Origin of the sequence: Microbacterium capsulatum (assembly GCF_030865425.1) — a bacterium.
Classification (GTDB): Bacteria; Actinomycetota; Actinomycetes; order Actinomycetales; family Microbacteriaceae; genus Microbacterium; species Microbacterium capsulatum.
The window spans coordinates 1-113,624 of the sequence record NZ_JAVFCB010000001.1 but is presented as its reverse complement, the minus strand read 5'-3'; the positions used below and the strand labels follow the sequence as shown (position 1 = coordinate 113,624).

The window sequence follows — 113,624 nt, the reverse complement described above, 5'->3', positions numbered from 1 at the left end:
TCAGCGACAGGCCGATCTTGATCGCGGTCGGGTAGACGTCGTTCGTGGACTGGCTGCGGTTGGTGTGGTCGATCGGCGACAGGAAGGCGTAGTCGCCCTTCGCCCGGCCGGCGATCTCGAGCGCGATGTTGGTGATGACCTCGTTCGCGTTCATGTTGGTCGAGGTGCCGGCGCCGCCCTGGATGACGCCGACGATAAACTCCTCGTGGTACTCGCCGTCGATCACCTTCTGCGCGGCGGCGTCGATGAGATCGGCCTTCTCCGGGTCGAGGACACCGATCTCCTTGTTCGCCCGGGCGCTCGCCTGCTTGACCATCGCGAGGGCGATGATCATCTCCGGGTAGACGGAGATGGGGCGCTTCGTGATCGGGAAGTTCTCGGCGGCGCGGAGCGTGTGGATCCCCCAGTACGCGTCGGCGGGTATCTCCTTGCTTCCCAGGGAGTCGGTTTCGGTTCGGGTGACGGCAGGCGCAACGGCGACCATGGACACATCCTCGTGGGTGATGGCTGACAGGGAAGGGGGATGCTTCCATCCTAGCCACCGCGCGGTCACCGTCCGGGCTTGCGGGAGAACGCCTCCAGCCGTCCCTCCGGGGTCAGCGCGGCCATCCGGGCGACCCATTCAGGGCTGAACGTCATCACCGGCTCCGCCTCCACCACCGGGACCACCGTGTGCGTGATCGTCTCCGGGCGCACGTGCACGAGCTGGAACGACTGCGCGGCATCCATCCCGTTCACGCGGTCGGCGGGGCTCGCGACGTCCATCGTGTAGCAGGTGGCCGACGCGACGCTCACGGGGATCCCGGCGAACGTGGCGTGCAGCGAGTAGTGCAGATGCCCGGCGAGGATCCCCCGGACATCGGATCCGCGGAGGATCGCGGCGAGCTCGTCCTGGTGGCGCAGCTCGAGGATGTCGAAGAGCGGGACGTGACTGGGCACCGGCGGGTGGTGCATGGCGAGCAGGGTGCCGTGCGGCGCGGGCTCGCGCAGCTGGTCGGCGAGCCAGGCGCGCTGATGCGCGTCGATGTCGCCGTGGTGCCAGCCCGGCACGGTCGAGTCCAGGGCGATCACGCGCAGACCGTTCAGGTCCCACACCCCGGTGATCGGCTCCTCGGTCGGGCGCTCGTCGAGCAGATGCTCGCGCAGGGCGGGCCGCTCGTCGTGGTTGCCGGCGACCCAGATCACGGGTGCGCCGAGTCGTTCGGCCACGGGCTCCACCGCGGTGCGGAGGCGACGGTACGCCTCGGGCTCGCCGAGATCGGCCAGATCCCCCGTCACGACGATCGCGTCGGGACGGTCGGCCGCGCTCTCGATGGCGGCAAGCGTGCGCTCGAGCGCACGGTCCACGTCGAAGCGGCCGCCGAGCGCGGCACCGCCGGCGAGCAGGTGCGGATCGCTCACGTGCACCAGGGTGTGTGTGGGCGGGGCGTAGCGGCCGAACTGCGGAAGGGGCGCGGACGTGCTCATCCCGTCAGGCTACCCGGGGACCGGGACGGAGCCCCGGCGCCGCTCAGCGGAGGACGATGAGGAGGATCCCCGCGACCACGGCGGCGGCGCACAGGGCGAAGCATCCGAACGCCGCGATCAGCGCGAGCCGCTTGGCGCCGTCGCTGAGCGGGCTCTTCTTCGCGGCCTTCGCGGCGGCCTTCGCGGCACGCTTGGCCTGCTTCTCGGAGATGACCGTGATCGCGTCGGTGAACTCGGCCGGCGTGACGACCGGGGAGCGCCCGGCCCGAACGAGCATGCGCAGTCCGGTCGCATAGAAGCCGACGACGAGCAGGGTGCCGGCGAGCGCGACGCCGAGCACCTCGAGGAAGGCGAGCCAGTTGATCACGATGCTCATCGCTCGCCCTTCTTCGCCTTGGCCTTGACGCGCTCCTGCGCCCGCTGCACCCGCTCCTGTCGCGGGGTGAGCGGCGGCGCGTCCGGAACGTCGACCGCGCGCCCGGAGGCGGCGACCTCGCTGAACGCGTTGTTCGCCGTGACCGCGTTGCGGCGGGAGCGCAGGAACAGGCCGACGATGATCCCGAGCGCGAGGAGAACGTCGACGAGCACGCCCCAGCCGGATCCGATCCGCACGATGAGGGCGGCGATCCCGCCCACCACGGCGGCCGCGGGAAGGGTCAGCACCCAGCCGATCGCGATCCGCCCTGCGGTCCGCCAGCGCACGCTGGAACCGCGCCGTCCGAGTCCGGATCCGATCACGGATCCCGAGGCGACCTGGGTGGTGGACAGTGCGAAGCCGAGCGCGCTGGACGCGAGGATCGTGGCCGCGGTCGAGGTCTCGGCCGCGAAGCCCTGTGCGGGCTTGACATCGGTGAGGCCCTTGCCGAGCGTGCGGATGATCCGCCACCCGCCGAGGTACGTGCCCAGCGCGATCGTGAGCGCGCACGCGACGATCACGTAGATGTGCGGCCGGTGGTCGCCCTGCGCCTGCCAGCCGACCGAGATCAGGGCGAGGGTGATCACGCCCATCGTCTTCTGGGCGTCGTTCGTGCCGTGCGCGAGCGCCACGAGCGAGGAGGTGAAGATCTGGCCCCAGCGGAAGCCGTCGCGGCCGTCCGGCTTGCCGTCGTAGCGGCGGGTGATCAGGTACGCGAGCTTGGTCGCGAGATACGCGATGAGACCTGCCGTGACCGGGGAGATGAGCGCCGGCAGCACGACCTTCGACAGCACGACGCCGAAGTTGATGCCGCCGATCCCGATGCCGACCAGGGTCGCGCCGATGAGTCCGCCGAACAGGGCGTGCGAGGAGCTGGACGGCAGCCCGAGCAGCCAGGTCAGCATGTTCCAGGTGATCGCGCCGATGAGCCCGGCGAAGATCAGGGCCGGGAACATATGCGCGGTGCTGGGATCCTCCCGCACGATGCCGCCGGACACGGTGGCCGCGACCTCGGTCGACAGGAACGCCCCGACGAGGTTCAGCCCGGCGGCGAGCAGCACCGCGACCTTGGGCTTGAGCGCCCCCGTCGCGATGGGCGTCGCCATGGCGTTGGCCGTGTCGTGGAACCCGTTGGTGAAGTCGAAGAACAGTGCCAGCACGATGACCAGCACGACGATGAGGGCTGCGGTTTCCACCGGTCGCTTTCAGGGAGTGGAGGATGTGACGAACGAAGAGTTCACCGGGGCTTCAGCATCCGTTAACGGGCCGTGAGAATCCTCCCACCCCTCCCTGCGCCGGTCAACTCGACCTCGGCTAGCGTGGGACGGTGACCTCCGACTCCGTTCCCGCCGCCGTCCCCGCTCCCCCGCGGGCGGCACGCCGATCCCTCCTCCGCAGCCACCACGGCGACGTGTTCGACGACCCGTACGACTGGCTGCGCGCCAAGGAGGACCCCGCGGTGATCGCGCACCTCGAGGCGGAGAACGCGTACACCGATGCCCGCGTCGCGCACCTCGGCCCGCTCCGGGAGACGCTGTTCGAGGAGATCAAGGCGCGGGTGCAGGAGTCGGACCTGTCCGTGCCGACCCGCCGCGGCGACTGGTGGTACTACGGCCGCACCGTCGAGGGGCAGCAGTACGGTCTGCAGTGCCGCGCGGCCGTGGCCTCCCCCGACGACTGGACGCCGCCGGTCCTGGACGCCGCCGTCCCCGTGCCCGGGGAGCAGATCCTGCTCGACGGCAACGTCGAGGCCGAGGGGCACGAGTTCTTCGCGATGGGCGCGTTCGACGTGTCGGACGACGCCACCCGGCTGCTCTGGTCGACCGACTTCGAGGGCGACGAGCGCTACACGGTGCACGTGCGCGACCTCGTCACCGGCGAGACCCTGCCCGACGAGATCCCCGGCACCTCCGGCGCGTTCTTCACGCCCGACAGCGCCGCGATCCTCTACACGACGGTCGACGAGTCCTGGCGTCCGGACACCCTCTGGCTGCACCGGATCGGGACCCCCGTGACGGACGACGTACAGCTCTTCCACGAACCGGACGAGCGGTTCTGGCTGGGCGCCGGGATCACCCGCAGCCGCAAGTACCTCGTGATCGGGGTCGGATCCAGCATCACCAGCGAGGAGCACCTCGTCGATCTGGACGACCTCACCGCCGTGCCGCGCGTCGTGTGGCCGCGCCGCGAGGGCGTGGAGTACTCGGTCGAGCACGCGGTGGTGGACGGCCGCGACGAGCTGCTCATCCTGCACAACGATGAGGCGCTGGACTTCGAGCTCGTGTCCGTGCCGGCGGCGGATCCGCAGGGCGGGCGCCGGGTGATCCTGCCGCACACGCCCGGCCGGCGCCTGCTCGACGTGGACGCCTTCCGCGACGTCACGGTGGTCGCGTACCGCTTCGAGGGACTGGAGCGGATCGCGCTGATGGATCCGACCACGGGGGACCTGGACGAGCTCTCCTTCGACGAGCCGCTGTTCTCGGCCGGGTTCGGCGGCAACCCCGAGTGGGCGGCGCCGTTCCTGCGCCTGGGCTACGGATCCTTCGTCACGCCGTCGACCGTGTACGACCTCGAGCTCGCGACCGGCGCGCTGCATCTGCGCAAGCGCCAGCCCGTGCTCGGCGGCTACGACCCGGCCGACTACGGGCAGCGCCGGGACTGGGCGATCGCCGAGGACGGCACCCGCATCCCGATCTCGCTGGTGTGGAAGCGCTCGTTCGGCGAGCCCGGATCCGAGCCGCGCCCGGTGCACCTGTACGGCTACGGGTCGTACGAGCACTCGATCGACCCCGGTTTCTCGATGATGCGGCTGTCGGCGCTGGACCGCGGCGTGGTGTTCGCCGTCGCGCACGTCCGCGGCGGCGGCGAGATGGGCCGGCAGTGGTACGAGGACGGCAAGCTCGGCCACAAGGCGAACTCGTTCACCGACTTCGTGGCCTGCGCCCGGCACCTGGTCGCCGAGGGCGTGACCGCGCCGGACCGCCTGGTCGCGGAGGGCGGCAGCGCGGGGGGCCTGCTGATGGGCGCGGTGGCGAACCTCGCCCCGGAGCTGTTCAGCGGGATCCTCGCCTCCGTGCCGTTCGTGGACGCGCTGACGACGATCCTGGATCCGTCGCTCCCCCTCACCGTGATCGAGTGGGACGAGTGGGGCGACCCGCTGCACGACGCCGACGTGTACGCGTACATGAAGTCGTACACGCCGTACGAGAACGTGCGCGATGGCGTCGCCTATCCCCCGATCCTCGCGGTCACCTCGCTCAACGACACCCGTGTGCTGTACGTCGAGCCGGCCAAATGGGTCGCCCGGCTGCGTGACGCGGGATCCGCGGACGTGATGCTGAAGTGCGAGATGGTCGCCGGCCACGGCGGCGTGAGCGGCCGGTACAACTCCTGGCGCGAGCGCGCGTTCGAGCTCGCCTGGATCCTGGACCGGCTCGGGGCCGCCGGGGGGTGAGAGCGGGTCTGCCCGCCGCGCGCCGCGCGGGCTCAGGCGATCACGCAGAAACAGGCAACGCGGCACGACGCAGGCCTGATCCGGCGTGTTCGCCTGACCCCACGTGGCGGCTAGGCGTCGGGGATCGTCCTGCACAGCACCGCCCGTGACCAAATCTCCCACGGCTTCCGCAGCGATGGCTCTCCAGCGCATCCCGCTCCCGCACTCTGGGACGATGCATCAGCAGCGTCCGGCGGAGTGGGTGCGCGCGAGGCACGGGGTCTCGCACTCCTCGACGCTGCGCCAGGCCGGATTCACCGAGCATGCGGTCCGAACCGCGGTCGCACGAGGGAGTCTCCTGCGGATCCGAAGGTCCTGGCTGGTCACCCCGGACTGCGACGAACGACGGATCCGGGCAGCCGCAGTCGGCGGACGGCCGACGTGCGCCACCGCCGCTTCGCTCGCCGGCCTCTGGGAGGTGAGGACGCCCGAGATCCACGTTTGGTTGCCGAGAACTGCATCCCGCTTCGAGCACGCCGGCGTCCGCGTGCACTGTGCTCAGGGCCCCGTGCCGGTCGCTGCTCGGTCCTGCGAAGAGCCGATCGTCAACGTCCTGTTCCAGGTCGCCGGGTGCCTTCCGCCGGCGGACGCGCTCGCGATCTGGGAGTCCGCCGTTCGCCGCGAACGGATCGATCTCGACGTTCTCGAGCGAGTGCGCTGGCGGTCGAGAGCCGCGGCCGATCTTGCGGCCGCGGTCGGATGCCGTTCCGATTCCGGGCCGGAATCCTCATTCCTCGTGCTGATGAGGGAGATCGGGGTCGACGTGCATCAACAGGTCTGGGTCGACGGGCACCCCCTGGACGGGCTGATCGGGCGACGGCTGGGCGTCCAGATCGACGGATACGCACACCACAGCTCTCCGCGCGATCGACGTCGCGATATCCAGGCCGACGCGCGCCTCGCGGTGCGCGGGTACACGATCCTGCGCTTCGACCCCTGGCAGATCGACAACGATCCTCACCTGGTGCAGCAGACCGTCCTGGACGCGATCGCGCAGGGCCTGCACCTCTCGCCTCAGCCCCGCGCGACATCAGGCCATCGCGCGAGATCAGGCGTTCACCCGACTCCATCGCCTGATCCGGCGTGATGGCCTGATCCGACGCATGACCGGGCCGGCAACGCCGTTCAGCCGAACAGCGCGGCCGCCTCTTCGTAGCGCTGCAGCGGGACCGTGTTCAGCTCGCCGAGGGCCTCGGCGAACGGGACGCGGACGATGTCCGTTCCGCGCAGGGCCACCATCTGCCCCCAGGACTCGTCGACGAGCGCGTCGGCGGCGTGCAGGCCGAGGCGGGTCGCCAGCACCCGGTCGAACGCCGAGGGCGAACCGCCGCGCTGGATGTGCCCGAGCACCGTGGAGCGGGTCTCGATGCCGGTGCGGCGCTCGATCTCGGGCGCGAGGACCTCGCTGATACCGCCGAGGCGCGGGCGGTTGAAGGCGTCCAGCCCCTTGTCGCTGTACGCCTGGTCCATGCCCTTGAGCTTGAAGCCCTCCGACACGACGACCAGCGGGGCCCGGCCCCGGTCGCTCGCAGAGGTCACCAGGTCGCAGATCTCCTCGATCGACATCGGCACCTCGGGGATGCAGATCGCGTGCGCCCCCGCGGCCATGCCGGCGTGCAGGGCGATCCAGCCGACGTGCCGGCCCATGACCTCGGCGACCATGCAGCGCTGGTGCGAGTCGCCGGTGGTGCGCAGGCGGTCCATCGAATCGGTCGCGATGTTGACGGCCGTGTCGAAGCCGAAGGAGTAGTCGGTCGCACGCAGGTCGTTGTCGATGGTCTTCGGGACGCCGAGGATCCGGATCCCGTCGGCGGAGAGCCGGTTCGCGGCCGCGAGGGTGCCCTCGCCGCCGATCGCCACGATCGCGTCGATCCCGTGCTTGGCGAGGTTCTTCGCCACGTTCTCGGCGCCGCCGTGCGGACCGTCGTACGGGTTGGTGCGGCTCGTGCCGAGGATCGTGCCGCCGACCTTGGACAGGCCCTTCACCTCGTGCCGGGTGAGCGGGAAGAAGTCCGCATCGACGACGCCGCGCCAGCCGTCGCGGATCCCGACGAACTCGAAATCGTACGTGGTGGTGCCCTTGAGCACGATGCCGCGGATGACCGCGTTCAGGCCGGGGCAGTCGCCGCCGCTGGTCAGGATGCCGATCTTCATGGGTCGTCCTCGGGAAGGGGTGGGGGAAGGAAGCGCGGCGCCGTTGCCAGGTTCGACCCTAGCGCCGACAGACGCCGCAACGCCATTCCGAGCGCCGAAAACCGTGGTTCTTGACACCCTCTTCGGGGACTTTTCCCTTTTTTGCACCGAATCCGGCTCGGCAGCCCGAAAGTGCCGCGAGGAATCGGTGTTCTTGCGACCCTGCGATCACGCCCCGCCGAGCGCCTCGCGGAGCAGGTGCATGAGCGCCGCCATCTGCACCGACTCGCTGGCGTTCTCCTCGACGGCCTCCCCGTCGAGGGCGCGCGCGGCGAGCCCCTGCTTCTGGTCGATGAGCTCGGCGATCTTCGTGTCCAGCGTGTGCGCGGCGATGATCCGCCAAGCGGTGACCGGCTCGTCCTGGCCGATGCGGTGGACCCGGTCGATCGCCTGGGTCTGCTCGGCCGCGGTCCAGCTGAGCTCGGCGAGCACGACGTTGGAGGCCGTCTGCAGGTTCACGCCGACACCGGCCGCGGTGAGCGAGCACACCGCGATCCCGACCCCCGGGTCGCCGTTGAAGGCGTCGACCGCCTGCTGCCGGGCGACCGCGGTCTGGTCGCCGCGCAGGGAGACGGAGCGGATCCCGGCCGCGGCGAAATGCGCCTCGGCCTGATCCATCACGTCCACGTGCTTGGCGAAGAAGACGACCTTGCCGACGGAGCGCTGCAGCTGCGCCGCGTAGTCCGCCGCGAGCAGGGCCTTGGCCTGACCGATCTTGCGCACCATGGTGAAGACGTTGTCCCCGCCCGTGCCCGCGGCCTTGGACTCCTCGAGCTCGCCGTGTGCGACGAGACGGACGATGTCGTCGTCGATCTCGCCCCCCTTCGACAGGCTCAGGGACCCTCCGCGGTCGCCGCGCGCCTCGATGATCCGGCGGTACTTCGCCGCCATCCGCGCGCCGAGCTCGCGCTCCGCCTGGCGGATCCCGCGCCCGAACTCGTCGTCCAGCTGCACGGGCAGATCGGCGATGAGCTTGTCCGGCAGGTCCGCCGCGACGTCCTTCTTCTTGCGACGCACGATCCCCATGGAGATCACCGCGTCCCTGGCCTCACCGTAGAACGATTTGTCCGCCGGGGTGAGGCCGGTCGCATCGAGCTTCTCGGCGAGCTGCGGCGAGGGCCGTTCGCCGTTGGTCCAGCCGAGGAACCGCCAGATCGCGTCGAAGTCCTCGACGTCGTTGATCAGCGGCGTTCCGGTCAGCGCCATCAGCAGCGGCTTCCCGCCGGGCGCCTGCTCGCGGATCCGCGACGACAGCGCCAGCACGTTCTGCGAGCGCTGCGAGGAGAGGTTCTTGATGAAGTGCGCCTCGTCCACGACCATGCCGCGCAGGCCGATCTCGCCGAGCCAGGACAGGTGCCTGTCGAGGATCTCGTAATTCACGATGAACACGTCGGCGAAGGCGTCGACGTCCTGTCCGTCGCCCTGGATGACGGCGGCGCGACGCTGGGGAGTCCACCGCTCCACCTCGCGCGCCCAGTTCATCTTCACGACATTCGGCACGACGACCAGGAGCGGGTAGGCGTGCGCGACCGAGGCGGCGAGCACCGACTGCGCGGTCTTGCCGAGGCCCGGCTCGTCGGCGAGCAGGAACGACCGGTGGCCGGCGCGCACGGACTCGAGGAACCGCGACTGGTGCACCATCACCTCCAGGCCCTTCGGCGAGAGGTGGTCGTACTCGGGCAGCGGCGGCAGCTCCATGGACGCCGCGGAACCGCCCGCGCCCATCGCGAACGACTTGTACAGCGGCCCCATCAGCTCCCAGCCGTCGAGCCGTCGGCGCGGTGTCGACGCCGGCCGCGGGGTGAGGTCGGGGGCGAGGAACGGGTTCGCGAGCATCCGGGATTCGACCGACGGCGGGGTCACCTGACGCTCGGCGAGCGCGGCCGGCACCACCGGGGCCTGCTGCACCCGGGCCACGTCGGCGATGACGAGCTCCTCGGGGGCGAGCTCCGCGCCAGACTCGAGCAGCCAGTCGCGGCGCATGCGCTTCGCGACCGGGCTCGTGGCCTGGTCGGCCTCGAGCAGCTGGATGAGCGACGTGTCGCGGGCGGCCGTCTTCGCGAGGATCGTCGCGACGCCGTCGAGGCGCTTGAGCAGCTCGGCGCGCGCGACGTCGCCGATCCCGGCGTCCGACTTGACCCTGGCGCGCTCCTCGCGCACCAGGAAGGCGATCACCTGGAACTTGACGCGGTTGGTCGGGCCGAGTTTGCCGCGCTGCGCCTTCGCCTCGATCTCGCGCACCTTGCGCGCGAGGATCGGGATCAGCGGCGCGTCCTCGTCGCGACGCGACGTCCTCTTCCGCCGGGTGGCGGTGGTTGCCGTGGTCGGCATGCTCCTCCTGAGCGTGGATGCCGCTGCGCACCGGGGCGAGCGGCGGTTCTGCAGAACAATGCGTGTCCGCGAACGGGCTGTGGCCGTACGGCTCCCGGCGAGAGCCGGAAGACAAGCGGACGACGACCCCGCGAGCGCGCATCACGCACGTCGATCGCAGCGGGTCTGCCGCCAGTTTACGCCACGCGGAGCCGGATCCGGATCACTGCGCGTTCGAGCGCGCCGTATCCGGCTCCTCGATCCCCAGCAGGATCCGCGCCTGGGCGACGTCGGACGCGATGCCGGCGATCAGCGCCTCGATGCTGTCGAACGCCGTCATGCCGCGCAGGCGGTGGGTGAACTCGACCGTGACGTCGTGTCCGTAGAGGTCGAGACCGGGCCGGTCGATCGCGTGCGCCTCCACCTGGCGCTCGAGGACGTCGTCGAAGGTCGGGTTGGTGCCGACCGACACGGCGGCAGGGTGGGTCAGTCCCGTGGTGTGGTCGATCATGCGGCCCGCGTACACGCCGTCGGCCGGGACGAACTCGTCCAGCATGGCCGGCAGGTTGGCGGTGGGGAAGCCGAGCTCGCGCCCGCGCTTGTGCCCGTGCACCACCTCGCCGCGCACCGAGACCGGCCGGCCGAGCACGGTGCCGGCGAGCGCCACGTCACCCGCCGCGAGGAGCTCGCGCACCCAGGACGACGACATCCGGCGGTCGGTGCCGGTGAGGAACACGTCCTCGATCACGTCGACCACGAAGTCGTCCTGCGCGCCGAGTTCGCGCAGCAGACCGGGCGTGCCCGCTCCCCCGCGTCCGAACCGGAAGTCGCGCCCGACGAGCACGGCGGCCACGTGCAGGGCGTCGACCAGGATCGACCGCACGAAGTCCTCCGCGGTGCGGGCGGCGAGCTGCTCGTCGAAGGTCAGCACGAGCACGGCGTCCAGCCCGCACTCGGAGAGCAGCTCGATCTTGCGGTCCACCGAGACGAGGGCGTCGGGGCAGTGGTCCGGGCGCAGGATGCTCAGAGGGTTGCGGTCGAAGGTGACCGCCACGGTCCTCGCGCCGAGCTCGGCGGCGTCGAGCGCGGCCTTGCGGAACACGGCGCGGTGCCCGGCGTGCACGCCGTCGAACTTGCCGATGGCGGCGACGGTGCGACCGAAGTCGGCCGGCACCTCGGACGGATCGCGGAAGACGATCATGCGCGCGCACCCCCGGTCGGCGCGGGCGCCGCGGGACGGTGCTTCACGAGCCACCAGAGCCCGGCCATCGGCAGGAAGAGCGGGATGAACACGTACCCGATGCCGTACACCGACCACACCGTCGGGTGCTGGAACAGGCCGGGATCCACCAGGCTCAGCGTGCCGACGACGAGCACGCCGATCATCTCGAAGACGATCGCGGTCCAGGCGATCCGGTACCAGCCGGAGCGGCCCGAGAGGATGAGGGCGAGCGTGGCCACGATGTAGACGACGGCGGACGCGGCGGAGAGCGTGTAGGCGACCGGAGCCTCGTCGAAGCTGCGCACGATCTGCACGAACGAGCGGCCGGTCGCTCCGAGCGCCATCACCGCGTAGACGATGACGAGGACCCGTCCCACGCCGCGCATGCGCGGCCGCGCGGATGCGGTCCGGGTCGGGTCGGGCTCCGACGAAGGGGCGGAGTCGGGCGGGATCGGAGGACGCGCGGTGCTCATGGCGGATCCCATTGTACGGACGTTCCCGAGGACGTTCGCCGACGGCGGGACAGGCGGCCCCGAGCGTCCGGCCCCCGCCCCGGTGTCAGGCGGGCGTCGTCCAGATGACCTGCATCCGCCAGATCATCACGGCGAGCGACAGTGCGACCGCGCCGAGGATCACGGTGCTCCACCGGCTGCGCTCGAGCAGCGCCCAGACCACCCCGCCGATCGGCAGCAGCACGGCGGAGACGAGGTACACGCCGTACTCGAGCGGATCCCCCTTCGGCGGATTGCCGGCGAAAGGGGAGACGATCGCCGACACGACCTGCACGATCAGCAGAAGCTCGACGAGCGCGAGGGATCCGACCGACCAGTCGCTGGGGCGCCGTCCTGCGAAGCCGAGACCGAGGCAGAACACACCCGACGCGACGGCCACGACGAGCTGGACGACGGTGAACCAGAGGATCATTCGGCCCCCTTCCCCTGCTCGGGCATGTTCATCGCGCTCTTCAGGTCGTCACCGCGGCGCTCCACGATCCCGATGAGGGCGCCGTCCGGGTCGATCGCGGCGGCGCGCGGCGCGTCGAGCCGCGCCCGCTGGCCGAGCAGCCGCTTGCCGTGCCGCAGGTCCACGGCCTCCTCGGCGGTCACCGCGAGCACCGGCAGGATCCGCCCCGCCGCCTCGGCCGACGACATCGGCGCGGCGTCCGCGAGCCCGTCGAGATCGACGGCGTCCGCGACGTCGAAGGGCCCGACCCTGGTGCGCCGAAGGGCGGTCAGGTGCGCGCCGACGCCGAGCGCGGCGCCGAGGTCCCTGGCGAGCGCCCGGATGTACGTTCCCGAGGAGCAGTCCACGATCACGTCGAGGTCGCGCACGGCGGCCCCCGAGCCCGAGACGCCGGGGCGGTCGTCCAGGACGTCGAACCGGGAGACGACGACCTCGCGCGCGGCGAGCTCGACCTCCTCCCCCGCGCGCACCCGGTCGTAGGCGCGGCGCCCGTCGACCTTGATCGCGGAGACGGCGCTGGGCACCTGGGAGATCGCGCCGGTGAGCGCGGCGATGCCGTCGGCGATCCGCTCCGGGGTCACGGCGGCGAGCGCGTCGGCCGACGCCGACACGGTGATCTCGCCGTCCGCGTCGTCCGTGGTCGTGCTCTGACCGAGCCGGATCGTGGCGACGTAGGTCTTGTCGGCGCCGACGACGAAGGTGAGCAGCCGGGTGGCGGCCTCGATCCCGACGACGAGCAGCCCCGTGGCCATGGGATCCAGGGTCCCGGCGTGCCCGACCTTGCGGGTGCCGAACGCCCGGCGGGTGCGGGCGACGACGTCGTGGCTCGTCATCCCGCCCGGTTTGTCGACGAGCAGGATCCCGCTGGCTGGCATCCCCCCAGCCTAGAGGGCGCGCGGAGGGGATCCCGGCGGCCCGGCGCGGTAGCGTGGACTCCCGTGCCCTACTCCCCCGCCGCCGCGCTGATCCCCTGGTACCGCGCGCACGCGCGGGACCTGCCGTGGCGACGACCGGAGTACCTCGAGCGGTACGGCGCCTGGGGCGTGCTCGTGAGCGAGTTCATGCTGCAGCAGACGCCGGTGACCCGGGTGATCCCGCACCTGGAGGCGTGGCTGGCGCGCTGGCCCGATCCCGCGGGCCTCGCCCTCGCGACGCCCGCCCAGGTGCTGCAGCAGTGGGCGAACCTCGGCTATCCGCGGCGGGCGCTGTGGCTGCACCGGGCCGCGGTGCAGATCGTGCAGCAGCACGGCGGTCTCGTCCCGCGGGACGTGGACGCGCTGCTCGCCCTCTCCGGGATCGGCGACTACACCGCCCGCGCCGTCGCGGCGTTCGCGTTCGGCGACCGCCACCCCGTCGTCGACACGAACACCCGCCGGGTGATCGCGCGCGCGGTGCACGGCCGCGCGCAGCCGGATCCGCCGTCCCGCCGCGACCTCGACGACATGCTCACTCTGCTCCCCCACGATCCGGAGAGCGCGGCGATCGTGAACGCCGCGGCGATGGAGCTCGGGGCGACCCTGTGCACCGCGCGTGCGGCCGACTGCGGCGCGTGCCCGCTCGCCGGCCTCTGCGCCTGGCGTGCGGCCGGGTATCCGGAGGGCGAGGACCGCCGGCGCCGCCAGGCGAAGTACGAGGGTTCGGACCGGCAGGCGCGCGGCGGCGTGCTCCGGGCGCTCCGGCACGCGGTCGAGCATCGGCTGCCCGCCGACGCCGTGCTCGCGGACTGGCCGGACCGGGTGCAGCGCGACAGGGCGATCGACTCGCTCATCGCGGACGGGCTGCTCGAGGCCGCGGACGGCGTCCTGCTGCTCCCCCGCTGAGGACGCGGCGGAATCACAGGTGCTGGTCGGTGCGGTGCGCGAGCACAGTCAGCTCGTGGCGGGTGCGCACGTCGAGCTTGGCGAAGACCCGGCCGGCGTGCACCTCCACGGTGCGGACCGAGACGTGCAGCCCGAGCGCGATCTCGCGGTTCGGCAGCCCCTCGGCCATCAGCAGCGCGACCTCGAGCTCGCGCGCGGTGAGGATCGGCTCCCACGTCGCCCGGCAGATCTCGAGCGGCTCGACGACGCGCGGCGGCGCCGTCTCGATCGGATCGGCGGAGGCGTCGGCTCCCGGTGCGGGCTCGCGCGGCTCGGACTCGCGCGGCTGCTCGCCGAGCCGTCGCAGGCGGCGATCGACCATCCTCCGCCAGGCCCGCGCCCCCGACTCCTGGAACAGGCTCCGCGCAGCGCGGAGATGCCGCACTCCGGCCGCTCGGTCGCCGCGGGCCGCGTACGAGGACCCGAGCAGCGCCTCCACCCTGGCGCGCTCGAACGGCGAGCGGACCACCCGCCCCTCCTCGGCCGCGGACTCCAGATCCGAGCGCCATGACGCCTCCCGGGCGGAGCGGATCCGGCCGCGCAGGGCGCGTGCCGTTGCGGTCTCCGGCGGTTCCGCCGAGGCGGCCTGGTCGATCGGGCCGACCTCGTCGAGCCCGGGGATCCCGAACGGCTCGGCGGGCGCGCCGAGGTCGGCCCAGAGCCCGAGGTGAACGGCGGCCTCGTCGGTGCGGCCGTGCAGGTAGGCGGCGATCGCGCGATCGACGAAGCCATCCGCCTCGTCGGGGCTGCCGGCGGCCGTGGCGAGATCCTCCGACAGCGCTCCGGTCCGCCCGTTCACCGCCAGCTCGAGCCGGCGCGCGAGGACCACGGCGAGACCGGCGAAGGGCAGGGCGACCGGCAGGTCCCGGGCGGCAAAGGCGAGAAGATCGTGCGCGACCCTGATCCGTCCGGCCCACACCTGCAGCAGCACCTCGGCGACGGCCCTCGCCGCGCGCGGCAGCGGACCGTGCAGGAGCGGTGCGAGGAGGGGATCCTCGTCGAGGATCGCATCCGGCTCGGCGAGGATCCGCACCCCCGCGTCCGGATCGCCGTCGAGGCCCACGGCGATCGCGTGCGCGACCCGCCGCAGGATGTCCCCGTCGCCGACCGGATCCGCGCCGTCCCCCGCGAGCGCCCCGCACCAGGCCGTCAGCGCGGACCGGACGTCGGCCGCCTGGCCAGTCTCCCCACCCGCGGCGAGCCAGGCGGCGCCCTTCTCCCGGTCGCCGCGCTGCGCGCTGAGCGCCGCGCCGAGCGCGACCGCGCGCCGGTATCCGCTGCGGGCGCCCGCTCGTCCCGCGGGGATGAGCGACTCGGGCCCCGGCACGGCCCCGTGCAGGAGCGTGTGCGCGAGGACGAACTCCGCGACCGCGTCGGCCCGGTTCGCGCCGCCCCCGGCGAGCACCGGCCGCACCCGGTCCAGCGCGTCCGCGACCCAGCCGCCGGCGAGTCCGGCCCGGCCCGCGATCAGCAGAGCCTCCGCCTGCAGCGGGGTGCCGGCGGCGGCATGGTCGACGGCCTCGGCGGCCGCCCTCGCTGCGGTGGCGGCGTCGCCCGCGGTGAGAGCCTCGCGCGCCTGGCGGAGCAGCGGCGCGACCAGGGACGGATCGGGCAGCAGCGCTCCGCACGCCCGGTGCCGGAGCGCGCCCTCGTCGTCGCCGGCCTCGTCGAGGATCACCGCCAGACGCCGGTGAGCGGCGATCCGCTCGGCGTCCGTCGCGGAGCCGAGCACGTGCATCCGCAGCGCCGGGTCCGCGAGACGGAATCGGCCCGCGCCGAACTCGACGACCTGCGCGAGCGGCGACAGGGCGATCCGATCGGCCTCGCCGCCGGCGAGCGCGCCCAGCACGTCGACGCGCCCCTCCCCGGCCAGGGCGAGGGCGAGGAGCGCGCCCGGATCCGCACCCTCCGGCACGGAAAGGACGGCGCGCGCCGAGATCGCCGGGACCAGGGGCAGCGGATCGGGAAGGATCCGCACCCCGCGGCGCTGCTCGGCGGTGAGGGCCGCCAGGACCTCGGCGACCGCGGCCGGATCGTCGGCGCAGACCGCGGCGACCGCGGCGCGCACGTGCGGGGCGGCGGGGACGGGTTGTGAGGCACCGGCGCGCGACGGCGCGTCGGACACCGCATCCTCCATCGTCACGCACCCCCCGGCGCAGGCCTGCCCGTGCCGCCTGGCACGTCCGAGCATGCTACCAGCGGCGCGAGAGCGACGCCGAATTCTTGGACTCAGTCCGTTTGGGGCTCGACCTCGACGCGGTAGGGGTCGGACTCGCCCGCGTAGCTCCCGGCGGCCGCGAGCTTCGCGACCTCCTCGTCCCGCTCCCGCGCCTGGCGGAGCAGGTCGCTGATGTGGTCGGCGTTCTCCGGCAGGGCGTCGGGGATGAACTCGAGCGTCGGCACGAGGCGCACGCCGAGCTGACGCCCGACCTCCTTGCGCAGGAGGCCCGTGGCGGCGGTGAGTGCGGCGCCGGAGGCCACCCGCTCCTCCTCGGTGCCGAGCACCGTGTAGAACGCGGACGCGTGCTGCAGGTCGCCCGTGACGCGCACGTCGGTGATCGTCACGAAGCCGAGGCGCGGGTCGCGCAGCCCCTTCTCCAGCCGCTCGGCGAGGATGACGCGGATCCGATCCGCGAGACGTGCCTGTCGTTCTCCGGCCATGGTGTTCTCCTCAGTGGTTTCGAGGTCGTTGCGCGAGGACGCGGCAGGCGACCGAGACGAAACGCGGTACCCGACGAGTATGCCGGATACCGCGTTTCGTCTCGCTTCACTCGCTCGACGACCGCGACGGGGTCAGGCGCGCGGCTTCTCGACCATCTCGGTGGTCTCGATCTCGTCGCCGATCTGGATGTCGTTGTACTTGCCGAGGCCGATACCGCACTCGAAGTCCGTGCGGACCTCGGTGACGTCGTCCTTGAAGCGGCGCAGCGACTCGATGGCCAGGCCATCGGCGATGACGACGCCGTCGCGGATGACGCGCGCCTTGGCGTTGCGCGTGATCGTGCCCGAGCGGACGATGACACCGGCGATGTTGCCGAACTTCGAGGAGCGGAACACCTCGCGGATCTCGGCGACACCCGACTGGACCTCTTCGAACTCCGGCTTGAGCATGCCCTTGAGGGAGTTCTCGATCTCGTCGATCGCGTTGTAGATGACCGAGTAGAACCGGACGTCCACGCCCTCGCGCGCCGCGGCCTCGCGGGCCTTGGTGTCGGGGCGGACGTTGAAGCCCACGATGATCGCGTTGTCGATCGTCGCCAGGTTCACGTCGGACTCGGTGATCGCACCGACACCGCGGTGGATGATGCGCAGCTGCACCGAGTCGTCGACCTCGATCTTGAGCAGCGACTCCTCCAGCGCCTCGACCGCACCGGACACGTCGCCCTTGATGATGAGGTTGAGCGTCTCGACCTTGCCCTCTTCGAGAGCGCGGGTGAAGTCCTCGAGCGAGATGCGCTTGCGAGCCTTGGCCAGCTGGGCGTTGCGCTCGACGGCCTCGCGCTTCTCCGCGATCTGACGGGCCATGCGGTCCTCGTCGGTCACGATGAAGACGTCGCCGGCGCGCGGGACCGAGTTCAGACCCTGCACCTGGACCGGACGGGACGGGGCTGCGGCCTCGACCGCATCGCCGTTCTCGTCGATCATGGCGCGCACGCGGCCGTAGGCGGTGCCCGCGACGATCGCGTCGCCGACCCGGAGCGTTCCGGACTGGATCAGCACCGTCGCGACCGAACCGCGGCCCTTGTCGAGCTTCGCCTCGATGGCGATGCCTCGGGCGGCCTTGTTCGGGTTGGCGGTGAGGTCCAGGCCCGCGTCCGCGGTGAGCAGCACGGCGTCCAGGAGGTCCTGGATGCCGGTGCCGGCCCGCGCCGACACGTCGACGAACATGACGTCGCCGCCGTACTCCTCGGCGACCAGACCGTACTCGGTGAGCTGCTGGCGCACCTTGGCCGGGTTGGCCTCGGGCTTGTCGACCTTGTTGACCGCGACCACGATCGGCACACCGGCCGCCTGGGCGTGGTTCAGCGCCTCGACCGTCTGCGGCATGATGCCGTCGTCGGCCGCGACCACGAGGATCGCGATGTCGGTCACCTGCGCACCACGGGCGCGCATGGCAGTGAACGCCTCGTGACCCGGGGTGTCGATGAAGGTGATCGCGCGCTCGATGCCCTCGTGCTCGGTCCACACCTGGTAAGCACCGATGTGCTGGGTGATGCCGCCGGCCTCGCCCTCGATGACGTTGGTCTTGCGGATCGCGTCGAGCAGTCGGGTCTTACCGTGGTCGACGTGACCCATGACGGTGACCACGGGAGGACGGATCTCGAGGTCTTCCTCGCTCTCCGCCTCCAGCTCGGCCTCGAGATCGAGACCGAAGCCCTCGAGGAGCTCCTTGTCCTCGTCCTCGGGCGAAACCATCTGGATCTTGTAGCCGAGCTCGGCGCCGAGCACCTCGAACGTGGCCTCGTCCAGCGACTCCGTCGCCGTGGCCATCTCGCCGAGGTTGAACAGGATCGTGACGAGCGTGCCGGGCTGCACGGTGTAGCCGCGCAGCGCCTCGAGCTTGTCCGCGAAGTCCGCGATGGACGCGCCGCGGCGCAGGCGGATGATCTCGCCGTTGCCCTTCGAGACGTTGACGCCGCCGACGACCGGCGCCGACCGCATCTCGAACTCCTGCCGCTTCGCCCGCCGCGACTTGCGCTGCTTGCTCTTGCCCGCGCCCTTGCCGAAGGCGCCTGCCGTGCCGCCGCCGGGGCCGCGGCCACGGCCGCCGCCACCGCCCGGACGACCGGCGAAACCGCCGGGAGCGCCCGCGCCGGCACCGCCGCCGGGACGCTGGAAGCCACCGCCCGCACCGGCACCACCGGGACGGCCGGGGCCGCCGGTGCGCTGCTGGAACGGAGCACCGGGACGACCGGCACCCGCGCCGGGACGGCCGGGACGGCCGGCACCCTGGCCGGGACGGGGTGCGCCGATGCGCGGCGAACCCGGGCGCGGGGCCTGGGGACGCGGAATGTTGCCGGGGGTCGGGCGCTGGCCCATGCCCTGCTGCGACGCGAACGGGTTGTTGCCCGGACGCGGGCCGGCGGGACGCTGGCCCATGCCCTGCGAGGACGCGAACGGGTTGTTGCCCGGACGCGGGGCGCCGGGGCGGGGAGCCGCGGATCCGCCGGGCTTGGGCGCCGACGACTTCTCGGCGGCCGCGGCTGCCGGAGCCGGAGCGGCCGGGGCCGCGGGCTGCTCGGCGACCGGAGCCGGGGCGGGCGCCTCGGCGGGCTTGGCCGGACCCGGCTTGGGGCCGGGGGTCGGCGCCTTGGGCCCGGGCTTGGGCGCGCCGGGGGTGGCGCCGGAGGGCTTGGCCGCACCGGGCTTCGCCGCGGGGGCGCCGCCGGTCGCAGGCGCGGCCCCCGCCGGCTTGTCGGCCTCGATGGCGGCGCGCAGCTTGCGCGCGACCGGGGGCTCGATCGTGGAAGAGGGGGACTTCACGAACTCGCCGAGTTCCTTGAGCTTCGCGAGTGCGAACTTGCTGTCGACGCCGAGTTCAGCGGCGATCTCGTGCACGCGTGGTTTACCAGCCACAATTCTCCTGTCAGGGTCGGTCTGCCCTGGCAGGGCAGACCACTAGTCGCGGACGGGTCTCATTTCGAGCCGTTCACTTTGTTTCCATAGCCGTTCAGCCGTTTCTCGAGGGTCTGCATGTTCTCTGCTTCCGGGAATTCCAGGGCAGTGGACACACGGAGCGCACGGGCGAAGGCGCGGCGCCGCAGAGCGGTGCTCACGCACTCCGGAGCCGGATGAACCCACGCACCCCGCCCCGGCAGCACGGCGTCCTCGTCGAAGACGAGTTCACTGTTCCGGATCGCCACCCTGATCAGAGAGGCACGAGATGCACGAGCGCGGCATCCGACACACGTTCGTACGGGACCCATCCTACACCTGCCGCACGGGACGAACGCCGAGGCTCAGGCGCCCTCGAGGACCGAGTCCGGCTGGATGTCGATCTTGGCGCCGGTGAGCTTGGCCGCGAGGCGGGCGTTCTGGCCCTCCTTGCCGATCGCGAGGGAGAGCTGGTAGTCCGGCACGAGGGCGCGCACGGCCTTGGTGCCGGCGTCCAGCACGAAGGCGCTCGTCACCTTGGCGGGCGACAGCGCGTGCGCCACGAACGTGGCGAGGTCCTGGTGGTAGTCGACGATGTCGATCTTCTCCCCCGCCAGCTCCTCGGTCACCGCGCGGACGCGACGGCCGAGTTCGCCGATGCAGGCGCCCTTGGCGTTGATCGACGGGTCGTTCGCCTTGACCGCGATCTTGGTGCGGTGGCCGGCCTCTCGTGCGAGCGCGACGATCTCGACCAGGCCGTTGGCGATCTCGGGGACCTCGAGCGCGAACAGCTTGCGGACCAGACCGGGGTGGGTGCGGGAGACGGTGATCGCGGGGCCCTTGGCGCCCTTCGCGACGGAGGTGACGTACACGCGGATCCGGGATCCGTGCGTGTACTCCTCGCCGGGGACCTGCTCCTCGGGGGGAAGGATCGCCTCCACGGAGCCGAGGTCGACGTGGATCATCCGCGGGTTCGGGCCCTGCTGGATGACGCCGGCGACGATGTCGCCCTCCTTGCCGCGGAACTCGCCGAGCACGGCGTCGTCGGCGATGTCGCGGAGGCGCTGGCTGATGACCTGCTTGGCGGCGAACGCGGCGATGCGACCGAAGTCCTCGGGGGTGGAGTCCTCCTCGCCGATGACGGCGCCCTCCTCGTCGAGGACCGGCACGAGCACGACGACGTGGCCGGTCTTGCGGTCGAGCTCGACGCGGGTGCCCGCGGTCAGCACGCCGTCGTTCGAGTCGTGCTTGGCGTAGGCGGTCAGGACGGCCTGTTCGATGATGGCGACGAGCTCGTCGAAGGGGATCTCCTTCTCCCGCTCGATCGTGCGCAGCAACCCGAGATCGATATCCATGACGGCCTCCCTGTTCAGCTCTCGTCGGCGCCTCCTGGGCACGCGACATCCGTACAACGATACCTGGTGCGGCGCGGAGCGCGCGCCCGCGGCCGGGGTGCGCATCGATCGACCGGGTTGCGGCACCATGGCCCCCGGCCCCGGAACGTGCCTACTCTGGTGAGGTCGGATCGCGAGGACACGCGACGAGGGCGCTCCTGGGGCAGGACGGAGGGCGGCAGATGGCGCACGACATCCTCTTCGTCGGCGCCGACGCCGGCGGCAACGTCCCGCCGATGCGCGCGGTGGCCGCCGAGCTCGCCGCGCGCGGTCACCGGATCGCGTTCGCCGGCCTCGACCCGCCCGATCCGGCCGAGGAGCGGGTGCCGCTCCCCGCGATCGCCGGACGCGAACCGGGACCTGCCACGACCGGATCCGCGCAACTGCGGGGCATGGTCCGGGTGGGGCTGGGCAGGGCGCTCGGGCGCGAGACCGGCGAGGTCGTCGCGCGCCGGCGGCCCGATGTCGCGGTCGTCGACGGCATGATGCTCACCGCGATCCGGGCGGCCGCGCGCACCGGCGTTCCGGTGGTGGCGCTGTTCCACTCCTTCGGCGCCGTGTGGGGAGACGGGATCTGGCAGGGGCCGGCGGGCACGGTGCTGCGGCCGTTCGGACTCGCCCCGGCGGAGGTGTGGGGCTCCGCCGCGGCACGCCTGCTGCTCACCGACCGCGAGCTGGATCCGCTCACGGACGACGCGAACACGATCGGGTTCGAATGGACCGGCACCACGGAACGGGGCGCGGAGCCGGCGCCGCGCGGACCCGGCACGCCGCCGCTCGTGCTGGTGAGCCTCAGCAGCGTCTGGCAGCGGGATCAGGACGACGTGTACCGGCGGATCCTCGCGGCTCTGCGCCCGCTGCCCGTGCGGGCGATCGTGACCCGCAGCGTGCCCAGGACCGCGTTCCGGGGAGAGATCCCGCCGAACGTCGAACTGCTCCGGCGCACGCCGCACGCCGACCTGCTTCCCCGTGCGGACCTCGTCATCGGGCACGGCGGTCACTCGACCACGCTGAGCGCCCTCGCCCACGGCGTGCCGCTGCTGGTGCTGCCGATGAACCGGGCGTCGGACCAGCGCCTGATCGGCGACATCGTCGAGGAGAACGGGCTGGGCCTGACCCTGCCCCGCTCCGTACCCCCGCTCGCGATCCGGGGCGCGATCCGGAGGATCCTCGCCGACGGCACGATCACCGCGGCCGCCGCGCGCACCGGGCGGAGGCTCCGCGCGCAGAACGGCGCCCGGGTCGCCGCGGACCGGATCGAGGCCGTCGTCGCGCGATGACCGCGGATGCGATGTCAGCGCCGGCCGCGGAGCGGATCGAGGAGCTCGCCCGCACCCGCCCGCCCGGACTCAGCGCACGGGAGCGGAGCCCAGCGCGTTGATCGCCGCGATGATCCGGAACAGGCTGCCGACCGTGCGCTGATCCAGGTGCAGGGTGAGCCGGGGCAGGTCGAGCGCGTCCTTGTCGGCGAGCTCGGCCGGCAGCGGGGCACTGCGCTGGATCCGTCCGGAGGAGAGCAGCGGTCCGAACTGCTCGTTCAGGCCCGCCACCTCGGCGTCGGTCGGCTCGGCGCGCAGCCGCAGCACGAGCACGTCGCCGACCCAGCGCAGCGAGTCGTAGTTGCGCCAGAAGCCCTTGATCACCGCGGCGGCCTCGGTCACCGAGTCGGTCACCTGCACGCGGTCGAAGTCGCCCGGAGAGATCACCCCGGTCGGGCTCAGGTCCTCGCGGATGAAGCGCTGAAGCCCGTGCCAGAACGTCCCGCCGGGCTGGTCGAGCAGCACGATCGGCATCGGCTCGGCCTTGCCGGTCTGCTGCAGGGTGAGCAGCTCGAACATCTCGTCCAGGGTGCCGAAGCCGCCGGGCAGGCAGATGAACCCGCGGGACTCCTTCATCAGCATCAGCTTGCGGGTGAAGAAGTACTTCATCGCGACGACGTGGTCGTGCTCGTTGACGATCGCGTTGGCCTTCTCCTCGAAGGGCAGGCGGATCGAGACGCCGAGCGAGTGCTGCGGCCCCGCCCCCTCGGCGGCGGCCTGCATGATGCCGGGTCCCGCGCCCGTGACGACCATCCACCCGTCCGCGGCGAGCGCGGCCGCGGCGGCACGCGCCTGCTGGTAGAGCGGATCATGGGCGGCCGTGCGCGCCGAACCGAAGACGGTCACCTTGGGCACGCCCTGGAACGGCGCGAACAGGCGGAACGCGTCGCGCATCTCGCTGAGGGCGGCCGAGGCGATCTTCAGATCCAGCCGGTCGGTGCCGTCCTCGCCGAGCAGCACCGCCGTCTGCATCATCCGCATGACCAGGCGCCGGTCGGCGTGCACTCCCGCGTCGTCGAGCACGGCGTTGATCTCGGATCGCAGGGCCGGAGGCAGGAGTTCGTCGATCATGGATCCAGAGTGTCACGCGCCGGGGAACGGCGGGCGGCACGACGCGGGGTCAGCCCTGCGTGTCCCAGGGCATCGGCCGGCCCGGGATGCGGGCGCTGTCGTCCGGCAGATGCGGAAGCACCTCGCCGCCCGCGCGGATGCACAGCCAGCGCAGCTGTCCAGGGCTGTCGGGACGCGCCCGCCAGGTGCGCAGGACGTCCTGCCCGACGCGGACGACGCTGCCCGGTCCGACCTCGACGAGGTCGTCGTCGAGGCCCATCTGACCGCGCCCCTCCAGGAAGACGTAGAGTTCCTCGATCCGGGAGTGCGTGTGCCAGTAGCCCGCTTCCTCGCCCGGCTCGAGCGCGTTCGCCGTCATGCCGATGTACTGCATGCTCAGCTGATGGTCGACGACGCGCCGCCCGTCCCGCGACCGTGACTCGACGAATCCGCCGTGGTGCGCCCGCCATTCGTCCAGGGCGCCGATCGCGCCGACCTCGTAGCCGCTCATGCGGTCTCCTCTCGTCCGGGTCTCAACCTCGCGGGTCGTCGGGGCGGGATCGGGACGACACGCCGCGCGCGACGGATCCGTCGCGACGCGCGCGCACGACGAAGGCCCGGGCGGATCCAGGATCCGGCACCGGGCCTTCGCGAATTCGCGGCTCAGCGAGCGGCGAGCGCCTGCAGGGCCTCGTCCACGGAGACCGTGTCGCGGTCGCCGGTGCGGCGGTCCCACAGTTCGACCTGCCCGTCGGCGGCGCCGCGGCCGACGACGAGCACGCGCGGCACGCCGACGAGCTCGGCGTCACCGAACTTCACGCCGGGCGAGACCTTCGGACGGTCGTCGTAGAGCACGTCGAGTCCGGCGGCCTCGAGGCGCGCGGAGACGTCCTCCGCGACGTCGAACGCGACCTGGTCGCGGCCGGCCGCGACCACGTGCACGTCGAACGGCGCGACCGAGGCGGGCCAGATCAGGCCCTTCTCGTCGTTGTTCAGCTCGGCGATGATCGCGAGGATGCGGGTCACGCCGATGCCGTAGGAGCCCATCGTGACGGTGACCAGCTTGCCGTTCTCGTCGAGCACCTTGAGGCCCAGCGCCTCGGCGTACTTGCGACCGAGCTGGAAGACGTGGCCGATCTCCATGCCGCGGGCGAGCGAGACGGGGCCGGACCCGTCCGGGGCCGGGTCGCCGGCGCGCACGTTCGCGATCTCGGCGATGCCGTCGTGCGCGAAGTCGCGGCCGGCGACGACGGAGTGCGCGTGCTTCTCGTCGATGTTCGCGCCGGTGATCCAGCTCGTGCCCTCGACGACGCGGGGGTCGACGAGGTAGCGGATCCCGGTCGCGGACTCCTCGCCGAGGATCGCGCCGGTCGGCGACCATGGGCCGATGTAGCCCTTGACGAGCAGCGGGTGCTTCTCGAAGTCGTCGGCGGTCGCCGCCTCGACCTCGGCGGGCGCGAAGGCGACCTCGGCGCGCTTCTCGTCGACCTCGCGATCGCCCGGGATGCCGACGACGACGAGCTCGCGGGTGCCGTCGAGGTGGGTGAGCGCGAGAACCACGTTCTTCAGGGTGTCCGCGGCGCAGTACTCGCCCTCGAGGTTCTCGTTCACGTGCGCGACGAGCGTCTCGATCGTGGGCGTGTTCGGGGAGTCGAAGACGACGGGCGCGGCGTCCGCATCGAACGCGATCGGCTCGGGCGTCGCGGTGGAGTACGCCTCGACGTTGGCCGCGTAGCCGCCGTCCGAGCGCACGAAGGTGTCCTCGCCGACGGGCGTCGGGTGCAGGAACTCCTCGCTGCGGGATCCGCCCATCGCGCCCGCGTCGGCCTGCACGATCACGTACTCGAGGCCGAGGCGCTGGAAGATGCGCTCGTACGCGTCGCGCTGGGCCTGGTAGCTGGCGTCGAGGCCCGCGTCGGAGGAGTCGAAGGAGTAGGCGTCCTTCATCGTGAACTCGCGGCCGCGGAGGAGGCCGGCGCGGGGGCGCGCCTCGTCGCGGTACTTGTCCTGGATCTGGTAGATCGTGAGCGGCAGATCCTTGTACGAGGAGTACAGGTCCTTCACCAGAAGGGTGAACGCCTCCTCGTGCGTGGGCGCGAGCAGGTAGTCGCCGCCCTTGCGGTCCTGGAGGCGGAAGAGCAGGTCACCGTACTCCTCCCAGCGGCCCGTGGCCTCGTATGCCTCGCGCGGCATGAGCGCCGGGAAGTGCACCTCCTGCGCACCGGCGGCGGCCATCTCCTCACGGACGACGGTCTCGATCTTCGCCTTCACGCGCAGGCCCAGCGGCAGCCAGGCGAAGATGCCGGCGGCCTGCGGGCGGATGTAACCGGCGCGGATCAGCAGCTTGTGGCTGGCGACCTCGGCACCAGCCGGGTCTTCGCGGAGCGTGCGGAGGAAGAAGTTCGAGAGACGAGTCACCACGCGACAAGTCTAGTGACGACGACGGCCCGGCCCGGTGCGCGTTGCACGGGGCCGGGCCGGGGTGCGCGCGGCTCAGTTCAGGGCGCGGGTGCCGGTCGGGATGATGCCGCCCGCGTAGATCTCGGCCGCGACGTCCTGCAGGGCCGTGAGCGCGACGCGCTGCGTCATCGGGCCGTAGGAGATGCGGGCGACGCCCAGCGCCTCGTACTCGGTCGAGGTGAGCGCGCCGGGCAGGCCGATGACGCTGACCTTGCCGTGGCCGATCCCGTCGACGAGGGCGCTGGTGGTGTCGGCGTCGAGGATCCCGGGCACGAACACGCAGGTCGCGCCGGCGTCGAGGTACGCGCGGCCGCGGGCGATCGCGTCGTCGATCGACTCCTGGACCGGGCGGCCCCCCGAACGGACGAACGCGTCCGTCCGGGCGTTCAGCACGAACCGCACCCCCTCGGCCTCGCCCGCGCGGATCATCGCCTCGACGTTCGCGGCCGCCTCGGCGAGCGGGCGGAGACGGTCCTCGACGTTCGCGCCGACGACGCCCGCGGCGATCGCGAGGCGCACGGTCTCGCCGGCGTCGCCGTAGCCGTCGTCGAGGTCAGCGGTGACGGGCAGCTCGACCGCGGCGGCGATCCGGCCGACCATGTCGAGCATGGTCTCGCGCGGGATGGCGCCGTCGGCGTAGCCGAAGGAGGAGGCGATGGAGTGACCGGCGGTCGCGATGGCCGTGGTCTCGGGGCGGGCCGCGACGGCCTGCGCGGACACGACGTCCCACACGTTCACGACGCGGAGGATCTCGGGGGCCGCATACAGTGCGGCGAGGGTGCGGGCCTTGTCGGCGGAGCTTGTCATGACACCACGCTAACGCCCGCCGTGCCGGCCCCGCGCGGCCCTAGCATGAACCCATGCCTCAGCGCCGATCGCACGTCGCCCCGTCCGCCGCGCAGAGCGAGCTCGCGACCGCCCTCGCCGCTCTCCGCGCCGACCTCGACGCGCCGACCGAGTTCTCCGCCGAGGCGCTCGCAGAGGCCGGCGCCGCGACCGGGCCGACCCCCGGCCTCGACCTGCGCGACATCCCGTTCGCGACGCTCGACCCGGCCGGATCCATGGACCTCGACCAGGCCTTCCAGCTCGAGCGGAGCGGATCCGGGTACACCGTCCGGTACGCGATCGCGGACGTGCCATCCTTCGTCGTGCCCGGCGGTGCGCTGGACCAGGCCGCCCGCGCCCGCGGCGAGACCCTGTACGCCGCGGACGGGACGATCCCGCTGCACCCGGCCGTCCTCAGCGAGGACCGTGCCTCACTGCTGCCGGATCAGGACCGCCCCGCCCTGGTGTGGACCTTCGCCCTCGACGCGGCCGGATCCGTCACGGACACCCGTCTCGAGCGCGCCCTGATCCGCTCCCGCGCGAAGCTCGACTACGTCGGCGTGCAGGCCGACCTCGACGCCGGCCGGGACTCCCCCGCCGCGCTCCTGCCCGAGATCGGGCGGTTGCGTCTGGAACAGGAGGAGCAGCGGGGCGGGGCGAGCCTGAACCTTCCGGACGAGGAGGTCGTCCGGCACGACGACGGCACGTACGCGATCGAACGGCGTCGGCCGCTGCCGATCGAGGACTGGAACGCGCAGCTCTCCCTGATGACGGGGATGGCCGCGGCCCGGCTCATGCTGCAGGCGAAGGTCGGGGTCCTGCGGATCATGCCGCAGCCCGACGACGCGGCGTTCGACACGTTCCGCCGGCAGACCGCCGCGCTCGGGCTGCCCTGGACGAGCGGGCGATACGGCGACTACCTGCGCCGGCTGGACCGCGATGATCCGCAGACGCTGTCGATCCTGACGGCGGCCGCGGCGCTGTTCCGCGGCGCGGGCTACGTCGCGTTCGACGGCGAGCTCCCCGCCGAGACCACGCAGGCCGCGATCGCCGCACCGTACGCGCACGCGACCGCGCCGCTGCGCCGGCTCGTGGACCGCTGGTCGCTCACGATCTCGCTCGCCGTCTGCAGCGGCGCGGAGATCCCGGAGTGGGTGCACTCGAGCCTGCCGCAGGTGCCGGAGCTCATGCGACTGTCGGCGCAGCGCTCCACCGCGCTGAGCTCGCGGACGCTGAACCTCGTCGAGACCGCCCTGCTGGAGCCTCTCGTCGGGGAGACGTTCGACGCGGCCGTGATCCGTCGCAACGGCACCCGTGGGACGGTGCAGATCGCCGAGCCGCCGGTCACCGCGTCGATGGCGCTGCCCGACGCGGCCGCCGCCGGATCCTCGCTCCGGGTCACCCTGACCGCGGCCGACGTCGCGAAGGGTCAGGTGGCCTTTGCCGCCGTCTGACGGCGACGCCGATCCGCTCGGCGCCTGGCTGCGCGCGCACGCGCACGCGCTGCGCACGCTCGATCCGGACGCCGAGGACGACGCCGACCTGGAGCCGCTGCTCGACATCGTGGGCGATGCGCGCGTCGTCGCGATCGGCGAGTCGATGCACCGCGTGCACGACTTCCTCGACCTGCGGCACCGCGTGTTCCGGTTCCTGCACCGCCGGGCGGGGTTCACGGCGCTCGTGATGGAGAGCGGCCTGCCGGAGAGCCGCCGCGTGGACGACTGGATCCGCACGGGCCGTGGCCGGCTCCGGGATTCGCTGCGGGAGGGCGTCTCCTATCGCTTCGGTGCCTGCCAGGAGATCCTCGACCAGGTCACCTGGATGCGCGGGCGGACGGTGACCGGCCGGTCGGCGCCGCGCTTCTTCGGCATGGACATCCCCGACTCCGCGGCGAGCGCGCTGCCCGGCGTCCTCGCCGCGCTGGAGCTCCTGGACGAGATCGATCCCGCATACTCCGCGCACGCCCGGGGGACTCTCGTGCCCCTGTTCGACTACCTGCCGGAGGATCGGTCCGGCCTCGCGCAGGCGGCGCCGGCGATCCAGGCGCACCTCGCCTTGCCCGCGGACCAGCGCGCGGCGATCACGGCCGGGATCGCCGATCTCTGCGCGCGGATCCGGGCGCGGCGGCGCGAGGAGATCGCGGCGCTCGGCGGTGGCGCCGACGCCGGTGCGGCGGTGGACCTCGCGATCCGGTGCGCCGAGAGTGCCCGTGCCGCCGACGCGTTCCTTTCGGCGATGAGCGCCGGAGCCACGCGCACCTGGCCGCCCGCGAACGTCCGCGACGCGTGGATGGCCGACACTGTGGAGTGGATCCTGGAGCGCGAGCCGCGGATCGTCGTCGCCGCGGCGAACGGGCATGTGCAGCGCACGCCGTTCTCGGCGCCGCCGTTCGTGCCCGATCCGATGACGACGATGGGCGGACACCTCGCCGACCGCCTCGGCGGCGACCTCGTCGTGATCGGCACGGCGTTCGGCGGCGGCGAGCAGTGGCTGCACCGGCCGGATCCCGAGGATGCCCCCGGTCATTCGCGCCCCTTCGTCGCGCCTGTCGGGCCGCTCGATCCTGCGTCGCTCGATGCGGCGCTCTCGGGCTCGGGCATCGGGGATGCGCTCGTCGATCTGCGCCGGTCGACTCCCGATGCCGCTGCCGCGCTGGATCGCACGACGGGCTGGCACAACGGCGATGTGGTGCAGCCGGGCAGTGCACGCGAGGCGTTCGACGCGGTCGCGTTCGTGCGCCGCGTCGGCCCGTGGCACACCTGGATCGACGAGCGCGGGTTGGAGAGGCGCTAAGGCGACAGGGAACTCTTGAACTTGTATCAGTGAGTTACTACATTATGTGTCACTTGATCGACACATCGGGGTGCTCATGATCATCTTCTGGCTGTACCTTCTGGGACCGTTCGCCGCGGCCCTCGTGCTCGGGATCGCGATCCCCTTCCTGGTTCTGCGATCCCTGCCGGCCCTCGACAGACGAATCACCGTCACCACTCTCCTCGCCGGGGCGATTCCGCCGCTCGTCATCGTCACCCTCCGGATCCTCTCGTTCTGGAGCCCGGAGCTCGTGGCCTCCTACGAGACGCAGCGGGTGCGCGCCGTCCTCCCCCTGGCGCTCGGAGCGCTCGCGGTGGTGCTGCTGGCGGTCCCCGCCGCACGCTCGCGAACCAGCGCGTCCGCGGACCTCTCCCGCCGCTCACTGGGCGCGTTCCTGTCCGGGTGGTGGATCGCCGTCGTGGCTGCGCTCGCCGCGCTCGCCATCGGCCTGTCCGTCGCGCTCGGGGTCGGTTCGGGGCGGGACTTCGAAGGACGTGACGCCGCCCTCTGGATCGACCTCGGCACCCGAGGCGGGCAGGCGGGTACCGGGACCTACGGCTGGTACTTCTCCGTGCCCGCCCTGATCGCTCTGGCCGTGCTCCTGCTGTTCGCCGGGATCGCCTGGTGGTTCGTCCCCCGCCGCGCGTGGAGCGACGATCGCGACCGGGACGCCGCCGTCCGACGGCTTCGGTGCGCGAACCTCGGCAGGGCGGCGGCGGGCGCGCTCCTCGTGCACCTCGGCGACATCCTGCACTGGCTCTGGTCGACATCCACCGTGCGCTCCCAGATCTACACGACCGAGGCGGGGACGATCACCGTCACCAGCCCTTTCGCCGCTCTCGGACCTGTCTTCGTCTGGTCCGAGTACCTCGCTGCGGGTGGCGGTCTTACCCTGTGGATCCTCGTGGCGCTCACGGCTGTTCCATCGCGTGCACGGCAGGCGGCATCGGCACCGGCGCTCGTCCCATGATCATCTCCCTCTCCCCCGCCGGCGGCACCCCCTCGGAACAGGTGTACGACCAGCTGCGAGGCCTCATCAGCACGGGCAGGCTCGCCGCCGAAGAGCGGCTGCCCTCGGTCCGCCAGCTCGCGTCGGACCTCGGGGTCGCCCCGGGCACGGTCGCGAAGGCGTACAAACAGCTCGAGGAGGACGGCCTGGTCGTCTCGCGCACGGGCGCCGGAACCCGGGTCAGCCGCTCGGCGACCCCGGTCTCACGCGCGGTCGCCGAGGCTGCACGGGCCCTCGCCGCCGCGGCCCGTCGCGACGGCCTCACCACCGAGGACGCCGAACGGATCCTCCGGGCGATGTGGTGAACGACTTCTCCACAGTCTTTCGTTCATCTATACGAATGTCGGTGGCCACTGAGACAATCGAGTATGGCCCTTTTCACCGAAGTCGATGCGCAGCTGAAGACGCTGCGCGCGCTCCTCGGTGATGCGGTGGAACCCGCGGACCTCGCGGCGACGATGAGCGGGCTGGACGACACGCACATCGTGGAGGCGATCACCGCCGCGACCGCGCTGATCCACGGCATCGAACGGATCCGGGTCGTCGGGGCGGGCATCACGGCAGCACGTTCGACGCGGACGGCGGGGCAATCCGGGCTCGCGCAGTCCCGCGGGCACCGGAACACGATCTCGCTGGTGCAGGAGATCACGGGCGCCACCAAGGCCGAAGCCGCACGGCAGGTGCGGGTCGGGGAAGCGCTGCTCGAGCAGCATGCGCTGCCGTCCGAGGACGTCGATCCCGCGAGCGCCGCGGTGTCCGCAGCGCCGGAGCCGTGGCATGCGGTGCTCGGCGCAGCGCTGCTGGGCGGGCGGCTGACGCCGGCTCAGCACGACGCGATCCGCCGCGGACTCGGAGAACCGCCCGTATCGCTGGATCCCGATGCCCCGGATGGTGAGCAGGCCATGCACGACCTCTGGGCGATGGCGGCGGAGCAACTCGCCGCTGCAGCGGCGCACGACTCGCCCGAGCTGCTCGGCAGCACGGCGCGCGCGATCCGCGATCAGCTCGATCCCGAGGGAGCGAACCGGCCGTTCCTGGAACGGCACGCACAGCGATCGTTCCGGCTCTGGACCGACCCCGAAGGTGGAAAGCACGGACGGATCGACTTCGACGACGAGGGCTACCTCTGGGCCGCCACGATCATCGACACCGCGCTGCGCCCCCGCCGCGGCGGGCCGCGGTTCATCGACCCCGATGAGAAGGACCGCGCCCAGGCACTCGTCGACGACCCGCGCACCAACGACCAGCTCGCCTACGACCTGATCATGGACGTGCTCCTCGCCGGATCCGTCGCGGACGCCGAGACCGTGTTCGGTACGCGGCAGGCGGGTGTCCGCCTAGTCCGGATCGTCGACGACGGCAATCAGCACGCGCCGGTCGCCCACTCCGAGGACAGGCTGAGGGTCTTTCCGGCCGCCGTCGCGGATCAGCGACTCTGCGACTCCGGGAGTGTCACCGTCACGATCGATGCCGGCGGGAATCCGCTCGACGTCGGCCGGGAACACCGCCTGTTCACCTCGAAGCAACGCGTCGCCCTCGCCGTCCGCGACGGCGGCTGCCGATGGACCGGCTGCGACCGACCCGCGTCGTACTGCGAGGCGCACCACATCGACCCGTACTCCGAGGGCGGGAGGACCGACATCGACCGAGGGATCCTGCTCTGCCGATTCCACCACATGCAACTCCACCAGGGCCGATGGGCGATCACCCGAGACGGGACCGGGGACTTCGTCCTGCACGACCGGTCCGGAGTGGAGCATGTCCTCGCGCCGAGAACCGCCCTCGCTTACGCCTGGCCGGGATCGATCCTCCGCCGCAACGCTTCACTCCGGCCGCCTGAACGCCCGGCGGTGATCGCCCGGCGGTGATCACCCGAGACGGGACCGGGGACTTCGTCCTGCACCACCGGTCCGGAGAGGAGCATGTCCTCGCACCGAGAACCGCCCTCGCCTACGCCTGGGCCGGGATCGACCCTCCCCCGCAACGCTTCACTCCGGCCGCCTGAACGCCAGGCGGTGATCGCCAGGCGGTGATAGCCCGGTGATGATCGCCAGGCGGTGATGGCCCGGTGATCGCCGGGCGGTGGCGGGGCGGTGGCGGCAGGGCTGGGGCAACAGGGCCCTGATGCCCCAGCGGCAGGGGCCGGGGCGGGCATTCGCCCGGGCGAGGGGCCGCGGCGAGCGGATCATCGTCCGGGTTCAGCCCGGATGGCGCGAGAGGCGATCCCGGGCGCCCCACGCCCCAGGAACCAGAAGCCAGGAACCAGAAGCCAGGCGCCGGGAGCCAGGCGCCACGAACCCCGAACAGAACGAAGGCCCGCCGGCGCTCAGTTCAGGCCGGTACCGCCGTGGTCGTCATGACCAGCAGCTGCGGGTCCGACAGATCAAGAGCGACGTGGATCGACGCGAACTCGGCAAGCGAAGTCGCGTGGGTTCCGCCGCAGAGGATCGACGCCGTGCCCTCGGGCAGCGCGCACACCCAGCGGCGCCGGTCGACGATCGTCTCGCCTTCGACGTCGATCCGGCTCGGCGCGGCCGAGGCGACCCAGGCCGCGAGCTGGGCGTTGATCCGCTCCTCGCGATCCGCGAGCGTCGCCGCGAAGCCCTCCGTGTCGAAGCCCGCCTTGCGCAGGCTCTTGCCGAGCCGGTACTCGTCGACCGCGCCGTCCTCGTGGATGAAGCTGCTCTGGTTCGCGCGCCCCTCGAAGTCGGGCGTGCCGAGCGCATCGGATCCGGGATCCTTGCGCCACAGGTCCGCGACCGCGAGGTCCAGCGCGAGCGACGCCAGGTGGCACGCCGTGTGCCCGCGGCTCAGCCCCGCTCGACGCCCGGCGTCGACGATCGCCTCGACCAGTGCTCCCGCGGCGAACGCGGACGGCACCGCCTCGACCCGGTGCCCGACGAGCCAGGTCCAGCCCTCGGCGCCGCGCCTGACCGGGATCTCCGCCCCGACGGCGACCTCACCCTGATCGCTCACCGCGGCCATGACGGCCTCGGACACGGTGACCTCGGCGCCCGCCACCCGCAGCGCGCCGCTGTCTCCCGGCTGGTCCGGCCAGGTGTGATCGACGGGGTGGAACGGGGTGCGGTCCAGCACGACGACAACACCCTCCGGCGCGGCGTGCACGCCGACGACGAGCGCCTGCTCGACGAGGGATCCCCCGGGGAAGGTGATGACCGTGTTCAACTGATCACCTGGACGGCGCCGAGGGGGGCGTTCGGGCCCATCTCGTCCGCGATCCGGTTGGCCTCCTCGATGAGGGTGGCCACGATGTCCGCCTCGGGCACGGTCTTGATGACCTCGCCCTTGACGAAGATCTGCCCCTTGCCGTTGCCGCTCGCGACGCCGAGGTCGGCCTCGCGGGCCTCCCCCGGGCCGTTCACGACGCAGCCCATGACGGCCACGCGCAGCGGCACAGTCATGTCCTTGAGGCCCTCGGTGACGTTCTCCGCGAGCGAGTAGACGTCCACCTGGGCGCGGCCGCACGACGGGCACGACACGATCTCGAGCTTGCGCTCGCGCAGGTTCAGGGACTGCAGGATCTGGTGGCCGACCTTGACCTCCTCGGCCGGCGGGGCCGACAGCGAGACGCGGATCGTGTCACCGATCCCTTCGCCGAGCAGGATCCCGAACGCCGTCGCCGACTTGATCGTGCCCTGGAACGCCGGGCCCGCCTCGGTCACGCCGAGGTGCAGCGGCCAGTCGCCCATCTCGGCGAGCAGGCGGTAGGCCTTCACCATCACGACCGGGTCGTTGTGCTTGACCGAGATCTTGAAGTCGTGGAAGTCGTGCTCCTCGAACAGCGACGCCTCCCAGCGGGCGCTCTCCGCGAGCGCCTCCGGGGTGGCCTTGCCGTACTTCTCCAGCAGACGCGGGTCGAGGGATCCGGCGTTCACGCCGATCCGCAGCGACACGCCCGCAGCCGAAGCGGCCTGCGCGATCGCGCCGACCTGGTCGTCGAACTTGCGGATGTTGCCCGGGTTCACGCGGACGGCCGCACAACCCGCGTCGATCGCCTGGAACACGTACTTCGGCTGGAAGTGGATGTCGGCGATCACCGGGATCTGGCTCTTCGCCGCGATGATGTGCAGCACATCGGCGTCGTCCTGCGACGGCACGGCCACCCGGACGATCTCGCAGCCGGACGCCGTCAGCTCGGCGATCTGCTGCAGCGTCCCGTTGATGTCGGTGGTCTTCGTCGTCGTCATCGACTGCACGCTGACGGGCGCATCACCGCCGACGAGGACCTTGCCGACCTTGATCTGGCGGCTCTTGCGTCGGGGGGCGAGGACATCGGGGATCCGGGGCATCCCCAGGTTCACAGCTGGCACGTCATCCAGGGTACCCGCGTGCGGCTGGACGGTCCCCGCGCACGGGCTGAGCGCCCGCCGTGTCTCCCGCCCGTCACACACCGCGCACCGGGGCCCGGCCGTGTGATAGTTTCGGCGCATGTCCGCGAACCGTTCCTGGTGGCGCGCCTCCTAGGCGGTGTGTTCGCGACCCACGAATCCGACCGCCTTCCGGGGCGGTCTTTTTCGTGCCCGTGCCGGATCCTGACCCAGGAGCTCCCCCGATGACCACTGCCGATCGGATCCGCACGCTCGCGGCCGACCCCACCGCGTCCTTCGTGCTGCTCGCCCGCGAGGGCGCGACCGAGGTCGAACTGCTCACCGGCACGATCGAGGATGTCGAGCGCCTCGCCGACATCCCGCTCGGACAGGGATCCGCCGCCGCAGAGGTCTTCGCGATGGTCCCGTACCGGCAGGTGCGCGAGCGCGGCTTCGAGGCGCAGGACGACGGCGCGCCGCTGCGCTGCCTGCTCGTCGCCGAGCACCTGCACCTTCCCGCGGACGAGGTGCGCGCGGCGCTCCCCGCGACCCCCGTCCCGCTGCACGACGGCGGATTCGACCTCAGCGACGCCGAGTACGCCCAGATCGTCGAGCGCGTGATCGCCGACGAGATCGGCCGCGGCGAGGGCGCGAACTTCGTGATCCGCCGCGACTACACCGCCCGGATCGACACGACGGCCCCCGACGCGGAGCGGATCGCGGCGCTCACCTGGTTCCGCGCGCTGCTCGAGCACGAGCGCGGCGCCTACTGGACGTTCGCCGTCATCACCCCCGGGGTGATCGCGGTCGGCGCCAGCCCCGAGGCCCACGTCGTGGCGAAGGACGGCGTCGTCACGATGAACCCGATCTCGGGCACGTTCCGGCACCCGGCGGGCGGATCCACGACCGCGGCCCTGGCCGAGTTCCTGTCCTCCACGAAGGAGACCGAGGAGCTGTTCATGGTCGTCGACGAGGAGCTCAAGATGATGAGCGCGGTCTGCTCGGACGGCGGGCGGATCACCGGCCCGCACCTCAAGCAGATGTCGCGCCTCACCCACACCGAGTACATGCTGCGAGGCAGGAGCCGGCTGGACCCGCGCGAGATCCTCCGCGAGACGATGTTCGCGCCGACGGTGACGGGATCCCCCATGCAGAACGCATGCACCGTGATCCGCCGCCACGAGCGCAAGCCCCGCGGCTACTACTCCGGGGTCGCGGCGCTGTTCACCCCGAACGCCGAGGGCGGGCACGACCTGGACGCGCCGATCCTCATCCGCACCGTGTACCTGAAGGACGGTGAGCTGAGCGTCCCGGTCGGCGCGACGCTCGTGCGGCACTCGGACCCCGCCGGCGAGGTCGGCGAGACCCACGGCAAGGCCGCGGGCGTGCTCGGAGCGATCGGCGCCGTCGCGCGCGACACCGCCGCGGAGGCCCGGAACGACGCGGACGCACCGGGGGCGGGCTCCTCCCCCGCCGAGGATCCCGGGATCCAGCAGCTGCTCGCCTCCCGCAACGCCCGGCTGGCCGAGTTCTGGATCAACCCGCAGGACGGCGGAACCGCGACGACCGCGGCCGCCCCGTTCGCCGGCCGCACCGCCGTCGTCGTCGATGCGGAGGACCGGTTCACGACGATGCTCGCGCATCAGCTGCGCCACCTGGGACTCGACGTCCGGATCGCGCCGTGGAGCGAGGTCGTGGACGCCGACGTCGACGCCGCCGACCTGCTCGTCGCGGGCCCCGGGCCGGGCGACCCCCGCGACGGATCCTCACCCCGCATCGCCCGGATGCGCGAGCTCGTCGCCCGCCGCCGCGACGCCGGCCGCCCGCTGCTCGCCGTGTGCCTCAGCCATCAGATCCTCGCGGACGGCCTCGGCATCGCGCTGAAGCCGCTCGCGAGCCCGCACCAGGGCCTGCAGAAGTCCGTCCCGGTGTTCGGCGAGGACGCGTCGATCGGCTTCTACAACACGTTCACCGCGCACGTCGCGCCGGGCACGACGACGGCCGGACCGGCCGAGGTCTCGGCGGATCCCGTCACCGGCGACGTGTACGCGCTGCGCGGCCCCGGCTTCGCGTCGGTGCAGGGCCACCTGGAGTCGATCCTGTCCCGTGACGGCATGGCGACGCTGCAGCGCCTCGTCGCGCACGCGCTGGCCTGAGGTCAGGTCGGCAGCTTCACCGGGTTGAACAGGTCGGCGATCATCAGCAGGGCGCCCATCGCGATGAGCAGCCCCGCGACGACGATCGTGAGAGGAACGAGCCGGGTGGCGTCGACGGGCTTCGGCGGCGGACGCCGGAACGCCTTCGCCCAGACCCGCTTGATCCCCTCCCACAGCGCGACGGCGATATGCCCGCCGTCGAGCGGCAGCAGCGGCACCAGGTTGAACACGAACAGGGCGATGTTCAGCGAGCCCATGAGGCTCAGCAGCACGGCGAACCGGTTCAGCAGCGGCGCGTCGGCGGTCGCGACCTCGCCCGCGATGCGGCCGACGCCGACGACGCTGAGCGGGCCGTTCGGATCGCGCGGAGTCCCGGTCACGAGCGAGACGCCGACGTCCCACACCCGCACCGGGAGGTTCGAGATCAGCGAGACGACGGATCCCGCGTTCGCGAACGCCTGGTCGACGCCCGCGGTGATCGGCTGCTGCACGTAGGCCAACTGGGCGCCGACGCCCGCGTAGCCGACCTGGTGCATGACCGGGAGGCCCTTGTCGTTCACGACCGGGCTGCCGTTCTGATCCACGGCCTGCCGCTGCGCCGCGACCGGGGTGAGCTGCAGCGTGACCCGGGATCCGCCGCGCTCGACCACGAACGGGATCGTCTTGCCCGGCGACGCCTGGATGATCGCGCTCGCCTGCGCGAACGTGGAGACAGAATGCCCGTCGACGGAGACGATCCTGTCGCCCGGCCTCACACCCGCCTGCGCGGCCGGCGCCACCGGATCCGACGGCGCGCAGGTCTTCTGCGTCGACCCCGCCGACAGCACGCACTGCGAGACCGACGCGATCGTCGTCGTGCCCTGCTGCACGCCGATGCCGCTCAGCAGCACCGTGAAGATCACCACCGCGAGGACCAGATTCATGAACGGGCCGCCGAACATGACGATGACCCGCTTCCACACCGGCAGCAGATAGAAGACCCGGCCGGCACGGGCGGGATCGATGGTCTCGTCGTTGGCGGCGCGGGCGTCCTGGATGAGAGCGCGGAAGGCGCCGCGCGATGCGGTGTCCTCCTCACCCGGCGAAGGCGGGTACATACCCGACATGGAGATGAACCCGCCGACCGGCAGCGCCTTGACGCCGTACTCGGTCTCGCCGATCTTCCTGGAGAAGAGCTTCGGCCCGAAGCCGATCATGTACTGCCCGACGTGCACGCCGAAGAGCTTGGCCGGCACGAGATGCCCCAGCTCGTGCAGGGCGATCGAGATGCCGAGCCCGACCAGCACGAACAGCAGGCCGCCGAGGTACAACAGGATCTCCACCCCGCCACGCTACCGGTGCCGGGCTAGGAAGGCGCCGTGTTCAGGCGTTGTGCGCGATGAAACGGTCGGCCGTGGCACGGGCCCAGGCCTCGGCCGCGGCGAGCGTCTCGACGGTGAGCGCGTCGGGCGGCTCGTGCGCGTCGACGACGCGCTCGATCGTGTCGACGATGCCGAGGAACGACAGGCGTCCTTCGTGGAACGCGGTGACCGCCTGCTCGTTCGCGGCGTTGTACACCGCCGGGTAGGTCGCGCCGGCCCGACCGACCCGCTTCGCGAGGGCCACCGACGGGAACGCGTGCGAATCCAGCGGCTCGAACGTCCAGTTCGCCGGAGTCGTCCAGTCCAGCGGCCGTCCGACGCCGCCGACGCGGTCCGGCCAGTCCAGCCCGAGCGAGATCGGCAGTCGCATGTCGGGCGGCGAGGCCTGCGCGATCGTGGATCCGTCCACGAACTCGACCATCGAGTGCACGATCGACTGCGGGTGCACGACGACGTCGATCCGCTCGTAGTCGACGTCGAAGAGGAGGTGCGCCTCGATCACCTCGAGGCCCTTGTTCACCAGGGTCGCCGAGTTCGTGGTCACCATCCGGCCCATGTCCCAGGTCGGGTGCGCGAGCGCCTCCGCCGGGGTGACCGCGCTCATCTCATCACGGGAGCGGCCACGGAACGGCCCGCCCGATGCGGTGACCACGAGCCGGCTCACCTCCTGCCGGGTCCCGGCGCGCAGCGCCTGCGCGATCGCGGAGTGCTCGGAGTCCACCGGGACGATCTGCCCGGGCGCGGCGAGCGCCGTCACCAGGCCGCCGCCGACGATGAGCGACTCCTTGTTGGCGAGCGCGAGCGTCCGCCCGGCCCGGAGCGCGGCGAGGGTGGAGCCGAGCCCGATCGATCCGGTGATCGCGTTCAGCACCACGTCGGCCTCGACGTCGCGGACCAGCTGCTCGGCCTCGGCGGCGCCGAGCGCGGTGTCGTCGACGCCGAACTCCTCGGCCTGCGCGGCCATCGCGTCGGCCTGGGAGCCGGCGGCGAGCCCGACCAGCTCGAAGCGGTCCGGATTGGCGCGGATCACATCCAGGGCCTGCGTGCCGATGGAACCGGTGGAGCCGAGGACGATGACGCGACGCATGGCTTCAGCCTATGCGCCGCGTCGCTGCCGCGCGGGGTGCTTACTGCGTGGTGTCTCCGGCCGGGACGGTGCCGAGGATGTCCACGACGAACACGAGCGTGGAGTTCGCGGGGATGGATCCGCTCGCCTTGTCGCCGTAGCCGTCGGCGGGCGGGATCACGGCGAGCACCTGGGAGCCGACCTTCTGCCCCTCGAGCGCCTTCTTGAAGCCGGGCACGACCTGGGTGGTCTGGAACTGGGCCGGGGCGTTGCGCTGCCAGCTCGAGTCGAACGTCTTGCCGTCGGCCCACGTGACGCCGAGGTACTGCACGACCACGTAGTCGCCGCTGCCCACGGTCGCGCCGTCGCCCTGCTTCAGGACGGCGACCTTGGTCTCGGTCGGCGGGGTGCTCTTCGGGACGGTGATGCTCGGCTTGCCGGACTTGTCGAGCTTCACGGTCGGCAGGCCCGCCTCCGGGGCCACCGCCTTGCCGGTGGCGACCGTGGGGAGCTCCTTGACAGCCTGCGCGTACACGACGAGCGGCTTCTGGCCCTCGCCGCGGAGCGAGCTGGGGACGGTCATCACGACGGCGGTGCCGACGGGCTTGCACTCGAGTGCGACGTCCAGCAGCGTGGGCTGCTGCGGGTCCGAGCCGAAGATGAGCGGCTGCACGCCGTCGGTCGCGGTGCTGCTCGTCGCCAAGACGGTGTTGTCGGTCGCGTCGACGATCTGGAAGCGGACCGAGACGTAGTCGCCCGCCGCGATGTTCCCGCCCTTGCCCTTGGTCACGACGGTGCGCTGGGCGGAGTTGCCCGCATCGACGTCGGTGCCCGAGGGGACGGTGACCTTCATGTCCTTGCCGGATCCCTCGACCTTGACCGCGTTGGACGCCTTGCCGGGCTTCGCGTCGAGCAGGCACGCGGAGGACGACGACGCGGACGGCGACGCCGACGGGGATCCTGAACCCGCGCAGCCCGACAGCAGAAGGGCCGTCGCGGCGACGGCGGAGAGAGCAGCGGCAAGGCGGATGCGCACGAAAGACCTCGAAACGTAGGGATGAACCCGCCCATCCTGCCCTATCCCGCTTTGGTGGTGCTGAAAGGCGCGCCACAGGGCGCGTCCAGGTCGCGGAGTCGATCATTCCGATCCGGGAATGGATCCTGCTCTACCCTTGACGGGTGACTCCGGACTCCGCACCCGACGCGCCCGCCGAGGCCGACGAGGACGTCGCCCCCGAGCTGCGGCGCGCCGGGGCCACCTATCTGCTGGGCCGACTGATCCTCGCTCCTCTCGCACGGATCGTCTACCGTCCGCATGTCGAGGGCCGTTCGAATGTGCCGAAGACCGGCCCGATCATCGTCGCCTCGAACCACCTGTCCTTCATCGACTCGATCGCGATCCCGGTCGCGGCGCCGCGCCGAGTGCACTTCCTCGCCAAGTCCAGCTACTTCGAGGGGACGGGCTTCAAGGGGCGCCTGATCGGGAACCTCATGCGCGCGGTCGGCGCGATCCCTGTCCGCCGCGGTGCCGGACAGGCCGCGCTCGACGCGCTCGACGAGCAGCGCCGTCTGCTGGACGAGGGCCTGGCCGTCGCCCTCTACCCGGAGGGCACCCGCTCGACCGACGGGCGCCTGTACAAGGGCCGCACCGGGGTCGCCTTCCTCGCTCTGCAGACCGGGGCGCTCGTCGTCCCGGTGGGGGTCATCGGCACCGACAAGGCCATGCCGGTCGGAGCGAAGATGCCGAAGCTCGGCTCCCGCGTCACGATCCGCTTCGGCGAGCCGCTGGACCTGGCGCACCACGGCCCCGCCACGTCCGGACGCGCCCGCCGCGGCGCGACCGACGAGATCATGGCGGCGATCCACGCGCTCAGCGGGCAGGAGCTCGCCGGGGTCTACAACGAGGTCCCCGCGCACGGCGCGATCGAGAAGATCAAGCAGGTCCTCCCGCACGAGCGGCGCTGACGCGCTTCCTCTCGCCGCGCGCTCGACGGGCGGGCGGTCGCGTTCACCGGCCGGCCGGGGAGACCAGGATCGTCGCCTCGTGGTGGACCGGGAACGACACCGAGTTCGCGATGAAGCACCACGCGTTGGCCTGCGCGTGCGCGGCGAGCGCGGCCTCGCGCATGGACTCCTCCGCCACGGTCACGACCGGCCGCAGCGTCACCTCGGTGAACGCGCCGCCGCCGCGGCCGTCCTCCTGCATCGTCCCCGTCGCGTCGTCCCGGTAGTCGAGCACGACCACCCCGGCCGTCACGCAGGCATGCAGGTACGACAGCAGATGGCATTCGGAGAGCGCGGCGAGGAGCAGATCCTCGGGGTTCCACCGGGTCGGATCCCCCCGGAACGGCTTGTCCGCGGAGGCCGGCAGCTCGGGCTTGCCCTCGACCCGGATCGTGCTCGCGCGATCGTAGTCGCGGTACCCGGAGGTGCCGGTGCCGCGGTTGCCGGTCCAGGTCGTGCTGAGGGCGTAGCGATGGGTGCCGAGGCTCATGGATCCATCGTGCCACCCGGCGTGACGAGGGCGGATCGGACACGACCGCGGTACCCGCGTCGCCCCAGTACACTGGCACGCGTGGTGCAGACTCTGACCGTCCAGGACGCCGTGGAACTCGCCGTCGTCGAACGCAACGGATTCATCGAATCCCGCCACATCGGAGCGGCGGTCGTGCTGTCCCCCGACGGCGAGGTGGTCATCCGGCACGGCAACATCGACGCGCTCGTCCTGCCGCGCTCGAGCCTCAAGCCGCTGCAGGCCGTCGCCTGCCTCACCGCGGGCGCGCCCCTCGAGGGCGAGCAGATCGGCATGTCCACCGCCAGCCACAACGGCACGGATCGGCACGTCGAGGTGGTGCGCGCGATGCTCGCCGAGGGCGGTCTCACCGAGGACGACCTCGGCTGCCCCGCGGACTGGCCGGGCGACTCCACGACCCGCGACGAGCTCGTCCGCGACCACGCCGGCAAGGCCCGGATCCGGATGAACTGCTCGGGCAAGCACGCCGCGATGCTGCGCGCCTGCGTGGCGACCGGCTGGCCGACAGAGGGATACCTCTCCCCCGAGCACCCGCTCCAGCAGCACATCAAGGACGTCGTCGAGCGGCTCAGCGGCGAGCGGGTCGCGGCCACCGCGATCGACGGCTGCGGGGCGCCCGTGCACGCGATCACCCTGCTCGGGCTCGCCCGCGCGCTGCACCGGATCGGCACCGCCTCGGAGCGCTCGCCGTTCGCGATGCACCGTTTCGCGGGGGCGCTCGTGCGCACCGTGCGGGAGAACCCGTGGACGATCGAGGGCCCCGGTCGCCCCGACACGATCGCGATCGAGCGTCTGGGCGTGTTCGCCAAGCACGGCGCGGAAGGCGTGATGGTGATGGTCGCGCCGGACGGCACCACGGCCGCGCTGAAGACGCTCGACGGCGCCGGCCGCGCGGCGACGATCGTCGCCGCCACCCTGCTCGCGCGCGCCGGCGCGATCTCCGAGGAGCAGGTCGCCGACCTCGCCTCGGCCCTTCCACTTGCCGTCCTCGGCGGCGGCAACGGCGTGGGGGCCATCCGCCCCGGCGCCGGAATCTGAGCGCCCCCAGAAGGGGCCCTACCCGCTTGGGAAGAAAGGAGCCAGGATGAGGATCTCTGTCCCCACCGAGGTCAAGAACAACGAGTACCGCGTCGCCCTCACGCCGGCAGGCGTGCACGACCTCGTGCTCACCGGTCATGAGGTCTTCGTGGAGTCCGGCGCCGGCGCCGGCTCCTCGATGTCTGACGCGGACTACCTCGAGGCCGGAGCGACGCTGCTCGACGACGCGGACGAGGTCTGGGCGCGCGCCGAGCTGGTGCTGAAGGTCAAGGAGCCGATCGCCAGCGAGTACCACCGCTTCCGCAGCGATCTGGTGCTCTTCACCTACCTGCACCTCGCGGCCGACCGCGCGCTGACCGACCGCCTGACCGCCTCCGGCATGACCGCGATCGCGTACGAGACCGTGCAGCTGCCCTCCGGGTCGCTGCCGCTGCTCGCCCCGATGAGCGAGGTCGCGGGACGTCTGGCCCCCCTGGTCGGTGCGAACACCCTGATGCGCTCGCACGGCGGCCTCGGCCTGCTCGTGTCCGGGGTGCCCGGCACGCGCCCGGCGACCGTGACGGTCATCGGCGGCGGCGTGGCCGGCGCGAACTCCGCGGTGATCGCCGCCGGCATGGGCGCCGACGTGACGATCTTCGACACGAACATCACCCGACTGCGCTACCTGGACGACTTCTTCGGCGGCCGCGTCAAGACGGCGGCGTCGAACCCGCTCGACCTGCGCCGTGCCGTGCTCGCCTCGGACCTCGTCATCGGATCCGTGCTGATCCCCGGCGCGAAGGCGCCCAAGCTCGTCACGAACGAGATGGTCAGCCAGATGCGTCCGGGCAGCGTCCTCGTGGACATCGCCGTCGATCAGGGCGGCTGCTTCGAGGACACGCACCCGACCACGCACGACGACCCGACGTTCCGTGTGCACGACAGCGTGTTCTACTGCGTGGCGAACATGCCCGGCGCGGTCCCGAACACGTCCACCTCGGCGCTCACCAACGCGACCCTGCCGTACGTGCGGCAGATCGCGAAGCGCGGTTGGCGGGAGGCGCTGCGCGCCGATGCCGCCCTTGCCGCGGGCCTGAACGTCACGGGCCACGTGATCGTGAACGCGGGCGTCGCGAACGCGCACGAGCTGCCACTCACCCCTCTGGCCGAGCTGCTCGGCTGACGCCGCCGCGCGGGGCGGGAAGGACCACCCGCGACGGTCTCCCGTCCGGGTCGATCGTCCAGGCCCGCCCCGCGTGCGGTGCCGCGTACGGCGGAAGTTCGCGCACCCGGGCCAGGGTGCGCAGCTCCCGCGCCGCCTCCGCCAGCACGAGGATCTCCCCCGCACGGGCGATCCGCTGCCAAAGCGCGTACTGGCGCTGCCACGCGTCCGCGTCGCCGACCAGCAGGATCCGTTCGGGCCCCACCTGGCCGGATCCGATCCCGTCCGGGAGGGTCACCGGAGCGCCGTCGTCGATGCTCGACACCCTGGCGCCGTCCACACCGCGCGCCAGCAGATCGGCGGTCCGCGCCGGGGCGGTGCTGACGACGCCCACGAGCGGTGCGCGCGCGGCCCACACCGGGGTCGGCGCCGACACGGGCCCCGGCGGACGTTCGTCGCTCTCGGGCAGCGTGAACTGCACCTGCGCACCGTCCAGGGTCGCCCGCCCGGGCGGACGCTCCGGATCGAAGCTTCTCGGCTCGCCACCCGCCGCGAGATGCTCGGTGCGGCCGGTCGTCCGGAGCACCGCCCGTGACGGCAGCAGGTCGGCGAGGGCGGCGACCGGACCGGCGCACCGGGACGCGCTGAGCAGCACCGTGCCGGCGCGCTCCCCCGCCGCCCGGACGACGCGCTGCAGGCGCTCCGCCCAGGCGGAGGCGTACTCGATCGGGAACGCCGCGAGGATCCGGTCCACGTCGTCGACGACGAGCAGCGGCGGCATCGGCGTCAGCCCCTCCGCGATCGCGTCCACCAGCGACCACGCCTGCTCCGGATCCTGCGGCACCCGCACCGCCTCCGGCACCTGCTCCGCGAGTGCGCACAGAACCGCGCTCTTGCCCGAGCCGGGGCCGCCCAGGACCATGAGGCCGCGCTGCTCGCCCACCCGCAGCGTGCGCACGCACCGGCGCTGCCGCTCGGGTTCGTCGGCGAGACCGAGCACGATCTCGCCGCGCGGCACCGCCGCCAGCTCCGTCCGCCGCAGATGCAGCGGCAACGCGGGCTGCCAGGGGCTCCGTGCCCGCTGTTGCCCCGCCGCGGCCGCGACGATCCGCGCGAGGTCCTCGGTCGAGGTCCTGGCCACCCGGAACAGCGCCGGGCCGGCGTCCTGCGGCCGGCGCACGAGGGCGAGACCGCGCCCGGCGGCGTCGCCGGGCAGAGACGCGGCCTCATCCGTGCCGACCATCGCGCGGCTGTCCGCCGGGTCGGTGACGCGCAGCGAGATCCGCAACGGGCAGTTCGTCGCGATCGCGTCCCGGATCACGCCGGTGGCCCGCTGGGTGCCGAGGATCAGGTGCATGCCCAGGGCCCTGCCGCGCGCGGCGATGTCGCTGAACACCGCAGCGAGCTCGGGATGCTCCTGCAGCAGCACGGCGAACTCGTCGACGACGATGACCAGACGCCCGAGCGCTCCCCCGGCCTCGGCGATGCTCCGGGCGCCGTGTTCGGAGAGGACGCCCTCCCGTCGGCGCAGCTCCGCTCGCATGCTGCGCACCCCGCGTTCGGCGCCGTCGGCATCGAGGTCGGTCATCACCGCCGCGACGTGCGGAAGGGCTCGCAGCGGCTCGAAGGCGGTCCCGCCCTTGAAGTCCGCGAGCACGAACGCCACCCGATCCGCAGGATGCGCGGCGGCGAGCGCGGCGATCCAGCTCACCAGCAGCTCGCTCTTGCCCGCCCCCGTCACGCCGGTGACGAGGGCGTGCGGACCGTCCGCCACGAGATCCACGACGACCGGACCGATCGCATCGCGCCCGACGGCGACGCGCAGACCGCCCCGCCCGGCGTCTTCCGTCCCGTCCCCGGTGACGATCGCCGTCCCGTCGACGACCTCGGCGAGCCCGACCGCGGTGGGGACCTCGGCCTCGTCATCGCCGTTCTCCGCGAGATCGCGGACGAGCGCCGCCGCCTGCGCCCCGGAGATCCCCTCGACCGCGCAGATCCGCTCGCCGTCCGGCGTGCGCACTGCGGCGGCGACCGGATCGACGAGGTCGACGACGGTGTCGTACCCGGACGGCGGCGGCGAGCCGGCGGAGACCAGGGCGAGCCGTGCTCCGGAGGACGCCGGGCGCTCCGCCCCCACGTGCACGGTCTCGGCCCGGCGCGCGCCGCCCCGCGCCTGCGGCAGTCCCTCCAGGCCGAGCCGCACGAGGCCGTCCCCGTCGAAACGGACCGCCGTTCCCGTGTGCCGCAGGCAGAGCTGGAGCACCAACCCACGGGCGACGGCGGTCGCGATCGGCTCCGGTCCGCGCAGGCAGACCCCGTGCGTGAGCTCTGCGGTCACCGGAACGCCGGAGAGCGAACGGTGTCGGGCGCGGAACTCGTCCGCGCGGGGCCCGACGCCGCTGAACCGGAGCGGAGACGGGGCGTCGCCGCGCCCGATCGTGACCGGAACGCCGGCGGGCAGGGCGGTCCGGCGCAGCGGAGGCTCGGCGAGGCATCCGGCCAGGTCGGGTGCGAGTCGCCGCAGCCGGGTCCGCTCGGCATCCGCGCGTTCCGCCACGGTCTCCGCGACGCGGGCCCACGCCCCGGTCTCCTCGGCGCGCGCGATGCGGGTCGCACGCCGGCGCTGGCGCAGTCCGTCGAGGAACGACGCGAGGATCATCAGCGGCCCGAGCGCCGCGAAGCACAGCGACAGCGCCGAACCCGTGACCGCGAACAGGACCACCCCCGACGCGACCGGGACGACCGCGGCGAGCAGCGGCAGCGGCGCGCGCTGCGGGGGCACGGCGGTGGGCGGGAGGACGATCGGCTCTGCAGGATCCATGCCGTCATCTCAGCCGGATCCGGGCCGCCGTGGCGACCGGCCGTCGCAATCCGTGCGCTACGCGGCGGGGACGGCTCCGGTGGAGGATGAATCGCGGCGGCGGCGCACGTCCACGACGACGATCGTGACGTTGTCGCGACCGCCGTTCTCGAGCGCGGCGGTCATCATGGCGTCGACCGCGCCGTTCGGCGTCGGGTTGAGCCCGAGGAAGTGCTGGATCCCGTAGTCCGTGAGCTCCTTGGTGAGCCCGTCGGAGCAGATCACGAAGCGGTCGCCGTCCTGCACGCTGAGTTCGCGGTAGTCCGGCGGCAGCGCCTCGCTGACCCCCACGGCGCGGGTGATCACGTTGCTGTACGGGTGGCCCTCGGCTTCCTCCGGGCTGAGCCGGCCGGCCGTGATCAGCTCCTGCACGACGGAGTGGTCGGTGGTGATCTGGCTCAGCGCTTCGTCCCGCAGCAGGTAGACCCGGGAGTCGCCGATGTTCAGCGACACCCACCGCGCGTCGTCGGCGGTGAGCGAGAGGTAGACGCCGGTCAGCGTCGTGCCGGTGCCCTCGTCGGTCGTGTCGGGGTGCGCCGTGATGTCGTCGACCGCGGCCTCCAGGGCGGTCTCGATCGTCTCGGCGTTGATCTCCCCCGCGGCCACCGCCTCCTCGAGTCGGGCGACGGTGCGCTGGCTCGCGATCTCCCCGCCGGCGTGCCCGCCCATGCCGTCGGCGACGACGAAGAGCGGGTACTCCGCGAGATAGGAGTCCTGGTTGCTCTCGCGGCGGCGCCCCGTGTCGGTCGCCCCCGCCCAGTGCAGGACGACCGTGTCACCGGACGCCAGTGCGACCTCACGCGTCTGCGCCGTCGACTTCTGGCTCACTGCGGTCCTCCCCACGTTCGGGCGATCGGTGCGACCGCTGAAATCTTCCACATCGTAGTGGATTCCCGGATCCGACGCGCGGCGCTCAGACCGCGGGGTCCTCGGGCAGCGGGAAGAGCGCGTCGATCTCCGCCAGTTCCTCCGCGGACGGCGTCCAGGCGGATCCCGCCCGCGCGTTCGCCTCGATCTGCGCCGGCTTGGTGGCCCCGGCGATCACGGAGGCCACACCGGGCTGCGCGAGCAGCCAGCCGAACGTCGCCTCGAGCATGCTGATCCCGCGCGCGTCGCAGAACGCGCGATAGGCGTCCAGCGCGTCCCACGGGGCGTTCGCCCACAGGTGCGAGCGGGTCTGCATGATGCGGCTCTCGCCCGGCCCGCCGTCACGCGTGAACTTGCCGGTGAGCAGCCCGTTGTACAGCGGGAAGAACGGGAAGAAGCCGAGACCGAAGTGGTTCACGGCCGGCAGCACCTCCCGCTCGGACGCCCGGGACAGCAGCGAGTACTCGTTCTGCGCGGAGATGAAGCGGCTGCTGCGCGAGCCGCTCATCGCGGCTTCGGCGATCTGCCAGCCGGCGAGGTTCGAGTGCCCGAAGTAGCGGATCTTGCCCTCGCGGACGAGCTCGTCGAGCGCGTCGATGGTCTCCTCGATCGGCGTCAGCGGATCCGGGCTGTGCAGCTGGTAGAGGTCGATCCAGTCGGTGCGCAGCCGGCGCAGGGACTCCTCCACGGCCTTGCGCACGTAACGGCGGGATCCGCGGCCGGCCGGGAAGTCGTATCCCATGTCGGCCGAGACGTAGCCGAACTTCGTGGCCAGCACGACCCGATCGCGTCGCCCGTCCAGCGCCTCGCCCATGAGCGTCTCGCTGAGCCCCGGATCCTTGCCGTACATGTCGGCGGTGTCGAGGAAGGTCACCCCGCTGTCGATCGCGGCGTCGAGCACGAGGCGGGTGCTGTGCAGGGTCTCGGTCGCGGTTCCCGCCCGCCCGAAGTTGTTGCAGCCCAGTCCCACGGCGGAGACGAGGAGCCCGGACGTTCCGACACGGCGTTCAGCGCTCATGCCTCCACGCTACCCGAGCGAGCGCGGCGGAGAGCGCTTGCTCTGTCAAGCCGGGCGCCAGCCGGACGTGCGGGAAGCCCCCGATCCGCAGATCGGGGGCTTCCCGGCTGTTCGTCACTCGGACGGCTTGTCGCCGCTCGGCTGCTCGCCTTCGGCGGGCGCCTCCGGAGCCGGCGGCGCCGGGGGTGCCGGCGGGGCGGCGGGCGGGGTCATCGGCGGGACCTGCGGGGCGGCCGGGGGCACCTGCGGGGCGGCCGGCGGCTGGTAGCCCTGCTGCGGCGGCTGGTAGCCCTGCGGCGCCTGCGGGTAGCCGGGCTGCTGCGGCGGGGCGTAGCCCTGCGGAGCCGGCGGCTGGTAGCCCTGCGGAGCGCCGGGCGCGGCGGCGGCCGGCTGCACCGGAATGCCCTGCCACACCGTGCGGTCGCCGAAGAAGCCGTTGCCGGCCCACGGGGCCGGGGCGATGTTCGGGTTCCACTGCGACTTGTCGAAGGCGTTGATGCCGAGCCAGATCAACGTGGTGACCCCGCCCGTGATCGCACCGGCCGCATAGAGCACGACCCAGCCGGCCCCCTTCTGCAGCTTGAGACCGACCCGCCAGGCGGCGAGGCAGGTGAGCACGAAGGCGGCCACGCCGATGAGCTGGCCGATCACCGGGATCCAGCTGAGCACGATGGTCGCGCCGACCGCGTAGAGCACCAGCCACGGGCTCAGGTCGCCGAGCTTCAGGAGGACCATCGAGGAGTAGACGGGCACCCAGGCCCGCCACTTGCCCTGCACCCCTGCCTTGTCGAAGACCTTCATCGTGAAGATCGAGGACACGACATACAGGATCGGGATGATCAGGAGCGATATCACCAGGATCGTCAAGTAGAAACCGAGCAGTCCCGCTGCAGCACCGCTGGAACCGTAGTCGCCGTTCATTTTTCCCTCCCGGGGATCAATCGTCATGTGTTCCCGCATGGCGGAGCACCACCTGTGAAACAGCTGGGCGCTTCGACGCGAGAACACCATATCGTGTCCCGGGATCGGACTCACGAACTATTTGCGGGTCGTCGGCTGATCCGTCACGAGTTCCAGAATTCCGGAATCCTCCGTGCCGCGGAGTTCGACGCCCGCCCGCGCCGCCCAGGACAGCATGGTCCGGCGGGATCCGATCCGGGGCCGCTCGACGGCGAGCCGGCGCACGAGCTCCCCCTTGGCGTGCTTGTTGAAGTGGTTGAGCGCCTTGCCCTGCGCGGTCACGACCCGCACGTAGGCCGACGGCACTCCCGCGGGGACCGGGCCGAGATCCGCGTACGCCTCGCTGCGCAGGTCCAGGACGAACGCGGGTGCCGCGGCCGCCAGCGCCGCGCTGACCGCCTCGGCCCACAGCCGGCGCAGCGGCGGGAGGCCCGGTACGGACGCGCCGGCGCCGAGCCGGTACGACGGGATCTCGTCCAGGGCGCCCACCGGTCCGAACGGCGCGCTGTGCACGAGCACGTGCGCGCCCAGCCAGCGTCGCGCGTAGCCGTCCAGGGCACCCGCGCCGAGCGCGTCGTAGAGCACACCCGTGTACCGGTCCACGGCGGGCATCCCCGGTGCGGAGCGCAGTGCGGCGTTGTCGCGCACGGCCTCGGCGAGCCGCTTGTCGCTGAGCTTGAGCACCCGGCGCGTCTGCGCGTGGTCCGCGGCCAGCGCCACGAGCGCGTCGCGCATCTGCTCGCGCTGCGGCAGCAGATCCGGCAGCGCCCAGGCGGACGGGTCCGCCGGCCCTCTCCTGCCCCCGGGACGCTTGGTCTCCGAGGGCGGCAGCAGGATCATCATGCGCAGGGCTCCTCCCCCTCTGGAACGGCGGACGCGCGGAAGCGCCAGACCCCCGTGGGGATCCGGCGCTTCCGCGATGCGGTGAGGACCGTCAGGCGACGAGGGCCGCGGTGCCCGCGACGATCGTCAGGGTGTCGCCCTCCATCGAGACGAATCCGTCCCGGGCGCTGGCGACGACCTTGGTCCCGTCCTCCCGGGTGATGCGGACCTGTCCCTCGGCGAGGATGGCCAGCACGGGCTCGTGCCCGGCCATGAAGCCCATCTCGCCCTCGACGGTCTTCGCGACGACGAGGCTGGCCGATCCGGTCCAGACCTCCGCGTCGGCGGAGACGAGGCTGACGTGCAGCGCCATGCTCAGGCGTTCTCCTTCTGGATCCGCGCCCAGTTCTCCTCGACGTCCGAGATCGGGCCGACGTTGAAGAAGGCCTGCTCGGCGACGTGGTCGAAGTCACCGCGGCAGATCGCGTCGAACGACTCGATCGTGTCCTTGAGCGGGACCGTGGAGCCCTCGACACCGGTGAACTTCTTCGCCATGTAGGTGTTCTGGGAGAGGAACTGCTGGATCCGGCGCGCGCGGGCGACGACGATCTTGTCCTCTTCGGAGAGCTCGTCGACGCCGAGGATCGCGATGATCTCCTGCAGCTCCTTGTTCTTCTGCAGGATCTGCTTGACCGTGGTGGCCACGCGGTAGTGGTCCTCGCCCAGGTAGCGGGGGTCCATGATCCGCGAGGTCGAGGTCAGCGGGTCGATCGCCGGGTACAGACCCTTCGACGCGATCTCACGCGAGAGCTCGGTGGTCGCGTCGAGGTGCGCGAACGTCGTGGCCGGGGCCGGGTCGGTGTAGTCGTCGGCCGGCACGTAGATCGCCTGCAGCGAGGTGATCGAGTGACCGCGGGTCGAGGTGATGCGCTCCTGGAGCACACCCATCTCGTCGGCGAGGTTCGGCTGGTAGCCCACCGCGGACGGCATGCGGCCGAGCAGCGTGGAGACCTCGGAACCGGCCTGCGTGAAGCGGAAGATGTTGTCGATGAAGAGCAGCACGTCCTGCTTCTGCACGTCGCGGAAGTACTCCGCCATCGTCAGCGCGGACAGGGCGACGCGCAGACGCGTCCCCGGCGGCTCGTCCATCTGGCCGAAGACGAGGGCGGTCTTGTCGAAGACGCCCGCCTCCTCCATCTCGCCGATCAGGTCGTTGCCCTCACGGGTGCGCTCGCCGACGCCGGCGAACACCGACACACCGCCGTGGTCCTGCGCGACGCGCTGGATCATCTCCTGGATGAGGACGGTCTTGCCGACGCCCGCGCCGCCGAACAGGCCGATCTTCCCACCCTGCACGTACGGCGTGAGGAGGTCGATCGACTTGATGCCGGTCTCGAACATCGTGGTCTTCGACTCGAGCTGGTCGAAGTTCGGGGCCTTGCGGTGGATCGGCCAGCGCTCGGTGACCTCGATCTGCTCGCCGGGCTCGGCGTTGAGGACCTCGCCGATCACGTTGAAGACCTTGCCCTTGGTGACGTCGCCGACGGGGACCGAGATGGCCTCGCCGGTGTCGCGCACCTCCTGGCCGCGGACCATGCCGTCGGTGGGCTTGAGCGAGATGGCGCGGACGAGGTCGTCGCCGAGGTGCTGCGCGACCTCGAGCGTGATCTCCGTCGACTCCTCGCCGATGGTGATCGTCGTCTTCAGCGCGTTGTAGATGTCGGGGATCGAGTCGTGCGGGAACTCGATGTCGACGACCGGGCCGGTGACGCGAGCAACGCGCCCGACGACCGTCGTAGCGGTGGCAGTCATATCTTCGTCTCTCTCCTGAGGGTCTTACTTGCTCGACGCCAGCGCGTCGGCGCCGCCGACGATCTCGGCGATCTGCTGCGTGATCTCCGCCTGGCGCGCGTTGTTGCGCAGGCGGGTGTAGTCGGTGATGAGCTTGTCGGCGTTGTCGCTGGCCGACTTCATCGCCTTCTGCGTCGCGGCCTGCTTGGCGGCCGAGGACTGCAGGAGGGCGTTGAAGACGCGGCTCTGGATGTACACCGGCAGGATCGCGTCGAGAACGGTCTCGGCGTCCGGCTCGAACTCGTACAGCGGGTAGACCGCGCTCGAGGCGTCGGCTTCGTCGGCCTCCGCGATCTCCAGCGGAAGCAGGCGCACCGTCTCGGGCGACTGGGTCATCATGCTGACGAAGCGGTTGTACACGAGGTGGATCTCATCGACCCCGCCCTGCTCGCCGCCGCGCGCGAACGCCTCCAGCAGCGCGGCGGAGATGGCCTCCGCCGTGTGGAAGGACGGCGTGTCGGTGTCGCCGGTCCACTCCGCGGCCGCCTCGAGGCGCCGGAACTGGAAGTAGCCGACGGCCTTGCGGCCGACGAGGTAGAACACCGGCTCGCGCCCCTCCGAGCGCAGGAGCTCTGCGAGCTCCATGCCCTCGCGCAGGATCTGCGAGTTGAACGCGCCGGCCAGACCCCGGTCGCTCGAGAAGATCACGACGGCGGAGCGGCGGATCGTCTCGGGCTCACGGGTGAGCGGGTGGTCGACGTTGGAGTGCGTCGCGACGGCGGACACGGCCCTCGTCACGGCCCGCGCGAAGGGCGAGGACGCGTTGACGCGCGCCATCGCCTTCTGGATGCGCGAAGCCGCGATGAGTTCCATCGCCTTCGTGATCTTCTTGGTCGTCTGAGCAGAAGAGATCTTCTGCTTGTAGACCCGGAGTTGTGCGCCCATAGCTGAGATTCCCCGCGATTACGCGCGGCGGCCCTTGACGATCTTCTCCTGGTTCACGTCGTCGACGTCCGCGGCGCTGTGCTCCTCGTGACCGGGAGCGCCGATGCCGTGGCCCTTGCCGCCCTGGAACTCGAGGAGGAAGGCGTCGGTGGCCTTCTCCAGCTCCGCGACCGTGTCGTCGTCGAGGACGTTCGTCTCGCGGAGGACGTCGAGCACCTTGGTGTTGCGGCGCAGGTGATCCAGCAGCTCGCGCTCGAAGCGCAGCACGTCCTCGACCTCGATCGAGTCCAGCTTGCCCTTGGTACCGGCCCAGATCGAGACGACCTGCTCCTCGACGGGGTACGGCGAGTACTGCGGCTGCTTGAGCAGCTCGGTCAGACGGGCACCGCGAGCCAGCTGACGGCGCGAGGCCTGGTCGAGGTCGGACGCGAACATCGCGAACGCCTCGAGCGAGCGGTACTGCGCCAGCTCCAGCTTCAGCGTTCCGGAGACCTTCTTGATCGACTTGACCTGGGCGTCACCTCCGACGCGGGACACCGAGATGCCGACGTCGACAGCCGGACGCTGGTTCGCGTTGAACAGGTCGGACTGCAGGAAGATCTGACCGTCGGTAATCGAGATCACGTTGGTCGGGATGTACGCCGAGACGTCGTTCGCCTTGGTCTCGATGATGGGCAGACCCGTCATCGAACCGGCACCGAGCTCGTCGGACAGCTTCGCGCAGCGCTCCAGCAGGCGGGAGTGCAGGTAGAAGACGTCGCCCGGGTAGGCCTCGCGGCCCGGCGGGCGGCGCAGCAGCAGCGACACGGCGCGGTAGGCCTCGGCCTGCTTCGACAGGTCGTCGAAGATGATCAGGACGTGCTTGCCGCCGTACATCCAGTGCTGGCCGATGGCCGAACCGGTGTAGGGGGCGAGGTACTTGAAGCCGGCCGGGTCGGACGCCGGAGCGGCGACGATCGTCGTGTACTCCAGGGCGCCGGCCTCTTCCAGCGCGCCCTTGACGGAGGCGATGGTCGAGCCCTTCTGGCCGATCGCGACGTAGATGCAGCGGACCTGCTTGTTGACGTCGCCGGACTCCCAGTTGGCCTTCTGGTTGATGATCGTGTCGATCGCGATCGCGGTCTTGCCGGTCTGGCGGTCGCCGATGATGAGCTGGCGCTGGCCGCGGCCGACCGGGATCATCGCGTCGATGGCCTTGATGCCGGTCTGCATCGGCTCGTGCACGCTCTTGCGCTGCATGACGCCCGGCGCCTGCAGCTCGAGCTCGCGGACGCCGTCGGACGCGATCGCGCCGAGGCCGTCGATCGGGTTGCCGAGCGGGTCGACCACGCGACCGAGGTAGCCGTCGCCGACCGGGACCGAGAGGACCTCGCCCGTGCGGGTGACCTCCTGGCCGGCCTCGACACCGGCGAAGTCGCCGAGGACGACCACACCGATCTCGTGCTCGTCCAGGTTCAGCGCGAGGCCCTTGGTGCCGTCGGCGAAGGTCACGAGCTCGTTCGCCATGACGCCGGGCAGGCCCTCGACATGCGCGATGCCGTCCGCGGCGTCGATGACGGTGCCGACCTCGGTCGCCGTGCCGGCCGTGGGCTCGTACGCGGCGACGAAGTCCTTCAGCGCGTCACGGATGACGTCGGGGCTGATCGAAAGTTCTGCCATTGTCTTCCCTTTGTATACAGGTGCGCGGTCAGCCCGCGCGAAGTTCTTGAATCAGCCCGCGAGCTTCTGCCGGAGATCGGCGAGGCGCGCGGCGATGCTGCCGTCGATGACGTCGTCCGCGACCTGCACCCGCAGGCCTCCGACGACCGAGGCGTCGATGACCTCGTTCAGCGCGATCTGCCGGCCGTAGCGGCCGGTGAGGACGGCGCCGAGGCGCGAGCGCTGCTCCGCGCTGAGCGGAGCGGCGGTGTGCACGGTGGCGACGATCCGGTCGCGCTGCGCGGAGACGATCCGCATCGCGCGGTTCAGCAGGCGGCGCACGCGGCGCTCACGCGGCTGACGCACCAGCGAGGTGACGATCAGGGTCGTGGCCGGGTTCAGGCTGGCGCCGACGAGGCGCTGCACGAGTGCAGCCTTGCCCTCGCCGTCGCCCAGGCGGCTGCCCAGCGCGAGCTCGAGGTCGGCGTTGCCTGCCACCAGGCGCGAGACCGAGAACAACTCGCCCTCGATGTCGGCGTCCGGTGCGGCGATCGCCGTGGCGCGCACGGCGAGCTCCTCCACCCCGTCGACGAGGTCGGCCGCGGAGGACCAGCGCTCGGCGACGGCTGCCCGCAGCACGTCCTGCACGGGGGCGGACGCACCGGCGAACACGCGCGACACCAGGGACGTGCGGGCCTCGGCCGGGGCGGCCGGATCGGCCAGCGCGCCGCTCAGCGCGGTGGACTCACCGATCAGGCGCCCGACGGAGAACAGCTCCCCGGCGACGTCGAGGGTGATCCCCTGCGCGGCGTTCAGAGCGCTGCTCGACGCCACGAGGGCCTGAGCGGTCGCGCTGCCCATTACTTCGCCGCCTCGGAGGCCTCGAGGTCCGCCAGGAAGCGGTCCACGACGGCCGTCGCACGGGCGTCGTCGGAGAGGGTCTCGCCGACCACGCCGCCGGCGAGGTCGAGGGCGAGGCCGCCGACCTCGGAGCGGAGCGAGACGAGCGCCGACTGACGCTCGGCCTCGATCTGCGAGTGCGCGGCCGCGGTCAGACGCGCCGCCTCGGTGGCCGCGGTCTCCTTGGCCTCGGCGACGATCTTCTTGCCGTCCTCACGGGCGGTCTCGCGAATCGCGCCGGCCTCGGTACGGGCCTCGGCCAGCTGACGGGTGTACTCCTCGAGCGCGGCCTCGGCCTGCTTCTGGGCCTCGTCCGCCTTGGCGATGTTGCCCTCGATGGCCGCGGAGCGCTCGTCGAGCAGCTTCGTGAAGCGGGGAAGGGCGACCTTCCACACCACGCCGAGGATCACGATGAACCACAGCGCCGACCAGACCAGGTCGTACCACGCGGGCAGCAGGGGGTTGTTGGCTGCCTCCCCCGAGGCCGCGAGGTGCGTGACAAGAGCGTTCAGCATCCTGTCTCCTTCGGGAATCGGTGCGGTTTACGGGAAGGGGATGAAGCCGACGGCGATGCCGACGAACGCGAGCGCCTCGGTGAAGGCGATGCCGATCCACATCAGAACCTGCAGGCGACCGGCCAGCTCGGGCTGACGGGCGACACCCTCGATCGTCTTGCCGACGACGATGCCCACGCCGATGGCCGGGCCGATGGCGGCGAGACCGTATCCGATCGCCGCGAGGTTGCCGTTGACTGCTGCGAGAACCGTAGTAGCGTCCACGGGTTTTTCCTTTCGTTGTGGGCGGCACTTGCGCCGCCCGCAGGGGTTGTCAGTGCTCTTCTGCGACCGCGAGCTGGATGTAGACCGCGGTGAGGACGGTGAAGACGTAGGCCTGCAGCACCGCGACCAGGATCTCGAAGACCGAGAAGGCGCCGCCGAAGGCGAGGGTTCCGACGCCGAGCGCGGCCCAGCCGCCGCCCGCCGTGAAGAAGAAGAACGCCGTCGCCGAGTAGCAGAGGACGAGCAGCATGTGGCCGACGACCATGTTCATCAGAAGACGCAGGGTGAGCGTCACCGGGCGGATGATGAACGTCGAGATGAACTCGATCGGCGTGACGATGATGTACACCGGCCACGGCACGCCCGCGGGGAAGAGGGCGTTCTTGAAGAAGTGCTTCGGGCTCTTCCTGATGCCGGCGTAGATGAAGGTGATGTAGCTGATCACGGCGAGCAGCAGCGGGACGCCGATGATGCTCGTGCCGGCGATGTTCAGGAGCGGGATGATGCCCGTGATGTTCATGAACAGCGTCATGAAGAAGATCGTGGTGAGGATCGGCAGGAACCGGTCGCCGTCCTTGCGGCCGAGCAGGTCGTGCGCGATGCCGCCGCGGACGAAGCCGAGGCCCATCTCGACGAGGCTCTGGAAACGGCCGGGGACGACCGTCATGCGGCGGGTGCCGAGGACCAGGATCAGGACGACGGCGACGACCGACACGAACTGGACCAGGTGGATCCGGTGCACCGGAACGCCGAAGGCGTTGAACAGGATCTCGGGGAAGAACTCGTCGATCGACGGACCGTGGAACCCGCCGTTGTCGGCCAGTCGAGGGATCATGGTCGTAGCAAGATTAAACAGCGCGGGCTCCAACTTCGGGGCACCGGGAAACTACCGGGGCGTCGGTCGATGTGCTTCGGCGCAGCGCTCGCGTGACGAGCGGGCTCGGGTTCCAGCTTATCAGACGTGTGAGTTTCCTGAATCCGCGTCGGTACCGTTGCCGTCATCGTCGGGACGGTGTAGCGATGGCGCGGCGTCCTCCGGCGCGACCGTCGGCAGCGTGGTGTCGCTGACGTGCGGCAGACGCATGCGGGTGAGCACGACGACGTCGATCGCGAGGGACATCAGCACGCCCGCGATGAGCGACAGGAAGAACACCAGCGGCTCGATCCACGGCTGGGCGCGCAGCACGATCATGAGCACGACGAACAGCACGAGCTTCAGGAACCAGCCGCCGAGGACGATCGCGAAGAACAGCTGCACGTACAGCTCCTGGCCGAACCAGCGGTTCGCGACGAGGATGCTGATCGCGGTGATCGCGAGGAACACGACGGCGATGAGCACCCCGACCAGGCCGCTCCACACGCCCGGCGCCCCCTTGAACACCCCGCCGAGCACCGCGGCGACGATCGCGAGCGCGACGGCGGCGATCGCCGAGACGATCAGCGTCCTGCGCAGGATCGGCGTGCTGGTCACTGGGCTGGGGCTCATGAGGGCTCTTTCGGTGACGAGGCGCCCGGCGTCGCCGAGGGCGCATCCGGGGCGGCGGCGGCGGGCTCCCGGCGCTGCGGCGACGGGATGAGGGTGACGACGAGGCAGGCGGCGGCGCCGACCACGCCGAAGAGCACGCCCGCGGCGTACTCGCCGTACCAGCCCTCGCGGGATCCGATGTACATCAGCAGCACGGCGAGCGAGATCACGGCGGTCCACGCGTAGAACACGAGCACGGCGTCGCGGCCGCGGTGGCCGAGGTCGAGCATGCGGTGGTGCAGGTGCTTGCGATCGGGTGAGAACGGCGACTTGCCCGCCCGCATCCGTCGCAGCACGGCGAGGCCGAAGTCGAGCAGCGGCAGCAGCACGACGACGATCGGCAGCAGGATCGGGATGAACGCGCCGAGCAGCTGGGAACGGCCCACCTGCGCCGACGAGAGCACCGTCGGGTTCAGGTACCCGGTGATCGCGACCGCCGAGATCGCCATCAGCAGGCCCAGCACGAGGGCGCCGGAGTCGCCCATGAACAGCTTGGCCGGGGTCCAGTTCATCGGCAGGAAGCCGATGCACGCCCCGATCAGGGCCGCCGCGATGAACGACGCGAGGTTGAAGTAGCTGGATTGCCCGGTGTCCCTGGCGATGATGTACGAGTACGCGAAGAACACGCCGTTCGCGATCAGGCAGACGCCGGCGACGAGCCCGTCCAGGCCGTCGATGAAGTTCACCGCGTTCATCACGATGACGATCGCCACCATCGTGATCACGATGCTCAGCCAGCTGGATCCGATCACCGGCTCGGCGAGCGGCAGTGAGAGGATCTGCAGGTTGCCGACCACGGTGACCAGGCCGGCGGCGAGGAACTGCGCGCCCAGCTTGATCATCCAGTCCAGATCCCACAGGTCGTCGATCACGCCGACGACGGCGATGAGCAGCACGGCGCCGAGCACCGACCAGATGGTCTGCGGCTGCGCCCAGATGATGCCGAAGAACGGGCTCGCGGCGGAGGCGGCGAACGCGGCCATGATGCCGATCACCATCGCCACTCCCCCGAGCCGCGGCGTCGGAGTGGTGTGCACGTCGCGCTCGCGGATACCCGGGTAGAGCTTGAACCGCAGGCTCAGCTGCCACACGCCCCAGGAGCACACCAGCGTCACCGCGGCGGTGAGGATGACGGTGAACAGATACTGCTTCACGCGGGCTCTTCGAGCAGATCTCCGAGCACGCGGGCGAGCTCGGAGCGGCTGACGGCGCCGTCGCGCAGGACGCGCACTTTCGCGTCCTCGCCGCCGGGGCGCACGAGCGACGTCGCGTCGACGATCGTGGAGGCGACGCCGGCGCCGCTCGGACCGTGGTCGAGGTACACCGCGATGCTGTCGCCCAGCATCCGCTCGGCGTCGCCGATCTCGACCGCGGCGGCCTCGCCGGTGAGGTTCGCGCTGGACACCGCGAGCGGGCCGGTCTCCTCGAGCAGTTCGAGGGCGACCCGCTGGTCCGGCATCCGCACGGCGACGGTGCCGTGCGTCTCGCCGAGGTCCCACACGAGGGACGGCTGGGAGGGCAGCACGATCGTCAGGCCGCCCGGCCAGAACTCGTCGACGAGGCGCTGCACCGGCTCCGGCACGGTCTCGACGAGGGCGGTGAGGGCGGCGACGTTCGCGACCAGGACCGGCGGCGGCTGCTGCCGACCGCGCCCCTTCGCGTCGAGCAGCCGCTGCACCGCGGCAGGGCTGAAGGCATCGGCGCCGACGCCGTAGACGGTGTCGGTGGGGAGCACGATCAGCTCACCGCGGCCGATGGCCTGACGCGCGTGGCGCATTCCGGTGAGGACCTGATCCGCATCGCGGCAATCGAAGACGGCACTCATGACCGGCCCAGTCTACCGGGCACGGTCGCGCTCCCCGCGGATCGAGCGCTCAGGGCCGCGTTGCCGGAACGGATCCGGATCCCCCGGTCGGATCCCGGTACGGATCCGACCGGCGGAATTCAGGGCCGGATCGCGGTGGTCGCGCGATCGCGGTGGGTGAGGTCGCGGTGCGTGGCGGTGGCGTGCCACCCGTCGCCGGCGAGCAGGGCACGGACCGCCGCCCCCTGCACCTCGGCGTGCTCGAGCACGAGCAGCCCGCCGGAGTGCAGGAGAGCCCAGGCGCGGCGGCTGATCGCGCGGACCACGTCGAGCCCGTCCGGTCCGCCGTAGAGGGCGAGCGAGGGGTCGAACAGCCGCACCTCGGGATCGCGCGGGATCGCGTCGTCGGGGACATACGGCGGGTTGGAGATCACCACGTCGACCGTGCCGTCGAGCTCCGCGAGCGCATCAGACAGGTCGCCGTGCACGAGCGTCAGGTTCTCCTGCCCGGCCGTGTTGCGCGCCGCCCAGGCGTGCGCCTCGTCGGAGATCTCCACGGCGTGCACCCGCGCGTGCGGGACCTCGGTCGCCATCGCGAGCGCGATCGCCCCGGATCCGGTGCACAGGTCCACCCCGATCGGCGACGGGCCGGCCGCGGCGAGCAGCGCGTCGATCGCGAACTGCGCGACGATCTCGGTCTCCGGACGCGGCACGAAAACCCCGGGCCCCACCGCGAGCTCGAGGTGCCGGAACGGCGCGGTCCCTGTGATGTGCTGCAGCGGCTCGCGGCCGGCGCGGCGCGCGACGAGCGCGTCCAGGCGCGCGGCGTCGGCGTCGTCCAGCGCGTCGCCGCGGATCGCGGCGGCCTGCACCGCCCCGCGGCTCAGCCCCAGGACGTGGCCGAGGAGCAGCTCCGCGTCGAGCATCGGATCCGGAACCCCGGCCTCGGCGAGGGGTGCGGCGGCGCGGCGGAGGGCGTCGGGAAGAGGTACGGGCACAGCGGTCCAGCCTAAACCTGGCGTCATATTCGCCGGGTGCACACCAGCCCGTCCTAGGCTGTGCTGCACCGCGTCGCGCGTCGCCCTGTCGCACGGCGCAGGCGCCGCATCCGGCGCCGCCCCATCCCTCCCCGACGTGTCGTCCTACGAAAGGTCAGTCATGGCAGGCATCCACTCCGAGATCACCACCACGTTCGGCAACACCCCGCTCGTCCGGCTGAACCGCCTCACCGAGGGCCTGGCCGCGACCGTGCTGGTCAAGCTGGAGTCGTTCAACCCCGCGTCGAGCGTGAAGGACCGTATCGGCATCGCGATCATCAACGCCGCCGAGGCCTCCGGCGAGCTGAAGCCCGGCGGCACGATCGTCGAGGCGACCAGCGGCAACACCGGCATCGCGCTCGCGATGGTGGGCGCAGCCCGCGGCTACCGCGTGATCCTGACGATGCCCTCCTCCATGTCGAAGGAGCGCCGGGTGCTGCTGAAGGCGTTCGGCGCCGAGCTCGTGCTGACCGACCCGACCAAGGGCATGAGCGGCGCGATCGAGGCGCTGCAGGAGATCATCGCGAACACGCCGGGCGCCGTCTGGGCCCGCCAGTTCGAGAACGCCGCCAACCCGCAGATCCACCGCGAGACCACCGCGCAGGAGATCCTCCGCGACACCGACGGGAGCGTCGACGTCTTCATCGCCGGCGTCGGCACCGGCGGCACGGTCACCGGCACCGGTCAGGCCCTCAAGGCCGCCAAGCCCGATGTCACCGTGATCGCCGTCGAGCCGAAGGACTCCCCGCTGCTCAGCGAAGGCCGCGTCGGACCCGCGAAGATCCAGGGCATCGGCCCGAACTTCGTCCCCGCCGTGCTCGACCGCGACGTCATCGACGAGGTCATCACGGCCGAGTTCGACGAGTCGCTGGCCACCGCGCGCGCGCTCGCCGCCAAGGAGGGCCTGCTCGTCGGCATCTCCAGCGGCGCCGCGATCGCGCAGGCGCTGAAGGTCGCCGCCCGCCCGGAGAGCGCCGGCAAGACCATCGTCGTGGTCGCGCCCGACACCGGTGAGCGCTACCTCTCCACGGCGCTGTTCGAGGACCTCCGCGAGGACTGATGCCGGTCCCCGAGGCTCTCGAAAGGGCCGGCATGTCGTGGGCCGGGCGGATGCGCGAGGACATCGCGTCCGCCCGGCTCCGCGACCCCGCCGCGCGCGGCGGGCTCGAGATCGCCCTGCTCTACCCGGGTCTGCACGCGATCTGGGCGCACCGGCTGAACCACGCGCTCTGGCGTCGCGGGCTGCACTTCCCGGCGCGGCTCGGGTCGCAGGTCGCGCGCTGGCTGACCGGCATCGAGATCCACCCCGGTGCGACGATCGGCCGGCGGTTCTTCATCGACCACGGCATGGGCGTCGTGATCGGGCAGACGGCGGAGATCGGCGACGACGTGATGCTGTACCACGGGGTCACCCTGGGCGGCCGCACCCGCGACTCCGGCAAGCGCCACCCCACCCTCGAGGACGGCGTCGTGGTCGGCGCCGGCGCGAAGATCCTCGGCCCGATCGTGATCGGCGCCCGCTCGGCGATCGGCGCGAACGCGGTCGTCACGAAGGACGCCCCGCCGGACTCGGTGCTCACCGGCGTGCCGGCGAAGGCCCGGCCGCGCGTCCCCGGCGAGCACACCGCCCGGATCCTCTCGGTGCCGGACTACTCGATCTGAGGCGCCCGCCCCGCGTACTGTCGGGGACATGCACTGGGTGCTCCACGTGGACCTCGACCAGTTCATCGCGGCCGTCGAGGTGCTGCGCCGTCCCGAGCTCGCCGGGCTCCCCGTCATCGTGGGCGGGCGCGGCGACCCGACCGAGCGCGCGGTGGTGTCGACGGCCTCCTACGAGGCGCGCGCGTTCGGCGTGGGCTCAGGAATGCCGCTGCGCATCGCTGCCCGCAAGGCGCCGGACGCCGTGATCCTGCCCGTCGACGCCCCCGCATATCTGGCCGCCTCCGCCGAGGTGATGTCGGAGCTGCGGGCCCAGCCCGGCGCGGTGGTCCAGGTGCTGGGCTGGGACGAGGCGTTCGTGGGCGTCGACACGGACGATCCCGAGGCCTACGCGCGACGGATCCAGCGGTCCGTGCTGGCGCGGACGCGGCTGCACTGCAGCGTCGGGATCGGCGACACGCTGGTGCGGGCGAAGATCGCGACCGGGTTCGGCAAGCCGCGGGGCGTGTTCCGGCTCACCGCCCGGAACTGGGACGAGGTGATGGGCGACCGCCCGGTGATCGAACTGTGGGGCGTCGGCCCGAAGGTCTCGAAGCGCCTGCTCGCCCTGGGCGTCCGCACGGTCGCGGAACTCGCGACGGCCGCGGAGGCCGATCTCACCACGGAGTTCGGCCCGCGGATGGGGCTCTGGTATCGCGAGCTCGGCCGGGGCGGCCGCTCCGCCGTCGTCGACGACACGCCGTGGGTCCCGCGCGGGCACAGCCGCGAGACGACCTACCAGAGCGACCTCACCGACCGCACGGAGATCGAGCAGGCCGCGCTGGCGCTGCTGGATCAGGTCCTCGGCGACGTCGCCGGAGACGGCCGGCCCGTGATCGGCCTCGGGCTGAAGGTCCGCTACGCGCCGTTCACGACGAAGACGTTCACGAAGCGGATCCCGGCGACGACCGACCGGGACGTCGTGCGCGGGAAGGCCCGCGAGCTCATCGGCCGGATCGCCCCCGGCCGGCCGGTGCGACTGCTCGGCGTGCGCGCCGAGATGGCGCTGCCGGAGGACGCCCGCGCGGGGACCACGCCCACCCGCGGGGCCTGGTGACCACCCGGGATCCTGGACGGACCGAGAGGTCCGCGCTCAGGACTCCGTGCTGAGGGCGGCGAGCCGCGCCTCCTCGTCCGCGTGGATCGCGGACTCGATGATCGGCTCCAGCGCCCCGTCCATGACCTGGTCGAGGTTGTACGCCTTGAAACCGGTGCGATGGTCCGCGATCCGGTTCTCCGGGAAGTTGTAGGTGCGGATCCGTTCGGAGCGGTCCATGCCGCGGATCTGCGAGCGACGGGCGTCGCTGGCGGCGGCCTCCCGCTCCTCCTGCTGCTTGGCGAGCAGGCGGGCGCGGAGCACGCGCATCGCGGCCTCGCGGTTCTGCAGCTGCGACTTCTCGTTCTGCATCGACACGACGATCCCGCTGGGCACGTGCGTGATGCGCACCGCGGAGTCGGTCGTGTTCACCGACTGCCCGCCGGGGCCGGAGGAGCGGAAGACGTCGATCTTCAGGTCGTTCTGGCTGATCTCGATCTCGTCCGGCTCGTCCACCTCGGGGAACACCAGCACGCCGGTGGTCGAGGTGTGGATCCGCCCCTGCGACTCGGTCGCCGGGACCCGCTGCACGCGGTGCACGCCGCCCTCGTACTTGAGGTGCGCCCACACGCCCTGGGACGGATCCGTCGAGGACCCCTTGATCGCGACCTGCACGTCCTTGTAGCCGCCCAGGTCCGACTCGGTGCGCTCCAGGAGCTCGGTCTTCCAGCCCTTCGATGCGGCGTACTGCACGTACATGCGCAGCAGATCGGCGGCGAAGAGGGCGGATTCGGCTCCGCCCTCCCCCGCCTTGATCTCCATGATCACGTCGCGGGCGTCGTCCGGGTCGCGCGGGATGAGCAGGCGCCGCAGGCGCTCCTGGGCGCGCTGCAGCCCCTCCTCCAGACCCGGCACCTCGTCCGCGAACGCGTCGTCCTCACGGGCGAGCTCACGGGCGGCGTCGAGGTCCTCGCCCGCGGCGATCCAGTCGTCGTGCGCCTTCACGATCCGGCTCAGCTCTGCGTAGCGGCGGTTGACCCGCTTCGCACGCGCGGCGTCGGCGTGCACCTCGGGGTCGGAGAGCTCCCTCTCCACCCTGCGGTGCTCGTCGCGCAGCGCCTCGACCTGTTCGAACATGAAGGATCCGCGGCCGCCGGATCAGCGGATGCTGTTCTCGGACGCGTGGCTGTGCCCGGTGCCGTTCGCCGGCTTGTGCGTCTGCGCGCTCAGCTGCGCGTTCTGCATCTGCACCAGGAACTCGACGTTCGAGCTGGTCTCCTTGAGCTTGCCGAGGACGACCTCGAGCGCCTGCTGCGGGTCGAGCCCGGCGAGGGCGCGGCGCAGCTTCCAGGTGATCTTGACCTCGTCCGGCGAGAGCAGCATCTCCTCGCGGCGGGTGGAGGACGCGTTCACGTCGACCGCCGGGAAGATCCGCTTGTCCGCGAGCTGACGGGACAGGCGCAGCTCGCTGTTGCCGGTGCCCTTGAACTCCTCGAAGATCACGTCGTCCATCTTGGATCCGGTCTCGACGAGCGCCGTGGCGAGGATCGTGAGCGATCCGCCGTTCTCGATGTTGCGCGCGGCGCCGAAGAAGCGCTTCGGCGGGTACAGCGCGGACGCGTCCACGCCGCCGGTGAGCACGCGGCCCGAGGCCGGCGCCGAGATGTTGTAGGCGCGGCCGAGGCGGGTGATCGAGTCGAGCAGCACGACGACGTCGCGGCCCAGCTCGACGAGGCGCTTGGCGCGCTCGATCGCGAGCTCGGCGACCGTGGTGTGGTCCTCCGCCGGGCGGTCGAAGGTCGAGGCGATGACCTCGCCCTTGACCGTGCGCTGCATGTCGGTGACCTCTTCGGGGCGCTCGTCGACGAGCACGACCATGAGGTGCACCTCGGGGTTGTTGATCGCGATCGCGTTGGCGATCTGCTGCAGCACGATCGTCTTGCCGGCCTTGGGCGGGGCGACGATGAGGCCGCGCTGGCCCTTGCCGATCGGCGCGACGAGGTCGATGATGCGCTGCGTCAGCTTCTCCGGCGCGGTCTCCAGGCGCAGGCGCTCCTGCGGGTAGAGCGGGGTGAGCGCGGAGAACTCGACGCGGTTCGCGGCGTCCTCGGTGCTCAGGCCGTTGATCGAGTCGACCTTGACCAGCGCGTTGTACTTCTGGCGGCCCTGCTGCTCGCCCTCGCGGGGCTGCTTGATCGCGCCGACGACGGCGTCGCCCTTGCGCAGGTTGTACTTCTTGACCTGGCCGAGGGAGACGTACACGTCGCTCGGGCCGGACAGGTAGCCGGTCGTGCGCACGAACGCGTAGTTGTCGAGCACGTCGAGGATGCCGGCGATCGGGATGAGGACGTCGCCCTCGCCGATCTCGGTCTCGAACTCGTCGACGTTCGCGTTGGCGGCGCCGCGGCGCTTGTTGCGCTGACGGCTGCGGCTCGAGCCGGCGCCGTCCTCGTCGGCGTCGACGGATCCGCCGCGCTGGTTGCTGTTCTGGCTCTGGTTCTGGTTCTGGTTCTGGTTGCCCTGGGCGCCGTCCTGACCGCCCTGGCCGCGGCTGCGGCTGCGCGAACGGCTGCGGCTGCGCGAACGGCTGGTCGACTCCTCGCCGCCCTCGGCCGGAGCCTCGGACGCGGTGTCCGCGGCGGCCTTGTCACGGGTCTCGGCGGGAGCCTCGGCGGTCTCGGCGGTCGGAGCCGCCGCGGCGGACTGCTCGGCCGGAGCCTCGGGCGCGGCCTCGGCCGGCGCGTCCTCGGTCTTCTTCGCCCGGCTGCGCCGCGGCGCCTTGGCCTTCGGGGCCTCCTCGGCGGCAGCATCTGCGGCCGGCTGCTCGGCCGGAGCCTCGGGCGCGGCCTCGGCCGGCGCGTCCTCGGTCTTCTTCGCCCGGCTGCGCCGCGGCGCCTTGGCCTTCGGGGCCTCCTCGGCAGCGGCGGCCGGGGCCGCGGGGGCTTCGACGACGGCCTCGGCCGATTCGGCGGCCTTGGCGGCGGCCGACGCCGTGGTGGCACGGCGCGGGGCGCGCTTGCGCGGCGTCTTGGGGGCGTCCTCGACGGGCGCCGATGCGGCGGGGGCCGCGGTCTCGTTCTGGGTCTCGGAGATGGTCTCCACGAGTACTCCTCTTGTAAGTCGTGGGCGTTTCAGCGGCGCACGGCGAAAGCCGGGCGATGCCGCACGATCATGCCGAGAACAGGCTGTCCCCTGCATGCCACCCGGTGAACACGTCCGCGGCGAACACGATCTCCGTCTCGCGGTGCGGTTTCGGGTGGTGTGCGGTCGACGCAGAGATTGCGTCGGAGGTCGTGATCACGATTGTGACGAAGGACCCTCCGCTCGTTCCCTCACTGTACCACCTCGGACATCGACGGCGACCATCCGCGGGATCCACGGAGTGTCCGTGACCTCGTCCGCGATCCTGGCCGCCTCGAGGCGGGATCCCGGACCGTCGCAGAGCACGAGGACGCTGGGTCCGGCTCCCGAGACGACGGCCGCGAAGCCCTCCGCGCGCAGGGCGCGGACCAGCCGGCTGGTCTCCGGCATCGCGGGGGCGCGGTAGTCCTGGTGCAGCCGGTCGTCGGTCGCATCGAGCAGAACCTCGGGGCTCTGCGTGAGCGCCGCGATGAGCAGCGCCGAGCGCGACACGTTGAACACCGCGTCCTCGCTGGGCACGTGCTCCGGCTGCAGGCTGCGGGCGGCCTTGGTCGACATGGTGTAACCGGGAACGAGCACGAGTGGCGACACGCCGCGGTGCACGAGCAGCTTCTTGTGCTGCGGGCCGCGCTCCCCCGTCCACGCGATCGTGAGGCTGCCGAACAGGGCCGGCGCGACGTTGTCGGGGTGGCCCTCGAGCTCGGTCGCCAGTCGCAGCAGAGCGGCGTCGTCGAGCTCGACGACGCCCTCCAGCAGGCCCTTCGCCGCCAGCACGCCCGCGGCGACCGCGGCCCCGGAGGATCCGAGCCCCCGGCCGTGCGGGACGCCGTTGCGGGCGATGAGGCGGATGCCGGGCATCTCTACCCCGGCGTCCGCGAAGACGTGCGCGATCGAGCGGACGACGAGGTTGGACGCGTCGACGGGGATCTCCTCCGCGCCGGATCCGGAGACCTCGATCTCCACCCGGCCCGGCTCGAGGGCGGTGACCTCGAGCTCGTCGTACATGCTCAGCGCGAGCCCGAGCGTGTCGAAGCCGGGACCGAGGTTGGCGCTGGTCGCGGGGACGCGCACGTCGACGGTGCGCCCCAGGAGCGAGGTCATCTCACTCCCCCTCGACGCGCAGCACGGAGACCACGCGGGTGACCGCAGCGCTCTCGGCCAGGCGGGCGACGGTGTCGCTGAGCGCCTGCTCCGTCGCGCGGTGGGTGCCGATCACGAGGCGCGCGGTCGTGCTCGCCTCGCCGTCCTCGACGGTCTGCAGAGCGGTCGCGATCGAGACGCCGTGGTCGCTGAGGATCCCGGCAACGGTCGCCAGCACTCCGGTGACGTCGGCCACCTCGATCGTGATCTGGTAGCGCGTGGTGATGTGCCCGAACGGCGCGATCGGCAGGCTCTGCCGGGCCGACTCGCCGACGCCCACGCCGCCGGCGATGTGCCGGCGCGCGGCCGAGACCACGTCGCCGAGCACGGCCGAGGCGGTCTGCACGCCGCCCGCACCCGCGCCGTAGAACATCAGCGGGCCGGCGGCCTCGGCCTCGACGAACACGGCGTTGTTGCCGCCGTGCACGCTCGCGAGCGGGTGCTCGCGGTCGATCAGGGCCGGGTAGACGCGCACCGAGACGCCGTCGCCGGAGGCCTCGGCGAGGCGCTCGCACACGGCCAGCAGCTTGACCACGTAGCCCGCGCGGCGGGCGTCGGCGATCATGTCCGCGGTGACCGACTCGATGCCCTCGCGGTGCACGTCGTCGATCGTGACCTGGGTGTGGAAGGCGAGGCTGGCGAGGATCGCGGCCTTCTGCGCCGCGTCGTAGCCCTCCAGGTCCAGGGTTGGGTCGGCCTCGAGGTAGCCGAGCTCGGTGGCGATCCGCTGCGCCTCCTGGGCGCTCAGCCCCTGCCGGTCCATCGCGTCCAGGATGAAGTTCGTGCTGCCGTTCACGATGCCGAAGATCCGCGCGATCCGGTCGCCCGCGAGCGAGTCGCGCAGCGGCCGGATGATCGGGATCGCGGCAGCGACCGCGGCCTCGTACGACACCGACGCGCCGACCTGATCGGCCGCCTCGAAGATCTCCGCGCCGTGCGTGGCGAGCAGCGCCTTGTTGCCGGTGACCACATCGGCCCCGGAGTGCAGCGCCTGCAGCACGTAACTGCGCGCCGGCTCGATCCCGCCCATCAGCTCGATCACGATGTCCGCGCCGAGGATCAGCTCCTCGGCGTCGGTCGTGAGCAGTTCCCGGGGCAGCGGGCTGTCCCGGGGCGCGTCGGGGTCGCGGACGAGTATCCCGGCGAGCGCGAGGCGGACGCCGCTGCGCTCGGCGAGGTCGTCGGCGTGCTCGATGAGCAGGCGCGCGACCTGCGATCCCACGGATCCGGCCCCGAGCAGGGCGACGCGGAGGGTTCGGGGGTCGGTCATGCTTCTCCTTCTCCGGTGCGGGCACCGGGGGCGGCCTCCGCGGGAGCGGCGATGCCGGCGTCCCGTCCGAGGAGGTCGGCGAGGGTCTCCCCCCGCACGATCACGCGAGCCGCGCCATCGCGCACGGCGACGACCGCGGGGCGCGGAGTGTGGTTGTAGTTGCTGGCCAGCGCGTGGCAGTACGCGCCGGTCGCCGGCACCGCGAGCAGGTCGCCCGGGGTGACGTCGGAGGGGAGGTACTCGTGATCGACGACGACGTCCCCCGATTCGCAGTGCGAGCCCACGACGCGGACGAGCACCGGCTCGCCGGTCCCCTCGCGGGAGGCGATCCGCGCCGAATACTGCGATCCGTACAGCGCGGGGCGGGCGTTGTCGCTCATTCCGCCGTCGACGCTCACGTAGAGGCGGTCGCCGCGGTCGCCGAGCGACACGTCCTTGGTGGTGCCGACCTCGTACAGCGTCACGCCGGCCTGGCCGATCACGGCGCGGCCGGGCTCGAAGGCGAGCGCGGGGATCGGGATCCCGCGCACCTCGCACTCCGCCGCGACGGCGTCGACGATCGCGGTCGCGAGTTCCTCGATCGGGGTCGGGTCGTCGGCGCGGGTGTAGGCGATGCCGAAGCCGCCGCCGAGGTTCAGCAGGGGCAGCTCGCCGTCCTCGCGGAGGGCCGCGTGCAGCTCGACGATGCGCGAGGCCGACTCCGCGAATCCCGCGGATCCGAAGATCTGCGAGCCGATGTGGCAGTGCAGGCCGCGCAGGTCGAGGCTGGGGATCTCCCGGATCCGCTCGACGAGGGCGGGGGCCGCCTCGAGCGGCGTGCCGAACTTCTGGTCCTCGTGGGCGGTGGCGAGGAAGTCGTGGGTCTCGGCGTGCACGCCGCTGTTCACGCGGAGCAGCACGCGCTGGACGGCGCCGAGCCGCTCGGCGATCGCGCCGAGCCGCTCGATCTCGATCGCGCTGTCGAGCACGATCGCGCCGACGCCGACCTCGACCGCGCGCTCCAGCTCGGAGACCTTCTTGTTGTTGCCGTGGTAGCCGATCCGCGAGGGCTTGACACCCGCGGCGAGCGCGGTCTCCAGCTCGCCCCGGGTGCACACGTCGACGCGCAGCCCTTCCTGGGTCACCCAGCGGGCGACCTCGGTGCTGAGGAACGCCTTGCCGGCGTAGTAGACGCGGGCCTTCGTGCCGTGCGCGGCTGCGGCGGCGTCGAACGCGGCCTTGATCCGGGCGGCGTGTGCGCGCGCCTCCCCCTCGTCGAGCACGTACAGCGGGGTGCCGAAGCGGGCCCGCAGCTCGGAGACGCCGACGCCGCCGATGCTCAGCTCCCCGTCGGCGTCGCGCCGGGCCGAGGCGGGCCACACCCCCTCGACCAGATCGTTCGGGTCGGACGGCAGCTCCAGCCAGTCCGGGGCGAGCGCGTCGTCGGGCGATGCGGAGAGCAACGGATCACCAATCGTCGAGGTTGTCACAGGTGGGATGCCCGGCTCAGAACGGTGCCGAGTTCTGAGAATTCTAGGGCACGCGGAGTACGGGCCCTGCGGCTGTGACGCCCCGTTCCACGCCCCCGACGCTCCTCGCGTCGGCTCCCGGATCGCGGCGCCCGACTGGATACGCTCGGTGCATGGCTTCCGATGAGGCGTCCGCGGGCCGGCCCTGGCCGGCCCGCACCGTCGACGCGCTCGTGGCGCGCGCGCTGCGGCTGCGGGTCACCCGGGCATGGCTGCTCTACGCCGAGAAGCACGGCCCGATGCTCGCCGACGGGATCACCTACCGCGCGCTGTTCAGCGTGTTCGCGGCGGTGCTGCTCGGATTCTCCGCGGCGGGGCTGTGGCTGTCCGGGAATCCGCAGGCGCTCGCCGCGCTGGTCTCGGCGGTCGACGCGGCGATCCCCGGGCTGGTCGGGAGCAACGGACTCGTGGATCCGACGCTCATCCGAGCGCCGGTCGGGCTGTCGATCACGGGGGTCATCTCCGTGATCGTGCTGGTCGGGGCCGCGCTCGGCGCGATCGGATCCCTACGGATCGCGCTGCGGACCCTGGCCGGCAGACTCGCCGACGACGTGCTGTGGGTGTGGGTGCTGCTGCGCAACCTCGCACTCGCGGTCGGGATCGCGGTCGCGTTCGCTCTGTCCGCGGGGGCGAGCGTGGTCGGAGCCCTGGGCCTCGACTTCGTGGCCACGATGCTCGGCGTCGCGCACTCGCCCGGGTTGGACTGGCCCGGCCGCGTCCTGTCGGCGCTGGTCGTGTTCGCCCTCGACACCGCCATCATCGCGGGGCTCTTCACGGTGCTCTCCGGGGTGCGGGCGCGCGGGCGCACGCTGTGGGGTGGCGCGGTGCTCGGCGGATTCGGCCTGCTCGTGCTGCAGCAGCTGTCCAGCCTGTTCGTGGGCGGCGCGCGCTCGAATCCGCTGCTCGCCGCGTTCGCGGCGCTCATCGCGCTGCTGCTGTGGTTGAACCTGTCGGCCCAGGTGATCCTCCTCGCGAGCGCCTGGATCATCACCGGCGTCGAGGACGGCGAGGATCGCGCGTCCGGGCATCCCCGCTCGTTCGCGGAGCGGCGCCTGGATCGCGCGGAGCGCCTGCTCACGGCCACGCGAGCGGAGCGCGACGCCGCGAAGGCCGACCTGACGAAGCCCGACCCGGCGAAGCCCGACCCGGCGAAGCCCGACCCGGCGATGCACGACAAGACGTCCTGAGCACCCGCTTCGAACCCTGCTCGCTGGTCGCGACACGCCCTCATCCGGCCCTCCAGGCGACGATTCGCGACCAGCGAGCGAAGGGTGGAGGGGCAGAACAGCGGGCGCGGGATCAGCCCCGGGGAATGCTCGGATCAGCGGGCGGGGCAGGTGCCGTTCCGGAGGAGCTCGGGATCCGTCGTGATCGCGCTGTCGGCGGTGAACGTCGCGGCGAGCGCGCCGTCGTCCACGCGCAGGCCGCTGAGGTGCACGCCGGCGGGCAGACGGTCCGCGATGCAGACGGCCTGAGTCGCGAAGAGCGGTTTCAGCGCTCGCGCGAACGGCGATGAGTCGTCGGAGGAGTTCAGCGTGATCGCGCCGATCGTCACGGAGGTCGGGGTGAAGGTCAGCTCGCCGCCCTGCGCGCCCGGGGTGAGCGAGAGCGCGAGCGGCACGGTCGCGCCGAACAGCGTCGCCGTGCCGGTCGCCTTCACGTCCTTGCCGGTGAGGGTCACGGCGTCGATCGGCGTCGACCCCGCCGCGCTCTTCAAGGCCTTCTCGAGCTGATCCGGACCGATCCGGAACGTGCCGGTCGCACTGCCGAGCCGTCCGCCGCGGATCGGGACGCCGGTCGCCTCGACCGACACCGCGGTCGTGATCGGCCCGATCGGGACGCTCTTCGAGCTGAGCCGGATGTCGTCGAGCCGGCCCGCGACGAGCTGGGGCAGCACGATCCCGCCGACCTGCACGTCCAACTGCTGATCCGCCGGGAGCTTGAGCCCCGTGACGACCTGGGAGCGGATCTGCTGCGCGACCACGGCCCGAGCGACGAACTCGCCGCCGACGACGAGCGCGGCGAGCACGACCACGACGACGCCGAGCACCCACGGCCAGCGCGGCGCACGGCGCACGGCAGTGACCGGGGGCGCAGGGCGCGGCGGGACGGCGACGGGGTACTCGAACCCGAGGCTCCGGGGATACGGCTCGGTCGGCTGCGTGTCCTCGTCGCCGCTCATGTCACATCCGCTCCGGCGCCGACACTCCGAGCAGGCCGAGTCCGTTGCGCAGCACCTGGCCTGTGGCGTCGTTGAGCCAGAGGCGGGTGCGGTGCACGTCCTCGATCTCGTCGTCGCCCTGCGGGATCACGCGGCAGTTGTCGTACCAGCGGTGGTACAGGCCGGCGAGCTCCTCGAGGTAGCGCGCGACGCGGTGCGGCTCGCGCACCTCGGCGGCGAACGCGACGATCCGCGGGAACTCCTGCAGCGCGCCGAGCAGCGCCGACTCGGTCTCGTGCGTGAGCAGCTCGGGCGCGAACGCGGAGCGGTCCACGCCGGAGTCCGCGGCGTTGCGCGAGACGTTGTGCGTGCGGGCGTGCGCGTACTGCACGTAGAAGACCGGGTTGTCGTTCGTCCGCTTCTGCAGCAGCTCGGGGTCGAGCGACAGGGGCGAGTCGGCGGGCGAGCGCTCGAGCGAGTACCGCAGCGCATCCGTGCCGAGCCACTCGTGCAGGTCGTCCATCTCGATGATGTTGCCGGCGCGCTTGCTGAGCCGCGCCCCGCCGACCGAGACGAGCTGGCCGATGAGCACCTCGACGTCCTTGTCCGGGTCGTCGCCGGCGGCGCCCGCGAGCGCCTTCAGACGATGCACGTAACCGTGGTGATCGGCGCCGAGCAGGTAGATCTTGTGCGCGAAGCCACGATCGCCCTTGTTCAGGTAGTACGCGGCGTCGGCGGCGAAGTAGGTGTACTCGCCGTTCGAGCGCCGGATCACGCGGTCCTTGTCGTCGCCGAAATCGGTGGTGCGCACCCACACGGCGTCGTCCTCGTCGAACACGTGCCCCTGCAGGCGCAGGCGATCCACGGCCTTGTCGACGAGGCTCGGCCCGCCGTCCTCGCCCTTCGCGTGCAGGATCCGCTCGGAGAACCACACGTCGAAGACGACGTTGAACTTCGCGAGCGACTCCTGCTGCTCGGCGAGCTGGAACTGGTAGCCGAGCTCGCGCGCGACGACGAGCTGCACCTCCTCGTCGAGCGCGAGGAAGTCCTCCCGCTCGGCGATCACGCGCGCCGCGATGTCGGCGATGTAGCTGCCCGCGTAGCCGCCCTCGGGGGTCGGCTCGCCCTTGGCGGCCGCGACGATGGATCCGGCGAACCGCTCCATCTGCGCGCCGGCGTCGTTGATGTAGAACTCGCGGGCGACGGTCGCGCCGCTCGCGTCGAGGAGCCGCGCGATGGCGTCGCCGAGCGCCGCCCAGCGGGTGTGCCCGATGTGCAGCGGTCCGGTCGGGTTCGCCGAGACGAACTCGACGTTGATCGTGCGGCCGGCCTGGGAGTCGTTGCGACCGTAGGCATCGCCCGCGTCGACGATGACCTTGGCCAGAGCGCCCGCGGCTCCCGCCTCGAGGCGCACGTTGAGGAAGCCGGGGCCGGCGACCTCGGCCGAGGCGATGCCGTCCACCGCGGCGAGGCCGTCGGCGATCTGCTGGGCGAGCTCGCGCGGGTTCGCGCCGAGCTGCTTGGCCAGGCGCATCGCGATGTTCGTCGCCCAGTCGCCGTGGTCGCGGTTGCGCGGGCGCTCCAGCACGATGGCGGAGGCGTCGAGCACGAGCGGCTCGCCGGGTCGTCGCTCGTCCGCGATCGGGGCGAGGACGGACAGGATCGCGGCGGCGAGGGCTTCGGGATTCATAGACCTCCGATTCTAGGCCGCGAACCCGGTCGGCACCCGCACGAACAGGGTCCGGGCGCCCGCACGGGCGCGCCCCGGAGTCCCGCCCGCAGTCAGCCCGGCAGACCGGAGCGCAGCAGCGCGAGGTGCTCCTCGCCGACGGGCACGCCCGCGTGCCGCAGGGCGAGCATGGTCGCCCCGGCCACTCCGCTCTCCACCGTCACGACCGGGTACCGGCCCTCGGCGACGTCGAGGTGCGCGCGCAGACGGGCCTGCACCGGCCCCGGGCGGGACACGATGCTCCCACCCATCACCACGGGCCCCGATCCGTCCCGCACGAGGTCGAACGAGCCGGAGAGCAGCTCGCCGGCCCGATCCAGGATCGCGCGTGCGACGGCGTCCCCGTCCTCCGCGGCCGTGAAGACGAGAGGGGCGAGTTCGGCCAGCTGCACCGGCCGCTGCGCGTACAGGGCGCGGATGAGCCGCCCCAGCCCGCGCGGGCGTCCGTCCCGGCCCGGCCCGTCGGCGCCCTCGACCGGAACGCCGGCGGCCTCGAGCACGAGCGGTGTGAGCGCGGTGCCGGGCCCGATGCCCTCCAGCTCGTCGACGGCCGCGTGCGCGGCCCTGCGCCCGATCCAGAACCCGCTGCCGCGGTCGCCGAGCAGCCAGCCGAGCCCGTCCGCGGTCGCCACGATCCGCCCGTCCTGCACGCGCACCACGCTCGCCCCGGTGCCGCACACCACGCCGTAGCCGACCGGGGCGACCGCGCCGCTGCAGTACATCGCGAGCAGGTCGGACTCGAACGCGAGCGTGCCGCGGAATCCGCGCTGCGTCAGCGGATCCGCCAGCCACGGCGTCGCCCCGCCGTTCGAGTCGTGCCCGGCCATCGCCGCCACGATCGCGGTGACGTCGGCGAGGTCGGCTCCCGCGGCGGCGAGCGCCTGCTGCACGGCGGTGAGCACGCCGTCCGCGGCGAGCGCGATGCCGGCGGAGGTCGGGTTCCCGCTGCCGCCGCGCCCGTGGCCCAGGCAGCGTCCCTCGGCGGTCGCGAGCACCGCGCGGGTGGAGGTCCCACCCGCGTCCACACCGATCACGAGCATGTTGCGTCCTATTTGTTATCTGTCCGTCTTGACGTTTCGCCCGAGACAGGATGAGAATGTTTTTCACCCGAGCCGCGCCGATCCCCGACGCATTTTCAATGGAGGCAATGGTGCCACTCATGCAGGAAGTCGGCAACGAGTTGTCGATCACGCAGCGCATCTCGCTGCGTCGCCCTGCGATGCCCCGGGCGATGGCGAAGATCGCCGAGGTGATCCTCGCCCATCCGACGGCCCCGGTCGAGCTCACGATCACCGAGCTCGCCGACCGGGCCGGCACCTCCCCCGCCACCGTCACCCGGTTCTGCCGTGCGATCGGTTTCGACGGCTACACGCAGTTCCGCGTCGGCGTGGCCGCGGAGTCCGGCCGCGGAGACGCCGGCACCACCTGGCGCACCGACATCGCCGACGACATCAGCCAGGACGACCCCGCCGACCGGGTGCTGCTGACCCTGCTCGGCCTGCACACGCGGAGCATGGAGACCACGACGAGCCTCCTGGACCTCGACGACGTGCAGCTCGTCGCCCGGGCGATCGCGGAGAGCCGGCATGTCGACATCTACGGCGTGGGCGGCAGCGGCGTGATCGCCGAGGAGTTCCGCGGCCGGCTGTACCGGATCGGCGTGAACGCGCACTCCTGGTCGGACGTGCACGACGGGCTCACCAGCGCCGTGCTGCAGGACGGCTCCTCGGTCGCCGTCGGGATCTCGAACACGGGCAGCACCGAGGAGACCATCGAGATGCTGTCGCACGCGCGTGCGGCCGGCGCGCTCACCGTGGCGATCACGGCCCGGGCCGACTCCTGGCTGGCCTCGATCGCCGACGTCGCGTTCATCACGTCCTCGGCGAGCCCGACCGACCGCCCCGACGACCTCTCCATCAAGCACGCGCAGCTGCTCGTGATCGATCTGCTCTACGTGCTCGTGGCGCAGCGCACCCTCGGCAAGGCGGCCACCCGCCTGGCCGCGAGCGCGATGGCGGTGTCCTCGCACCGTCGCGCAACACCCTCCCCCCTCGAGCGCGGCCCCCGCCGCGAGAAGGAGTCCGCCCGATGAGCGCTTCCCCGATGGATCTGCTGCGCGAGGCCGAGTCGCGCCTCGACCGCCTGGCCGCCGACGCCGAGGCGGGCCGCCTCGACCCCGCGATCGCGCTGCTCGTCGACGGGCTCCGCGCCGGCGGCGTCATCCAGGCGTTCGGCACGGGGCACTCCGAGGCGTTCGCGATGGAGATCGCCGGACGCGCCGGCGGGCTGATCCCGACCAACCGGATCGCGCTGCGCGACATCGTGCTGCACGGGGAGCGCACCGTCGAGGTCCTCACCGGATCCCTCGAGCGCGAGCCCTGGGTGGTCGACGAGCTCATGGCGGTCTCCCCCGTCACCGAGAACGACGTGTTCGTGATCGCCTCGAACTCGGGCGTGAACGGATCCATCGTCGGCGTCGCCCTGTGGGCCAAGGAGCACGGCCACCCGGTGATCGCCGTGACGAGCCTCGAGCACACCAGCCGGGTCGAGCCGAAGCACCCGAGCGGCAAGCGGCTCAGCGAGATCGCGGACGTCGTGATCGACAACCTCGCCCCGTACGGCGACTCGACGCTCCAGGTCACCGAGGAGATCTCCGCCGGTGCGATCTCCTCGATCACGGCGGCGTTCATCGCGCAGCTGCTCACCCTCGGCGTCGCCCGCACGATGGCGGACGCCGGCGAGGTCCCGCCGATGTACATCTCGGCCAACATCCCCGGCGGCGACGAGCACAACTCGGCGCTCGAGGCCCGCTACCTGGACCGGCTCCGACGCGGCGCCTGAGCCGCCTCACAGACTCATCCTCTCCCTCACACCCTCACTAGGAAGGTAAGAATCACATGGAAACCAACGACGCTTCCATCAGCCGGCGCACGCTGCTGCGCGGCGCGGCGCTCGCGGCTGTCATGGTGCCCCTCGGTGTCAGCCTGGCGTCCTGCGCGGCTCCCGGCGGCGGCGGAGGAAACTCCGGCTCCGGCGGCGGCGCGAAGACGGCGGACAACCCGTTCGGCGTCGCGGCGAACTCGAAGGTCGACGCGGTCATCTTCAACGGCGGCTACGGCGTCGACTACGTCGAGAACGCCGCGACGATCATGGGCAAGGGCAAGAACAAGGTCACCGCGAAGGTGTCCCCGTCCACCAAGATCGCGCAGGAGCTGCAGCCCCGCTTCGTCGGCGGCAACCCGCCGGACCTCGTGGACAACTCGGGCGCCAACTCGATCGGCTGGAACACGATCCTCGACCAGCTCGAGACGCTCGACGACGTGCTCGACTCGAACAACCTCGAGGGCAAGAAGATCAGCGACACGCTGTACGCCGGCGTGAAGGCCCCTGGCACGTTCGACGGCAAGTTCAAGGCTCTGAACTACGTCATGACCGTGTACGGCCTGTGGTACTCGGACGCCCTGTTCCAGGCGAACGGCTTCAAGGTCCCGACGAGCTGGCAGGACCTGAAGGACCTGGGTGCGGCGGCCAAGGCCAAGGGCAAGTACCTCTTCGTCTGGGGCAAGGAGGCGGCGACGTACTACCAGACGTTCGTCGTCGACTCGGCGGTCATCCAGGGCGGCGACGACGTGCGCCTCCCGCTGGAGAACCTGAAGGCTGGCTGCTGGTCGCACCCGATCATCCAGAACATCCTGACGATCTTCCACGACCTCATCCAGGCCGGCTACATGAAGCCGGGCGGCGCGGGCACGCAGTTCACGCAGGCGCAGTCGCAGTGGAGCCTCGACCAGGCCGCACTGCTCTACCCCTCGGGCTCGTGGATCGAGAACGAGATGAAGTCGCAGACCGCTCCGAACTTCAAGATGATGGGCATCCCCGAGCTGCCGCTGGACACCAAGCAGACGACTCCGAAGGGCACCATGCGCGCCGAGGCCGGCGAGCCGTTCATCGTCCCCTCCAAGGCGAAGAACGCGGCGGGCGGCAAGGAGCTGCTGCGCACGATGCTGTCCAAGGAGGCGGCGACCTGGTTCACCCAGCACAAGCTCGCGCCGACGATCGTCAAGGGCACCGTGCCCGCCGACGCGTTCGGCTCGACCGCGCTGGCGTCGCAGGTGAAGATGCTCGACGGGGCCGGCGACAACGTGTTCACGATCAAGTCGTTCAACCTGTACGGCATGAACTCGGACCAGCTGCCGATCTGGAACTCGTTCCTGGCCGGCGGGATGTCCGTCGCCGAGATCACCTCCCAGCTGCAGGCGCTGACCGACAAGGTCCGCAACGACAGCTCCGTCACCAAGATCGAGATCAAGTAATGACCCTCAGCAGTCCGGGTCTCGGCGGTGAAACGGACACCGCCGCCGTGACTGCTGCTCGTGCGGGGGGCCGCAAGGCCCTCCGCATCGGGCAGCGCCGACTGACGCTCGATTATGTGTCTTTCCTACTGGTGTTCCTCGTGCTACCGGTGGCGCTGTTCGTGATCTTCGTGATCTCGCCGTTCGTCCAGGCCGTCTACTACTCGATGACGAACTGGACCGGCTTCTCGCCGAACATGAGCTTCATCGGCGTGAACAACTTCGTCAAGCTGTTCCAGGACACCACCTTCCTGCAGGCCATGGGTAACAACATCCTGCTGGCGGTCGTGCTGCCGCTGATCACGATCATCATCGCGCTCGCGTTCGCGAGCCTGATCACGGTCGGCGGCCCGTCCAGCGGTCAGGTGCGGGGCCTGAAGGGATCCAGCTTCTACCGGGTGGTGTCGTTCTTCCCGTACGTGATCCCGGCGATCGTGATCGCCATCCTGTGGAACGCGATCTACACGCCGAACGGCCTGCTGAACGGCGTGCTCGAGATCTTCGGCGTCAACATGAACAACTTCGCCTGGCTGGGCGATCAGAGCACCGCCATGGGCGCCTCGATCTTCGTGATCGTCTGGGGCATGGTCGGGTTCTACATGGTGCTGTTCATCGCGGCCATCAAGGGCATCCCCGCCGAGACCCTCGAAGCAGCGCGCATCGACGGCGCGGGACGGTTCCGCACCGTCACGTCGATCGTGCTGCCGCAGATGCGCGACAACGTGCAGACCGCATACGTCTACCTCGGCATCCTCGCGCTGGATGCCTTCGTCTACATGGCCGGCCTGAACGCGTCCGGTGGTCCGGGCAACAGCACCCTAGTGATGAGCCAGTACCTGTTCCGCACCGCGTTCGAGAAGGGCCAGTTCGGCCTCGCGAGCGCCATGGGCGTCGTGCTCGCCGCGATCACGCTGCTCTTCGCGGGCGTCGTCATCGGAATTTTCCGTCTCATCGGCGGCAAGGATGAAGGAGGACGCGCATGAGCGTGACCACGCGTGCCGAGGCCCGCACGGAGCCGAACCAGGAACAGGAGATCCGTACGACGAAGCCCACGACCAGTGACAAGGTCGTCGGCGGCGTCTCGCACGTGGTCCTGGTGATCTGGTCGATCGTCGTGATCCTGCCGCTGCTGTGGACCGTCCTCAGCTCGTTCAAGACCACGGCCGAGATCTTCAAGTCCCCGTTCGGGCTGCCCGCGAACTGGAACTTCGACAACTACGTCAAGGCCTGGGTCGGCAACAACTTCGGCCCGATGTTCCTGAACACCGTGATCGTGGTGGGCTGCGCCCTCATCCTGGTGATGCTGCTCGGCGCGATGTGCGCCTACGTGCTCGCCCGGTTCTCGATCCCCGGCAGCCGGATCATCTACTACCTGATGCTGGCGGGTCTCACCTTCCCGGTGTTCCTCGCCATCGTGCCCCTGTTCTTCATCCTGCAGGGCATGCAGCTGCTGAACACCCTCCCCGGCCTGATCATCACGTACGTCGCGTTCGCGCTCCCGTTCACGGTGTTCTTCCTGTTCTCGTTCTTCAAGTCACTGCCGTACGAGATCCAGGAGGCCGCGTACGTGGACGGCGCCGGCGAATGGCGCACGTTCTTCCAGGTCATGCTCCCGATGGCCCGGCCGGGCCTCGCCGCGGTCGCGATCATGAACTTCCTCGGCCTGTGGAACCAGTTCCTGCTGCCGATCGCGCTGAACACGAGTCAGCCGAACTACGTGCTCTCCCAGGGCATGGCGGCCTTCGCCTCCGCAGCCGGCTACCAGGTCGACTTCGGCGCCCTGTTCGCCGCGGCCATGATCACGATCGTCCCCGTGCTCATCGTCTACATCCTCTTCCAGCGCCAGCTGCAGGGGTCGGTGTCGCAGGGCACCTCGAAGTAGCACGCCGCTGCTTCTGCGACGCGCCTCCGGATCTTGGATCCGGGGGCGCGTCCGTCGTCGCGGCCCGCGCGCCGCGTGGTGAATCGGGGGCCGGATCCGATGCTAGGCTCGTTCGGTACGCCTCCGTAGCTCAGCGGATAGAGCGCCGGTTTCCGGTACCGTAGGTCGCAGGTTCGATTCCTGTCGGGGGCACGAATGCGATGAAGGGCCGCCCTCCAGGGCGGCCCTTCATCGCATCCTCACCACCCGACCGGCGAGGCTCCATTCGCCAGGAGGCTCCGCGCGCCGACCCGACAGGATCACGCGACGCGCCTCACCAACCGTCGGCGCGTGGAGGGGCGAATGGAGATGCGGGGGCATGGAGCAATGACGCAGGTGACGATCCCGGGACCCACGGTCCCTCCCGGCACGCCGGTGCATACCCGGTGGGGCTGGGTCACGGCCTACGTGCTCGTGGCAGCCGCCGTCCTGACCGCGGCGCAGCTCTGGGCGATGAGCGGGTTCATGCAGGCGTATCTCCGACAGTTGACGTTCCTGCTCACCACGATGCGGACCAGGCCGGGCACCGCCGCCCCCTCTCCCATGATCGAGATGTACTCCTCGATGATGCCGATGACGATCGCGTTCACGCTGATCGGTCTCCTGAACTGGGGGTTGCTCGCCCTCGGCGTGGTCGCGGCGTACCGCGATCACGAGGAGCTGGGCCGGCTCGGCTATCCGAAGCGCTTCCACTGGGCATGGAGTTTCCTCAACCCGGTCTATCCGATCGGACGAGCCGTCGTCGTGCACCGCCAGGCAGGGGCCGGCTGGGCGACGCTGTGGGTCGCGATCGCCGCGACCGCGGCCACCTTCCTGATCTCCATCGGCTGGTCGATGTGGCTGCTCATCACCATGTTCGACGCGATCGCGTCGATGAGCCGGATGGCGATCTGATCCGACCCGGACGCCCGCTCAGATCACCGCGACGACCAGGGCCACCACCGCGAGCAGCGGGAGCAGCCCCTGGACGGTCGCCGCGCGGAGCTTGGTGCGGTCGGACAGCACGAGCACGAGCGCCGCGGCGAGCATCATGCCGACACCGGCGAGCGTCAGCGCCCAGCCCACGACGAACCAGACGCCGGAGCCCAGCGCGACGACGACCCCGATCACGACGAGGATCGCCAGGAACAGGTTGTAGAAGCCCTGGTTGAACGCCAGCTGCTTCATCGTGCGGGCGTCCGCCTCGGTCGCGACGCCGAAGATCCGCCGGGTCGAGGTGTGCGTCCAGCGCACCGACTCGAGCACGAAGATGTACACGTGGATCAGGGCCCCGAGCCCCGCCAGCACCGCGCCGATGACGAAGAACATGGCACGATTGTGCTCCCGCCGGATCCGACCGGGAGACAGACCCGCCGGTCAGCAGGCGAAAACGCGGTCAGGCCCTCGGCACGCGCCGGTACGTGAGGTCGCGGATGTCGCGCCCCTTCGCGAGGCCCTTGCGCTCGAACGCGGTCATCACGCGCCCGTCGAAGCGCTCGGCCCACTCCCCCTCGAACGCGCGCTCGAACTCCGGCGCCCCGTCGAGCACCTCGCGCATCTGCAGCGCGTAGTCCTCCCAGTCGGTGGCGAGACGCAGCAGTCCGCCGTCGCGGATCGCGGCCCCGGCGGTGGCGCCGAACCCAGGCCGGACGAGGCGCCGCTTGGTGTGGCGCTTCTTGTGCCACGGGTCCGGGAAGAAGATCCACACCTCGCTCGCCGCGGCCTCCGGCAGGTAGGAGGAGAGCACCTCGGGCGCGTTCGCCTCGACGAGGCGCAGGTTGCGCGCGCCCGCGCGGTCGGCGTCGAGCATCGTGCGGGCGAGGCCGGCCCGGAACACCTCGACCGCGAGGAAGTCCTCGGCCGGCCGCGACGAGGCGGCGGCGACGATCGCGTGGCCCTGGCCGGAGCCGACCTCGACGATCAGCGGCGCCTCACGGCCGTACTCGGCCGCGGGGTCGAGCCGCGCCTCGGGGTGCACCGAGGTCCAGGCGACGTCCCGCGGCACGTCCAGCAGGTAGTGCGGCGCGAGCTCGGCGAACGCGCGCTCCTGCGCCTCGGACATGCGGCCGCTGCGCCGGACGAACGACACCGGCTCGTCGCGGAAGGTACGGGGTTCGGGCATCCCTCCAGGATATCCGGCGGCGGCGTCGGCTCCTGAGCCCGCCGAGGGACGCGCCCGCCCTGCACCGCGCGCGGAACGGCCGCTCATGCCCGCTCCCCCGGCTCGGTGACGAAGTCGATGAGCTCCTCGACCCGGCCGAGCAGCGCGGGCTCCAGGTCGCGGTAGGTCGTCACGCGGGACAGGATCCGCTTCCACGCGTGCGCGATGTCGGCCTGCGACTCCGCCGGCCAGCCGAACGCGCGGCAGATCCCGGTCTTCCAGTCCGTGCCGCGCGGGATCTGCGGCCATGCCCTGATCCCCATCGCGACCGGGGTCACGCACTGCCACACGTCGATGAACGGGTGCCCCACGATGCGCAGGTGCGCGCCGTGCGGCCCGCGCAGGATCTGATCGACGATGCGGGTCTCCTTGGACCCGGCGACGAGGTGGTCGACGAGGACCCCGTAACGGCGGGTGCGGCTCGGCGGCTCGGCCGCGAGCAGCTCGTCCAGCAGGTCGATGCCCTGCAGATACTCCACGACGACGCCCTCGACCCGCAGGTCGTCGCCCCACACCTTCTCCACGAGCTCGGCGTCGTGCCGGCCCTCGACGAGGATCCGGCTGGGCAGGGCCGTGCGCGCCCTGGCGTCGCCGACCGCGAAGGATCCGGAGGCGGTGCGCCGCGCGCCGCCCTGCGACGTCTTCGACGGGTGCACCAGCCGCACCGGCTCGCCGTCGATCATAAAGCCGCCGCCCAGCGGGAACAGCCGGCGCCGGCCCCGGTAGTCCTCGAGCTCGACCTGGCCGCCCTCGTTCCGGGTGACGGCGCCGCAGAAGCCGTCCACGGCGACCTCGACGACGAGGTCCTTGTCCGCGGCGACGTCGATCACCGTCTTCGCGCCGCGATCCCGCCAGCCCGCGGCGAGCACATCCGATCCGTACCTGTCGTCCATCCGCACCAGCCTAGGATCCGCCCCGCGTGCGCCGCCGCAACGGCACGACGCCGCACGCATCTTCGGTGTTCGCTATGAGCACTCCCGATCGCCTACCCGGCCCCAATCCCGCGGAATAGACTCGCAAGGGGGTCTGCCGGGACCCGGGAGGAGCGAAGATGCGAGCACGCTGGGCCGTCGTCGTCGGGGTGGTCCTGGGCGTGCTCGGCATGTCCTTCCTCGCCTCACCCGCGGTGGCCACGGCGCCCGTCACGCTCGGCTCCGGATACGTCACGGATGAGGTCGGGGCGCTGTCCTCCGCCGAGGTCACCGCGCTCGACGCGCGGCTGACCACGCTCAGCCGCACCAAGGACATGCAGCTGTTCGTCGTCTTCATCGACGCGTTCACCGACCCGGAGAACAGCCAGCAGTGGACCGAGCAGGTCGCCCGCGACAACGGGCTCGGCCGGAACCAGTATCTGCTCGCGATCGCGGTGAGCGACCGCCAGTTCTACATCTCCGCCGACAGCCGCGGCCCGGTCTCGCTGAGCCGCGTCGACGCGATCTCGGACTCGCTCGTCAACGACCTGCACGACCAGCACTGGGCCGCGGCGGTGCGCACCGCGGCCGCCGGCTTCGAGGGCGCAGGCTCCTCCGGCGGATGGGGCGTGGGCGGCATCGTGCTCGGCGGGGTCGCGGTCGTCGCGATCGTCGCCGGGGTCTGGGTGCTCTTCGCGATGCGCCGCCGCGCGGCCGCGCGCATCGCCCCGGTGACCACGGAGCAGGTCACGGATCCGCTCGACGCGATCAGCGACGAGGAGCTCGCGCAGCGGGCAGGGTCCGCGCTCGTGCACACCGACGACGCGGTCACCTCGTCCACCGAGGATCTCGGCTTCGCGATCGCCCAGTTCGGCGACAGCGCGACGAGCGTGTTCGCGGACGTCGTGTCGAAGGCCAGGGCCAAGCTGGACGAGGCGTTCGCGCTCAGGCAGAAGCTCGACGATGACGTGCCGGACACCCCGCAGCAGCGCCGGGAGTGGGATCTGCGGATCATCCAGCTGTGCGAGGAGGCCGACGCGGCGCTCGACGCGAACGTCGCGGCGTTCGACGAGCTCAGGCGGCTCGAGGAGGGCGCGGAGCAGGCGCTGCAGCAGCTCGAGGCCCACCGCGCCGACGCCGCGGCCGCCGTCGACGCCGCACCGGCCGCACTGGAGCGGCTGGTCGCGGTCTACGACGCCTCGGCGCTGCGCACGGTCGCCGACAACCCGGCTCAGGCCCGGAGCCGGCTCGAGCTCGCCGACGCCCGCATCGCCGACGCGCAGCGACTGCTCGCCGAGGACAAGCGCGGCGAGACCGCCTTCGCGATCCGCACGGCCGAGGAAGCCGTGCTGCAGGCCGGACAGCTGGCCGCCGCGATCTCGACGCTGCACGACGACCTCGGCAGGACCGAGGACCAGGCCCGCGCCCTGATGTCCGACCTGGAGCAGGACATCGCCGGCGCGTCCGCCCTGCCCGCCTCGCCCGAACTCGACGCCGTCGTCGCGGGCACCCGCGAGGCCCTCGACCAGGCGCGCACCGACCTCACCGGAACGGGCCGGCGCCCGCAGGCTGTGGTCGAGGCGCTGACCGCGGCCAACACCCGGATCGACGGCGCCGTCTCCGCGATCCGCAGCGGGCAGCAGCAGGCCGAGCGCGCGCAGCAGGTGCTGCAGCAGACGCTGGCCCAGGCGCGCGCCGAGATCACCACCGCGAACACCTACATCACGACCCGCCGCGGCGCGATCGGTGCCGATCCCCGCACCCGCGTGGCGCAGGCCTCGACCGAGTACGACCAGGCCGAGACGACCCGGCTCGCCGACCCCGGCACCGCGCTCCAGCACGCCCAGCGCGCGATCGCGCTCGCCCGGGAGGCATCGTCCCTGGCGAGCGGATCCGTCGACGGGTACGGCGTCGACCAGAGCGTCCCGAATGCGGGCGCCTGGGGCGGCGGCAACCTCGGAGACGCGATCCTCGGCGGCATCATCGGCGGGATCCTGTCCGGCGCCGGGCACTCCTCCGGCTGGGGCGCGGGCCGCAACGGCGGCGGCTGGCGGTCCAGCGGCGGCGGATTCGGCGCCTCCAGCTTCGGCGGCGGCGGCTTCGGCGGAGGCGGCGGCCGCTCCGGATCCGGCGGCCGCTTCTGAGCGGCCCCTCCCCCGCGCTCCCTCTCGACCCACGACAACTTCGAACGGAACCCTGGAAAGGACACCCCATGACCAAGCAGTCCGTCTTCGGCCGCATCTCCACCCTGGTGAAGGCCAACATCAACTCCCTCCTCGACTCCGCCGAGGACCCGCAGAAGATGATCGATCAGCTCGTCCGCGATTACACGAACAACATCGCGGACGCCGAGTCGGCGATCGCCGAGACCATCGGCAACCTGCGCCTGCTCGAGCGGGACCACCAGGAGGACGTGCAGGCCGCCGCCGAGTGGGGCAACAAGGCCCTCGCCGCGAGCCGCAAGGCCGACGACCTGCGCTCGACCGGCAACGCGGTCGACGCCGACAAGTTCGACAGCCTCGCCAAGATCGCGCTGCAGCGCCAGATCAGCTCGGAGCGCGAGGCGAAGACCGCCGAGCCGCAGATCGCGGCGCAGACCGAGGTCGTCGACAAGCTCAAGAGCGGCCTGAACACGATGAAGGACAAGCTCGAGCAGCTCAAGGCGAAGCGCAGCGAGCTGCTCGCCCGCGCCAAGGTCGCCGAGGCGCAGACCAAGGTGCAGGACGCGGTCTCGTCGATCAACGTGCTCGACCCGACCAGCGAGCTCGGCCGCTTCGAGGACAAGATCCGCCGTCAGGAGGCGATCGCCCAGGGCAAGGCCGAGATCGCCGCCTCGTCGATCGACGCGCAGTTCGAGAGCCTCGAGGATCTCGGCGAGCTCACCGAGGTCGAGGCCCGCCTCGCCGAGCTGAAGGCGGGATCCACCGCCAAGCCGCAGGAAGCTCTCGAGGGCTGATCGTGACCCGCTTCCTCGTCGTCCCGCAGTGGCAGGGCTCCCCCGCCCCGCGGGCGATGCTTCTCACCGACGGCGCCGCCGCGATCGCCGGCGACCTGCCGAGCGCGCGCACCACCGTGCTGGACGTCCCGCTGGAGGCCGGCGACGCCGAGGGCACGGGCGTGCACCGGCTGAGCAGCCTGCGTCGCACCAGGGAACTGATCGAGGAAGCCGTCTCGGCGCACGCCGAGCCGACGCTCGTGGTGGGCGGCGACTGCGGCGTGAGCGTCGCGGCGGTCGCCGCTCTGCACGGCGGGCTGGACGACGTCGCGATCGTGTGGTTCGACGCGCACCCCGACCTGCACACCCCCGAGTCGTCCGTCTCGGGCGCCTATGCGGGCATGGCGCTGCGGGCCCTGCTCGGGCACCCGTCGTTCCCGCTCGCCGCCCCCGCGGGGCTCAGCCCCGAACGCACGGTGCTCGTCGGCGCCCGCGCCGAGGAGGACGCCGAGAGCGACTTCCTGGCCTCGTCCGGGATCGTCCGACTCGACGGACTCGAGGATCTCGTCGCCCTCGCGGACGCGGTCACCGCGACCGGTGCGCGCCGCGTGTACGTGCACATCGACGTCGACGTGCTGGATCCGGCCGAGTTCGCCGGCGTCTCCTCCGCCGTGCCGTTCGGGCTGCGCGCGGCGGACGTCGTCGAGGCCCTCCGGATCCTGCGCGAGCGCGTGCCGCTGGCGGGTGCGACGATCGCAGGGTTCGCCCCGCGATCCCCCGGCGACGCCGTCGAGGACATGGGCGCGATCCTGCGCCTGATCGGCTCCCTGGCGTGAGGTCGGCCGACCTCGACGCGATCCGTGCCGAGGCGGCCGCGATCGTGGAGCGGGGTCGCCGGTTCGACGGGCGCATCCCCGCGGTGCTGCTGCGCTCCCCGATCAGCCGGATCGGCTACGCGTGGGGCTGCGCGATCGGCTGGATCTGGGGCGGGCTGTGGAGCACCGGCCCCGTGGAGCGCCGCGAGGGGCTGTGGGTGTTCCGGGGCATGCCCGCGTGGACGTTCGCCCGCGGCGGCGTGTGCGTCGGCGGCTGCTACCTCACCGGCGACGCCGTGCCGGATGAGCGCGTGCTGCGCCACGAGGCGGTGCACAAGCGGCAGTGGCTGCGCTACGGCTTCCTGATGCCGGTCCTGTACCTGTGCGCGGGGCGGGATCCGCTGCGCAACCGCTTCGAGATCGAGGCGGGTCTGGAGGACGGCCACTACCTGCCGCGGTGAGCCCGCGGTGTCCGCGTCACTCGACGAGCGCCTGTCCCAGCGCCTCGAGCCGGGCCGGCGCGAGACCCGCGCCGAGCAGGTAGTCGGCGACGGATCCGTGCCGCTGATCGATCTCGGCGAGGAGCCGGCGCATGACCGGCGCGGGCGACTCGGTCGCGAGCGCGATCGCGTTCTGCGCGACCGGAAGACGCTCCTCGAGCCACTTCGCGATCGCACGGTTGCGGGACTCCGGCAGCTGGGAGGCGGTGAGGGCGTAGTCCTCGACGATCGCGTCCCGATCGGCGCCGACGGCCGCGAGCGCCAGCGCGACGCTGACCCCGGTGCGATCCTTGCCGAGCGTGCAGTGCACGAGCGTCGGCTCGCCCGCGGCGATCACGTCCATCACGCGCACGACGCGGTCCGAGCCGTCGTCGACGATGCGGCGGTAGAGGCCGTCCAGGCTGATGTCGCCGAGGAGGAAGGACGCGATGGAACCGGCGAACAGCGGCACGTGCGTGATCGGGATCCCGGCGACCCCGCACGGTTCCGCGAGCACCTCGCTGTCGTCGCGGAGATCCACGACGCGTGACACGTGACCCCGCAGGAAGGACTGGGCCTCGGCCCCGGTGTGCGCCAGATTCCCGGAGCGGAACAGGACGCCCTCGCGGATGCGGGACCCCCCGACCGGGATCCCGCCGACGTCACGGAGGTTCGTGATGCCGGGGACGTGCAGGACCGTCATCGCGGGACCCGCGGGGCGACCGCGTACTTGCCGGCGACGACGATGCGGTTGAACGCGTTGATCGACACGCACGCCCAGCTGAGCGCGGCGTACTCCTTCTCCGTGAACACCGCGCGGACCCGGTCGTAGACGTCGTCAGGGATGCCGTCCTCGTGCAGGAACGTGAACGCCTCGGCGAGCTCGAGCGCCGCCTGCTCCCGCGCCGAGAACACTCCGGACTCGCGCCAGGCGGGGATCTGCATGAGCGTGTCGGTGTCGATGCCGAGCGCGGTCGCGCGGTCCACGTGGATCCGGGTGCAGAAGGCGCAGCCGTTGAGCTGCGAGCAGTGGATCATCACGAGCTCCTTGAGCCGCTCGTCGATCTCGTTCGCGCGGCAGATCTCGCTCACCGTGACCGCGAAGGCGTCCAGCGCCTTGTACGCGGCGGGCTCGGTCCGGGAGAGGTGCACGCGCTTCTCGCTCATGCGATCAGCCTAGCGAGCGGGTGGGGGGCCGGCCCCGTCGGGGCACCGGAGAGACGGAGATCACTTGGACAATCCGAATTGCGATCATCAAGTCATTTCGATGCTCCGACACGGGCATCCGCATGACTCTCTGTTCCCAATTCGCGCCCCCACCCGCGGAAAGGAGCACAATGAAGGCGTGTCCCACCACGCATCCGCAGAGACCACCGAGTTCTCCTTCCTGCCCGGCCAGGCGAAGGCCCTCGGCGTGCCCGTCCCCGCGATCGAACGGATCTCGATCGTCCTCTCCGACGGCCGCACGCTGAGCGCGCTGCGCATCGGCGAGGCTCCCCCCGAGATCACCTTCCTGCACGGCGCGGGCCTGAACGCGCACACCTGGGACACCACGCTGCTCGCGCTCGGGCGACCGGCCCTGGCGATCGACCTCGCGGGCCACGGCGACTCCTCCTGGCGCGATGACGCGGACTACACCGGGCGGACGCTCGCCGCCGACGTCATCGAGGCGCTGCACGCCTGGACGGACCGCCCGCAGGTGCTCGTCGGGCAGTCCCTCGGCGGGCTCACGGCCGTCGCCGTCGCGGCCCGCGCCCCGCGGCTCGTGCTCAGCGTGATCGTCGTCGACATCACCCCGGGCGTCGATCAGAGCGGCGGCCCCACCGCACTCCGCGAGTTCTACCGGGTCGTCGACGCCGCCGACCGCGACGAACTCGTCGATCGCGCCCAGAGGTTCGGCTTCGGCGGCGACCGGGACAACACGGTCCGCGGCGTCTTCCTGAACACACGCGTGCGCCCGGACGGCCGGGTCGAGTGGAAGCACCACTTCGCGCACATCGCGTCCTCCCTGCTCGACGCCCCGGCCGACGCCGCCTCCGCGTTCTCCGCGCGCACCATCCTCGGCGAGGCGGGCTGGGCCGACCTCGCCGTCGTGCGGGCGCCGCTCACCCTCGTCCGCGCGGACGACGGATTCGTCTCCGAGGAGGCGCTGCGCGTGTTCGAGGAGCGCGTGCCGGCCGCGACCGTGATCCGCCTGGAAGGCCGCCACAACCTGCAGGAGACCTCTCCCGTGGCGCTGGCCGCCGTCATCCGCACGACCGCCGACACCGGGTCCCCCGGATTGTGACGGCGCGCTCCACGCCGCGCCGCCCGACCTGACCCCGCAGCCCTAGGCTCGACCGCACAGCACCTCGTCCATCGCACCCGAGAGGATCCCCCTCATGCACCGCACGCACGCCGCGACGTCGAGGATCCGTCGCCGTTCCGGTCTCGCCCTGATCGCCGCGCTGACCGCCGCATCGCTGCTGCTCGCGGCGTGCTCCCCGTCCGCGCCCGCGAAGCCCGCCGCGACCGGCAGGCCCGACCAGAACGCCACGCTCACCGTCGGTCTCGTGCTCGAGCCGACGAGCCTCGACATCCGGCACACGGCGGGCGCCGCGCTCGAGCAGGTGCTCGTCGACAACATCTACGAGGGCCTGGTCAGCCGCACGCAGGACGACAGGATCGTGGACCGTCTCGCGAAGAGCCACGAGGTGTCGGCCGACGGCCTCACCTACACGTTCGTGCTGCACGACGGCATCGCCTTCCACGACGGCGCCGCGCTCACCGCGGCCGACGTGGTCTCCTCGCTGCAGACCGCGAAGGACGACGCCACCGTGCAGGGGCACGCCGACCTCGCCGGCGTCGCCTCGATCACCGCGAAGGACGACAAGACCGTCGTCGTCACGCTCGCCGCGCCCAGCCAGAACTTCCTGTTCAGCCTCACCGGCCACGCCGGCCTGATCTTCCAGAAGGGCGGCCCGACCGACCTGCAGTCCGCGGAGAACGGCACGGGCCCGTTCACGCTGCAGAAGTGGAACAAGGGCAGCTCGCTCACGTTCGCCCGCAACGACAAGTACTGGGGTGAGAAGGCGGGCGTCAAGACGATCGTCTTCGACTACATCCCCGACTTCACCGCGGGTGTCAACGCCGCCCTCGACGGCACCCTGGACGTGCTCACGGCGGTCGACCCGAACCTCGCGCCGCAGCTCGACAAGGGCGGCAGGTTCGCCCTCACGACGGGCCGGACCACCGACAAGGGCACGCTGGCGTTCAACAACACCAGGGCGCCGCTCAACGACCAGCGCGTGCGGGAGGCGCTGCGCCTCGCGATCGACCACAAGGCGATCATCGCCGCTCGCGGCGCGGGCACCACCATGTACGGTCCGATCCCGCAGCTCGATCCCGGCTACAAGGACCTCTCCTCGACCGCCCCCTACGACCCGGAGAAGGCCAAGACGCTGCTCAAGTCGGCCGGGCAGGAGAATCTGACGCTGACCCTCACGATCCCGTCGTTCTACGGCTCGACGGTCCCGCAGCTGCTCACGAGCGACTTCAAGAAGGTCGGCGTGACGCTGAAGGTGAACTCCGTGGAGTTCCCGGCCTGGCTCGACACCGTGTTCACCAAGCACGACTACGACCTGAGCTTCGTGCTGCACGTCGAGCCGCGCGACTTCGGCAACTTCGCGAACCCGAAGTACTACTTCGGCTACGACAACCCGCAGGTGCAGAAGCTGTACACCCAGTCGCAGACCGAGCTCGATCCGAAGAAGTCGGCGGACCTGCTCTCCCAGGCGGCGGAGATCGTCGCGAAGGACGCCGCGGCGGACTGGCTCTACGAGGACCAGACCATCACCGCGGTGCGTCCGGGCGTGGACGGGTTCCCGCAGGACTCGATCAACTCGCGGCTCGACCTGCACGGCGTGACGGTCACGAAGTAGTCCGCGCGCACCCGTGCTCCGCTACGCGCTCGTCCGAGGAGCCCTGCTCATCGCAGGGCTCCTCGTCGCGAGCGCGCTGATCTTCCTCGCCCTGCGGGTCTTCCCCGGCGACGTGGCGCAGCTGCTCGCCGGCGACAAGGCCACCCCCGCGCAGGTCGACGCGATCCGCACGGCGCTCGGCCTCGACCAGCCGCTGATCGTGCAGTACCTGTCCTGGATCGGCGGCGTGCTGCGCGGCGACCTCGGCGTCTCGCAGCTGAACGGCGCCTCGGTCGCCGCGGAGCTCGCGCAGAAGGGGCAGGTGACGGTCCCGCTCGCGACGATGTCGCTGCTCATCGCGCTGCTCATCGCCGTGCCCCTCGGGATCGGATCCGCGATGCTGCGCGGACGCGTCGCCGGCACCGCCCTGAACGTCGCCGCGCAGGCGATCGCCGCGGTGCCCGTGGTGTGGGCGGGCATGATGCTCGTCGTGGTGTTCGCGGTCTGGCTCGGCTGGCTGCCCGCACAGGGCTTCCCGCGCGACGGCTGGGCCGACCCCGGCGCCGCGCTGCAGGCGCTGCTCCTGCCCGCCCTCACGATCGGCGTCGTCGAGGGCGCGCTGCTGCTCCGCTTCGTGCGCAGCGCCACCCTGCAGGCCGCCGGGCAGGACTTCGTGCGCACCGCCGCCGCCAAGGGGCTGACCCGCAACCGGGCGCTGATCCAGCACGGGCTGCCGGCCGTCGGGCTCTCGATCGTCACCGTGCTCGGCATCCAGGTGGCCGGGATCATCGTGGGATCGGTGGTCGTGGAGCAGCTGTTCACGCTGCCCGGGATCGGGCGGATGCTCGTCGCCGACGTCGGCACCCGCGACCTCGTGAAGGTGCAGGGCGAGCTGCTCGTGCTCACCGGGATGGTGCTCATCATCGGCTTCGTGGTCGACCTCGTGCACCGCGCGATCGACCCCCGGCAGCGGGAGGCCGAGGAATGACCCGGTCCCTGAGCCCGTCGAAGGGGCGTCGTCTCGTCTCCTCCGGCGCCGGAGGATTCGGCGTGATCGTGATCGCCGTGATCCTGCTGACCGCCCTCGTGTCGCTGTTCTGGACGCCGTTCGACCCGCGTGCGACCGACGTCGTCTCGCGGTGGCTGCCGCCGAGCTGGCCGCATCTGCTGGGCACCGATCTGACCGGTCGCGACATCCTCAGCCTGATCATGGCGGGCTCGCGCACCACCGTGCTCGTGGCCGCCGGTGCGGGCGTGGTCGCCACCGCGATCGGGATCGCGCTCGGCGCACTGGGCGCGCTCACCGCGCGCTGGGTGCGCGAGGCGGTCGCCGTGTTCGTGGACGTGCTGATCGCCTTCCCCGTGCTGATCATCGCGATGCTCATCTCGACCGTGCGCGGCGGGTCGCTCTGGGTCGTCGTGTGGGCGGTCGGCATCGGCTTCGGCGTCAACGTGGCGCGGGTGACGCGCCCCGAGCTGCGCCGCGTGCAGCAGAGCGACTTCGTCGTGGCGGGGCGAGCGGCGGGCCTGAGCCCCGTGCAGAACCTCGTGCAGCACCTGCTGCCGAACATCGCGCCGGTGTTCATCGTGCAGCTCTCCTGGGCGATGGCGACCGCCGTGCTCGCCGAGGCGGGGCTGTCGTACCTCGGCTTCGGCGCCTCCGTCGTCGACCCGTCCTGGGGGATCTTGCTCGCGGATCTGCAGCGCTACATCCAGATCCACCCGCTCTCGGTGGTCTGGCCCGGGCTCGCGATCACGATCACGGTGCTCGCCTTCAACCTGCTCGGCGACGCGCTGCGCGACGCCACGGATCCCACGCTCCGCGGCGCCGGGAGACGACCCGCCGGCGAGCCGCGCACCGGCCCCGTGCCTCCGCCGGAGGTGACCGCATGAGCCTCGACGTGACGGATCTCGTCATCGAGATCGATGGCCGGCGCGTCGTCGACGGCATCTCCTTCGCCGTCCCCGACGGCGCCCGTGTCGGCCTCATCGGCGAGTCCGGATCCGGCAAGTCGCTCACCGCACTCGCGCTCATGGGGCTGCTCCCCGACGGCGCCGCGGCGACCGGCAGCGTCCGCTGGAACGGCCGGGAGATCCTCGGGATCCCGGATCGCGAGCTCGCCCGGATCCGCGGGAACGAGATCGGCATGGTGTTCCAGGAGCCGCGCACCGCGCTGAACCCGATCCGCACGATCGGCCGGCAGATCGCGGAGGCCGTGCGGATCCACGAGCGCATCGACCGCCGCGCGGCCCACGCCCGCGCCGTGGCCGAGGCCGGCCGCGTCTCGCTGCCGGACCCGGAGCGGATCGTGGACCGCTACCCCCACCAGCTCTCCGGCGGCCAGCGCCAGCGCGCCGCGATCGCGATGGCCCTCGCCGCCCGCCCGCGGCTGCTCATCGCCGACGAGCCGACGACGGCCCTGGACGTGACGATCCAGGCCGGCGTGCTGCGGCTGCTGCTGTCGCTCGTCGAATCCGGCGGTATGTCGCTCGTGTTCATCACGCACGACCTGGCCGTGCTCGCCCAGGTCGCGACCCACGGCGTCGTCCTCGCGGACGGCCGGGTCGTCGAGTCCGGGCCTCTGGAGGGCCTGCTGACGGCGCCGGCATCGCCGATCACGCAGGGCCTGCTCCGGGACGCGACGGCGACGCTCTGGCGCGGGGAGGATCAGGCATGAGCGCTGCGAAGCCGCACCCGGTCGCCGAGCCCCTCATCCGGGCCCGAGGCCTGCGGCGCGAGTACGTCCACCCCCGGTCCCTGGGCCGGGCCCACGCGCCCCAGAGGCTCCGGGCGGCGCCGAGCGACGGCGGGAATGGGGCGTGGGGCGGCCCCCGCTCCCGCACGGTCGCCCTGGACGATGCGGACCTCGACATCGCGGAGGGATCCGCGCTCGGCGTGATCGGCGAGTCGGGCTCTGGCAAGTCCACGCTGATCCGGCTGCTGCTGGGCCTCGACCGTCCGACGGCGGGGTCGGTCGAGGTCGCCGGCCGCGCGGTCGACGCGAGGGCGTCGGCGCGCGCGCTGCACTGGCTGCGCCGGCAGACCGGGCTGGTGTTCCAGGATCCGTACGCGTCGCTGGATCCGCGCCAGTCCGTCCAGCGGATCGTGTCGGAGCCGCTGCGCGCGCTGCGGATCGACGGCGACCACCGGGCACGCGTGGCCGAGGTGCTCGCGCAGGTCGGCCTCGAGCCCGCGATGGCCGCGCGATACCCGCACGAGTTCTCCGGCGGGCAGCGGCAGCGGATCGCCCTGGCCCGCGCGATCGCGCACCGCCCCCGGATCCTGGTCGGCGACGAGCCGCTGTCCGCCCTCGACGTCACGGTGCGCGCGCAGATCCTGGACCTGCTGCGCGAGCTCCGCGCCGACGGGCTGACCCTGGTCCTCGTCTCGCACGACATCGGCGTCGTGCAGAACCTGTGCGACGACGTCGCCGTGATGAAGGACGGCCGGATCGTCGAACACGGCCCCACCGCGCGCGTGCTGCACCGGCCCGCGCAGGACTACACGAAGCAGCTCCTCGCCGCGATCCCGGTCATCCCCGGCTCCCGCTGAGCCGAGAGCCGGTCCACAGCTCAGGACTCGAGCGACTTCTGCAGGAACAGCACGTCCAGCGAGCGGCCGAACTTGATGCCGACATTGCGCAGGTGCCCCGCGTCGACGAAGCCGTAGCGGCGGTGCAGGGCGATCGACGCGGTCGCCGCGGTCGGCTCGATCACGGCGATGATCTCGCGGACGCCGGCCTTGGTCGACTCCGTCAGCAGGGCCTCCAGCAGCGCCTTGCCGAGACCCCGGCCGGCGGCACCGGGCGCCAGGTAGATCGAGTTCTCCACGCTGAACCGGTACGCGGACTTGTCCCGCCAGTGCTGCACGAGCGCGTAGCCGAGCACGACATCGACGTCGTCGACCGCGACGAGGAACGGCAGGCCTGCGACCGACAGCACGTCGCGCTTGTGCTCCCAGAACGCGAGGTCGGACTCGTCCTCGTCGAACGTGACGGTCGAGCTGCGCACGTAGTGGTTGTAGATGTCGCGGACGGCGGGCAGATCCGCCTCGACCACGGTGCGGATGCCGCTCATGCGATCCTCCAGTCGACGGGGGTGGCGCCCTGCTCCTCGAGCAGGGTGTTGGCACGGGAGAACGGACGGGATCCGAAGAACCCGCGGCTCGCGGACAGCGGCGAGGGGTGCGCCGACGCGATCACCGGCGTCGTGCCGAGCAGCGGCCGCAGCCCGTCGGCGTCGCGGCCCCAGAGGATCGCCACGAGCGGCGCGTCCCGGGCCACGAGGGCGCGGATGGCGAGCTCGGTGACCTTCTCCCAGCCCCAGCCGCGGTGCGAGGCCGGGGTGCCGGGGCGCACCGTGAGCACCCTGTTCAGCAGCATGACGCCCTGGTCGCTCCACGCGGACAGGTCGCCGTGCGCGGCGGGCGGGATGCCGAGGTCGCTCTCCAGCTCGCGGTAGATGTTGCCGAGGCTGCGCGGCAGCGGGCGCACGGCGCGGTCCACCGCGAAGGAGAGCCCGATGGCGTGGCCGGGGGTCGGATACGGATCCTGCCCGACGATGAGGACCTTGACGTCGGCGAGCGGGCGGGAGAACGCGCGCAGCACGTTCGCGCCCGCGGGCAGATAGCCGTGGCCGGCGGCGTTCTCCGCGCGCAGCCGGTCGCCGAGCTCGGCGATGAGCTCCCCTGCCGGCGCGAGCGCTTCGGCCCACCCGGCGTCCATCCGTCCCTCGGCCGCGAGCTCGGTCAGCGATTTTGGCATCAGGCGCCGGCCCGGTCGCTGGAGACCTCGACGCGGCCGTCGGCCCCCGGGATGACGCGCCAGACACTGCCCTCGCCCGCGATCCGCGGCCCGTCCGGGCCGGCGATCAGGGCGGTGCTCTCGTCCAGGCCGAGGCCGCCGTCGACCGCGCCGGCCTCCGTGGCGGCGATCAGCCGGGACAGCGTGCCCCACTGCGCCGCGTGCACGTCGATCGACACGTCGACCAGCCCGATCCCGGCGACCACGGTGACCTCGTCGAGGTCCTCCGCCGTCCCCTCGGGTGCGACCACGACGCCGCCGATCCGCCAGCCGCCGAGGATCGCACGCTCGGCGGCGATCATGGCACCCGCGGAGAAGCCGAGGTACGGGGTGCCCGCGCCGACCGCCGTCCGGATGGCGTCGTAGCACCCCTCGAGGGCGTCGTGATACGCCGGCGTCAGGCCGCCGCCGATGACGATCGCATGCGCGCCGTCGAACACCGCGGGCGAGACGTGGTCGCCCTCCCCGACCGCGACGATCCGGGCATCGACCGGGACCGCGTCGTCGGCGGTGAGCGCGGCGACGAGGTCACGGGCGTGCCCGGTGGACGCGTCCTCGCGCACCGTGACGACCACGACGACCGGTCGTCCGGCGCCCTGCGCCTGCGCCCGGGCGACGGCCTCGGCCGTGAAGGGCGCGAAGGCGGAGCGGCCCAGCCCTCCGCCGACGAGGTGGACGCCCACGGTCAGTCCTCCCCGCGCGGGCGGAGCGGCCCGCGGGTGAGCAGGTGCGAGGCGGCCTGGGCCACCGGGCGGATCACGATGAGATCGAGGTTGACGTGCCGCGGCGCGTTGAGCGCGTAGGCGATGACGTCGGCGACGTCCTCGGCGACGAGGGGCTCCTCGACGCCGGCGTACACGGCCTCCGCCGCCGCGACGTCGCCGCCCAGGCGCCGCAGCGCGAACTCCTCGGTGTGCACGAGGCCCGGCGCGATCTCGGTGATCCGGATCGGTTCGCCGTGCAGCTCCAGCCGCAGCACCTGCGGGATCATCGCCTCCGCCGCCTTCGCCGCGTTGTAGCCGCCGCCCCCGGGGTAGGCATTGCGGGCGGCGACCGAGGTGAGGAAGAGGAGGTCGGCGTGGCCGCCCACGGCGGCGGCGCGCAGCTGCGGCAGCAGCGCCGCGGTGAGCTGCTGCACGGCGAGCACGTTCGCCTCGTACATCCAGCGCCAGTGCGCGACGGATCCGTCCTCGACCCGGTCGGTGCCCCGTGCGCCGCCGGCGACGTGCACGAGCGCGTGCACGGGCCCGGTCGCCGCGAGATGCGCGACGAGCCCCTCGATCTGCTCCGGATCCGTGAGGTCGGCCGCGTACGCGGTGGAACCGGTCTCCGCGGCGAGCGCCTGCAGCCGGTCCTCGCGCCGGGCGACGCCCACGACATCCCATCCGCCGGCGCGCAGAGCCCGCACCGCCGCCTCGCCGATCCCGGTGCTCGCGCCGGTCACCACTGCTCGTCTGTCACGCATGCCACCACGCTACGGGATCCGCCTCTGACCCACCCCTCCGGGTGCCCGCCCGCGTGTTACGACACATTTCCCGTGTCTTGTTGACAGCGGGACAGGATCCGTACTCTCGATGCAATGCCGCCGGCTCTGAAGGGGCGGCCCACCCTACCCTGCGACGCGATTCCAGTGTCGCTATCGCACGTCGCGCAAGGAGACATCATGACCGCTGCCGAGAACTGGCGCTTCGAGACCAAGCAGATCCACTCCGGCGCCGCTCCGGATCCCGTGACCAAGGCGCGCGCGACGCCGATCTACCAGACCACGTCGTACGTCTTCGACAACGCCGACCACGCCGCCAACCTGTTCGCGCTGGCCGAGTTCGGCAACATCTACACCCGCATCCAGAACCCCACGCAGGACGTGCTCGAGCAGCGTCTCGCCGCACTCGAGGGCGGCACCGGCGCCCTCGTCCTCTCCAGCGGCCAGGCCGCCTCGACCTTCGCGATCCTGAACATCGCCCAGGCCGGCGACCACTTCGTGTCGAGCTCCTCGATCTACGGCGGCACCTACAACCTCTTCAAGTACACGCTCGCCAAGCTCGGCATCGAGGTCACCTTCGTCGAGAACCAGGACGACATCGAGGAGTGGCGCCGCGCGGTCCGCCCGAACACGAAGCTCTTCTTCGCGGAGACCATCGGCAACCCGCAGATCAACGTCCTCGACATCAAGGGCGTCGCCGACGCCGCGCACTCCGCCGGCGTCCCGCTCATCGTCGACAACACGATCGCGACCCCGTACCTGATCCGCCCCTTCGAGCACGGCGCCGACATCGTCGTGCACTCCGTCACCAAGTTCCTGGGCGGCCACGGCACCACGATCGGCGGCGCGATCATCGACGGCGGATCCTTCGCCTGGTCGCAGAACGTGGAGAAGTTCCCCGGCCTGACCGAGCCGGACCCCTCCTACCACGGCGCCAGCTACACCGCCGCGGTCGGCGACGGGCTCGCCTACATCATCAAGGCGCGCGTGCAGCTGCTCCGCGACCTCGGCTCGGCGATCGCCCCGCAGAGCGCCTGGAACCTCATCCAGGGCATCGAGACGCTGTCGCTGCGCGTCGAGCGTCACGTGCAGAACGCGCAGGAGATCGCCGAGTGGCTCGACGCCCGCGACGACGTCGCCAGCGTCAACTACTCGGGCCTGCCCACCTCGCCGTGGTACGCGGCGGCCAACAAGTACGCCCCCAAGGGCGTCGGCGCGGTCCTCTCCTTCGAGCTCAAGGGCGGCGTCGAGGCCGGCCGCCAGTTCGTGAACAGCCTCGAGCTGTTCAGCCACCTCGCCAACATCGGTGACGTGCGCTCGCTCGTCATCCACCCGGCGTCCACCACGCACGCCCAGCTCACCCCGGAGCAGCAGCTCACCGCGGGCGTGACCCCGGGCCTGGTGCGCCTCTCCGTGGGCCTCGAGAACATCGACGACCTCAAGGCCGACCTCGACCAGGCCCTCGCCGCCGCGCGCAAGGTCACCGAGGCCGCCCGCGCCTGACGCGCTCCTCCTCAGAGACGCCCGAGCGCCCCGGATCACGCGATCCGGGGCGCTTCGTACGTGCCGCGTTCGTTCGCGCCCCCTCTGAGCGCCTGCGCCCCCTCTGAATGACGTATCTGCGAGGGGGCGGCGACGCTGCGAGGGGGCCGCGACGAGAGATGCTTCAGCCTCCACACACCCGGACGTCCGAGAAGACCACGGAATCTGTCGCGGGCGCGCCATCGCCGCGCCCGGTGGACGAGTCTGACGGCATGAGGAAGTCGATCACGCTCTCCGAGGCGCACGCGCTCCTGCGCTCCCGCGACGATCTGCGCGACGACGGACACAGCGAGCGCGACATCCGTGCGCTCGTCGCCGCAGGGCGACTCCTGCGTGTGCGCCGCGATCGCTACGCCGACGCCGCGGACTTCGACGCGCTGTGGAGCGAGGGCCGTCATCTGGTGCACGTCGTCGCCACGCATCTGAACTCCGAGTCACCCGGGCCCGTGTTCTGGGGGCCTTCGGCGGCAGTCCTGCATGGACTTCCGCTGTACCGCCTCGCTCCGGCGAACGTGCACACCGCGATCCTGGGCGCACGGCACGGACGCACCCGCGCCGGCACCATGCAGCACAACGTCGAGGTGCCGGCCGACGACATCGTCGAGATCGACGGGATCCGCTGCACCTCGCTGGATCGCACGATCCTGGATCTGGCCTGCACCGTCGCCGAGACCACGGCGACCGCGGCGTCGGATGCCGCCGTCCGCGGCGAGGCGGTCGTCGGGCACGTGCAGGATCCGGAGTACGCCGCGGCCTGGCACGCCAGGATGGCCGAGCGCGCACGCCTGAGCAGGGCACCGGGTATCCGCCGCGCGCGCTGGATCGTCGACTTCGCCGACGGTCGCGCGCAGCTGCCCGGCGAGAGCGTGAGCCGACTCCACCTGCACCGCCTGGGGTATCGCGGGGTTCTCCCGCAGGTCCACGTCCGTGGCTCGGAAGGCGACGACTACTGGATGGACTTCGCATTCCCGCGGTCGCGAACGTTCGGGGAGTTCGACGGCCGGGGCAAGTACCTGGACGACGACCTGCGCGGCGAGCGGACGGCGGAGCAGGCCGTCCTCGATGAGAAGCGGCGCGAAGACGATGTCCGCGGCGTCACCGGGTGGCGGTTCGCACGGTGGGAGGGCCGGCACATCGCCACGGCGGAGACCCTGGGGCGACGGTTGGCCGCGTTCGGAGTGCACCCGCCCGGGTGATGGCTCCCGGATCCGAGCTCCGTCGACCTCGCCCCCTCCCCGCGCCGACGCCCCCTCTCGGGGACGTGTCTGCGAGGGGGCCACGACGCCGCGAGCGGGCGTGGACGCCGGGGAGAGCCCACCGACGCCGCCACGAGAGCGCAGACCGGCCCTGCGAGCCGCGCCCGGGATGCGTAACCTGCCGCCGTCACCGCGATACACCCGGAAGAATGGATCCATGGACTGGCAGACGACCTCCGAGGACACGGTGCCCTCCGCGCGCGTGTCGGAGGCGGACGCCCGGCTGCTCCGTGCCCGGCCGCCGGCCACCGGCGCGTGGCGGGACGGCGACCCGGCCGGAGACCGCCTCTTCGAGGCGTTCGGCCCGTTCCGCACCGAGGGCGGCGGAGAGCTCCCCCTCATCCGCGTCGCCTTCGAGACCTGGGGCCGCCTGAACGAGGCACGCGACAACGCGATCCTGATCCTGCACGCCCTCACCGGCGACAGCCACGTCGTCGGCGAGGCCGGCCGCGGGCACGCCACGAGCGGCTGGTGGGGCGAGATCGTCGGCCCCGGCGGCGCGATCGACACGGACGAGTGGTTCGTCGTCGCGCCGAACATGCTCGGCGGCTGCCAGGGCTCCACCGGCCCCGCGAGCATCGCGCCGGACGGCTACGAGTGGGCGTCCCGCTTCCCGTACCTCACCATCCGCGACCAGGTCGCCGCGCAGGTGCTGCTCGCCGACGCGCTCGGGATCGACCGCTGGGGCGCCGTGATCGGCGGATCGATGGGCGGCATGCACGCCCTGGAGTGGGCCGTGGGGCACCCGGAACGGGTCGAACGGCTCGCGGTGCTGTCCTCTCCCCCGGTGACGACCGCCGACCAGCTCGCGCTGAACTTCGTTCAGCTCGAGACCGTGCGGATGGATCCGCGCTTCGCCGGCGGCGAGTACTACGACGCCCCGGTCGGCGAGGGGCCGCACCGCGGCCTCGCCCTGGCCCGGCGCATGGCCCTCCTGAACTACCGCAGCCCGATCGAGCTGAACCAGCGCTTCCAGCGGTCGTGGCAGTCCGGCGTCTCCCCGCTCGGGCAGGGCGGCCGATTCGCGGTGGAGAGCTACCTCGACTTCCACGGCAACAAGTTCACCCGGCGCTTCGACGCGAACAGCTACCTCACGCTCGTCGAGGCGATGAACTCGCACGACATCGGCCGCGACCGCGGTGGTGTCGAGGACGCGCTGCGGCGGGTGACCGCCCGCACGCTCGTGCTCGGGATCGACACCGACCGGCTGTTCCCCGTGGACGGGCAGCACCGGATCGCGCGCGGCATCCCGAACACCCTCGACGGGAACGAGGCCGTGGTGCTGACGAGCGACTTCGGCCACGACGGCTTCCTCATCGAGACCGACGAGGTCGGCATGCACCTGCGGCGGCTGCTCGCGGGCTGAGCGCCCTCCCATCCCCACGCCCACTCCAGCCGTCGCTTCGCGCCGCCTGGAGCCTCCGGGGCGCGTGGGCCCGGCTCAGGGACCGGGCGGCCGGCGCCGGATCAGGACCGCTCGTACCGCCAGGGCAGCCCCTCGGCCACGATCCGGTCGCGGGCTCCGGCCGGGGCGCCGGCGAGCTCGTCGCCGTCCCAGTGGAAGATGGCGCCGCCCGCGGTCGGCACCCGCCGGGTGCGGAACTCCGGAGGCTCGCCGGCGGTCGTGAGCGCCTGCTCGACGTCCCGGACGTCGAGCAGGCCGTGCAGCGTGCGCCAGGTCGGCGGCCACAGCTCGATCTCGCCGCGGCCGTGCGCCTCGAGCGCCGCGGACGGCGACATCCACCGGGTCTCCGCGACCTCGCCCGGTGCGGCGGCGATCTCGCCGCCCGGATCCTCGGCGAGGAAGAACCACGTGCGGATCCGCTTCGGGACGCCCGCGGGCGGCACCCAGCACGACAGCGGGGCGAGCCGCTCGAGCTCCAGGTCGACCTCCTCGGCCGTCTCGCGCACCGCGGCTCGGCAGGCGTCCTCGACCTCCCCCGCGCCCTCGATCCGGTCGGCCGGCTCGAGCGCCCCGCCGGGGAACACCCATGCACCGGCGAAGGATCCGTGGTCCGGGCGGCGCAGCAGCAGCACCTCGACCCCGTCGTCGCCGTCGCGCAGGATCACGGCGGTCCCCGCGACGGGCAGGTCGTCGTCTTCGGCGCTGATCATCCGCCCATGCTAGGCCGCATCGACGGCCGCGGGGGCAGGGGCCCGGTCCGCGGCGCGCCGCTCGACCCGGAACGAGACGATCGCGATGACGAGACCGGCGACCGCGAGAGCCGCCCCCACCCAGGACGGGGCGGCGAAGCCCCAGCCGGCGGTGATCACGAGCCCGCCGAGGAACGCACCCAGACTGTTGCCGATGTTCAGCGCGGAGTGGTTCAGCGCCGCGGCGATCGACTGGTTGTCGCCGGCGACGTCCATCAGCCGGGTCTGGATCGCCGGCACGATGACCGACGAGAGCGTCGCCATCGTGAACGCCAGCGCCAGCAGCAGCCAGATCGAGAAGGAGAGGATCGCGAGCAGCGCGAGCACGACCGCCATCAGCGCGAGCCCGACGAGCAGGGTGCGGCGCAGATCCCGGTCCCCGAGATGACCGCCCACGAGGTTGCCGATCGTCATGCCCACGCCGAAGACGACGAGCGCGATCGGCACCGCCCAGGTCGGCGCTCCCGCGCGCTCCGTGACCATCGGCGCGATGTAGCTGTACACCGCGAAGAAGCCACCGAACCCGATCGCGCCGACCGCGACTGCGAACCACACCTGGCCGCGCCGGAACACCCGCAGCTCCGAGCGGAACCCGCGGCCCGGATCCCCCTCGTGCTCGGGCACGAACGACGTGATGCAGACCGCGGCGAGGGCGAACACCGCCGTCACGACGAGGAAGGCGCTGCGCCAGCCGAAGTGCTGGCCGAGGAACGTGCCCGCGGGCACCCCCACGACGTTCGCGACCGTCAGGCCGGTGAGGATGAACGCGACGCCCTTCGCGCGCTTGCCCGGCCCGAGCACGTCGGCGGCGACGAGCGCGCCGATCCCGAAGTAGGCGCCGTGCGGGAGCCCCGCAATGAACCGGGCGAGCCCGACCGTCTCGAACGTCGGCAGCACGACGGCGAGGCCGTTGCCGAGCATCAGGGCGATCGCGAGCCCGATCATCACCCTGTGGCGCGGGAAGCGCGCGACGAGACCCGCGATCGTGGGCGCGCCGACGACGACGCCGAGGGCGTACAGGGACACCAGGATCCCGGCGCGGCCGATCGCCTCGTCGGGGTTCCGCGCCCACAGGCCGGGCAGCAGGTCACGGGCGATGTCGGGCAGCAGGCCCATCGCGACGAACTCGGTCATGCCGATGCCGAAGCTGCCGATGGCGAGCGAGAGGAGCGCCCACATCGCCGCACCCCTCGAAAGGCTCGAGGGTTTCACGCGCTCAGCCTACTCGGCGCCGGCGTCCCCGATCGCGCGCTCCAGGCGTTCGATCTTGCCGTCGAGCTCGCCGGAGTAGCCGGGGCGGATGTCCGCCTTGAGCACGAGCGAGACCCGGGAGCCGAACGGCATCACGGCCTCGGTCGCGCGCTTGACCACGTCCATCACGGTGTCCCAGTCGGGCCCCTCGATCTCGGTGAACATGCTCGTGGTGCGGTGGGCGAGGCCCGACTCGCGCACGACGCGCACGGCGGCGGCGACCGCCTCGTGCACGGACGCATCGGGGCTCTCGGTGCGATCCGGTGCGGATCCGCTGGGTGCGACGGAGAAGGCGACGAGCATCAGGACCTCCCAGGTTCTGCGGGCGGGATCGGAGCGATCCGGGGGACGGGCGTGCGTACGACCGCGCGGATCGCGAGCACGCAGGTGACGACGAGAAGGATGTTGCGCGCGCTCAGCAGCGCGATCGAGAACGGCTGGGCGGCCAGCAGCCCGTCGTAGAAGACCGGGTAGACGGCCTGCGTCAGCAGGAACTCGGCGAGCACGACGATGGTGACGGCGCGCGTGCGCGGGCGGTCGAACAGCCACCACAGCAGAAGCGGCGTGAGCAGCCAGAGCTGGAACTGCGGGGATCCGACCTTGTTGCTCGCGATCAGCACCGCGACGAGCGAGAGCATGGTCGGCGGCAACAGCCGGCGCACGGGTGCACCGGCGCGCAGCTTGAGCAGGGCGAGCCCCGCGACGGCGATCACGCCGAGCACCATGAGCGGGGTCAGCGCGGCGGCGATCGCGTCGACGCCGGGGCCGGCGAGCTGGAACGTGAGGATCTGCCGGCTGTACTCGATCCGGGTGACGCCGATCTGCGTGAGCCAGAGCAGCGGCGTGGCGCCGACCGCCTCGATCTGCAGACCTCGGCCGGTCATCTGGCCAAGGAAGCCGAACAGGTAGCGGCCGCCCCCGAGGAGCACCAGGCTCAGCAGGACGGCCGCCGTCACGACGGCCGCGGCGACGATCATCCGGATCCGCCGCCGCAGCAGCGCGACCGCGGCGACGAGCAGCGCGCCCGGCCAGATCTTGATCCAGGCGCCGACCGTGAACAGCGCCGCCGCCACCGCCGGGCGGGAGAACAGCCACATCCCGCCGATGAGGGCGAGCGGCACGGTGATCGCGTCGATCCGGAACATCGCGATCGGCCCCAGCGCCACGAGCGCGCCCATCCAGAGCAGGGCGGCGAGCCGGCGGGCGCGGCTGCGGTGCGCCCGGGCCCCGCCAAGCAGCACGGCGAAGCCGACCGCGTCCAGCGCGGTGATGAGGATCGACCAGGCGACCACGTAGCTCGCGGATCCGACCGCGTACGCACCCGGCACGAGCGGGTGCAGCAGCACGGAGAGACCCTGCGCGACGAGCATCGGCAGCAGAGCGACCTGCGGGTACACCCAGCTCTCGGTGATGCCCACGATCGGTCCGCCGCCGAGAGCGTCCCGCGCCCACGGCTCGTACACGAACACGGTGTCGCCCATGGGCAGTGCGGGCATCGTCCAGCCGATCGAGGCGGCGTACAGGTGCGCGAGCAGGAACGCGGTCCAGAGCACGCCGAGCGGCACGCCGATCCGGCGGACCGTGCGCGCCGACCGGGCGCCCGCGGGCTCCGCCTTCGCCGCATCCGGGCGGCCCACCTCCGCACCGCTCACGCGGGATCCTCCTCGGTCTGGTCTCCGTCGTCCGCGATCGCCGCGGCGACGGCCGGAGGCAGCGCCTCGGCCACGTCGAGCGCGACGATCGGGTGTCCTGGGGGGCGGCTGCCGGCCGACGCGTGGCGTCCCGCCCGCCCGTGCAGCCAGGCCGCTGTCGCGGCGAGCTCGGCGAGCGGCGTCGATCCCGCTGCGGCGCGGTCGGCGGCCACCAGCGCGCCGATCACCCCGCCCAGCACGTCCCCGGTGCCCGCGGCGGCCAGCCAGGGCGTCCCCGCGTTCACCGCGATCACTCCCCCGGCGTCGGCGACGAGCGTCGTCGCGCCCTTGAGCAGCACGGCTCCGCCGAGCGCCTCCGCCGTGCGCTGTGTCGCATGGGCCCGCGCGTCCGGATCCCGCAGGTCCTCGGCGTCGATCGCGGGCAGGCCGAGCGTCGTCCGGAGCCGGGTGAACTCCCGCTCGTGCGGCGTCGCGATGACCGGTGCCGTGGCGGGCAGGAGATCCAGGGCACCGGCGTCCACGATCACCGGATCCGATCCGGCGAGCAGCAGGCGCAGCGCTTCCGTCTCGGCGTCGCTGCGGACAGCGGCATCGGTGCCGGATCCGATCACCCACGCGTCCGCGCGCACGGCGCCGGCATCCGCCGGATCGGTCGTGACGGTCTCCGGGCGGCGGGCGAGGACGAGGTCCGCGGGCCGCCGCGGCCCGATGTAGCGCACGTACCCGGCACCGGCGCGCCAGGCGCCCTCCACTCCGAGCACCGCGGCGCCAGGGAAGGCGTCGGATCCGGTGCGCAGCGCGACGACCCCGCGACTGCGTTTGTCGTCCGAGGGACCCGGGACGCGCAGGACGCGCCGGACGTCGTCGCGCGACCACGCGCGGGCGGAACCGGCGAACGCATGAGGCATGGGATCCACGGTACTGGCCCGCACCTTTGCGCGCGCACGCGTCGTCGCGCACCGGGTGCTCCGCCATGGATCCCGACCCCGTCCTCGACCGGTAGCGTCGTACCGTGAGCCTTCTGTTCTCCCCGCTGACCATCCGCTCCGTCGAGCTCCGCAACCGCCTCTGGGTCTCCCCGATGTGCATGTACAGCGCCGTGGACGGCGTGCCGCAGGAGTGGCATCACTCGCATCTCGCGCAGTTCGCGTCGGGAGGCGCAGGGCTCATCGTCGCCGAGGCCACCGCGGTCGTCGCGGAGGGGCGGATCAGCCCGCGCGACACCGGGCTCTGGGACGACGCGCAGCGCGACGCCTGGGCGCCGATCGTCCGCGCCGTGCACGACCGCGGCGCCCGGATCGGCGTGCAGCTCGCGCACGCCGGCCGCAAGGCGTCGACGTGGTGGCCGTGGGCGCCGGACCGGGGATCGGTGCCGGAGGAGAGCGGCGGCTGGATGACGGTCGCGCCGTCCGCGGTCGCGTTCGAGGGGTTCGCCGAGCCGGCGGCGCTGGACGAGGCCGGGATCGCTCGCGTCGTCGACGGGTTCGCCACGGCCACCCGGCGCGCCCTCGACGCCGGGTTCGACCTGCTCGAGATCCACGGTGCGCACGGCTACCTGCTGCACCAGTTCCTCTCCCCGCTGAGCAACCTCCGCGACGACTCCTACGGCGGATCCCTCGAGAACCGGGCCCGGCTGCTGCTCGAGGTCCTCGACGTGGTCCGCGCCGTCGCGGGCGAGGACGTGCCGGTCTTCGTGCGGATCTCCGCGACGGACCACGCCCCGGGCGGCTTCACGCCCGAGGAGGCCGCGGTCGTCGGCGAGTGGGCGATCGCGCACGGCGCCGATCTCATCGACGTCTCCAGCGGCGGGCTCGTCGCGCATCAGCAGATCGACGTCCACCCGGGCTACCAGGTGCCCCTCGCCGCCACCGTGCGGCAGGGCGGGCGGATCCCCGCCGCCGCCGTCGGCCTGCTCACCAGCGGGCTCCAGGCCGAGGCCGTGCTCGCCGCCGGTGACGCCGACGCGATCTTCGCCGCCCGGGAGTGGCTGCGCGACCCGCACTTCGGGCTGCGCGCCGCGCACGACCTCGGCGCGACCGTGGACTGGCCGCCGCAGTACGAGCGCGCCCGCTGGCGCTGAAGCCTCGATCCGGTCGTCGAGCGCGCTGCGTCCCGCTGCGCTCGCCGAGCAACCGACGGCCGGCTCCGGACCCCGGGCTGTCGAGGAGCTCGAAGCCGGTCAGCGCCGGTGGCCGCGGCGGGTGATGTCGCGCACCTCGCCGATGAGCTCCTCGATGATGTCCTCGAGGAACAGGATCGCCGTGGTCCTGCCCGAGCCGTCGCGCACCTGGGCCAGGTGGCGTCCGGCCCGGCGCATGATCGCGAGCGCGTCCTCGAGGTCGGTGTCCTCCTGCATCGGCACCATCAGGTGGATCCGCTTCGCCGGGATCGGCTCCCGGAACCGTGCGGCGGCGCCGATCGGGTCGGCGCCGTTCCCCTCGACCGAGCGGATCACGTCCTTCAGGTGCACGTAGCCGATCGGCGCGCCCTCGGCGTCGACGATCACGTAGCGGGAGAAGCCGTGCTTGGCCACGGCACGCTCCACGTCGTCCGGTGTCGCGCCCAGCGGCAGCGTGACGAGTCCGCTCAGCGGCACGGCCACGTCGCGGGCGTCCTTGTCGGTGAACTCGACCACGGCGCTCACGGTGCCGGCAGCGTCGTCCAGCACGCCCTCGCGGCGGGACTGGTCGACGATCGTGGCGACCTCCTCCAGAGTGAACGTCGAGGAGGCCTCGGCCTTGGGCTCCACCCGGAACAGCCGCACGACGCCGTTCGCGGAGGCGTTCAGCGCACGGATGACCGGGTAGAACACCTTCGACAGCCACACCAGCGGCGTCGCGAGGATGAGCACGGAGCGATCCGGCAGCGAGAACGCGAGGTTCTTCGGCACCATCTCGCCGAAGATGACGTGCAGGAACGACACGATCACCAGGGTGATGACGAACGCGATCACGTCCACGGCGTCCAGCGACAGACCGAGCGCGTGCAGCGGCACGGCGAGCAGGTGGTGCATCGCCGGCTCCGACACGTTAAGGATCAGCAGGGAGCACACCGTGATGCCCAGCTGCGAGGTCGCGAGCATGAGCGTCGCGTGCTCCATGGCGTGCAGGGCGGTGCGCGCGGACCGGGATCCGCGTTCCGCGAGCGGCTCGATCTGCGAGCGGCGCGCCGAGATCACCGCGAACTCCGCCGCCACGAAGAACGCGTTCGCGGCGAGCAGGACGACCAGCCAGCCGAGGCCCGTCCAGTCGCTCATCGGGCGCCCTCCTCGCCGGTCTCGGGGGTCGGCGTGAACCGGATCCGGTCCACCCTGCGTCCCTGCATGCGCACGACCTGCAGCGTGCCGCCGGGCACGGACACCTCGTCGCCGACCGCGGGGACGCGCTCGAGCACGCTCATCACGTAGCCGCCGACGGTGTCGTACACGTCGCCCTCCGGCACCTCGATCCCGGCGCTCGCGCGCAGCTCGTCCGGGCGCAGCTCGCCCGGGAACGCGATCGATCCGTGGCTCTTCACCACTCCCGCGCGGCTGCGGTCGTGCTCGTCGGACACCTCGCCGACGATCTCCTCGACGAGGTCCTCGAGCGTCACGATCCCCGCCGTGCCGCCGTACTCGTCGACCACGATCGCGAGCTGATAGCCCCGTCCCCGCAGCTGCTGAACGAGGGCGTCCAGGTGCACCGTCTCCGGCACCCGCAGCGGCTCGGTCGCGAGCGCGCCGGCGGGAACCTCGGTGCGCCGCTCCCGCGGCACCGAGACGGCGGCCTTCAGGTGCACGATGCCGGTGATGTCGTCGAAGTCCTCGTCGTACACCGGGAACCGGCTGTGCCCGGTGCGGCGGGCGAGGCCGATCACGTCGTCGGCGGAGTCGTCGGCGGCGATCGCGTGCATGCTCGGCCGCGGCGTCATCACGTCGGCGGCGGTGAGCCGGGCGAAGCCGAGGCTGCGGTCCAGCAGCGTCGCGGTGTCCTTCTCCAGCAGGCCCGCACTCGCGGAGCGGCGGACCAGGGAGCTCAGCTCCTCGGCCGAGCGCGCGCCGGACAGCTCCTCCTTGGGCTCGATCCCCATCGCCCGCAGTACGGCGTTGGCGCTGCCGTTCAGCAGGGCGACGACCGGGCGGAACACCACCGTGAACACGGTCTGCACCGGGATGACCAGCTTCGCGGTCGCAATCGGCAGCGCCATCGCGAAGTTCTTCGGCACCAGCTCGCCGAGGATCATCGACAGCGTCGTGGCGACGAGCATCGCGACGATCACGGCGATGGTCACGGTCGCGGGCTCCGGGATCCCCCAGCCGGTGAGCACCGGACGGAGCAGGTTCGACAGCGCCGGCTCCATGGTGAAGCCGGTCAGCAGCGTGGTCAGGGTGATCCCGAGCTGCGCCGAGGACAGGTGCGTGGACGTGATCCGCAGCGCCGCGATCGTCATGCCGAGGCGGCTCTCGCCGCGATCCCGCCGCGCCTCCAGTTCGGCGCGGTCCAGGTTCACGAGTGCGAACTCGCTGGCGACGAACAGGCCCGTCCCCACGATGAGCAGAAGCCCCACGCCCAACCAGATGTAATCCATCACGGTGTCGTCTCCGCGTTCGCAGAGCTCGGGCAGTGGGGCGAGGTACTACAAGAGGGAGGGTCGTCCATGGTGCGCACGAGTCTACCGACGGATGCGGGATCCGAAGCTGAGCGGACGCCGTGGCCCGCGCCGGAGCCGGGCGCGTGTGACCATCTGCTGACGCTGTCGATTCCTGTAGTCGTGGCTCGCTTTCGGTCGTGGTTCGGCTCACGCTGTCCATTCCTGCCGGCGCGGCGGAAATCGACGCCGCGGCGACGGGAGATGACAGCGCGAACAGGCGCGGCGGCTGACCTGGTGCGGCCGGCTCCGGCACGGCAGCTCACCACTGCGCGCCGACGCGTGGACGCGGCAGACGGGACGGCAGGCCGTCGCCCGTGAGGATGTCGTAGAGGAGCCGAGGGTCTCTCAGGGCCGGGGTCCTCCATCGGGACACACGGCGCACGATCCGTCGAAGCGCGTCGCCGCGGTCCTTCTCCGCGAGCAGAGCCTCTCCCGGCGACCGGCCGGCGAGCAGCGTCGGATCGAGGTACTTGCCTGTTCCGTCGAACTCGCCGATGTGGTCGAAGTCGTCGAACCAGAAGTCGGTGCGCACGTCGCCGAGCGCAGGAAGGCGAAAGGTGCGCTGGAGCACCGGCACGGGGAATCCCAAGCGCTCGATGAGCACGCGGCTCTGCGACTCCCGCACGGAATCGGACAGCTCCGTCGAGAACTCGATCACCCGCTGCACGCGCCCCAGCCCTCGCCGGAACTGTCCGGACAACACGTCGTCGATCCGGATGCGATCGGTCAGGGCACCGCCGTCGCGTCGCGACCAGCGCGCCTGATCCATCGCGATCACCCCGTCGGTGAACCGCGCCTCGGCCGCGAGGTCGATCGCCGTCTGCGCGGGCGAGGTCACGAGGTGTCCGCGCCAGGGCAGAACATCCACGCCGTCGTATCCCAGCGCCCGGCGACGGATGCCCCCGGACGACCGTCCGCCCGACGCGGACGGGATCCTGACTTCGACCAGGTCGGGCCACGGACCGATGCGGTCGAGTCCCCACACGGCGGCTGCCGCTGCATGCGTGAGCACCTGCGGCGACCGAGTCCGATCCGCGATCTCGATCACCCGAGTGAGGTGACGCTGCAACGGCGTCAGCGCATTCCACTCGGCCGCGGGCACGTAGCTGCCTGCGGCGATCCGGACCTGGGAGCCGTCCTCGACGAGCCTTTGGAGCCGGCGGTCGTTGACCGGACTCTCGTACTCGTGCTCGCGCCGACGATGAACGGCGATGGGGTGCTCTGTCGCGGCCTGCATCGCGCCACGATCTCAGGCCGCGATTCCGTGACGAGCGCCACGCGCGCAACCGGTGCGCATCCGGAACAGGACCGCGGCTGTGGAGGATGAGCACTCGCTGCGATCGGACGTGCTCGGCGCTGCCGTTCCCTGACAGCGCGGCCCCGATTTCGAGTGTGATGTCTCAGGACTTCGGTGACGGTTCTGTATCAGGACATCGGTGACAGTTGGTGTCTCAGGACATCGGTGACAGTGGGCGTCTTCTGGGGGCCGATCCTCGGGGTCTGCCGTTGCCGACGTAGCGGGTGCCGGGTTGTGGCCAGGGGTGTTCGATGATGATGAGGGTGCCGCGCTCGTCGAAGATCATGATCAGGGCGGGGTTCCAGATCGCGTGGACTTGAGTGCCGGCGAACTCGTTCCCGAGTTGGAATGTGGTGCCGCGGATGCTGATGTCGCCGTGCGTGCGGACGATCCGGACGGCATCTCCAGTCGCCCCGGGATGGGTGGCAGCGTCAGGGTCTGGCTCTGGCGCGGGAGCTTTCGGTGTCGCGTCCCAGGCCTGTTGCGGGGTGCTCCGACCGGGAAGCGCCTGGTGCGGGCGCTCGGTGTTGTAGATCACGTCGAACCGGTCCACGAGATGTTGGAGTTCCTCGATCGTCCCGGCGAGGGGCTGCTTGTCCAACCATCGGAACAGGGTCTGGTGGAATCGCTCGTTCTTGCCCTGGGTCATGGGGTGCCCGGGCTTCCCGGTGATCGCGACGACGCCGAGCGTGCTCACGTAGGCGACGAGCTGACTGACGATGCCGCGGCGGTGCGGGTTCAATGCGGCACCGTTATCCGTGAGGAGCCGCTGCGGGACCCCATGCCGGGCGATCCCCTTCTCCATCACCGTGACCGCGCCCTTGCTCGTCTCCGCCCTCGCGACATGCGACGCGACCGCGAGACGAGCATGATCATCGGTGAGCTGGAAGATCACGCAGGTCCGTCCGCCCGCGAGGACGTACTCGGTCGCATCGAGTTGCCAGCACGCGTTCGGAGCGGGATACACGAACCGTCGGAACGCGGACCGCGGCTTCTTCTTTGGCTCCACCCGGGCGACGCCCGCTTCGCGGAAGATCCGTGCGAGTGAGGCGATCGACGGGGTCGTGAATCCCATCGATGTCATCTTGTCGTGCACGCTGATCGGCCCGTAGTCGAGCCCGGATCGCTCCAGCGCTGCCCGCACGTCCAGCGCGCTCCGCTTCACCTCCTCGCCGATCTTCGCCGGCGACGCGGACGGACGACGAGACTGCGGCTCCAGCACCGCCGCCGGGCCCTTCTCCCGCGCACGAGCGAGCAGCACATAGAACGTCTTCCGCGAGATCTCGTGCTCTCGACAAAACGACGTCACCGCCCCACGCGGAGCATCCGCAGGCCAACGAGAGATCGCGAGACGGACACGCGCATCAACAGGTTCATTCTTCGACACCGCTCAATCTGAGCCGAGAAGTGTCACCACCAAGACCCCCAGAACTGTCACCGATGTCCTGATACAGAACCGTCACCGA

105 protein-coding genes and 1 tRNA gene (1 of these 106 running past the window's edge) are annotated in these 113,624 nt (G+C 71.8%); 38 read left to right on the top strand and 68 right to left on the bottom strand.

Translation table 11 applies throughout. The annotated features are described in order from the left end of the window. From RBR11_RS00530 to RBR11_RS00515, 4 genes are all read right to left on the bottom strand, one after another. Positions 1 to 484, bottom strand: partial view of an aspartate ammonia-lyase gene (locus tag RBR11_RS00530; RefSeq protein WP_308487338.1) — the 5' end (the start) only. The gene continues 980 nt to the left of window position 1, outside the view; the window shows 484 of its 1,464 coding nt (coding positions 1-484); it begins with the start codon at positions 482 to 484; its stop codon lies off the left edge, out of view. A 65-nt stretch (positions 485 to 549) separates the two neighbouring features. Beyond that, positions 550 to 1,467 carry a metallophosphoesterase gene (locus RBR11_RS00525; protein WP_308487337.1) on the bottom strand — a complete coding sequence of 306 codons (918 nt, stop codon included), beginning with the start codon at positions 1,465 to 1,467 and terminating at the stop codon, positions 550 to 552. A gap of 43 nt (positions 1,468 to 1,510) precedes the next feature. Then, positions 1,511 to 1,843, bottom strand: coding sequence for a peptidase (locus RBR11_RS00520; protein ID WP_308487336.1), 333 nt, complete (start codon positions 1,841 to 1,843; stop codon positions 1,511 to 1,513). Further along, entirely contained in the window at positions 1,840 to 3,078 is a 1,239-nt protein-coding gene (locus tag RBR11_RS00515) for an inorganic phosphate transporter (protein WP_308487335.1), read from the bottom strand. The genes RBR11_RS00520 and RBR11_RS00515 overlap by 4 nt, the downstream gene beginning before the upstream one ends. A 131-nt stretch (positions 3,079 to 3,209) precedes the next feature. Between RBR11_RS00515 and RBR11_RS00510 the strand changes: the two genes are divergently transcribed. Continuing rightward, positions 3,210 to 5,336 carry a S9 family peptidase gene (locus RBR11_RS00510; RefSeq protein WP_308487334.1) on the top strand — a complete coding sequence of 709 codons (2,127 nt, stop codon included), beginning with the start codon at positions 3,210 to 3,212 and terminating at the stop codon, positions 5,334 to 5,336. A gap of 547 nt (positions 5,337 to 5,883) precedes the next feature. Next, the gene (locus tag RBR11_RS00505) at positions 5,884 to 6,462 is read left to right on the top strand and encodes an endonuclease domain-containing protein (RefSeq protein ID WP_308487333.1); all 579 of its coding nucleotides are present in this window, start codon (positions 5,884 to 5,886) and stop codon (positions 6,460 to 6,462) included. Positions 6,463 to 6,500: 38 nt separating this feature from the next. Here the strand turns inward: RBR11_RS00505 and RBR11_RS00500 are convergent, their stop codons facing one another. From RBR11_RS00500 to truB, 6 genes are all read right to left on the bottom strand, one after another. Next, positions 6,501 to 7,529 carry an ATP-dependent 6-phosphofructokinase gene (locus tag RBR11_RS00500; protein ID WP_308487332.1) on the bottom strand — a complete coding sequence of 343 codons (1,029 nt, stop codon included), beginning with the start codon at positions 7,527 to 7,529 and terminating at the stop codon, positions 6,501 to 6,503. A 207-nt stretch (positions 7,530 to 7,736) separates the two neighbouring features. Then, positions 7,737 to 9,899, bottom strand: coding sequence for a DEAD/DEAH box helicase (locus RBR11_RS00495; RefSeq protein WP_308487331.1), 2,163 nt, complete (start codon positions 9,897 to 9,899; stop codon positions 7,737 to 7,739). Positions 9,900 to 10,101: 202 nt separating this feature from the next. Further along, the gene (locus RBR11_RS00490; RefSeq protein ID WP_308487330.1) at positions 10,102 to 11,079 is read right to left on the bottom strand and encodes a bifunctional riboflavin kinase/FAD synthetase; all 978 of its coding nucleotides are present in this window, start codon (positions 11,077 to 11,079) and stop codon (positions 10,102 to 10,104) included. Continuing rightward, positions 11,076 to 11,486, bottom strand: a complete 411-nt coding sequence (locus RBR11_RS00485) for a hypothetical protein (RefSeq protein WP_308487781.1) — start codon at positions 11,484 to 11,486, stop codon at positions 11,076 to 11,078. The genes RBR11_RS00490 and RBR11_RS00485 overlap by 4 nt, the downstream gene beginning before the upstream one ends. Positions 11,487 to 11,658: 172 nt before the next feature. Continuing rightward, positions 11,659 to 12,024: a hypothetical protein gene (locus tag RBR11_RS00480; RefSeq protein WP_308487329.1), complete on the bottom strand. Its 366-nt coding sequence runs from the start codon at positions 12,022 to 12,024 to the stop codon at positions 11,659 to 11,661. Continuing rightward, positions 12,021 to 12,938, bottom strand: a complete 918-nt coding sequence (gene truB, locus RBR11_RS00475; RefSeq protein ID WP_308487328.1) for a tRNA pseudouridine(55) synthase TruB — start codon at positions 12,936 to 12,938, stop codon at positions 12,021 to 12,023. The genes RBR11_RS00480 and truB overlap by 4 nt, the downstream gene beginning before the upstream one ends. A 63-nt stretch (positions 12,939 to 13,001) precedes the next feature. Between truB and RBR11_RS00470 the strand changes: the two genes are divergently transcribed. Continuing rightward, positions 13,002 to 13,883 (top strand): HhH-GPD family protein, encoded by an 882-nt coding sequence (locus RBR11_RS00470; protein ID WP_308487327.1) that lies wholly within the window; start codon positions 13,002 to 13,004, stop codon positions 13,881 to 13,883. A gap of 13 nt (positions 13,884 to 13,896) precedes the next feature. Here RBR11_RS00470 and RBR11_RS00465 read toward each other — a convergent pair whose 3' ends face one another. The 5 genes from RBR11_RS00465 to nusA form a co-directional block, all read right to left on the bottom strand. Further along, positions 13,897 to 16,047, bottom strand: coding sequence for a LuxR C-terminal-related transcriptional regulator (locus RBR11_RS00465; RefSeq protein ID WP_308487326.1), 2,151 nt, complete (start codon positions 16,045 to 16,047; stop codon positions 13,897 to 13,899). A 104-nt stretch (positions 16,048 to 16,151) separates the two neighbouring features. Continuing rightward, a complete protein-coding gene (gene rbfA / locus RBR11_RS00460) occupies positions 16,152 to 16,583 on the bottom strand; it encodes a 30S ribosome-binding factor RbfA (protein WP_308487325.1) in 432 nt (143 codons plus the stop codon). Between the two features lie 132 nt (positions 16,584 to 16,715). Further along, positions 16,716 to 19,499 carry a translation initiation factor IF-2 gene (gene infB / locus RBR11_RS00455; protein WP_308487324.1) on the bottom strand — a complete coding sequence of 928 codons (2,784 nt, stop codon included), beginning with the start codon at positions 19,497 to 19,499 and terminating at the stop codon, positions 16,716 to 16,718. 59 nt (positions 19,500 to 19,558) lie between these two features. Next, positions 19,559 to 19,786: a DUF448 domain-containing protein gene (locus RBR11_RS00450; protein WP_373889749.1), complete on the bottom strand. Its 228-nt coding sequence runs from the start codon at positions 19,784 to 19,786 to the stop codon at positions 19,559 to 19,561. A 96-nt stretch (positions 19,787 to 19,882) separates the two neighbouring features. Continuing rightward, positions 19,883 to 20,872: a transcription termination factor NusA gene (gene nusA, locus RBR11_RS00445; protein ID WP_308487322.1), complete on the bottom strand. Its 990-nt coding sequence runs from the start codon at positions 20,870 to 20,872 to the stop codon at positions 19,883 to 19,885. A 221-nt stretch (positions 20,873 to 21,093) separates the two neighbouring features. Here nusA and RBR11_RS00440 point away from each other — a divergent pair, with 221 nt between their 5' ends. Continuing rightward, positions 21,094 to 22,191, top strand: a complete 1,098-nt coding sequence (locus tag RBR11_RS00440; RefSeq protein ID WP_308487321.1) for a glycosyltransferase — start codon at positions 21,094 to 21,096, stop codon at positions 22,189 to 22,191. Positions 22,192 to 22,260: 69 nt separating this feature from the next. Here the strand turns inward: RBR11_RS00440 and RBR11_RS00435 are convergent, their stop codons facing one another. From RBR11_RS00435 to RBR11_RS00420, 4 genes are all read right to left on the bottom strand, one after another. Beyond that, a complete protein-coding gene (locus tag RBR11_RS00435) occupies positions 22,261 to 23,301 on the bottom strand; it encodes an LOG family protein (protein ID WP_308487320.1) in 1,041 nt (346 codons plus the stop codon). 49 nt (positions 23,302 to 23,350) lie between these two features. Then, positions 23,351 to 23,791 (bottom strand): cupin domain-containing protein, encoded by a 441-nt coding sequence (locus RBR11_RS00430; RefSeq protein WP_308487319.1) that lies wholly within the window; start codon positions 23,789 to 23,791, stop codon positions 23,351 to 23,353. 152 nt (positions 23,792 to 23,943) lie between these two features. Then, positions 23,944 to 25,701, bottom strand: coding sequence for a proline--tRNA ligase (locus tag RBR11_RS00425; RefSeq protein WP_308487318.1), 1,758 nt, complete (start codon positions 25,699 to 25,701; stop codon positions 23,944 to 23,946). 72 nt (positions 25,702 to 25,773) lie between these two features. Further along, entirely contained in the window at positions 25,774 to 26,547 is a 774-nt protein-coding gene (locus RBR11_RS00420; protein WP_308487317.1) for an isocitrate lyase/PEP mutase family protein, read from the bottom strand. Between the two features lie 53 nt (positions 26,548 to 26,600). Between RBR11_RS00420 and RBR11_RS00415 the strand changes: the two genes are divergently transcribed. The 5 genes from RBR11_RS00415 (at position 26,601) to RBR11_RS00395 (ending at position 32,256) form a co-directional block, all read left to right on the top strand. Then, positions 26,601 to 28,019, top strand: a complete 1,419-nt coding sequence (locus RBR11_RS00415) for an RNB domain-containing ribonuclease (RefSeq protein WP_308487316.1) — start codon at positions 26,601 to 26,603, stop codon at positions 28,017 to 28,019. Next, on the top strand, positions 28,006 to 29,358 hold the full coding sequence (locus RBR11_RS00410; protein WP_308487315.1) for an erythromycin esterase family protein: 1,353 nt from the start codon (positions 28,006 to 28,008) through the stop codon (positions 29,356 to 29,358). The genes RBR11_RS00415 and RBR11_RS00410 overlap by 14 nt, the downstream gene beginning before the upstream one ends. 46 nt (positions 29,359 to 29,404) lie before the next feature. Continuing rightward, a complete protein-coding gene (locus tag RBR11_RS00405; protein WP_308487314.1) occupies positions 29,405 to 30,349 on the top strand; it encodes a hypothetical protein in 945 nt (314 codons plus the stop codon). Further along, positions 30,346 to 30,693, top strand: coding sequence for a GntR family transcriptional regulator (locus RBR11_RS00400; RefSeq protein WP_308487313.1), 348 nt, complete (start codon positions 30,346 to 30,348; stop codon positions 30,691 to 30,693). The genes RBR11_RS00405 and RBR11_RS00400 overlap by 4 nt, the downstream gene beginning before the upstream one ends. Before the next feature lie 63 nt (positions 30,694 to 30,756). Then, positions 30,757 to 32,256 carry an HNH endonuclease signature motif containing protein gene (locus tag RBR11_RS00395; protein ID WP_308487312.1) on the top strand — a complete coding sequence of 500 codons (1,500 nt, stop codon included), beginning with the start codon at positions 30,757 to 30,759 and terminating at the stop codon, positions 32,254 to 32,256. A gap of 463 nt (positions 32,257 to 32,719) precedes the next feature. On the opposite strand, the gene RBR11_RS00390 is transcribed toward RBR11_RS00395, so the two are convergent. Next, on the bottom strand, positions 32,720 to 33,574 hold the full coding sequence (locus RBR11_RS00390; RefSeq protein ID WP_308487311.1) for an alanyl-tRNA editing protein: 855 nt from the start codon (positions 33,572 to 33,574) through the stop codon (positions 32,720 to 32,722). Beyond that, a complete protein-coding gene (gene ispG / locus RBR11_RS00385) occupies positions 33,571 to 34,719 on the bottom strand; it encodes a flavodoxin-dependent (E)-4-hydroxy-3-methylbut-2-enyl-diphosphate synthase (RefSeq protein WP_308487310.1) in 1,149 nt (382 codons plus the stop codon). The genes RBR11_RS00390 and ispG overlap by 4 nt, the downstream gene beginning before the upstream one ends. Positions 34,720 to 34,961: 242 nt before the next feature. Between ispG and RBR11_RS00380 the strand changes: the two genes are divergently transcribed. Further along, the gene (locus RBR11_RS00380) at positions 34,962 to 36,872 is read left to right on the top strand and encodes an anthranilate synthase family protein (protein WP_308487309.1); all 1,911 of its coding nucleotides are present in this window, start codon (positions 34,962 to 34,964) and stop codon (positions 36,870 to 36,872) included. A 2-nt stretch (positions 36,873 to 36,874) separates the two neighbouring features. Here the strand turns inward: RBR11_RS00380 and RBR11_RS00375 are convergent, their stop codons facing one another. Genes RBR11_RS00375 through RBR11_RS00365 form a run of 3 tightly spaced genes read right to left on the bottom strand, consistent with a single transcriptional unit; the run spans position 36,875 to position 40,335 of the window. Then, positions 36,875 to 38,194, bottom strand: a complete 1,320-nt coding sequence (locus tag RBR11_RS00375) for a M50 family metallopeptidase (protein ID WP_308487308.1) — start codon at positions 38,192 to 38,194, stop codon at positions 36,875 to 36,877. Between the two features lie 40 nt (positions 38,195 to 38,234). After that, on the bottom strand, positions 38,235 to 39,320 hold the full coding sequence (gene dxr / locus RBR11_RS00370; protein WP_308487307.1) for a 1-deoxy-D-xylulose-5-phosphate reductoisomerase: 1,086 nt from the start codon (positions 39,318 to 39,320) through the stop codon (positions 38,235 to 38,237). Positions 39,321 to 39,360: 40 nt separating this feature from the next. Next, entirely contained in the window at positions 39,361 to 40,335 is a 975-nt protein-coding gene (locus RBR11_RS00365) for an FKBP-type peptidyl-prolyl cis-trans isomerase (protein WP_308487306.1), read from the bottom strand. Positions 40,336 to 40,478: 143 nt separating this feature from the next. On the opposite strand from RBR11_RS00365, the gene RBR11_RS00360 reads away from it, so the two are divergent. Beyond that, complete coding sequence (locus tag RBR11_RS00360) at positions 40,479 to 41,264, top strand: lysophospholipid acyltransferase family protein (RefSeq protein WP_308487305.1); 786 nt, start codon at positions 40,479 to 40,481, stop codon at positions 41,262 to 41,264. A gap of 43 nt (positions 41,265 to 41,307) precedes the next feature. On the opposite strand, the gene RBR11_RS00355 is transcribed toward RBR11_RS00360, so the two are convergent. Continuing rightward, on the bottom strand, positions 41,308 to 41,793 hold the full coding sequence (locus tag RBR11_RS00355) for an OsmC family protein (protein WP_308487304.1): 486 nt from the start codon (positions 41,791 to 41,793) through the stop codon (positions 41,308 to 41,310). Positions 41,794 to 41,874: 81 nt separating this feature from the next. On the opposite strand from RBR11_RS00355, the gene RBR11_RS00350 reads away from it, so the two are divergent. Both RBR11_RS00350 and ald read left to right on the top strand, forming a co-directional pair. Then, the gene (locus tag RBR11_RS00350; protein WP_308487303.1) at positions 41,875 to 42,870 is read left to right on the top strand and encodes an asparaginase; all 996 of its coding nucleotides are present in this window, start codon (positions 41,875 to 41,877) and stop codon (positions 42,868 to 42,870) included. A gap of 46 nt (positions 42,871 to 42,916) precedes the next feature. Continuing rightward, positions 42,917 to 44,032, top strand: a complete 1,116-nt coding sequence (gene ald, locus RBR11_RS00345; RefSeq protein ID WP_308487302.1) for an alanine dehydrogenase — start codon at positions 42,917 to 42,919, stop codon at positions 44,030 to 44,032. Here the strand turns inward: ald and RBR11_RS00340 are convergent. The 17 genes from RBR11_RS00340 to prmC all read right to left on the bottom strand — a co-directional run bounded on the left by RBR11_RS00340 (position 44,004) and on the right by prmC (position 60,945). After that, on the bottom strand, positions 44,004 to 46,832 hold the full coding sequence (locus tag RBR11_RS00340; RefSeq protein WP_308487301.1) for an FtsK/SpoIIIE domain-containing protein: 2,829 nt from the start codon (positions 46,830 to 46,832) through the stop codon (positions 44,004 to 44,006). The genes ald and RBR11_RS00340 overlap by 29 nt on opposite strands. 57 nt (positions 46,833 to 46,889) lie before the next feature. Further along, positions 46,890 to 47,699: a PP2C family protein-serine/threonine phosphatase gene (locus RBR11_RS00335; protein WP_308487300.1), complete on the bottom strand. Its 810-nt coding sequence runs from the start codon at positions 47,697 to 47,699 to the stop codon at positions 46,890 to 46,892. A gap of 85 nt (positions 47,700 to 47,784) precedes the next feature. Next, on the bottom strand, positions 47,785 to 48,756 hold the full coding sequence (locus RBR11_RS00330) for an aldo/keto reductase (protein ID WP_308487299.1): 972 nt from the start codon (positions 48,754 to 48,756) through the stop codon (positions 47,785 to 47,787). A 114-nt stretch (positions 48,757 to 48,870) separates the two neighbouring features. Next, on the bottom strand, positions 48,871 to 49,677 hold the full coding sequence (locus tag RBR11_RS00325; RefSeq protein ID WP_308487298.1) for a large exoprotein: 807 nt from the start codon (positions 49,675 to 49,677) through the stop codon (positions 48,871 to 48,873). 117 nt (positions 49,678 to 49,794) lie between these two features. Continuing rightward, positions 49,795 to 50,559: a YaaA family protein gene (locus RBR11_RS00320; protein WP_308487297.1), complete on the bottom strand. Its 765-nt coding sequence runs from the start codon at positions 50,557 to 50,559 to the stop codon at positions 49,795 to 49,797. Between the two features lie 91 nt (positions 50,560 to 50,650). After that, positions 50,651 to 50,911 carry a F0F1 ATP synthase subunit epsilon gene (locus RBR11_RS00315; protein ID WP_308487296.1) on the bottom strand — a complete coding sequence of 87 codons (261 nt, stop codon included), beginning with the start codon at positions 50,909 to 50,911 and terminating at the stop codon, positions 50,651 to 50,653. A gap of 2 nt (positions 50,912 to 50,913) precedes the next feature. Continuing rightward, a complete protein-coding gene (atpD, locus tag RBR11_RS00310; RefSeq protein ID WP_308487295.1) occupies positions 50,914 to 52,350 on the bottom strand; it encodes a F0F1 ATP synthase subunit beta in 1,437 nt (478 codons plus the stop codon). A gap of 24 nt (positions 52,351 to 52,374) precedes the next feature. Next, entirely contained in the window at positions 52,375 to 53,274 is a 900-nt protein-coding gene (locus RBR11_RS00305) for a F0F1 ATP synthase subunit gamma (RefSeq protein WP_308487294.1), read from the bottom strand. 18 nt (positions 53,275 to 53,292) lie between these two features. Beyond that, positions 53,293 to 54,933, bottom strand: coding sequence for a F0F1 ATP synthase subunit alpha (gene atpA / locus RBR11_RS00300; protein WP_308487293.1), 1,641 nt, complete (start codon positions 54,931 to 54,933; stop codon positions 53,293 to 53,295). A gap of 51 nt (positions 54,934 to 54,984) precedes the next feature. Next, a complete protein-coding gene (locus RBR11_RS00295; protein WP_308487292.1) occupies positions 54,985 to 55,773 on the bottom strand; it encodes a F0F1 ATP synthase subunit delta in 789 nt (262 codons plus the stop codon). Then, positions 55,773 to 56,327 (bottom strand): F0F1 ATP synthase subunit B, encoded by a 555-nt coding sequence (locus tag RBR11_RS00290; RefSeq protein WP_308487291.1) that lies wholly within the window; start codon positions 56,325 to 56,327, stop codon positions 55,773 to 55,775. The genes RBR11_RS00295 and RBR11_RS00290 overlap by 1 nt, the downstream gene beginning before the upstream one ends. 27 nt (positions 56,328 to 56,354) lie before the next feature. Next, positions 56,355 to 56,591 carry an ATP synthase F0 subunit C gene (atpE, locus tag RBR11_RS00285; RefSeq protein ID WP_045251710.1) on the bottom strand — a complete coding sequence of 79 codons (237 nt, stop codon included), beginning with the start codon at positions 56,589 to 56,591 and terminating at the stop codon, positions 56,355 to 56,357. 49 nt (positions 56,592 to 56,640) lie between these two features. Beyond that, positions 56,641 to 57,426 (bottom strand): F0F1 ATP synthase subunit A, encoded by a 786-nt coding sequence (gene atpB, locus RBR11_RS00280; protein ID WP_308487290.1) that lies wholly within the window; start codon positions 57,424 to 57,426, stop codon positions 56,641 to 56,643. 120 nt (positions 57,427 to 57,546) lie between these two features. Further along, positions 57,547 to 58,077 carry a Cg1360 family ATP-synthase-associated protein gene (locus tag RBR11_RS00275; protein WP_308487289.1) on the bottom strand — a complete coding sequence of 177 codons (531 nt, stop codon included), beginning with the start codon at positions 58,075 to 58,077 and terminating at the stop codon, positions 57,547 to 57,549. Beyond that, positions 58,074 to 59,270 (bottom strand): MraY family glycosyltransferase, encoded by a 1,197-nt coding sequence (locus RBR11_RS00270; protein ID WP_308487288.1) that lies wholly within the window; start codon positions 59,268 to 59,270, stop codon positions 58,074 to 58,076. Before RBR11_RS00270 ends, RBR11_RS00275 begins: the two co-directional genes overlap by 4 nt. Further along, positions 59,267 to 59,941 (bottom strand): L-threonylcarbamoyladenylate synthase, encoded by a 675-nt coding sequence (locus RBR11_RS00265; RefSeq protein WP_308487287.1) that lies wholly within the window; start codon positions 59,939 to 59,941, stop codon positions 59,267 to 59,269. The genes RBR11_RS00270 and RBR11_RS00265 overlap by 4 nt, the downstream gene beginning before the upstream one ends. Before the next feature lie 119 nt (positions 59,942 to 60,060). Further along, positions 60,061 to 60,945, bottom strand: coding sequence for a peptide chain release factor N(5)-glutamine methyltransferase (prmC, locus tag RBR11_RS00260; protein ID WP_373889748.1), 885 nt, complete (start codon positions 60,943 to 60,945; stop codon positions 60,061 to 60,063). A 133-nt stretch (positions 60,946 to 61,078) separates the two neighbouring features. Between prmC and cysK the strand changes: the two genes are divergently transcribed. From cysK to RBR11_RS00245, 3 genes are read left to right on the top strand one after another with little or no spacing between them, the layout of a single operon-like run. Next, on the top strand, positions 61,079 to 62,017 hold the full coding sequence (gene cysK / locus RBR11_RS00255; RefSeq protein WP_308487285.1) for a cysteine synthase A: 939 nt from the start codon (positions 61,079 to 61,081) through the stop codon (positions 62,015 to 62,017). Next, on the top strand, positions 62,017 to 62,619 hold the full coding sequence (epsC, locus tag RBR11_RS00250) for a serine O-acetyltransferase EpsC (RefSeq protein ID WP_308487284.1): 603 nt from the start codon (positions 62,017 to 62,019) through the stop codon (positions 62,617 to 62,619). The genes cysK and epsC overlap by 1 nt, the downstream gene beginning before the upstream one ends. Before the next feature lie 28 nt (positions 62,620 to 62,647). Then, positions 62,648 to 63,712 (top strand): DNA polymerase IV, encoded by a 1,065-nt coding sequence (locus tag RBR11_RS00245; protein ID WP_308487283.1) that lies wholly within the window; start codon positions 62,648 to 62,650, stop codon positions 63,710 to 63,712. A gap of 36 nt (positions 63,713 to 63,748) precedes the next feature. Here the strand turns inward: RBR11_RS00245 and prfA are convergent, their stop codons facing one another. The 5 genes from prfA to lysA form a co-directional block, all read right to left on the bottom strand. Continuing rightward, a complete protein-coding gene (gene prfA / locus RBR11_RS00240; protein WP_308487282.1) occupies positions 63,749 to 64,828 on the bottom strand; it encodes a peptide chain release factor 1 in 1,080 nt (359 codons plus the stop codon). Between the two features lie 21 nt (positions 64,829 to 64,849). Further along, on the bottom strand, positions 64,850 to 66,793 hold the full coding sequence (gene rho / locus RBR11_RS00235; protein ID WP_308487281.1) for a transcription termination factor Rho: 1,944 nt from the start codon (positions 66,791 to 66,793) through the stop codon (positions 64,850 to 64,852). A 195-nt stretch (positions 66,794 to 66,988) separates the two neighbouring features. After that, complete coding sequence (gene thrB / locus RBR11_RS00230) at positions 66,989 to 67,933, bottom strand: homoserine kinase (protein WP_308487280.1); 945 nt, start codon at positions 67,931 to 67,933, stop codon at positions 66,989 to 66,991. A 1-nt stretch (position 67,934) separates the two neighbouring features. Further along, positions 67,935 to 69,242, bottom strand: coding sequence for a homoserine dehydrogenase (locus RBR11_RS00225; RefSeq protein WP_308487279.1), 1,308 nt, complete (start codon positions 69,240 to 69,242; stop codon positions 67,935 to 67,937). After that, complete coding sequence (lysA, locus tag RBR11_RS00220) at positions 69,239 to 70,684, bottom strand: diaminopimelate decarboxylase (RefSeq protein ID WP_308487278.1); 1,446 nt, start codon at positions 70,682 to 70,684, stop codon at positions 69,239 to 69,241. The genes RBR11_RS00225 and lysA overlap by 4 nt, the downstream gene beginning before the upstream one ends. Before the next feature lie 179 nt (positions 70,685 to 70,863). On the opposite strand from lysA, the gene RBR11_RS00215 reads away from it, so the two are divergent. Then, the gene (locus RBR11_RS00215; RefSeq protein WP_308487277.1) at positions 70,864 to 71,937 is read left to right on the top strand and encodes a YhjD/YihY/BrkB family envelope integrity protein; all 1,074 of its coding nucleotides are present in this window, start codon (positions 70,864 to 70,866) and stop codon (positions 71,935 to 71,937) included. A 134-nt stretch (positions 71,938 to 72,071) separates the two neighbouring features. Here the strand turns inward: RBR11_RS00215 and RBR11_RS00210 are convergent, their stop codons facing one another. The 3 genes from RBR11_RS00210 to RBR11_RS00200 form a co-directional block, all read right to left on the bottom strand. Next, the gene (locus RBR11_RS00210; protein WP_308487276.1) at positions 72,072 to 72,932 is read right to left on the bottom strand and encodes an LmeA family phospholipid-binding protein; all 861 of its coding nucleotides are present in this window, start codon (positions 72,930 to 72,932) and stop codon (positions 72,072 to 72,074) included. A gap of 1 nt (position 72,933) precedes the next feature. After that, positions 72,934 to 74,601 carry an arginine--tRNA ligase gene (gene argS, locus RBR11_RS00205; protein ID WP_308487275.1) on the bottom strand — a complete coding sequence of 556 codons (1,668 nt, stop codon included), beginning with the start codon at positions 74,599 to 74,601 and terminating at the stop codon, positions 72,934 to 72,936. Between the two features lie 92 nt (positions 74,602 to 74,693). Continuing rightward, the gene (locus RBR11_RS00200; RefSeq protein WP_308487274.1) at positions 74,694 to 75,680 is read right to left on the bottom strand and encodes an N-acetylglucosamine kinase; all 987 of its coding nucleotides are present in this window, start codon (positions 75,678 to 75,680) and stop codon (positions 74,694 to 74,696) included. Between the two features lie 119 nt (positions 75,681 to 75,799). Here RBR11_RS00200 and RBR11_RS00195 point away from each other — a divergent pair, with 119 nt between their 5' ends. From RBR11_RS00195 to RBR11_RS00165, 7 genes are all read left to right on the top strand, one after another. After that, positions 75,800 to 76,732, top strand: a complete 933-nt coding sequence (locus RBR11_RS00195; RefSeq protein ID WP_308487273.1) for a MurR/RpiR family transcriptional regulator — start codon at positions 75,800 to 75,802, stop codon at positions 76,730 to 76,732. Continuing rightward, positions 76,729 to 77,481 (top strand): SIS domain-containing protein, encoded by a 753-nt coding sequence (locus RBR11_RS00190; protein ID WP_308487272.1) that lies wholly within the window; start codon positions 76,729 to 76,731, stop codon positions 77,479 to 77,481. Before RBR11_RS00195 ends, RBR11_RS00190 begins: the two co-directional genes overlap by 4 nt. A gap of 56 nt (positions 77,482 to 77,537) precedes the next feature. Then, on the top strand, positions 77,538 to 78,953 hold the full coding sequence (ngcE, locus tag RBR11_RS00185) for an N-acetylglucosamine/diacetylchitobiose ABC transporter substrate-binding protein (protein WP_308487271.1): 1,416 nt from the start codon (positions 77,538 to 77,540) through the stop codon (positions 78,951 to 78,953). A 116-nt stretch (positions 78,954 to 79,069) separates the two neighbouring features. After that, entirely contained in the window at positions 79,070 to 79,975 is a 906-nt protein-coding gene (locus tag RBR11_RS00180; RefSeq protein ID WP_308487270.1) for a carbohydrate ABC transporter permease, read from the top strand. Next, entirely contained in the window at positions 79,972 to 80,874 is a 903-nt protein-coding gene (locus tag RBR11_RS00175; RefSeq protein WP_308487269.1) for a carbohydrate ABC transporter permease, read from the top strand. Before RBR11_RS00180 ends, RBR11_RS00175 begins: the two co-directional genes overlap by 4 nt. Before the next feature lie 119 nt (positions 80,875 to 80,993). Continuing rightward, positions 80,994 to 81,066 (top strand) — tRNA-Arg (locus RBR11_RS00170). A 174-nt stretch (positions 81,067 to 81,240) separates the two neighbouring features. Next, positions 81,241 to 81,807 (top strand): hypothetical protein, encoded by a 567-nt coding sequence (locus RBR11_RS00165; RefSeq protein WP_308487268.1) that lies wholly within the window; start codon positions 81,241 to 81,243, stop codon positions 81,805 to 81,807. Positions 81,808 to 81,825: 18 nt separating this feature from the next. Here RBR11_RS00165 and RBR11_RS00160 read toward each other — a convergent pair whose 3' ends face one another. The 3 genes from RBR11_RS00160 to RBR11_RS00150 all read right to left on the bottom strand — a co-directional run bounded on the left by RBR11_RS00160 (position 81,826) and on the right by RBR11_RS00150 (position 83,946). Continuing rightward, positions 81,826 to 82,221 carry a DUF1304 domain-containing protein gene (locus RBR11_RS00160; RefSeq protein WP_308487267.1) on the bottom strand — a complete coding sequence of 132 codons (396 nt, stop codon included), beginning with the start codon at positions 82,219 to 82,221 and terminating at the stop codon, positions 81,826 to 81,828. Between the two features lie 67 nt (positions 82,222 to 82,288). Next, the gene (trmB, locus tag RBR11_RS00155) at positions 82,289 to 83,014 is read right to left on the bottom strand and encodes a tRNA (guanosine(46)-N7)-methyltransferase TrmB (RefSeq protein WP_308487266.1); all 726 of its coding nucleotides are present in this window, start codon (positions 83,012 to 83,014) and stop codon (positions 82,289 to 82,291) included. An 83-nt stretch (positions 83,015 to 83,097) separates the two neighbouring features. After that, positions 83,098 to 83,946, bottom strand: a complete 849-nt coding sequence (locus RBR11_RS00150; RefSeq protein WP_308487265.1) for a DUF3097 domain-containing protein — start codon at positions 83,944 to 83,946, stop codon at positions 83,098 to 83,100. Between the two features lie 158 nt (positions 83,947 to 84,104). Here RBR11_RS00150 and RBR11_RS00145 point away from each other — a divergent pair, with 158 nt between their 5' ends. The 4 genes from RBR11_RS00145 to RBR11_RS00130 all read left to right on the top strand — a co-directional run bounded on the left by RBR11_RS00145 (position 84,105) and on the right by RBR11_RS00130 (position 88,175). Further along, positions 84,105 to 86,108, top strand: a complete 2,004-nt coding sequence (locus RBR11_RS00145; protein ID WP_308487264.1) for a TPM domain-containing protein — start codon at positions 84,105 to 84,107, stop codon at positions 86,106 to 86,108. Positions 86,109 to 86,176: 68 nt separating this feature from the next. Next, a complete protein-coding gene (locus RBR11_RS00140; RefSeq protein WP_308487263.1) occupies positions 86,177 to 86,920 on the top strand; it encodes a PspA/IM30 family protein in 744 nt (247 codons plus the stop codon). 2 nt (positions 86,921 to 86,922) lie between these two features. Then, a complete protein-coding gene (locus tag RBR11_RS00135; RefSeq protein WP_308487262.1) occupies positions 86,923 to 87,735 on the top strand; it encodes an arginase family protein in 813 nt (270 codons plus the stop codon). Continuing rightward, on the top strand, positions 87,732 to 88,175 hold the full coding sequence (locus RBR11_RS00130) for a Fe-S oxidoreductase (RefSeq protein WP_308487261.1): 444 nt from the start codon (positions 87,732 to 87,734) through the stop codon (positions 88,173 to 88,175). Before RBR11_RS00135 ends, RBR11_RS00130 begins: the two co-directional genes overlap by 4 nt. A gap of 16 nt (positions 88,176 to 88,191) precedes the next feature. Here RBR11_RS00130 and RBR11_RS00125 read toward each other — a convergent pair whose 3' ends face one another. Then, entirely contained in the window at positions 88,192 to 88,896 is a 705-nt protein-coding gene (locus tag RBR11_RS00125) for a tyrosine-protein phosphatase (RefSeq protein ID WP_308487260.1), read from the bottom strand. Next, positions 88,893 to 89,360 (bottom strand): carboxymuconolactone decarboxylase family protein, encoded by a 468-nt coding sequence (locus RBR11_RS00120; protein WP_308487259.1) that lies wholly within the window; start codon positions 89,358 to 89,360, stop codon positions 88,893 to 88,895. Before RBR11_RS00120 ends, RBR11_RS00125 begins: the two co-directional genes overlap by 4 nt. 178 nt (positions 89,361 to 89,538) lie before the next feature. Between RBR11_RS00120 and RBR11_RS00115 the strand changes: the two genes are divergently transcribed. The 6 genes from RBR11_RS00115 to RBR11_RS00090 all read left to right on the top strand — a co-directional run bounded on the left by RBR11_RS00115 (position 89,539) and on the right by RBR11_RS00090 (position 95,645). Continuing rightward, positions 89,539 to 90,480: an alpha/beta fold hydrolase gene (locus RBR11_RS00115; RefSeq protein ID WP_308487258.1), complete on the top strand. Its 942-nt coding sequence runs from the start codon at positions 89,539 to 89,541 to the stop codon at positions 90,478 to 90,480. A 94-nt stretch (positions 90,481 to 90,574) separates the two neighbouring features. Beyond that, entirely contained in the window at positions 90,575 to 92,113 is a 1,539-nt protein-coding gene (locus RBR11_RS00110; RefSeq protein WP_308487257.1) for an ABC transporter substrate-binding protein, read from the top strand. 13 nt (positions 92,114 to 92,126) lie between these two features. Continuing rightward, the gene (locus RBR11_RS00105) at positions 92,127 to 93,080 is read left to right on the top strand and encodes an ABC transporter permease (protein WP_308487256.1); all 954 of its coding nucleotides are present in this window, start codon (positions 92,127 to 92,129) and stop codon (positions 93,078 to 93,080) included. Beyond that, positions 93,077 to 93,985, top strand: a complete 909-nt coding sequence (locus tag RBR11_RS00100) for an ABC transporter permease (RefSeq protein WP_308487255.1) — start codon at positions 93,077 to 93,079, stop codon at positions 93,983 to 93,985. Before RBR11_RS00105 ends, RBR11_RS00100 begins: the two co-directional genes overlap by 4 nt. Next, positions 93,982 to 94,770, top strand: coding sequence for an ABC transporter ATP-binding protein (locus RBR11_RS00095; protein ID WP_308487254.1), 789 nt, complete (start codon positions 93,982 to 93,984; stop codon positions 94,768 to 94,770). The genes RBR11_RS00100 and RBR11_RS00095 overlap by 4 nt, the downstream gene beginning before the upstream one ends. Then, positions 94,767 to 95,645, top strand: coding sequence for an ABC transporter ATP-binding protein (locus tag RBR11_RS00090; protein WP_308487253.1), 879 nt, complete (start codon positions 94,767 to 94,769; stop codon positions 95,643 to 95,645). Before RBR11_RS00095 ends, RBR11_RS00090 begins: the two co-directional genes overlap by 4 nt. Before the next feature lie 20 nt (positions 95,646 to 95,665). On the opposite strand, the gene RBR11_RS00085 is transcribed toward RBR11_RS00090, so the two are convergent. The 4 genes from RBR11_RS00085 to RBR11_RS00070 are packed head-to-tail and all read right to left on the bottom strand — an operon-like array spanning position 95,666 to position 98,359. Then, on the bottom strand, positions 95,666 to 96,169 hold the full coding sequence (locus tag RBR11_RS00085; RefSeq protein ID WP_308487252.1) for a GNAT family N-acetyltransferase: 504 nt from the start codon (positions 96,167 to 96,169) through the stop codon (positions 95,666 to 95,668). Beyond that, the gene (locus tag RBR11_RS00080) at positions 96,166 to 96,855 is read right to left on the bottom strand and encodes a uracil-DNA glycosylase (protein WP_308487251.1); all 690 of its coding nucleotides are present in this window, start codon (positions 96,853 to 96,855) and stop codon (positions 96,166 to 96,168) included. The genes RBR11_RS00085 and RBR11_RS00080 overlap by 4 nt, the downstream gene beginning before the upstream one ends. After that, a complete protein-coding gene (locus RBR11_RS00075; RefSeq protein ID WP_308487250.1) occupies positions 96,855 to 97,577 on the bottom strand; it encodes a Type 1 glutamine amidotransferase-like domain-containing protein in 723 nt (240 codons plus the stop codon). The genes RBR11_RS00080 and RBR11_RS00075 overlap by 1 nt, the downstream gene beginning before the upstream one ends. Positions 97,578 to 97,579: 2 nt before the next feature. Beyond that, entirely contained in the window at positions 97,580 to 98,359 is a 780-nt protein-coding gene (locus tag RBR11_RS00070; RefSeq protein ID WP_308487249.1) for an SDR family oxidoreductase, read from the bottom strand. Positions 98,360 to 98,557: 198 nt separating this feature from the next. On the opposite strand from RBR11_RS00070, the gene RBR11_RS00065 reads away from it, so the two are divergent. The 3 genes from RBR11_RS00065 to metX all read left to right on the top strand — a co-directional run bounded on the left by RBR11_RS00065 (position 98,558) and on the right by metX (position 102,541). Continuing rightward, positions 98,558 to 99,880, top strand: a complete 1,323-nt coding sequence (locus RBR11_RS00065; RefSeq protein WP_308487248.1) for a bifunctional o-acetylhomoserine/o-acetylserine sulfhydrylase — start codon at positions 98,558 to 98,560, stop codon at positions 99,878 to 99,880. Between the two features lie 251 nt (positions 99,881 to 100,131). Further along, the gene (locus tag RBR11_RS00060) at positions 100,132 to 101,115 is read left to right on the top strand and encodes a hypothetical protein (RefSeq protein WP_308487247.1); all 984 of its coding nucleotides are present in this window, start codon (positions 100,132 to 100,134) and stop codon (positions 101,113 to 101,115) included. A 217-nt stretch (positions 101,116 to 101,332) separates the two neighbouring features. Then, complete coding sequence (metX, locus tag RBR11_RS00055) at positions 101,333 to 102,541, top strand: homoserine O-acetyltransferase MetX (RefSeq protein WP_308487246.1); 1,209 nt, start codon at positions 101,333 to 101,335, stop codon at positions 102,539 to 102,541. A 101-nt stretch (positions 102,542 to 102,642) separates the two neighbouring features. Here the strand turns inward: metX and RBR11_RS00050 are convergent, their stop codons facing one another. The 5 genes from RBR11_RS00050 to RBR11_RS00030 are packed head-to-tail and all read right to left on the bottom strand — an operon-like array spanning position 102,643 to position 107,140. Further along, positions 102,643 to 103,290 carry an NUDIX hydrolase gene (locus RBR11_RS00050; protein WP_308487245.1) on the bottom strand — a complete coding sequence of 216 codons (648 nt, stop codon included), beginning with the start codon at positions 103,288 to 103,290 and terminating at the stop codon, positions 102,643 to 102,645. 9 nt (positions 103,291 to 103,299) lie between these two features. Then, the gene (locus RBR11_RS00045; protein ID WP_308487780.1) at positions 103,300 to 104,508 is read right to left on the bottom strand and encodes an MFS transporter; all 1,209 of its coding nucleotides are present in this window, start codon (positions 104,506 to 104,508) and stop codon (positions 103,300 to 103,302) included. Positions 104,509 to 104,550: 42 nt separating this feature from the next. Beyond that, positions 104,551 to 104,883, bottom strand: coding sequence for a thiamine-binding protein (locus tag RBR11_RS00040; RefSeq protein ID WP_308487244.1), 333 nt, complete (start codon positions 104,881 to 104,883; stop codon positions 104,551 to 104,553). Further along, complete coding sequence (locus tag RBR11_RS00035; protein WP_308487243.1) at positions 104,883 to 106,232, bottom strand: hypothetical protein; 1,350 nt, start codon at positions 106,230 to 106,232, stop codon at positions 104,883 to 104,885. The genes RBR11_RS00040 and RBR11_RS00035 overlap by 1 nt, the downstream gene beginning before the upstream one ends. Continuing rightward, positions 106,229 to 107,140 carry an ADP-dependent NAD(P)H-hydrate dehydratase gene (locus RBR11_RS00030; RefSeq protein WP_308487242.1) on the bottom strand — a complete coding sequence of 304 codons (912 nt, stop codon included), beginning with the start codon at positions 107,138 to 107,140 and terminating at the stop codon, positions 106,229 to 106,231. Before RBR11_RS00030 ends, RBR11_RS00035 begins: the two co-directional genes overlap by 4 nt. A 104-nt stretch (positions 107,141 to 107,244) precedes the next feature. Between RBR11_RS00030 and RBR11_RS00025 the strand changes: the two genes are divergently transcribed. Continuing rightward, complete coding sequence (locus RBR11_RS00025) at positions 107,245 to 108,312, top strand: NADH:flavin oxidoreductase/NADH oxidase (protein ID WP_308487241.1); 1,068 nt, start codon at positions 107,245 to 107,247, stop codon at positions 108,310 to 108,312. A gap of 99 nt (positions 108,313 to 108,411) precedes the next feature. Here RBR11_RS00025 and RBR11_RS00020 read toward each other — a convergent pair whose 3' ends face one another. The 4 genes from RBR11_RS00020 to RBR11_RS00005 all read right to left on the bottom strand — a co-directional run bounded on the left by RBR11_RS00020 (position 108,412) and on the right by RBR11_RS00005 (position 113,545). Then, positions 108,412 to 109,488 carry a hemolysin family protein gene (locus RBR11_RS00020; RefSeq protein ID WP_308487240.1) on the bottom strand — a complete coding sequence of 359 codons (1,077 nt, stop codon included), beginning with the start codon at positions 109,486 to 109,488 and terminating at the stop codon, positions 108,412 to 108,414. Beyond that, entirely contained in the window at positions 109,485 to 110,798 is a 1,314-nt protein-coding gene (locus RBR11_RS00015; RefSeq protein WP_308487779.1) for a hemolysin family protein, read from the bottom strand. The genes RBR11_RS00020 and RBR11_RS00015 overlap by 4 nt, the downstream gene beginning before the upstream one ends. 322 nt (positions 110,799 to 111,120) lie before the next feature. Then, positions 111,121 to 112,098 carry a hypothetical protein gene (locus RBR11_RS00010; RefSeq protein WP_308487239.1) on the bottom strand — a complete coding sequence of 326 codons (978 nt, stop codon included), beginning with the start codon at positions 112,096 to 112,098 and terminating at the stop codon, positions 111,121 to 111,123. Positions 112,099 to 112,312: 214 nt separating this feature from the next. Next, positions 112,313 to 113,545: an integrase core domain-containing protein gene (locus tag RBR11_RS00005; RefSeq protein ID WP_419956796.1), complete on the bottom strand. Its 1,233-nt coding sequence runs from the start codon at positions 113,543 to 113,545 to the stop codon at positions 112,313 to 112,315. Positions 113,546 to 113,624 lie beyond the last annotated feature (79 nt).

Coding starts and splice junctions, on each gene's coding strand:
- RBR11_RS00215 (WP_308487277.1), top strand. CDS start 70,864: ATGGCTTCCGATGAGGCGTCCGCGGGCCGGCCCTGGCCGGCCCGCACC.
- epsC (WP_308487284.1), top strand. CDS start 62,017: ATGCCGGTCCCCGAGGCTCTCGAAAGGGCCGGCATGTCGTGGGCCGGG.
- RBR11_RS00225 (WP_308487279.1), bottom strand. CDS start 69,242: ATGACCGACCCCCGAACCCTCCGCGTCGCCCTGCTCGGGGCCGGATCC.
- RBR11_RS00435 (WP_308487320.1), bottom strand. CDS start 23,301: ATGATCGACGAACTCCTGCCTCCGGCCCTGCGATCCGAGATCAACGCC.
- ngcE (WP_308487271.1), top strand. CDS start 77,538: ATGGAAACCAACGACGCTTCCATCAGCCGGCGCACGCTGCTGCGCGGC.
- RBR11_RS00065 (WP_308487248.1), top strand. CDS start 98,558: ATGACCGCTGCCGAGAACTGGCGCTTCGAGACCAAGCAGATCCACTCC.
- cysK (WP_308487285.1), top strand. CDS start 61,079: ATGGCAGGCATCCACTCCGAGATCACCACCACGTTCGGCAACACCCCG.
- RBR11_RS00440 (WP_308487321.1), top strand. CDS start 21,094: ATGGCGCACGACATCCTCTTCGTCGGCGCCGACGCCGGCGGCAACGTC.
- rbfA (WP_308487325.1), bottom strand. CDS start 16,583: ATGGCCGGAGAACGACAGGCACGTCTCGCGGATCGGATCCGCGTCATC.
- RBR11_RS00070 (WP_308487249.1), bottom strand. CDS start 98,359: ATGCGTGACAGACGAGCAGTGGTGACCGGCGCGAGCACCGGGATCGGC.
- RBR11_RS00320 (WP_308487297.1), bottom strand. CDS start 50,559: ATGATGATCCTGCTGCCGCCCTCGGAGACCAAGCGTCCCGGGGGCAGG.
- RBR11_RS00355 (WP_308487304.1), bottom strand. CDS start 41,793: ATGAGCCTCGGCACCCATCGCTACGCCCTCAGCACGACCTGGACCGGC.
- argS (WP_308487275.1), bottom strand. CDS start 74,601: ATGAATCCCGAAGCCCTCGCCGCCGCGATCCTGTCCGTCCTCGCCCCG.
- RBR11_RS00145 (WP_308487264.1), top strand. CDS start 84,105: ATGCGAGCACGCTGGGCCGTCGTCGTCGGGGTGGTCCTGGGCGTGCTC.
- RBR11_RS00050 (WP_308487245.1), bottom strand. CDS start 103,290: ATGATCAGCGCCGAAGACGACGACCTGCCCGTCGCGGGGACCGCCGTG.
- RBR11_RS00120 (WP_308487259.1), bottom strand. CDS start 89,360: ATGAGCGAGAAGCGCGTGCACCTCTCCCGGACCGAGCCCGCCGCGTAC.
- RBR11_RS00485 (WP_308487781.1), bottom strand. CDS start 11,486: ATGCGCGGCGTGGGACGGGTCCTCGTCATCGTCTACGCGGTGATGGCG.
- RBR11_RS00325 (WP_308487298.1), bottom strand. CDS start 49,677: ATGAACGGCGACTACGGTTCCAGCGGTGCTGCAGCGGGACTGCTCGGT.
- metX (WP_308487246.1), top strand. CDS start 101,333: ATGGACTGGCAGACGACCTCCGAGGACACGGTGCCCTCCGCGCGCGTG.
- RBR11_RS00190 (WP_308487272.1), top strand. CDS start 76,729: ATGAGCGCTTCCCCGATGGATCTGCTGCGCGAGGCCGAGTCGCGCCTC.
- prmC (WP_373889748.1), bottom strand. CDS start 60,945: ATGACGCCAGGTTTAGGCTGGACCGCTGTGCCCGTACCTCTTCCCGAC.
- RBR11_RS00330 (WP_308487299.1), bottom strand. CDS start 48,756: ATGAGCGCTGAACGCCGTGTCGGAACGTCCGGGCTCCTCGTCTCCGCC.
- RBR11_RS00200 (WP_308487274.1), bottom strand. CDS start 75,680: ATGCTCGTGATCGGTGTGGACGCGGGTGGGACCTCCACCCGCGCGGTG.
- RBR11_RS00490 (WP_308487330.1), bottom strand. CDS start 11,079: ATGATCGTCTTCCGCGATCCGTCCGAGGTGCCGGCCGACTTCGGTCGC.
- RBR11_RS00020 (WP_308487240.1), bottom strand. CDS start 109,488: ATGAGCGACTGGACGGGCCTCGGCTGGCTGGTCGTCCTGCTCGCCGCG.
- ald (WP_308487302.1), top strand. CDS start 42,917: ATGAGGATCTCTGTCCCCACCGAGGTCAAGAACAACGAGTACCGCGTC.
- RBR11_RS00305 (WP_308487294.1), bottom strand. CDS start 53,274: ATGGGCGCACAACTCCGGGTCTACAAGCAGAAGATCTCTTCTGCTCAG.
- trmB (WP_308487266.1), bottom strand. CDS start 83,014: ATGCCCGAACCCCGTACCTTCCGCGACGAGCCGGTGTCGTTCGTCCGG.
- RBR11_RS00100 (WP_308487255.1), top strand. CDS start 93,077: ATGACCCGGTCCCTGAGCCCGTCGAAGGGGCGTCGTCTCGTCTCCTCC.
- RBR11_RS00245 (WP_308487283.1), top strand. CDS start 62,648: ATGCACTGGGTGCTCCACGTGGACCTCGACCAGTTCATCGCGGCCGTC.
- RBR11_RS00420 (WP_308487317.1), bottom strand. CDS start 26,547: ATGACAAGCTCCGCCGACAAGGCCCGCACCCTCGCCGCACTGTATGCG.
- RBR11_RS00175 (WP_308487269.1), top strand. CDS start 79,972: ATGAGCGTGACCACGCGTGCCGAGGCCCGCACGGAGCCGAACCAGGAA.
- RBR11_RS00395 (WP_308487312.1), top strand. CDS start 30,757: ATGGCCCTTTTCACCGAAGTCGATGCGCAGCTGAAGACGCTGCGCGCG.
- RBR11_RS00480 (WP_308487329.1), bottom strand. CDS start 12,024: ATGATCCTCTGGTTCACCGTCGTCCAGCTCGTCGTGGCCGTCGCGTCG.
- RBR11_RS00265 (WP_308487287.1), bottom strand. CDS start 59,941: ATGAGTGCCGTCTTCGATTGCCGCGATGCGGATCAGGTCCTCACCGGA.
- RBR11_RS00380 (WP_308487309.1), top strand. CDS start 34,962: ATGACCACTGCCGATCGGATCCGCACGCTCGCGGCCGACCCCACCGCG.
- RBR11_RS00495 (WP_308487331.1), bottom strand. CDS start 9,899: ATGCCGACCACGGCAACCACCGCCACCCGGCGGAAGAGGACGTCGCGT.
- RBR11_RS00060 (WP_308487247.1), top strand. CDS start 100,132: ATGAGGAAGTCGATCACGCTCTCCGAGGCGCACGCGCTCCTGCGCTCC.
- RBR11_RS00430 (WP_308487319.1), bottom strand. CDS start 23,791: ATGAGCGGCTACGAGGTCGGCGCGATCGGCGCCCTGGACGAATGGCGG.
- RBR11_RS00400 (WP_308487313.1), top strand. CDS start 30,346: ATGATCATCTCCCTCTCCCCCGCCGGCGGCACCCCCTCGGAACAGGTG.
- RBR11_RS00315 (WP_308487296.1), bottom strand. CDS start 50,911: ATGGCGCTGCACGTCAGCCTCGTCTCCGCCGACGCGGAGGTCTGGACC.
- RBR11_RS00140 (WP_308487263.1), top strand. CDS start 86,177: ATGACCAAGCAGTCCGTCTTCGGCCGCATCTCCACCCTGGTGAAGGCC.
- RBR11_RS00080 (WP_308487251.1), bottom strand. CDS start 96,855: ATGCCAAAATCGCTGACCGAGCTCGCGGCCGAGGGACGGATGGACGCC.
- RBR11_RS00275 (WP_308487289.1), bottom strand. CDS start 58,077: ATGAGCCCCAGCCCAGTGACCAGCACGCCGATCCTGCGCAGGACGCTG.
- RBR11_RS00125 (WP_308487260.1), bottom strand. CDS start 88,896: ATGACGGTCCTGCACGTCCCCGGCATCACGAACCTCCGTGACGTCGGC.
- RBR11_RS00290 (WP_308487291.1), bottom strand. CDS start 56,327: ATGCTGAACGCTCTTGTCACGCACCTCGCGGCCTCGGGGGAGGCAGCC.
- RBR11_RS00030 (WP_308487242.1), bottom strand. CDS start 107,140: ATGCCTCATGCGTTCGCCGGTTCCGCCCGCGCGTGGTCGCGCGACGAC.
- RBR11_RS00045 (WP_308487780.1), bottom strand. CDS start 104,508: ATGTGGGCGCTCCTCTCGCTCGCCATCGGCAGCTTCGGCATCGGCATG.
- dxr (WP_308487307.1), bottom strand. CDS start 39,320: ATGCGTCGCGTCATCGTCCTCGGCTCCACCGGTTCCATCGGCACGCAG.
- RBR11_RS00295 (WP_308487292.1), bottom strand. CDS start 55,773: ATGGGCAGCGCGACCGCTCAGGCCCTCGTGGCGTCGAGCAGCGCTCTG.
- RBR11_RS00210 (WP_308487276.1), bottom strand. CDS start 72,932: ATGAGCGGCGACGAGGACACGCAGCCGACCGAGCCGTATCCCCGGAGC.
- RBR11_RS00015 (WP_308487779.1), bottom strand. CDS start 110,798: ATGGATTACATCTGGTTGGGCGTGGGGCTTCTGCTCATCGTGGGGACG.
- truB (WP_308487328.1), bottom strand. CDS start 12,938: ATGCCAGCCAGCGGGATCCTGCTCGTCGACAAACCGGGCGGGATGACG.
- RBR11_RS00415 (WP_308487316.1), top strand. CDS start 26,601: ATGCCTCAGCGCCGATCGCACGTCGCCCCGTCCGCCGCGCAGAGCGAG.
- RBR11_RS00010 (WP_308487239.1), bottom strand. CDS start 112,098: ATGCAGGCCGCGACAGAGCACCCCATCGCCGTTCATCGTCGGCGCGAG.
- atpA (WP_308487293.1), bottom strand. CDS start 54,933: ATGGCAGAACTTTCGATCAGCCCCGACGTCATCCGTGACGCGCTGAAG.
- RBR11_RS00525 (WP_308487337.1), bottom strand. CDS start 1,467: ATGAGCACGTCCGCGCCCCTTCCGCAGTTCGGCCGCTACGCCCCGCCC.
- RBR11_RS00160 (WP_308487267.1), bottom strand. CDS start 82,221: ATGTTCTTCGTCATCGGCGCGGTGCTGGCGGGGCTCGGGGCCCTGATC.
- RBR11_RS00090 (WP_308487253.1), top strand. CDS start 94,767: ATGAGCGCTGCGAAGCCGCACCCGGTCGCCGAGCCCCTCATCCGGGCC.
- thrB (WP_308487280.1), bottom strand. CDS start 67,933: ATGACCTCGCTCCTGGGGCGCACCGTCGACGTGCGCGTCCCCGCGACC.
- RBR11_RS00095 (WP_308487254.1), top strand. CDS start 93,982: ATGAGCCTCGACGTGACGGATCTCGTCATCGAGATCGATGGCCGGCGC.
- RBR11_RS00195 (WP_308487273.1), top strand. CDS start 75,800: ATGCAGGAAGTCGGCAACGAGTTGTCGATCACGCAGCGCATCTCGCTG.
- nusA (WP_308487322.1), bottom strand. CDS start 20,872: ATGGATATCGATCTCGGGTTGCTGCGCACGATCGAGCGGGAGAAGGAG.
- RBR11_RS00040 (WP_308487244.1), bottom strand. CDS start 104,883: ATGCTCGTCGCCTTCTCCGTCGCACCCAGCGGATCCGCACCGGATCGC.
- RBR11_RS00520 (WP_308487336.1), bottom strand. CDS start 1,843: ATGAGCATCGTGATCAACTGGCTCGCCTTCCTCGAGGTGCTCGGCGTC.
- RBR11_RS00110 (WP_308487257.1), top strand. CDS start 90,575: ATGCACCGCACGCACGCCGCGACGTCGAGGATCCGTCGCCGTTCCGGT.
- RBR11_RS00165 (WP_308487268.1), top strand. CDS start 81,241: ATGACGCAGGTGACGATCCCGGGACCCACGGTCCCTCCCGGCACGCCG.
- atpD (WP_308487295.1), bottom strand. CDS start 52,350: ATGACTGCCACCGCTACGACGGTCGTCGGGCGCGTTGCTCGCGTCACC.
- RBR11_RS00150 (WP_308487265.1), bottom strand. CDS start 83,946: ATGGACGACAGGTACGGATCGGATGTGCTCGCCGCGGGCTGGCGGGAT.
- prfA (WP_308487282.1), bottom strand. CDS start 64,828: ATGTTCGAACAGGTCGAGGCGCTGCGCGACGAGCACCGCAGGGTGGAG.
- RBR11_RS00500 (WP_308487332.1), bottom strand. CDS start 7,529: ATGAAGATCGGCATCCTGACCAGCGGCGGCGACTGCCCCGGCCTGAAC.
- RBR11_RS00085 (WP_308487252.1), bottom strand. CDS start 96,169: ATGAGCGGCATCCGCACCGTGGTCGAGGCGGATCTGCCCGCCGTCCGC.
- RBR11_RS00340 (WP_308487301.1), bottom strand. CDS start 46,832: ATGGATCCTGCAGAGCCGATCGTCCTCCCGCCCACCGCCGTGCCCCCG.
- atpB (WP_308487290.1), bottom strand. CDS start 57,426: ATGATCCCTCGACTGGCCGACAACGGCGGGTTCCACGGTCCGTCGATC.